Source organism: Flavobacterium sp. R1_16 (assembly GCF_057652095.1).
The window spans coordinates 1-115343 of the sequence record NZ_JBYFCG010000004.1 but is presented as its reverse complement, the minus strand read 5'-3'; the positions used below and the strand labels follow the sequence as shown (position 1 = coordinate 115343).

General features: G+C 33.3%; 106 protein-coding genes and 7 tRNA genes (1 of these 113 running past the window's edge). 44 read left to right on the top strand and 69 right to left on the bottom strand.

Annotation, left to right across the window (positions count from 1 at the left end):
* Positions 1–402: the end of a gliding motility protein RemB gene (locus tag AC23L6_RS08320; protein ID WP_487561863.1), read on the top strand. 1719 nt of this gene lie to the left of the window's left edge; the window shows 402 of its 2121 coding nt (coding positions 1720–2121); its start codon lies beyond the left edge, outside the window; it ends in the stop codon at positions 400–402.
* Between the two features lie 45 nt (positions 403–447).
* Here AC23L6_RS08320 and AC23L6_RS08315 read toward each other — a convergent pair whose 3' ends face one another.
* Both AC23L6_RS08315 and AC23L6_RS08310 read right to left on the bottom strand, forming a co-directional pair.
* Positions 448–1848: a T9SS type A sorting domain-containing protein gene (locus tag AC23L6_RS08315; protein ID WP_487561705.1), complete on the bottom strand. Its 1401-nt coding sequence runs from the start codon at positions 1846–1848 to the stop codon at positions 448–450.
* 367 nt (positions 1849–2215) lie between these two features.
* A complete protein-coding gene (locus tag AC23L6_RS08310) occupies positions 2216–3058 on the bottom strand; it encodes an FISUMP domain-containing protein (protein WP_487561704.1) in 843 nt (280 codons plus the stop codon).
* A 561-nt stretch (positions 3059–3619) separates the two neighbouring features.
* Here AC23L6_RS08310 and cyoE point away from each other — a divergent pair.
* From cyoE to AC23L6_RS08270, 8 genes are all read left to right on the top strand, one after another.
* Entirely contained in the window at positions 3620–4534 is a 915-nt protein-coding gene (gene cyoE / locus AC23L6_RS08305; RefSeq protein WP_487561703.1) for a heme o synthase, read from the top strand.
* Entirely contained in the window at positions 4534–5124 is a 591-nt protein-coding gene (locus AC23L6_RS08300; RefSeq protein WP_487561702.1) for a cytochrome c oxidase subunit 3, read from the top strand. Before cyoE ends, AC23L6_RS08300 begins: the two co-directional genes overlap by 1 nt.
* 42 nt (positions 5125–5166) lie before the next feature.
* Entirely contained in the window at positions 5167–6195 is a 1029-nt protein-coding gene (locus AC23L6_RS08295) for a cytochrome c oxidase subunit 3 (RefSeq protein ID WP_487561701.1), read from the top strand.
* An 18-nt stretch (positions 6196–6213) separates the two neighbouring features.
* Positions 6214–6564 carry a cytochrome C oxidase subunit IV family protein gene (locus tag AC23L6_RS08290; protein WP_487561700.1) on the top strand — a complete coding sequence of 117 codons (351 nt, stop codon included), beginning with the start codon at positions 6214–6216 and terminating at the stop codon, positions 6562–6564.
* A 78-nt stretch (positions 6565–6642) separates the two neighbouring features.
* The gene (locus tag AC23L6_RS08285) at positions 6643–7281 is read left to right on the top strand and encodes a hypothetical protein (RefSeq protein ID WP_487561699.1); all 639 of its coding nucleotides are present in this window, start codon (positions 6643–6645) and stop codon (positions 7279–7281) included.
* 3 nt (positions 7282–7284) lie between these two features.
* Entirely contained in the window at positions 7285–7971 is a 687-nt protein-coding gene (locus tag AC23L6_RS08280; RefSeq protein WP_487561698.1) for an SCO family protein, read from the top strand.
* Positions 7971–8516 carry a DUF420 domain-containing protein gene (locus AC23L6_RS08275; protein ID WP_487561697.1) on the top strand — a complete coding sequence of 182 codons (546 nt, stop codon included), beginning with the start codon at positions 7971–7973 and terminating at the stop codon, positions 8514–8516. Before AC23L6_RS08280 ends, AC23L6_RS08275 begins: the two co-directional genes overlap by 1 nt.
* A 34-nt stretch (positions 8517–8550) precedes the next feature.
* Positions 8551–8787 (top strand): hypothetical protein, encoded by a 237-nt coding sequence (locus AC23L6_RS08270; RefSeq protein ID WP_487561696.1) that lies wholly within the window; start codon positions 8551–8553, stop codon positions 8785–8787.
* A gap of 4 nt (positions 8788–8791) precedes the next feature.
* Here the strand turns inward: AC23L6_RS08270 and AC23L6_RS08265 are convergent, their stop codons facing one another.
* Positions 8792–10192 (bottom strand): DUF4403 family protein, encoded by a 1401-nt coding sequence (locus tag AC23L6_RS08265; RefSeq protein ID WP_487561695.1) that lies wholly within the window; start codon positions 10190–10192, stop codon positions 8792–8794.
* 246 nt (positions 10193–10438) lie between these two features.
* Between AC23L6_RS08265 and AC23L6_RS08260 the strand changes: the two genes are divergently transcribed.
* The 3 genes from AC23L6_RS08260 to tsaB are packed head-to-tail and all read left to right on the top strand — an operon-like array spanning position 10439 to position 13778.
* On the top strand, positions 10439–11806 hold the full coding sequence (locus AC23L6_RS08260) for a TolC family protein (protein ID WP_487561694.1): 1368 nt from the start codon (positions 10439–10441) through the stop codon (positions 11804–11806).
* A gap of 2 nt (positions 11807–11808) precedes the next feature.
* Complete coding sequence (locus AC23L6_RS08255) at positions 11809–13110, top strand: efflux RND transporter periplasmic adaptor subunit (RefSeq protein WP_487561693.1); 1302 nt, start codon at positions 11809–11811, stop codon at positions 13108–13110.
* The gene (gene tsaB / locus AC23L6_RS08250; RefSeq protein WP_487561692.1) at positions 13110–13778 is read left to right on the top strand and encodes a tRNA (adenosine(37)-N6)-threonylcarbamoyltransferase complex dimerization subunit type 1 TsaB; all 669 of its coding nucleotides are present in this window, start codon (positions 13110–13112) and stop codon (positions 13776–13778) included. The genes AC23L6_RS08255 and tsaB overlap by 1 nt, the downstream gene beginning before the upstream one ends.
* Positions 13779–13786: 8 nt before the next feature.
* On the opposite strand, the gene AC23L6_RS08245 is transcribed toward tsaB, so the two are convergent.
* Genes AC23L6_RS08245 through AC23L6_RS08235 form a run of 3 tightly spaced genes read right to left on the bottom strand, consistent with a single transcriptional unit; the run spans position 13787 to position 17631 of the window.
* The gene (locus AC23L6_RS08245; protein WP_487561691.1) at positions 13787–14611 is read right to left on the bottom strand and encodes a mechanosensitive ion channel family protein; all 825 of its coding nucleotides are present in this window, start codon (positions 14609–14611) and stop codon (positions 13787–13789) included.
* A 58-nt stretch (positions 14612–14669) separates the two neighbouring features.
* Complete coding sequence (locus AC23L6_RS08240) at positions 14670–16685, bottom strand: thioredoxin domain-containing protein (RefSeq protein ID WP_487561690.1); 2016 nt, start codon at positions 16683–16685, stop codon at positions 14670–14672.
* A gap of 46 nt (positions 16686–16731) precedes the next feature.
* A complete protein-coding gene (locus AC23L6_RS08235) occupies positions 16732–17631 on the bottom strand; it encodes a NifU family protein (protein ID WP_487561689.1) in 900 nt (299 codons plus the stop codon).
* 282 nt (positions 17632–17913) lie between these two features.
* Between AC23L6_RS08235 and AC23L6_RS08230 the strand changes: the two genes are divergently transcribed.
* Together AC23L6_RS08230 and AC23L6_RS08225 are read left to right on the top strand one after the other, a co-directional pair.
* Positions 17914–18912, top strand: coding sequence for a PorP/SprF family type IX secretion system membrane protein (locus AC23L6_RS08230; protein ID WP_487561688.1), 999 nt, complete (start codon positions 17914–17916; stop codon positions 18910–18912).
* 45 nt (positions 18913–18957) lie between these two features.
* A complete protein-coding gene (locus AC23L6_RS08225; RefSeq protein WP_487561687.1) occupies positions 18958–19470 on the top strand; it encodes a gamma carbonic anhydrase family protein in 513 nt (170 codons plus the stop codon).
* 12 nt (positions 19471–19482) lie between these two features.
* Here AC23L6_RS08225 and murI read toward each other — a convergent pair whose 3' ends face one another.
* From murI to AC23L6_RS08185, 8 genes are all read right to left on the bottom strand, one after another.
* The gene (gene murI / locus AC23L6_RS08220; RefSeq protein ID WP_487561686.1) at positions 19483–20259 is read right to left on the bottom strand and encodes a glutamate racemase; all 777 of its coding nucleotides are present in this window, start codon (positions 20257–20259) and stop codon (positions 19483–19485) included.
* 72 nt (positions 20260–20331) lie between these two features.
* Positions 20332–20832, bottom strand: a complete 501-nt coding sequence (locus tag AC23L6_RS08215; protein WP_487561685.1) for an OmpH/Skp family outer membrane protein — start codon at positions 20830–20832, stop codon at positions 20332–20334.
* 20 nt (positions 20833–20852) lie between these two features.
* Entirely contained in the window at positions 20853–21848 is a 996-nt protein-coding gene (locus tag AC23L6_RS08210; RefSeq protein WP_487561684.1) for an OmpH/Skp family outer membrane protein, read from the bottom strand.
* Positions 21849–21892: 44 nt separating this feature from the next.
* On the bottom strand, positions 21893–24532 hold the full coding sequence (gene bamA, locus AC23L6_RS08205) for an outer membrane protein assembly factor BamA (RefSeq protein ID WP_487561683.1): 2640 nt from the start codon (positions 24530–24532) through the stop codon (positions 21893–21895).
* 7 nt (positions 24533–24539) lie between these two features.
* Positions 24540–25280: an undecaprenyl pyrophosphate synthase gene (gene uppS / locus AC23L6_RS08200; RefSeq protein ID WP_487561682.1), complete on the bottom strand. Its 741-nt coding sequence runs from the start codon at positions 25278–25280 to the stop codon at positions 24540–24542.
* Between the two features lies 1 nt (position 25281).
* Positions 25282–25962, bottom strand: a complete 681-nt coding sequence (gene porG, locus AC23L6_RS08195; protein WP_487561681.1) for a type IX secretion system protein PorG — start codon at positions 25960–25962, stop codon at positions 25282–25284.
* A 173-nt stretch (positions 25963–26135) separates the two neighbouring features.
* Positions 26136–27020 (bottom strand): NAD kinase, encoded by an 885-nt coding sequence (locus AC23L6_RS08190; RefSeq protein ID WP_487561680.1) that lies wholly within the window; start codon positions 27018–27020, stop codon positions 26136–26138.
* Between the two features lie 38 nt (positions 27021–27058).
* Positions 27059–27718: a CBS domain-containing protein gene (locus AC23L6_RS08185; protein ID WP_487561679.1), complete on the bottom strand. Its 660-nt coding sequence runs from the start codon at positions 27716–27718 to the stop codon at positions 27059–27061.
* Positions 27719–27819: 101 nt separating this feature from the next.
* Here AC23L6_RS08185 and AC23L6_RS08180 point away from each other — a divergent pair, with 101 nt between their 5' ends.
* The 7 genes from AC23L6_RS08180 (at position 27820) to serB (ending at position 34601) form a co-directional block, all read left to right on the top strand.
* Entirely contained in the window at positions 27820–28533 is a 714-nt protein-coding gene (locus AC23L6_RS08180; RefSeq protein ID WP_487561678.1) for a pyridoxine 5'-phosphate synthase, read from the top strand.
* Positions 28534–28537: 4 nt separating this feature from the next.
* The gene (locus AC23L6_RS08175; RefSeq protein ID WP_487561677.1) at positions 28538–29305 is read left to right on the top strand and encodes an alpha/beta fold hydrolase; all 768 of its coding nucleotides are present in this window, start codon (positions 28538–28540) and stop codon (positions 29303–29305) included.
* Positions 29306–29342: 37 nt separating this feature from the next.
* A complete protein-coding gene (locus tag AC23L6_RS08170; RefSeq protein WP_487561676.1) occupies positions 29343–29687 on the top strand; it encodes a phage holin family protein in 345 nt (114 codons plus the stop codon).
* Positions 29688–29774: 87 nt separating this feature from the next.
* Complete coding sequence (locus AC23L6_RS08165; protein ID WP_487561675.1) at positions 29775–31100, top strand: trigger factor; 1326 nt, start codon at positions 29775–29777, stop codon at positions 31098–31100.
* A 91-nt stretch (positions 31101–31191) separates the two neighbouring features.
* Positions 31192–31866 carry an ATP-dependent Clp endopeptidase proteolytic subunit ClpP gene (gene clpP / locus AC23L6_RS08160; RefSeq protein ID WP_487561674.1) on the top strand — a complete coding sequence of 225 codons (675 nt, stop codon included), beginning with the start codon at positions 31192–31194 and terminating at the stop codon, positions 31864–31866.
* Between the two features lie 64 nt (positions 31867–31930).
* Positions 31931–33163 (top strand): ATP-dependent Clp protease ATP-binding subunit ClpX, encoded by a 1233-nt coding sequence (gene clpX, locus AC23L6_RS08155; RefSeq protein ID WP_487561673.1) that lies wholly within the window; start codon positions 31931–31933, stop codon positions 33161–33163.
* A 199-nt stretch (positions 33164–33362) separates the two neighbouring features.
* Complete coding sequence (gene serB, locus AC23L6_RS08150) at positions 33363–34601, top strand: phosphoserine phosphatase SerB (RefSeq protein ID WP_487561672.1); 1239 nt, start codon at positions 33363–33365, stop codon at positions 34599–34601.
* Between the two features lie 77 nt (positions 34602–34678).
* Here serB and AC23L6_RS08145 read toward each other — a convergent pair.
* From AC23L6_RS08145 to AC23L6_RS08135, 3 genes are all read right to left on the bottom strand, one after another.
* Positions 34679–34752, bottom strand: a tRNA-Pro gene (locus tag AC23L6_RS08145).
* Between the two features lie 119 nt (positions 34753–34871).
* Positions 34872–37076, bottom strand: coding sequence for a TonB-dependent receptor domain-containing protein (locus AC23L6_RS08140; protein ID WP_487561671.1), 2205 nt, complete (start codon positions 37074–37076; stop codon positions 34872–34874).
* 193 nt (positions 37077–37269) lie between these two features.
* Complete coding sequence (locus tag AC23L6_RS08135) at positions 37270–38796, bottom strand: GH3 auxin-responsive promoter family protein (RefSeq protein WP_487561670.1); 1527 nt, start codon at positions 38794–38796, stop codon at positions 37270–37272.
* A 147-nt stretch (positions 38797–38943) separates the two neighbouring features.
* Here AC23L6_RS08135 and AC23L6_RS08130 point away from each other — a divergent pair, with 147 nt between their 5' ends.
* Positions 38944–39738 (top strand): DUF2797 domain-containing protein, encoded by a 795-nt coding sequence (locus AC23L6_RS08130; RefSeq protein WP_487561669.1) that lies wholly within the window; start codon positions 38944–38946, stop codon positions 39736–39738.
* Between the two features lie 61 nt (positions 39739–39799).
* On the opposite strand, the gene AC23L6_RS08125 is transcribed toward AC23L6_RS08130, so the two are convergent.
* Both AC23L6_RS08125 and sppA read right to left on the bottom strand, forming a co-directional pair.
* Positions 39800–42370 carry an AsmA family protein gene (locus tag AC23L6_RS08125; RefSeq protein ID WP_487561668.1) on the bottom strand — a complete coding sequence of 857 codons (2571 nt, stop codon included), beginning with the start codon at positions 42368–42370 and terminating at the stop codon, positions 39800–39802.
* Between the two features lie 165 nt (positions 42371–42535).
* Positions 42536–44293, bottom strand: a complete 1758-nt coding sequence (gene sppA / locus AC23L6_RS08120; protein ID WP_487561667.1) for a signal peptide peptidase SppA — start codon at positions 44291–44293, stop codon at positions 42536–42538.
* A 129-nt stretch (positions 44294–44422) separates the two neighbouring features.
* Here sppA and folK point away from each other — a divergent pair, with 129 nt between their 5' ends.
* Complete coding sequence (gene folK / locus AC23L6_RS08115) at positions 44423–45556, top strand: 2-amino-4-hydroxy-6-hydroxymethyldihydropteridine diphosphokinase (protein WP_487561666.1); 1134 nt, start codon at positions 44423–44425, stop codon at positions 45554–45556.
* A 4-nt stretch (positions 45557–45560) separates the two neighbouring features.
* Here folK and AC23L6_RS08110 read toward each other — a convergent pair whose 3' ends face one another.
* From AC23L6_RS08110 to AC23L6_RS08100, 3 genes are all read right to left on the bottom strand, one after another.
* Positions 45561–47681, bottom strand: coding sequence for an Ig-like domain-containing protein (locus tag AC23L6_RS08110; RefSeq protein ID WP_487561665.1), 2121 nt, complete (start codon positions 47679–47681; stop codon positions 45561–45563).
* A gap of 20 nt (positions 47682–47701) precedes the next feature.
* Positions 47702–48238, bottom strand: a complete 537-nt coding sequence (locus AC23L6_RS08105) for an RNA methyltransferase (protein WP_487561664.1) — start codon at positions 48236–48238, stop codon at positions 47702–47704.
* A gap of 70 nt (positions 48239–48308) precedes the next feature.
* Entirely contained in the window at positions 48309–48806 is a 498-nt protein-coding gene (locus AC23L6_RS08100; RefSeq protein WP_487561663.1) for a DUF1573 domain-containing protein, read from the bottom strand.
* A gap of 160 nt (positions 48807–48966) precedes the next feature.
* On the opposite strand from AC23L6_RS08100, the gene mutS reads away from it, so the two are divergent.
* From mutS to AC23L6_RS08085, 3 genes are all read left to right on the top strand, one after another.
* Positions 48967–51573, top strand: a complete 2607-nt coding sequence (mutS, locus tag AC23L6_RS08095; RefSeq protein WP_487561662.1) for a DNA mismatch repair protein MutS — start codon at positions 48967–48969, stop codon at positions 51571–51573.
* Between the two features lie 147 nt (positions 51574–51720).
* Positions 51721–51793: transfer RNA gene (locus tag AC23L6_RS08090), tRNA-Gly, on the top strand.
* A 133-nt stretch (positions 51794–51926) separates the two neighbouring features.
* Positions 51927–52012: transfer RNA gene (locus AC23L6_RS08085), tRNA-Leu, on the top strand.
* Positions 52013–52122: 110 nt separating this feature from the next.
* Here AC23L6_RS08085 and AC23L6_RS08080 read toward each other — a convergent pair.
* From AC23L6_RS08080 to AC23L6_RS08065, 4 genes are all read right to left on the bottom strand, one after another.
* The gene (locus AC23L6_RS08080; RefSeq protein WP_487561661.1) at positions 52123–52338 is read right to left on the bottom strand and encodes a PG1828 family lipoprotein; all 216 of its coding nucleotides are present in this window, start codon (positions 52336–52338) and stop codon (positions 52123–52125) included.
* A gap of 208 nt (positions 52339–52546) precedes the next feature.
* Entirely contained in the window at positions 52547–54688 is a 2142-nt protein-coding gene (locus tag AC23L6_RS08075) for a S46 family peptidase (RefSeq protein ID WP_487561660.1), read from the bottom strand.
* Positions 54689–54798: 110 nt separating this feature from the next.
* A complete protein-coding gene (locus AC23L6_RS08070) occupies positions 54799–57606 on the bottom strand; it encodes a starch-binding protein (protein ID WP_487561659.1) in 2808 nt (935 codons plus the stop codon).
* 169 nt (positions 57607–57775) lie between these two features.
* The gene (locus AC23L6_RS08065) at positions 57776–59008 is read right to left on the bottom strand and encodes a 3-deoxy-D-manno-octulosonic acid transferase (RefSeq protein ID WP_487561658.1); all 1233 of its coding nucleotides are present in this window, start codon (positions 59006–59008) and stop codon (positions 57776–57778) included.
* A gap of 100 nt (positions 59009–59108) precedes the next feature.
* Between AC23L6_RS08065 and AC23L6_RS08060 the strand changes: the two genes are divergently transcribed.
* Both AC23L6_RS08060 and galE read left to right on the top strand, forming a co-directional pair.
* Positions 59109–60239 (top strand): DegT/DnrJ/EryC1/StrS family aminotransferase, encoded by a 1131-nt coding sequence (locus AC23L6_RS08060; protein ID WP_487561657.1) that lies wholly within the window; start codon positions 59109–59111, stop codon positions 60237–60239.
* Between the two features lie 53 nt (positions 60240–60292).
* Positions 60293–61306 (top strand): UDP-glucose 4-epimerase GalE, encoded by a 1014-nt coding sequence (galE, locus tag AC23L6_RS08055; protein WP_487561656.1) that lies wholly within the window; start codon positions 60293–60295, stop codon positions 61304–61306.
* A 65-nt stretch (positions 61307–61371) separates the two neighbouring features.
* Here the strand turns inward: galE and AC23L6_RS08050 are convergent, their stop codons facing one another.
* The 11 genes from AC23L6_RS08050 to AC23L6_RS08000 form a co-directional block, all read right to left on the bottom strand.
* A complete protein-coding gene (locus tag AC23L6_RS08050) occupies positions 61372–62808 on the bottom strand; it encodes a peptidoglycan DD-metalloendopeptidase family protein (protein ID WP_487561655.1) in 1437 nt (478 codons plus the stop codon).
* A gap of 69 nt (positions 62809–62877) precedes the next feature.
* Positions 62878–63138, bottom strand: a complete 261-nt coding sequence (locus AC23L6_RS08045; protein WP_487561654.1) for a hypothetical protein — start codon at positions 63136–63138, stop codon at positions 62878–62880.
* A gap of 98 nt (positions 63139–63236) precedes the next feature.
* On the bottom strand, positions 63237–64106 hold the full coding sequence (gene fabD, locus AC23L6_RS08040) for an ACP S-malonyltransferase (protein ID WP_487561653.1): 870 nt from the start codon (positions 64104–64106) through the stop codon (positions 63237–63239).
* A gap of 55 nt (positions 64107–64161) precedes the next feature.
* Positions 64162–64689 carry an NADPH-dependent FMN reductase gene (locus AC23L6_RS08035; RefSeq protein ID WP_487561652.1) on the bottom strand — a complete coding sequence of 176 codons (528 nt, stop codon included), beginning with the start codon at positions 64687–64689 and terminating at the stop codon, positions 64162–64164.
* On the bottom strand, positions 64686–64916 hold the full coding sequence (locus AC23L6_RS08030; RefSeq protein WP_487561651.1) for a (4Fe-4S)-binding protein: 231 nt from the start codon (positions 64914–64916) through the stop codon (positions 64686–64688). Before AC23L6_RS08030 ends, AC23L6_RS08035 begins: the two co-directional genes overlap by 4 nt.
* 3 nt (positions 64917–64919) lie before the next feature.
* On the bottom strand, positions 64920–65327 hold the full coding sequence (locus tag AC23L6_RS08025; RefSeq protein ID WP_487561650.1) for an OsmC family protein: 408 nt from the start codon (positions 65325–65327) through the stop codon (positions 64920–64922).
* 2 nt (positions 65328–65329) lie between these two features.
* Entirely contained in the window at positions 65330–65611 is a 282-nt protein-coding gene (locus AC23L6_RS08020) for a GNAT family N-acetyltransferase (protein ID WP_487561649.1), read from the bottom strand.
* Positions 65612–65692: 81 nt separating this feature from the next.
* A complete protein-coding gene (locus AC23L6_RS08015) occupies positions 65693–66409 on the bottom strand; it encodes a pirin family protein (RefSeq protein ID WP_487561648.1) in 717 nt (238 codons plus the stop codon).
* A 111-nt stretch (positions 66410–66520) separates the two neighbouring features.
* The gene (locus AC23L6_RS08010; protein ID WP_487561647.1) at positions 66521–67096 is read right to left on the bottom strand and encodes a Crp/Fnr family transcriptional regulator; all 576 of its coding nucleotides are present in this window, start codon (positions 67094–67096) and stop codon (positions 66521–66523) included.
* A gap of 60 nt (positions 67097–67156) precedes the next feature.
* Positions 67157–67795 (bottom strand): putative polyvalent protein kinase domain-containing protein, encoded by a 639-nt coding sequence (locus tag AC23L6_RS08005; protein ID WP_487561646.1) that lies wholly within the window; start codon positions 67793–67795, stop codon positions 67157–67159.
* Between the two features lie 278 nt (positions 67796–68073).
* Entirely contained in the window at positions 68074–69027 is a 954-nt protein-coding gene (locus AC23L6_RS08000) for a hypothetical protein (RefSeq protein ID WP_487561645.1), read from the bottom strand.
* Positions 69028–69478: 451 nt separating this feature from the next.
* On the opposite strand from AC23L6_RS08000, the gene AC23L6_RS07995 reads away from it, so the two are divergent.
* On the top strand, positions 69479–70036 hold the full coding sequence (locus AC23L6_RS07995) for a sugar O-acetyltransferase (protein ID WP_487561644.1): 558 nt from the start codon (positions 69479–69481) through the stop codon (positions 70034–70036).
* A gap of 33 nt (positions 70037–70069) precedes the next feature.
* Here AC23L6_RS07995 and AC23L6_RS07990 read toward each other — a convergent pair whose 3' ends face one another.
* A complete protein-coding gene (locus tag AC23L6_RS07990; RefSeq protein ID WP_487561643.1) occupies positions 70070–71272 on the bottom strand; it encodes a pyridoxal phosphate-dependent aminotransferase in 1203 nt (400 codons plus the stop codon).
* A 22-nt stretch (positions 71273–71294) separates the two neighbouring features.
* Positions 71295–72395, bottom strand: a complete 1101-nt coding sequence (locus AC23L6_RS07985; RefSeq protein WP_487561642.1) for a fatty acid desaturase family protein — start codon at positions 72393–72395, stop codon at positions 71295–71297.
* A gap of 107 nt (positions 72396–72502) precedes the next feature.
* On the opposite strand from AC23L6_RS07985, the gene rsmG reads away from it, so the two are divergent.
* On the top strand, positions 72503–73132 hold the full coding sequence (rsmG, locus tag AC23L6_RS07980; protein WP_487561641.1) for a 16S rRNA (guanine(527)-N(7))-methyltransferase RsmG: 630 nt from the start codon (positions 72503–72505) through the stop codon (positions 73130–73132).
* An 11-nt stretch (positions 73133–73143) separates the two neighbouring features.
* Here the strand turns inward: rsmG and AC23L6_RS07975 are convergent, their stop codons facing one another.
* The 11 genes from AC23L6_RS07975 to AC23L6_RS07925 form a co-directional block, all read right to left on the bottom strand.
* Positions 73144–74172, bottom strand: a complete 1029-nt coding sequence (locus AC23L6_RS07975; protein ID WP_487561640.1) for a T9SS type A sorting domain-containing protein — start codon at positions 74170–74172, stop codon at positions 73144–73146.
* 105 nt (positions 74173–74277) lie between these two features.
* Positions 74278–75906: an L-glutamate gamma-semialdehyde dehydrogenase gene (pruA, locus tag AC23L6_RS07970; protein ID WP_487561639.1), complete on the bottom strand. Its 1629-nt coding sequence runs from the start codon at positions 75904–75906 to the stop codon at positions 74278–74280.
* 175 nt (positions 75907–76081) lie between these two features.
* Positions 76082–76468 (bottom strand): Co2+/Mg2+ efflux protein ApaG, encoded by a 387-nt coding sequence (gene apaG / locus AC23L6_RS07965; RefSeq protein WP_487561638.1) that lies wholly within the window; start codon positions 76466–76468, stop codon positions 76082–76084.
* 78 nt (positions 76469–76546) lie between these two features.
* Positions 76547–77800 carry a type IX secretion system plug protein gene (locus tag AC23L6_RS07960; RefSeq protein WP_487561637.1) on the bottom strand — a complete coding sequence of 418 codons (1254 nt, stop codon included), beginning with the start codon at positions 77798–77800 and terminating at the stop codon, positions 76547–76549.
* Between the two features lie 71 nt (positions 77801–77871).
* Entirely contained in the window at positions 77872–78642 is a 771-nt protein-coding gene (locus AC23L6_RS07955; RefSeq protein WP_487561636.1) for a methyltransferase domain-containing protein, read from the bottom strand.
* Positions 78642–79460: a type I methionyl aminopeptidase gene (gene map / locus AC23L6_RS07950; RefSeq protein WP_487561635.1), complete on the bottom strand. Its 819-nt coding sequence runs from the start codon at positions 79458–79460 to the stop codon at positions 78642–78644. The genes AC23L6_RS07955 and map overlap by 1 nt, the downstream gene beginning before the upstream one ends.
* Positions 79461–79503: 43 nt before the next feature.
* Entirely contained in the window at positions 79504–80892 is a 1389-nt protein-coding gene (locus AC23L6_RS07945) for a TolC family protein (protein ID WP_487561634.1), read from the bottom strand.
* Positions 80892–82241, bottom strand: coding sequence for an HlyD family secretion protein (locus tag AC23L6_RS07940; RefSeq protein ID WP_487561633.1), 1350 nt, complete (start codon positions 82239–82241; stop codon positions 80892–80894). Before AC23L6_RS07940 ends, AC23L6_RS07945 begins: the two co-directional genes overlap by 1 nt.
* 6 nt (positions 82242–82247) lie before the next feature.
* Positions 82248–83906, bottom strand: a complete 1659-nt coding sequence (locus AC23L6_RS07935; protein ID WP_487561632.1) for a peptidase domain-containing ABC transporter — start codon at positions 83904–83906, stop codon at positions 82248–82250.
* Between the two features lies 1 nt (position 83907).
* Positions 83908–84585 carry a TetR/AcrR family transcriptional regulator gene (locus AC23L6_RS07930; RefSeq protein WP_487561631.1) on the bottom strand — a complete coding sequence of 226 codons (678 nt, stop codon included), beginning with the start codon at positions 84583–84585 and terminating at the stop codon, positions 83908–83910.
* A gap of 21 nt (positions 84586–84606) precedes the next feature.
* Positions 84607–85413 (bottom strand): DUF2490 domain-containing protein, encoded by an 807-nt coding sequence (locus AC23L6_RS07925; RefSeq protein ID WP_487561630.1) that lies wholly within the window; start codon positions 85411–85413, stop codon positions 84607–84609.
* A gap of 191 nt (positions 85414–85604) precedes the next feature.
* On the opposite strand from AC23L6_RS07925, the gene AC23L6_RS07920 reads away from it, so the two are divergent.
* A complete protein-coding gene (locus tag AC23L6_RS07920) occupies positions 85605–86879 on the top strand; it encodes an acetyl-CoA hydrolase/transferase family protein (RefSeq protein ID WP_487561629.1) in 1275 nt (424 codons plus the stop codon).
* 30 nt (positions 86880–86909) lie between these two features.
* Here AC23L6_RS07920 and gpmI read toward each other — a convergent pair whose 3' ends face one another.
* Positions 86910–88427, bottom strand: a complete 1518-nt coding sequence (gene gpmI, locus AC23L6_RS07915) for a 2,3-bisphosphoglycerate-independent phosphoglycerate mutase (protein WP_487561628.1) — start codon at positions 88425–88427, stop codon at positions 86910–86912.
* Positions 88428–88552: 125 nt separating this feature from the next.
* Positions 88553–90949: a DUF5916 domain-containing protein gene (locus tag AC23L6_RS07910; RefSeq protein WP_487561627.1), complete on the bottom strand. Its 2397-nt coding sequence runs from the start codon at positions 90947–90949 to the stop codon at positions 88553–88555.
* A gap of 206 nt (positions 90950–91155) precedes the next feature.
* Here AC23L6_RS07910 and AC23L6_RS07905 point away from each other — a divergent pair, with 206 nt between their 5' ends.
* Positions 91156–91869 (top strand): murein L,D-transpeptidase catalytic domain family protein, encoded by a 714-nt coding sequence (locus AC23L6_RS07905; protein WP_487561626.1) that lies wholly within the window; start codon positions 91156–91158, stop codon positions 91867–91869.
* 172 nt (positions 91870–92041) lie between these two features.
* Positions 92042–92114, top strand: a tRNA-Gly gene (locus AC23L6_RS07900).
* A gap of 152 nt (positions 92115–92266) precedes the next feature.
* On the opposite strand, the gene AC23L6_RS07895 is transcribed toward AC23L6_RS07900, so the two are convergent.
* The 5 genes from AC23L6_RS07895 to AC23L6_RS07875 all read right to left on the bottom strand — a co-directional run bounded on the left by AC23L6_RS07895 (position 92267) and on the right by AC23L6_RS07875 (position 95076).
* Positions 92267–92506 carry a hypothetical protein gene (locus AC23L6_RS07895; protein WP_487561625.1) on the bottom strand — a complete coding sequence of 80 codons (240 nt, stop codon included), beginning with the start codon at positions 92504–92506 and terminating at the stop codon, positions 92267–92269.
* Positions 92507–92747: 241 nt separating this feature from the next.
* Positions 92748–93176: a hypothetical protein gene (locus tag AC23L6_RS07890; RefSeq protein WP_487561624.1), complete on the bottom strand. Its 429-nt coding sequence runs from the start codon at positions 93174–93176 to the stop codon at positions 92748–92750.
* An 84-nt stretch (positions 93177–93260) separates the two neighbouring features.
* A complete protein-coding gene (locus AC23L6_RS07885) occupies positions 93261–93731 on the bottom strand; it encodes a hypothetical protein (RefSeq protein ID WP_487561623.1) in 471 nt (156 codons plus the stop codon).
* Positions 93732–93778: 47 nt separating this feature from the next.
* Positions 93779–94642, bottom strand: coding sequence for a hypothetical protein (locus AC23L6_RS07880; protein ID WP_487561622.1), 864 nt, complete (start codon positions 94640–94642; stop codon positions 93779–93781).
* A 14-nt stretch (positions 94643–94656) separates the two neighbouring features.
* Positions 94657–95076, bottom strand: a complete 420-nt coding sequence (locus tag AC23L6_RS07875) for a hypothetical protein (protein WP_487561621.1) — start codon at positions 95074–95076, stop codon at positions 94657–94659.
* Between the two features lie 133 nt (positions 95077–95209).
* Here AC23L6_RS07875 and AC23L6_RS07870 point away from each other — a divergent pair, with 133 nt between their 5' ends.
* Entirely contained in the window at positions 95210–95461 is a 252-nt protein-coding gene (locus AC23L6_RS07870; RefSeq protein WP_487561620.1) for a helix-turn-helix domain-containing protein, read from the top strand.
* A gap of 472 nt (positions 95462–95933) precedes the next feature.
* On the opposite strand, the gene AC23L6_RS07865 is transcribed toward AC23L6_RS07870, so the two are convergent.
* The 3 genes from AC23L6_RS07865 to AC23L6_RS07855 form a co-directional block, all read right to left on the bottom strand.
* A tRNA-Leu gene (locus AC23L6_RS07865) sits at positions 95934–96016 on the bottom strand.
* 41 nt (positions 96017–96057) lie between these two features.
* A tRNA-Lys gene (locus tag AC23L6_RS07860) sits at positions 96058–96130 on the bottom strand.
* A gap of 102 nt (positions 96131–96232) precedes the next feature.
* Positions 96233–96305 (bottom strand) — tRNA-Lys (locus tag AC23L6_RS07855).
* A gap of 127 nt (positions 96306–96432) precedes the next feature.
* Between AC23L6_RS07855 and AC23L6_RS07850 the strand changes: the two genes are divergently transcribed.
* Positions 96433–96951 (top strand): shikimate kinase, encoded by a 519-nt coding sequence (locus AC23L6_RS07850; RefSeq protein ID WP_487561619.1) that lies wholly within the window; start codon positions 96433–96435, stop codon positions 96949–96951.
* On the opposite strand, the gene AC23L6_RS07845 is transcribed toward AC23L6_RS07850, so the two are convergent.
* Both AC23L6_RS07845 and AC23L6_RS07840 read right to left on the bottom strand, forming a co-directional pair.
* A complete protein-coding gene (locus tag AC23L6_RS07845) occupies positions 96943–97440 on the bottom strand; it encodes a phosphoribosyltransferase domain-containing protein (protein WP_487561618.1) in 498 nt (165 codons plus the stop codon). The two genes, AC23L6_RS07850 and AC23L6_RS07845, sit on opposite strands and share 9 nt — an antisense overlap.
* A 29-nt stretch (positions 97441–97469) precedes the next feature.
* The gene (locus AC23L6_RS07840; RefSeq protein ID WP_487561617.1) at positions 97470–97862 is read right to left on the bottom strand and encodes an RNA-binding S4 domain-containing protein; all 393 of its coding nucleotides are present in this window, start codon (positions 97860–97862) and stop codon (positions 97470–97472) included.
* A 77-nt stretch (positions 97863–97939) separates the two neighbouring features.
* On the opposite strand from AC23L6_RS07840, the gene AC23L6_RS07835 reads away from it, so the two are divergent.
* Positions 97940–98926, top strand: coding sequence for an FKBP-type peptidyl-prolyl cis-trans isomerase (locus AC23L6_RS07835; RefSeq protein WP_487561616.1), 987 nt, complete (start codon positions 97940–97942; stop codon positions 98924–98926).
* Positions 98927–98997: 71 nt separating this feature from the next.
* Here AC23L6_RS07835 and AC23L6_RS07830 read toward each other — a convergent pair whose 3' ends face one another.
* Positions 98998–99951 carry a transketolase family protein gene (locus AC23L6_RS07830; RefSeq protein ID WP_487561615.1) on the bottom strand — a complete coding sequence of 318 codons (954 nt, stop codon included), beginning with the start codon at positions 99949–99951 and terminating at the stop codon, positions 98998–99000.
* A gap of 78 nt (positions 99952–100029) precedes the next feature.
* Positions 100030–100878: a transketolase gene (locus tag AC23L6_RS07825; protein ID WP_487561614.1), complete on the bottom strand. Its 849-nt coding sequence runs from the start codon at positions 100876–100878 to the stop codon at positions 100030–100032.
* A 191-nt stretch (positions 100879–101069) separates the two neighbouring features.
* Here AC23L6_RS07825 and tgt point away from each other — a divergent pair, with 191 nt between their 5' ends.
* From tgt to AC23L6_RS07785, 8 genes are all read left to right on the top strand, one after another.
* Positions 101070–102200, top strand: coding sequence for a tRNA guanosine(34) transglycosylase Tgt (gene tgt, locus AC23L6_RS07820; protein ID WP_487561613.1), 1131 nt, complete (start codon positions 101070–101072; stop codon positions 102198–102200).
* Positions 102201–102242: 42 nt separating this feature from the next.
* Positions 102243–103328: an LptF/LptG family permease gene (locus AC23L6_RS07815; RefSeq protein ID WP_487561612.1), complete on the top strand. Its 1086-nt coding sequence runs from the start codon at positions 102243–102245 to the stop codon at positions 103326–103328.
* The gene (locus AC23L6_RS07810; protein ID WP_487561611.1) at positions 103315–104190 is read left to right on the top strand and encodes a DMT family transporter; all 876 of its coding nucleotides are present in this window, start codon (positions 103315–103317) and stop codon (positions 104188–104190) included. Before AC23L6_RS07815 ends, AC23L6_RS07810 begins: the two co-directional genes overlap by 14 nt.
* A 159-nt stretch (positions 104191–104349) precedes the next feature.
* Positions 104350–105303, top strand: a complete 954-nt coding sequence (locus AC23L6_RS07805) for an acetyl-CoA carboxylase carboxyltransferase subunit alpha (protein ID WP_487561610.1) — start codon at positions 104350–104352, stop codon at positions 105301–105303.
* Positions 105304–105443: 140 nt separating this feature from the next.
* Positions 105444–106988: a replicative DNA helicase gene (gene dnaB, locus AC23L6_RS07800; RefSeq protein ID WP_487561609.1), complete on the top strand. Its 1545-nt coding sequence runs from the start codon at positions 105444–105446 to the stop codon at positions 106986–106988.
* A 120-nt stretch (positions 106989–107108) separates the two neighbouring features.
* Positions 107109–108371, top strand: a complete 1263-nt coding sequence (locus AC23L6_RS07795; RefSeq protein ID WP_487561608.1) for an asparagine synthetase B — start codon at positions 107109–107111, stop codon at positions 108369–108371.
* A gap of 166 nt (positions 108372–108537) precedes the next feature.
* Complete coding sequence (locus AC23L6_RS07790) at positions 108538–109362, top strand: Lcl C-terminal domain-containing protein (RefSeq protein WP_487561607.1); 825 nt, start codon at positions 108538–108540, stop codon at positions 109360–109362.
* Between the two features lie 158 nt (positions 109363–109520).
* Positions 109521–110291, top strand: a complete 771-nt coding sequence (locus tag AC23L6_RS07785) for a DUF2490 domain-containing protein (protein ID WP_487561606.1) — start codon at positions 109521–109523, stop codon at positions 110289–110291.
* A 56-nt stretch (positions 110292–110347) separates the two neighbouring features.
* Here AC23L6_RS07785 and AC23L6_RS07780 read toward each other — a convergent pair whose 3' ends face one another.
* From AC23L6_RS07780 to thrS, 5 genes are all read right to left on the bottom strand, one after another.
* On the bottom strand, positions 110348–111541 hold the full coding sequence (locus AC23L6_RS07780) for an acetyltransferase domain-containing protein (RefSeq protein ID WP_487561605.1): 1194 nt from the start codon (positions 111539–111541) through the stop codon (positions 110348–110350).
* Between the two features lie 259 nt (positions 111542–111800).
* Positions 111801–112145, bottom strand: coding sequence for a 50S ribosomal protein L20 (gene rplT / locus AC23L6_RS07775; protein WP_298120274.1), 345 nt, complete (start codon positions 112143–112145; stop codon positions 111801–111803).
* 172 nt (positions 112146–112317) lie between these two features.
* The gene (rpmI, locus tag AC23L6_RS07770) at positions 112318–112515 is read right to left on the bottom strand and encodes a 50S ribosomal protein L35 (RefSeq protein ID WP_011921545.1); all 198 of its coding nucleotides are present in this window, start codon (positions 112513–112515) and stop codon (positions 112318–112320) included.
* Positions 112516–112614: 99 nt separating this feature from the next.
* Positions 112615–113169, bottom strand: coding sequence for a translation initiation factor IF-3 (infC, locus tag AC23L6_RS07765; RefSeq protein ID WP_487561862.1), 555 nt, complete (start codon positions 113167–113169; stop codon positions 112615–112617).
* Between the two features lie 16 nt (positions 113170–113185).
* The gene (gene thrS, locus AC23L6_RS07760; protein WP_487561604.1) at positions 113186–115132 is read right to left on the bottom strand and encodes a threonine--tRNA ligase; all 1947 of its coding nucleotides are present in this window, start codon (positions 115130–115132) and stop codon (positions 113186–113188) included.
* Positions 115133–115343: the final 211 nt, after the last annotated feature.

Sequence of the window (115343 nt, the reverse complement as noted above, 5' to 3'; positions counted from 1 at the left end):
CATCAATGGGGAGGAAATTTCAAAGAGTTTATTGTTGTTGCTCGTTATCATAAAGGACGATTTTTCTCAGATGCTAAAATCACTTCAGGCGTTCGAGGATTGGATTTTAATACGGAAGAGGATTCTAAAAATTACGGTGCAGATATTTATAAAGATTATGATATTGATAGAGCTAGAGATGCCAATGTAAAAATTGGTCAAGGGAACAAAACCAATATTTTTATCGCCGATGTACAAGCTGGTTATTTAATTAATCCGCAAACCAACCTAAAGTTTTTCGGAAGTTTTGTCTACAGAAATTTCAATCCCAATACAGAAACCGAAACCACTTTTAAATCCGATACGACTTGGTTCTCTATTGGGTTGAGATGTGATATTTTCAATTGGTATTTTGATTATTAAGTCGGTTAATGATGGAGAAAATAATCTAAAAAAGCCTATATCTCTTTATTGTTTAATAAATTTTTTATCAAAACTTTTTCCGTGCGAAAAAAAATGTACGTAATAAATACCTTTTTGTAATTGTTCTACATCTATTTTCGTGAAGTCTCTTTTCTGTTCTAATATTTTTTTTCCTGTAAAATCCGTCACGGAAATTTTATCAATTAAATAAGATGCACTCTTGTAAAAATATATAAAGTCTCTGGTAGGATTAGGATATAGAAATATAGAGTTGCTCTCAGAAGTTATATTATCAATGCTTAATCCAGGACAATTAATTTGAATAGGTGTGTTTCTTCTATTGAAGGTGCCATCTCCCAGTTGTCCTAACCAATTTTCGCCTGTTGACCATAGTGATCCATCTGTTTTTATGAAGACTGTATGAGCAAATCCTGTAACAACATCTTGCCAGTTTGTTGCTGTTCCAATTTGTGCTGGAGCAAAATTATTAAAACCATAGATGCCGTTACCATATTCACCATCGGAATTGTATCCCCAAGCCCATAATGAACCATTGTTTTTTATAGCAATTGTATGGTTTCCACCAGCAGCAAGTGTTTGCCAATTAGTATCGGTTCCAATTTGGGTTGGGACTAGTTTAAAATATTCAAAAACCCCGATTCCTAATTGTCCCCATTCATTATTCCCCCAAGCCCACAAAGTACCATCGTTTTTAACACCAATAGTATGATATCCACCAGCGATTAGAGTTTTCCAATTATTAGTTGAACCAATTTGTGTGGGAATATTTCTGCTTATTTTTGTGCCATCACCCAATTGACCATAGGAATTGCTACCCCAAGTCCATATTGTTCCATCCGATTTTATTCCAACAGAATGATATGTTCCAGCATTTATAGATGTCCATGTTGCAGTCCCAATTTTTGTTGGAATATATTTGTTTACTCCGATACCACTAGTTCCATCTCCTAATTCACCATCGGAGTTAAGTCCCCAAGCCCACAAGGAACCGTCATTTTTTATAGCCAAGGAGTGGTATGCTCCAGCTGCTACTGATTTCCAGTCTGTAGCGGTTCCAATTTGTGTTGGAATGTATTTTTCGGTACCGTAATCATAGGTTCCGTCTCCTAACTCGCCTGTGAGATTGAGCCCCCAAGTCCATAGAGTTCCATTCGTTTTTAATGCAACAGAATGATAAAGACCAACAGCAATGGTTTCCCAGTCAGAATCAATACCGATTTGTGTAGGTGAAGATTTGTTGGTTCCATCTCCATGTGTTCCATCACCTATTTGCCCAAAATTATTGTGACCCCATCCCCATAAAGTACCGTCATTTTTTATAGCAAAAGTTTGATTGCTTCCATCTGATTTAATAATTTTCCAACATTGTGAGTGGACAGTTGTGTTCATCAACACCAAAGTAAAAAGAATGATTAGATTTTTCATAATGAACATATTTAGAAATTAAACATTAAGCTAACAATTATTAATATGGAGCCTATTAATAACTAAATATAGTAGGAGTGTAAGATTATGATTGTCAAAGTTTTAAGTTGAAAATCTATAACAAATTTACTTTTTTTTATCTAAAAATATGCTTTTTTTATGGTGTTTTTTTTGAAATGCAAAAACTAGAGATTTTTCGGTATACTTATCTTAATTAAATACTTACGAGATTCAGCTAAAGCGTTACCAAATGGGATTAAGTCTCAGGTAAACAAAACACATCTTTTTACTGAATCATTAACTATAAATTACATTTGAAACCTTACAAAGTACAATCGCGACAGTGGGGGGACTAATCCTTAACTGATTAATGCTTCAAAAATTTGATTGTTTGCTGCTTGCTATTTGTGGAAATTTTACACAAATACATTCCGTTTGGTAAATTTTCTACTCCAATTTTTATCAAAAGGCTTGGTTTAAAATCCTTTTTCAAAACCAAACGTCCATCTAGGGTAATTATTTCAATATGTAAGTTTGTAGTATCATTACCTATATTGTTCAAACTCAAAATATCAGTTACAGGATTCGGATACATAGAAAAACTGTTCATCGTATCTGAATATGATGCATTGTTTAAATCATTGTCTGCAACACATCTAACCGCAATCCCATATGTTTTGGGAGGATAATTCCTATTTGCACTGGCAGTATTGTAATTCATACTATATATAAACGAAAAGTTATCATAGAAGACCGATGATGTCCAAAAAGAAGCAGAATTTTTGAATTGTGTAAAACTACCAAAATCGATTCGATTTCCCGTGCCCAATGCTGTAAAACCACTACTGTTCGTAGCGTCTTTGTTTGGAGAATTCCAATTTGTTGTGCCAGCTTCTTTCAACTTACCTCCAGCTACTGCACTTCCGCCTAAATAATTAATCAACTGCAACCATTCATCGCTAGTGGGTACATGAAACCCTTCAGGAGCTAAGCCTCTGGGATCATTTACTGCATACCAATTGTAAAGCTTGCCATAAATTGCATCATTTGAAGCATTATTATAATAGCACCAAGCCCCAGTTGTAAGATTTTTCCATTGCGTAGGATCTGTTACTTCAGGAATAGGGTCCCCATTTCGATAAGTAGTGACGTCAAGGTTTTTATTAGTCCATACCTGGGTTCCAATAGTAACTGTTGGGATTGAATTCACTTTTTTATTCGGTGAGGAAAAATTTGAATCGATTTGAGCATAAAATTTAGAAACGAAAAATAACAGACAAAGTTTGATAACCAATTTATTCATCTTTTTAATTATTTAGTATTTTAAAAATCATTTATTAAACTTTAAAATTATGTAAAACAAATACTTATGTGATAAAAGATATTGTCTCTAAGTCTGTTTTAAGCTTGTAAATATAAATTTTTTAAAACCATTTCAAATGCTAATTTTAAAAAATCTTAACCTATTTGCCTTGCGAATTTTACTACCCAGCTATGTAATTCAATATTAAAAACAATAATTTTCGATTCTCACAAAGATATAGAAGTATAATTTATTAAGAGTTTTCTCTAGTATTTTGTCGTTTTAGAGGAATATTTAACTTTGATTGTCCAAATAAGCCTTTCTAATGTGCTATCTTTATCTTAGGAAGATTTGACAATATCTATTCATCTTTTGTAATCGATTATTTTTTATGAATTGTTTTTTTGCTAAATACTTAACTATAAATTACATTTGCAGCTCCCGAAGAGTCGGGATTGAAAACTGCAAATGAAAACCGAATTGAGTTTAACTACAAATACATTTTCTTTTAAATCTACTTACACCGACTTTAAGGCAATTACTAAGGCTGGATTGGCTATTAGTGTTGTTTTTTCTTCGATTGCAGGATTTATTTTAGGAATTGAAGTTTTTCAATCTAGCACTTGGGTAGTTTTATTGAAATTGGCTTTTGGCGGCTATTGTATGGTAGGTGCATCAAATGCCTACAATCAAGTCATAGAAAAAGATTTGGATGCCTTGATGGACAGAACTAAGAATCGTCCAGTTCCATCAGGTAGAATGACTTCAAACACTGCCTTATTTATAGCTAGTCTTTTGACAATTATTGGTTTGGTTTTATTGTATACCATCAATCCAAAAACGGCAATGTTTGGTGCGATTTCAATTTTTTTATACACCAGTGTTTATACGCCACTAAAAACAGTAACGCCTTTATCGGTTTTTGTTGGGGCATTTCCGGGTGCAATTCCCTTCATGTTAGGGTGGGTAGCTGCTACGGGTAATTTCGGAATTGAAGCAGGGACACTATTTTTAATTCAGTTTTTTTGGCAATTCCCGCATTTTTGGGCAATTGGTTGGTTTTTGTTTGAAGATTATGAGAAAGCTGGCTTTTTTATGTTGCCTTCAGGTAAAAAAGACAAATCGACAGCTTTGCAAACCATATTGTATACAGTCTGGTTGATTATCGCTTCACTTCTACCTGTTTTGGGATTCACAGGAGCATTATATATAACCCCAATAGCCGCAATTGTAGTATTTTTGCTAGGATTATGGATGTTGTTTTATGCGGTGCGATTGTATAAATTGAGAACTGCAAAAGCAGCAAGAACGTTAATGTTGGTTAGTGTAAGCTATATAACATTGTTACAAATAGTTTATATTTTAGATAAATTTTTACGATAATGAAACAGACAGCAATGACCGTTGATGAACACAAAGCAAGAACAGCAAGATCCTACAAATTGATGTTGTTGTTTGCTATGATAAGTATGACCATGCTTTTTGCAGGATTGACTAGTGCTTTTGTTGTGAGTAAATCTAGAGCAGATTGGTTGAAGAATTTTGAACTTCCGAATGCTTTTTTTATAAGCACTGTGGTAATAATTGCTTGTAGTGTCACTTTTCATTTGGCAAAAAAAGCCATTCAGAAAGACAATAGAAATGCTACAACTTCATTTCTTTTGGCAACTCTTGGATTGGGAATTTTATTTGTTGTGCTTCAGTTTGTAGGATTTGGGCAGATTGTAAAAGCAGGATATTATTTTACAGGAAGTGAAAGTACCATAACAACAACTTTCCTTTATGTAATTACCATAACGCATTTAGTGCACTTATTTGGCGGACTAATTTCACTATTAATTATTATTTATAATCATTTTAAACAAAAATACAATTCAACTCAAACCCTTGGTATTGAGCTAGGTGCGATGTATTGGCACTTTCTTGATTTATTGTGGATTTATTTGTTTTTATTTTTATTTTTCTTTAAATAAGAAAAAAATGTAAATTTGGGAACTTTTTAACGAATAACTTTTATGGGAGCTACAGTTACAACTGCAAACAATGACGAAAAAACTTGGGGAGGCGGAAACGAACCCTTAGCAGCGAGTTATGGTAAATTAATGATGTGGTTTTTTATCGTATCAGATGCTTTGACTTTCTCTGGATTTTTAGCAGCTTATGGTTTTTCTAGATTTAAATTTATTGATACTTGGCCACTAGCCGATGAGGTGTTTACACACTTTCCATTCATGCATGGTGTTTCAGCGCCGATGTATTATGTGGCATTGATGACTTTTATTTTGATTTTCTCTTCTGTAACTATGGTTTTGGCTGTAGATGCAGGACATCAAATGAAAAAATCTAAAGTGGCATTTTACATGTTTCTTACTATTATTGGAGGTTTAATATTCGTTGGTTCTCAGGCTTGGGAGTGGAAAAATTTTATTCATGGAGAGTATGGAGCGATTGAAACTAAAGGTGGAAGTTTACTACAGTTTGTTGACAATACAGGCAAAAGAGTAAAACTAGAGGAATTTGCAGCTACACTTCCTGAAGAAAGAGAACAATTGGAAAGAAGTAAAGGGAAATGGTTTATGAGTGAGCCTTCTTTACCAACATATTCTGTTGCTGAAGTACAAGCAGGTTTCAAAGCTCATCCTGAACTTTTAATAAGAACTGAGAGTTTATATAAAGATGACGCTGCTGCTAAAAAAGACGCTAAAATAGATCATACTCTAAGTAAACACAAACACAAAACTATTTTAACTAGAGCAGAGTCTGAAGCAAGATTGGCTGATGCTGCCCTAGTGGTTGAAGGTGCTAATTTGACAAGAAATGAATATGGAAGTAAACTATTTGCAGACTTCTTCTTTTTTATAACTGGGTTTCACGGGTTTCACGTATTTTCTGGAGTAGTTATCAATATCATTATTTTCTTCAATGTTTTATTAGGTACTTATGAAAAAAGAAGAAGCTACGAAATGGTTGAAAAAGTTGGATTGTATTGGCACTTTGTAGATTTAGTTTGGGTATTTGTATTTACATTCTTCTACTTAGTTTAATTTTTTAAAGTTATTATTATGTCACACGAACACGTTTCTAATACAAAAAGAATTTGGTTGGTTTTCGGAATCCTTTCCGTAGTAACCATAGTTGAGGTTTTCCTTGGAATTGTAAAGCCTGATTTCTTGCATATGACTAATCTTTTAAGAATGAACTTATTGAATTGGATTTTCATCATACTAACTATTTTTAAGGCATATTATATTATTTGGGCCTTCATGCACATGGAAGGAGAGAAATCTAGCCTAAGATGGACAGTTGTAGCTCCAGTTATATTTTTAGTTTCGTATTTATTATTCATCCTTTTGGTTGAAGCTGATTATATTTTCGAGGTTTTTAAAGATTCCACTATCAAATGGAATTTTTAATTGCATATTAATTCATATAAAAGTCCCGATAACATCGGGATTTTTTTATTTTTGTACTTCATTAATACGCTTCTTTAGATGAAAAAAAATTTAGTTCTTTTTATACTCTTCATTTTCCCTATAGTTGCCTATCTTTTTTTTGCAACCGGTGTAAATAGTTTTATGTTTTTGCCTACGGTTACTCCAAATATTCCCGAGTTAAAGCATTGGGAGACCCTAAATGGAGAGCGAATTACTCTAGAAAATAAGATTACAATTTTAGGCTTTACAGGAGATAATATACTCCATGATAAAGGAAATTATTTTAACCTTAATCAAAAGATATACAACAAAAACAGAGAGTTTAAAGATTTTCAATTTGTAATGATTGCTCCAAATGGAACTCAGGGTCAGGTAAAAGAAATTCTAAAAGGATTAAGTGATTTAACTGATGTTTCAAAATGGTATTTTGTTTTTGCACCTACAAATGAAATTCAAGATTATTACGATACTTTGAAGTTAAAAGGAAAACTCGATAGTCATTTTGGAACTCAAAATGTGTATATAATTGATAAAAAAAGAAATCTGCGTGGCAGAAAGGATAAAGATGAATACAAAGAAGGTTATGATACCTCTTCTCCTTCAGATTTATATAACGAGATGACTGACGATGTTAAAGTAATTCTTGCAGAATATCGACTAGCCTTGAAAAGGAACAGCTCAAAAAGAAAAATTTAAATCATGCTAAAAAATAAATCGTACATAGGTATTTCATTCATCATTTTGATTTTTGGCATCTACGCTATTCCAAAAATTGTTGATAGAATTCAAAATGGAAATGTAGTAAAAGGAGATAGGCTTGATAGTGTTTCCAATAATGGAGCACTTAATAACAAATTAATGGTAATAGGACCAGCTCCAAAATTTGAACTGATAGATCAAAACAAGAGAACAATTACCAATGAGGATTATACTAACAAAGTATACGTTCTGGAGTTTTTCTTTGCAACCTGTCCCTCAATATGTCCTAAGATGAATAAGAATTTAATTGAGGTTCAAAATCAATTTTTTGGTAATCCAAATTTTGGAATTGTATCCATCACAATAGATCCTGAACATGATACCCCAGAAGTTTTGAAAGAACATGCGGAATTGTTAGGAGTAAAATCATCAAATTGGCATTTTTTAACTGGAGACAAAAAGTATATCTATGATTTAGCAAATAAAGGATTCAATTTATATGCAGGAGAAAATAGTAAGGTGAACGGTGGTTTTGAGCATTCAGGTTTTTTTGCTTTGATAGATAAAAAGGGAAATATACGTTGCAGAAAAGATGAGTACGGTAATCCGATTTTGTATTACGAAGGAATTGAGAAAGAAGGTGTGCAAGCAATTAAAGAAGATATAGCAATTTTATTGAGAGAGTAATGGAAAAAAATAATTCGGTAGAGCAAAAATTTAGCAAGTTTATTATTACGGTATCAATCGCGATACCTGTTGCGGTTGCCATTTTATTTAGTGTGAAGCTAAAAGATTTTGGAATTTATGTAGAGCCACTTTCTTTTTTACCACCTATTTATGCTTTTATAAATGGAGTAACTGCTTTTGTGTTAGTTTGTGCCATCGTAGCCATTATGAACGGAAAAAGGAAAACTCATGAACGATTAATGACAACGGCAATAGGATTATCAGTTGTTTTTTTAATCATGTATGTAGCTTATCACATGACGGCCGATTCAACAAAATTTGGGGGAGAAGGTTTTGTGCGCTATGTTTATTTCTTTTTGTTAATTTCTCATATTTTATTATCGATAGTTGTAATTCCATTGGTTTTAATTACCTATGTAAGAGCGCTTGCCGAGCGTTTTGACAAGCACAAAAAGATAGCCAGAATAACCTTTCCTATTTGGTTGTATGTTGCAGTTACAGGAGTGCTAGTGTACTTGATGATTTCTCCATATTATGTTAACTAAAGTTAGAAGTCAGAAATTAGAAATTAGAAGTAAAATGGGAAAAACTAAAAAAACTATTTTTACTCTTTATCTCCTATTCTCTATTTTCTATTCTCTACCATCAAAAGCACAATGCGCTATGTGTCGAGCGGCTATTGAAAGTGAAGGGAATGGTGCTAAAGCAGAAGCGATTAACGACGGTATTGTCTATTTAATGATAATTCCGTATCTTCTGATAGGTGCTATTGGATATGCTGTTTACAAAATGTACAAAAACAAAAAAAGCTCATAAATCCTTATTTTATTCCGTCAATTGTAATATTTACATCACCATTAATCTTTACAAAAGCGATAATTGCTTTGTTGGTTAATTGAATTTTTTGAAACTGAATATCGTCAATTGTTCCGTTTACAAAAACACCTGGCATTGGGGAATAGTTTTTCAAATAGTGAAGTATATTTTGTTTTCCTTCATCTAAATTTGGTTTAATAGAGTACCGACAACTTTCTTGTATTTTATTCAAAACATAACCTTTCGCTAACCAATTGGCAGTTTTAATTAATTTGCTTTTAGTGTCTATCGCATAGTCTAATTTATCAAAATAGATTTCTTTTGATTCATCATTGTATTGTGGAAATCCGGCTAAATATACTTTTCCATTCAAACTGCCAGTTAAATCTAAGGCAATAATCATTTTTCCTCCTTTATGCCAAATTGCAACATTTTGAACGGTTACTTTTTTCGAGCCATTTTCAAATATTTGTCCAGAAAAATTCTTGGTCATTATTTTTGAGGCGTCTTCATAAGTGGAAACAGCAACAATATTTGCAGTCACCCGTTCAGGCATTTTTTGCACTGGTTTTAATACAATTTTTGTTCTATCGAATTTAGATAGAGGTTTTTGCCCAATTAGGGTTTCCATATTGCACTTTAGGCTCATTTCAAAAGAAATAGTTTCTTTTTGGAGTTTAGCATCAGTAGTATACAGTTCTAATGGGACAATTCGCAGCCAACTTTGATAGGTTGGACTCATTTCAAAAGGGGTGCAAATTTTTTCTAAAGCATCCAAAACATTAGGCTTAAAATCAATGGATTTTTCAATAGCATCATCAATAGATTTTTCGATTTTAGCTCTAAAAAGGCGTACGGTAGGATTTATTAAATAGGTTATAGGTATCGCTTTTCCTAATACGGTAACTGTTGGACTTTCATTCCAGTCTAAGGATTTTAATTCTGTCTTTGTATGAAGTTTCCAATTGGTTAAGCCCACATCACTTGATAATGTAACTTTTCCGTTAAAATTAAATTCTTTAACATTATAGAGAGAAATACCTAGTTTATTGGTTCCTATTCGATATTTTACAAAAGCTTTCAGAGGTAAAACGGTTCTAATTCTTCCGTTTTCATTTTCTAGTGTAATTGGAGCCAATTTCCATATTTTGACTTCATAATCATCGTCTTCAATGGTGTTGTCCTCATAAATTAAACCATTTAAGGTTTTGTTAGTTTGATTTTCAACATCCTTTAGTTTTAACTTAATGGGTAAATTGATAAATGAGGCAACATTGTCATAAATCAGAGGCGAAGCTTCATCGGGTTCTGGTTTTAACGCATTAATTTTTTGAGTAGAGGAACAACTGCTCGAAATTATAATTAAAAGAAAAGTAATAATTAAGTACTGATATTTTGACGTCATAAAATGGGTTTGAAGTTGTAAAATTAGTTAAACGAATTATATTTTGTGAGATTAGTGTAACATTTTTAAGAAGAAGCAGTCTCATAGCTATGAAGTTTTAAATGAGTTGAAAGCAGTCTCATTTTTTTATTTTTATTTTTTAAAAGTAATACTAAAATGAAGGGCTTGAAGCCTTAAAAACAGGAGAAATTTCAGAATAATATAAATATCTGTAGTACCTTTGCTACACTTTCATTTTAAGGAAATATGAATAAAATTAATTGTTTCATTTTTATCATTCTAATAGGATTTGCGTCTCATGCACAAACTAAAAAATGGACTATACAAGAATGTGTTAATTATGCTCTGAAAAATAATATTTCTATAAAACAGTCCACTCTTGATGCTGATTTGGCCAAAATTGATAAAAATAGTGCTTTAGGAAATTTTTTACCATCAATAAATGCTGATGCTTCTCATTCTTGGAATATTGGTTTGAACCAAAATATAACTACTGGGATTTTAGAAAACCAAACCACTCAGTTTTCTGCGACAGGATTGAACACAGGTATTGATATTTATAAAGGTTTGCAAAATCAAAATAGATTGCGAAAATCGAATCTTCAAATTCTTGCTTCTCAGTACAATTTAGACAAAATGAAAGAGGATATTTCATTGTATGTCGCCAATGCTTTTTTGCAAATTCTTTTCGATAAAGAGAATATAAAAGTGCAAAAGGAACAATTAGCCATAAGTGAAAAACAATATGCCAGAACTGAGGAATTAGTGAAGGCAGGGTCAATTCCTAGAGGAGATTTACTCGACATAAAAGCAACGGTCGCCTCCAATAAACAAAAAGTTGTTAGCGCTGAAAATGCATTTATAATTTCTAAACTAAGTTTGGTTCAACTTTTACAATTAGATGATTTTAAAAATTTTGACATTGCCGATGTTGAATATGGAGTAGCAGAAAGTCCAACAATGTTGCTAAGTCCAGAGACCATATTTGAGAAAGCTAAAGAAATTCGAGTTGAAATAAAAATTGCCAAATCAAATCTAGAAATCGCAGAAAAAGACATGCAAATTGCTAAAGGTGCTTTTCAGCCTAGTTTGCAAGGATTCTACAGATTTAATACTAGAATTTCCTATGCTGATGTTCCTGTTTTTGATTCCACAGGAAAATTTGTTGGATTCAAAAATCCAAATCCTTTTTTCAATCAGTTTAGCGATAATAAAGGGCATAATTTCGGAGTACAATTGAGTGTTCCTATCTTGAATGGATTTTCAGTAAAAAACAATGTACAGCGTTCCAAAATTAGTATCGAAAAAAGTAAACTCGCCCTCAATCAATCGGAATTAGATTTAGAGCGTAATGTTTATAAAGCCTTTACCGATGTAAAAGGAGCACTTAACACCTATGAGTCTGCAATCCTTGCTCTCGAAGCAAGAAAAGAAGCATTTAATTATGCCTCAGAAAAATTAGCCGTTGGAATGATGAACGCTTTTGATTTTAATCAAGCCCAAACATTATTTTCTAACAGTCAATCTGAAGTTTTAAGAACCAAATACGATTATATTTTCAAGCTTAAAGTTTTAGAGCTTTATTTTGGAATTCCAATCATTCAAAAACAATAGACATGTCAAAAAAAACAATTTATATTTTAATAGCCTCGGTACTAGTTTTAGTTAGTACTTTGATTGTACTTTCGAAAAAAGGAATTATTGGCAATAAAGACAAGACAATAGATGTAGAAGTAGCAAAAGCAAATGAAATTACTATCGTTGAAACCGTTTCTGCAACGGGTAAAATTCAGCCAGAGATAGAAGTAAAAATTTCATCTGAAGTATCTGGAGAGATAATAGCTTTGCCTGTAAAAGAAGGACAAGTAGTTAAAAAAGGAGATTTATTGGTGAAAATAAATCCAGATTTATACACTTCGGGTTACAACAGAACAATTGCTGGTTTGTCACAAACTAAAGCAGGTTTGAGCCAAGCCGATGCAACCTTTAAAGAGGCCAAGGCAAATTACGAAAGAAGCAAAGTTTTATTCGATAAAGGAATTATTTCTAAATCCGATTGGGACAGGGCTATTTCTAGTTTTGAAAGTGCAAAAGCAGCAAAAGAATCGGCTTATTTCAATGTCAAGAGTGCCTCTGCCACCGTAAATGAGGCAAAAGACAATCTCGGAAGAACAACTATTTATGCGCCAGCAGACGGAACAATTTCTATGCTAAATGTGGAGTTGGGAGAGCGCGTTTTAGGAACACAACAGATGACGGGTACAGAAATCTTACGTGTTGCAAATCTTAATAACATGGAAGTGGAAGTAGAGGTGAATGAAAATGACATCGTAAAAATAAATGTTGGTGATTCATCCAGAGTGCAAGTTGATGCTTACTTAAAAAAACAATTTAGAGGCGTAGTAACTAGTATTTCAAATTCTGCTAGTTCAGCTTTGACTGCTAATCAAGTAACAAATTTTAAGGTTAAGGTGAGAATCCTAAAAGAATCCTATCAAGATTTATTGGTTGGAAAACCATCTTCGTATTCTCCTTTTAGACCAGGCATGACAGCTACTGTTGACATTATTACGGAACGAAAAGAAAAAGTAATAGCAGTTCCAATTAGTTCAGTGGTGGTGAAATCAGATACAACTGCGGTCAAAAAAATACAAGTTGAAGATCCAAATTCTGAAGAGAACATCATAAAACAAAAAAGTGATAAAAAGCTAGAGTGTGTTTTCTTAAAAGTGGGAGAAAAAGCTAAAATTAGAATCATAAAAACAGGAATTCAAGATGATACTAATATAGAAGTGACAGAAGGTTTAAAACCTGGTGATGTTGTAATTGTTGGGCCATACAATACAGTATCAAAAGATTTAAATTCTGGAGATAAGGTAAAAGTTAGTAGTGACAATAAAACAGATAATTCAAAATAATGGCTTATATTCTTGCAATCGAAACGGCTACCAAAAATTGTTCCGTTGCTCTTTCAAAAGATGGAGTTACACTTTTATGTAAGGAAATTGCCGAACAAGGCTATTCGCATGCAGAGCGATTACATGTTTTTATTGAAGAACTTTTAAATGAGCTTGAAGTATCATTCAAAGATATTGCTGCAATTGCGGTAAGTCAGGGGCCAGGTTCTTACACAGGATTACGTATTGGCGTTTCGGCAGTTAAAGGGTTGTGTTTTGCTCTTGATATTCCTCTAATAGCTATAGATACCATGTCTTTGCTCGCATCACAGGTTAGTGTCAATGAAGGCTGTATTGTTCCAATGATTGATGCTAGAAGAATGGAGGTATACAGCGCAGTTTTTAATTCTAAACATGAAGAAATCAGAGGTATTAGAGCTGAAATTCTTACTTCAGAATCTTTTTCGGACATTGATTCAACTATTTATTTCATAGGAGATTGTGCTGAAAAAAGCAAAACCGTTTTAAATAAAAAAAACCACGTTTATTTGGATACCATTGTCTATCCTTCAGCTAAAGATATGAGCGCGATGGCGTATGAAAAGTATAAAAAAAACGACATTGTTGATGTCGCTTATTTTGAACCTTTTTATTTGAAAGATTTTGTAGGTACTGTTTCTAAGAAATAAAATTAAAATTATTTTGAATCTTCCTTTAAATAAGGTTGGAAGGCAATTTTTTCTGTGTCAAAAGCAATTTTTGAATCCTCCAAAATAGCAGCACAAACATCTCCAAAATCCTCGTTTTTTGACCAAACTCGTATCGCAATTTTAATTCCTGAATCGGTCAATTCTTTAACAGAGACAGTAGGATGAGGGTTTTTTAGAATTTTTGGATTGTTGGCAATTACAGTAAAAATAATGTCTTTTACTTTTTTAATATTTGTTTCATAAGAAATGCCAATAGTTAAATCGGTTCTTCGGTTCTCTTGTTGAGAGTAGTTGATAATAGTTCCGTTGGATAAGGCACCGTTAGGAACATAAATCACTTGGTTGTTTGCAGTTAATAACTGTGTTACAAATATTTGAATGTCGATTACAGTTCCCGAAACGCCTTGAGCTTCAATAACATCACCCAGTTTAAAGGGTTTGAATAAGATGATTAACATTCCACCAGCAAAATTAGACAACGAACCTTGCAACGATAAACCAACGGCCAAACCTGCTGCGCCAAGAATAGCAACGAATGAAGAGGATTCTATTCCCAATTTCGAAATAACAGCAATAAATAATACTATTCGAAGTCCCCAATAGATAATATCCGATAAAAATTCTATAAGTGTTGGTTCAATTTCTCGTTTCACCATTATTTTTCTTGATAATGAATTTATAATTCGTATTGCCCAAATTCCTAGGAATAAAAGCACTATTGCAGCGACGAGTCTAGGGGCATAGTCAATCAGTGCATTTACAAATGTTGATGTATATTGGTCGATTAAATTGATGTTGATAAGTAGTTTCATTTTGTAATTAAAAAAGTATAAAAAGATAATTTGTAATAATGGCTGCAAAAGTAAAATTTTAAATTAATTCGCCATAAATGTCCTCAAAAGTTTCTTTAGGAAGTAAACAGGTTTTGTTTTGACACAAGTAAAAGAAATCTTTTCCTTCAAAAAAACGGTCATTTAAAAAAGGAAGCGTAGATTTTTTTTCAGTTCCAGCAACGATAACATTCGGAAGATAGTGCTCGTGTAATTGTAAGCAATAGTCTAGGGCTTTTTCACTACAAATGGCTATTTCTTTGTTTTGTTCGGAATAATTTAAAAAAAGGAGTAGCCAATTCGAAAATGCAGAAGGATAATCGATATTTGGAATAATTATTTCAATCATTTGACGAGCGATTTTTTCATAATATGAATTATCATAGTATATACTCAATTGAAATAAATTTGTTGCCATAACCGAATTAGAGGCGGGTATCACATTGTCTTCGGTTTCAAAGTGCTTGGAGATTAACGCATCATCTTTTTTTGAAGTAAAAGAAAAGAATTGTTCTTCTTTATCGTAAAAATGTTCAAAACAATAATCGGTGAGTTGTTTGGCGTTATGCAACCATTTTTCATCTAAAGTAACCTCATATAGCGCTATAAAACTCTCAATTACAAAGCAGTAATCTTCAAGATAACCGTTGATGGTACTCTTGCCATTTTTAAAATTATGAAGTAAATTACCTTCTGCGGTCCAAAGATTTTTAATAATAAAATTAGCATTCTTGATGGCTGTTTTAAGATAATCCTCATTCTTTAATGCCTTGTAAGCATCGACAAAACCTTTGAGCATAATAGCATTCCAAGAAGTTAGGCATTTGTCATCCAATCGTGGCTTTGCTCTTTTCTCTCTTTCATTGTATAATAATTGCTCCCAAGATTTCTTTTTTAATTCAAGCTCTTTTGAGCTTATTTGATTTTGTGCTGCAATTTCTTTCAGTGATTGTGTTTGTATTAAAACGTAATTTTCAGCTTCCCACAACCCAAAATCATTGATATTAAATACTGTTGAGAAAAGCTTGAAATCATCTTCCAATAGCTGTTGCAAGTCTGTTTTATTCCAAACATAAAAAGCCCCTTCTTCTAGGTGATTATTTTCATTTACACTATCTGCATCTAATGCACAATAGAATCCTCCTTCAACATTAGTTAATTCTTTTGTAACAAAATGAAGTGTTTTTTCTATCACTTCTTTGTATAGAGGGTTTTTTGTAAGCTTGAATGCATTCGCATAAAGTGAAATCAATTGCCCATTATCATAAAGCATTTTTTCAAAGTGAGGGACATGCCATTTTAAATCAACAGAATAGCGAGAAAAACCTCCGTCTATAGTGTCAAAAATTCCGCCATAAGCCATTTTTGTTAATGTTAGATGAACAAAATTTAATAATTCGGCATCCTTATTTTGAAAGCCATATCGCAATAAAAATTGATAATTGTTTGGCATCATAAATTTTGGAGCGCGAGCCATTCCACCGTATTCCCAATCAAAACTTTTTTTCCATTTCTCAATCAAAGGTTTTATGAGGTCTTGATTTAATTCGGTTTCAGATTTTTGACTTTGGATTAGGCTAATAGATTGAATGCCTTCATGCAATTTTTCAGCACACTCTATCATTCTTTCAGGATTGTTTACATACAATTCATGTAATTGCTCTAATGTATTAATCCATTCTTCTTTTCTGAAATAGGTTCCGCCCCAAACAGGTCTTCCGTCAGGAAGAGTAACAACGTTCAAAGGCCATCCGCCACGTCCAGTCATTATTTGTACGGCCTTCATGTAAACCGCATCAACGTTAGGATGTTCTTCACGATCTACTTTTATGTTGGTAAAATAAGTGTTCATGGTTTGCGCTACTTCAGCATTTTCGAAGCTTTCATGTTCCATGACGTGACACCAGTGACAGGCTGAGTAGCCTATGCTAATAATGATGAGTTGGTTGTTTTTTTTAGCTTCTGCTAAAGTATTTGCACTCCAAGCCTTCCAATGTACAGGATTGTTGGCATGTTGTAATAAATAAGGACTGCTTTCTTGGGACAGTTGATTCATTTTTAGTGTAGTAAAAAAGCGTTCCGAGTAGAAACGCTTTGATTTTTTATCCGTTAAGGGCTTCGACAATAATATCCTTGTCGTTGAGCATATCTTTGAGCATGTTTTCAATGCCGCTTTTTAGGGTAAATGTCGACGATGGACAGCCATTACAAGCTCCTTGAAGCACTACTTTTACCCTTTTTTCGTCTTCATTATAAGAATCAAAAAGAATATTTCCACCATCGGCAGCTACAGCTGGTTTTACATATTCCTCGAGAATGTTGATGATTTGTTGTGAAGTAACATCAAGGCTGTCGAAATTTTCTATTTTTTGTTTTTCTATTTTAGGGCTAGATTCTATAAGGCTTTCATCGATAACAGTCCCTCCATTTTCAATAAATTCTTTTATAAAAGTGCGTAATTCTAAAGTAATTTCTTGCCATTCATTTACAGCATATTTAGTAATGGAAACATAATTTTCATCAATAAAAACTTCTTTTACATAAGGAAATTTGAATAGTTCTTTTGCAAGAGGAGAAGCTGAAGTTTCATCAATATTTTTGAATTCAACAGCAGTTTTTGTTAACATTCTACTCACTACAAATTTCAATACTGATGGATTTGGGGTGGTTTCGCCATAAACAGTTGCAGGTTGCTTTTTAGTTTTATTTTCGTCTGAGGTCACTATAATTCCTCCATTATTAACGAAATTTTCGATTTGTTCGGCAACTGCATCTTGAACATCACCCCATTCTACTATACTAAATCTTTCAATAGCGATAAAATTTCCGGAGATATATACCGTTTTAACAAAAGGCAAATAAAAGAGTTGTTGTGCTAAGGGTGAATTTTTAGCTTCATCAATATTTTTAAATTCAAAACTTTGATTTTGAGTTATAAAATCAGGAAATTCAAATTTTAATACGGTTGGATTCTGCGTCTCTTTTATGGTTAACTTAATCATGACTTTTTTATTTTTTACAAATTTAACGAAGTTATTTTGAGTGATTAATTATATTTGGACAATTAAACAATAAATTAACGTTTGATTATTTTTTGTATTTTACTCTATAAAATTTTGTTTAGTATTAAAAGCATACGATTTTAAACGAATAAAATTTTATTTTGAATTAAAAAATGATCAAAAATTTATATATTTGGGCACAACTAATAAAATGGTTTTATTATTTACTCCTAAGTATCAATAAAATCGTATGTAATGGTATTTAATTAAAGATAAAAAATAATGAATTTTAAGAAATTAGGATTATTAGTTGTGTTATTTACAACACAATTTTCGTTCTCTCAAGAAGGTATAGCAGTGTATTCTGATTATTTATCAGATAATTATTATTTGTTGCATCCTTCTATGGCTGGAGCTGCAAATTGTACTAAACTGCGATTAACAGGTCGTCAACAATGGTTTGGTCAAGAAGATGCGCCGGCTTTGCAAACGGCAAGTTTCAACGGAAGAATAGGCGAACAGTCTGGTGCAGGAGCTATTATCTACAATGACAGAAATGGATACCATTCTCAAACAGGCTTTAAATTGACTTATGCCCACCATATCATGTTTTCTAGGGATGATGTGGATTTGAACCAACTGTCTTTTGGAGTTAATGTGGGTTTAACTCAAAGTACATTAGATGAAACTGCATTTTTAAGACCAGGTGATTTTGATCCAATTGTCAGAGGAGATATAATTCAGAAAGATTCTTATTTTAATGTAGATATCGGAATGTCCTACAATTATTTGGATTTTTATGCTCATGCGACTGTTAAAAATGCTATCGAAACAAGAAGAGAAATATATAGTGATATTGAGAGCGATAATCTTAGAAAGTTAATATTGAATATAGGTTATACTTTTGGAGAGGAAGATAGCCTTCTTTGGGAGCCATCTGTTATGTTTCAATCGATAAGTCAAACAAAAGAAAGCACATTTGATTTAAATTTGAAAGCTTACAAAGAGTTGGAAACAGGAAAACTATGGGGAGGATTATCGTATAGAAGAAGTTTAGATGGTGCTGAATATAATCAAAATGGAAGCATTAAAACTCAAAAATTACAATACATTACCCCAATAGTTGGGGTTAATTATCAAAACTTTATGTTTGCTTACACATATTCTCACTTAGTCGGAGATGTCAAATTTGATAATGGAGGTTTTCACCAAATTACTTTAGGAATTAATTTATTCTGTAAACCAGATAAATACCACTGTAATTGTCCAGCAATTAATTAAAAATTATTTATGTCCCGATTTATTCGGGACTATTTTTTTACAGTTATGTTAATAAAGTCAGTAAATGGCATAAGTCCATCAATTCCAGAGGATTGTTATGTAGCAGAAAATGCCACTATAGTTGGTGATGTTGTTTTTGGAGCTTCATGTAGTGTTTGGTTTAATGCTGTTATTAGAGGCGATGTTAATTCAATAAGCATTGGGAATAAGGTAAATATTCAGGATGGAGCCATTATCCATTGTACCTATCAGAAGCATGCTACTGTAATTGGAAATAATGTTTCTATTGGGCATAATGCAATTGTGCATGGTTGTACTATTAAGGATAATGTTTTAATAGGAATGGGGGCAATTGTTATGGACAATTGTGTGGTTGAGAGCAATTCGATTATAGCTGCTGGCGCGGTTGTACCTCAAAACACCATTGTAGAATCAGGTAGTATTTGGGCTGGTGTTCCAGCTAAAAAAATTAAAAATATTAATGAGTCTGATTTTGCTGGAGAGATTGAAAGAATTTCGAATAATTATGTAATGTATTCCAGTTGGTTTAAGGAATAATAATTGAAATACTTAAAACTCTTTTTGTATTATTTGGTATTTATTTTTTAAAATATCAGAAAGTACTTTTGGATTTGTGTTTGTATAAAAAATAGCTTTTCCTTTTCCCATATCATGTGTTCCCACTTTTTCAGATAATACTTTATAGGTTTGTCGAGCTACTGCTTCTCCAGAATCTATTATTTGTACGTGTTGAGGTATAATCTTTTTTATTTGAGGAATTAGATATGGATAATGGCTACAACCCAGTACTAAATAATCAATGTTTGCGTCTATCATAGGTTGTAAATAGGAGCGGAGTAGATTTGTCATTTCAGGAGAATTAATCTCGCCATTTTCGATTAATTCAACTAAACCATGGCCTACTTGTTCAACTATTTTTGTATCCTGATATAGTTCGATGGTTTTATTGAAAAGTTCACTACTAAGTGTTCCTTTGGTCGCCAATATACCGATAGTCTGAGTCTTCGAATTTAAGGCCGCAGGTTTTATAGCTGGCTCAATACCTATGAATGGGACTTGATAGGAGGCTCTTAATTCTTTGATGGCATTTGTGGTTGCGGTATTACAGGCTACAACAATTATCTTGGCATTCCTATCCAAAAGAAATTCTGTGTTTTTTTTACTCAATGCAATGATTTCATCTTTTGACTTTTTGCCGTAGGGAGCATTTAGGCTATCGGCTAAATAAATAGTATCCTCATTAGGCATCAAATCGTGGATGGCAGACCAAATAGATGTGCCTCCAATTCCCGAATCAAAAAGGCCGATAGGCTGATTGTTTATCATGAATCAAATGTAAAAAAAAAATGCTCAATCTCGAATTTCGAGTGAGCACTTTTTGTATAAGGGAATGATTTATTAAAAACCTAAATCTTTTTTCACATCAGCAGTCAAGTTTGGACCGTCAGCTAATAAAAGCCCTTCAGAATTCAATACATATTGATATCCTTTTGCTTTACCTACTTTTGCAATAGAAGCTTTTACTTTTTCCATTATAGGCTTAACGATTTCAGATTCTTTTTGTTGCAATTCTTTTTGAGCATTATCTCTATAGTCTACAATTCTTTTTTGCATGTCTTGTACTTCTTTAGAGCGAGTTTCATTGACAGCATCGGTAACTGTTGTAGCTTCTTGTTCGTATTTTTTTAGTTTATTTTGGTATTCTTCAACCATACTTTTGTATTCTGTGTCATAGGTGCCACTTAACTTTTCTAGTTGCTTTTGAGCTTCTAGCATCGCCGGCATTTTAGCCATTATTTCACCAACTTCTACATGAGCTGTTTTTGATTGAGCATTTATAACTTGGTTACCAGCGATAAACATAGTAACTGCTATCAATAAAGTTTTAACTTGTTTCATCTTTTTCGAATATTTATTAATTAATTTGTTTTTGATTTTTCTTCTTTAGCTTTTTTTGCAGCTTCGCGTTCTTCAATTATTTTTTTCTTTTTTTCTTCTAATGCTTTTTTTCTTTCTGCTAGTATTCTTGCTCTTTCATCAGCAGCGGCTTTTTTTGCATCTACAGGATTGTTTTCTACAGTCTTTTCAGTTTCAGCACTTGGAGTTACATCTTGATTGGGTGAAGGATTTTCTTCAGATGTAACAGGAATTGGAGTGCCATTTTTTTGAGCTTCTTTTTCTGCTAATAATTGATTTCTTTTTTCCTCGGCGGCTTTTTTCTTTTCTTCTATTGCTGCTTTTCTCTCCGCGATTAATTTTTCTCTCTCGGCTTTTTTATCGCCTAATATTTTTTGTCTTTCAGCATTGGCAGGATTTTCATCTTCCATGTCTTCTTTTGCCTGTTTTGCTTCTTCTTCTTTCAACTGTTTTTTGCTCAGTTGGTTTCTTTTTGTAGCTCTGGTAATTACTCGAATTACTTGGTCACTTATATCAAAACGTTTAGCAGCAAATAGCATGGTTAAGTCTGAAGATTTGTCAAAAATAAAATCAAATTTTTTAGCTTCTGCAATATCTTGAGTTGCTGTGAAAACTTGGTCTTGTATGGGTTGAGCTAAAACTGATTTTTGAATACTCAAATCTCCGTTAGGGCCAAATCTTTTTTGTTGGTAATCTAATAATTCGGTTTCCTGAAATGTGATTTCTTCCTCTCTTTCTTCAATCAATTCTTTGGTTAATAAAACTCTTTCCGTTTTTAAGGCCTCTTTTAGTTTTGTTATTTCATTTTTCTTAGCTTCAATTTCTTGTTTCCATTTTTGAGCTTTAGCTTCTAATTGGCTTTTAGCTTCCATGTAGTCAGGAACATTTTGTAAAATGTATTCCATATCGATATACCCAATTTTCACACCTCTAGTTTGCGAATACATTGTGATGGAACATGCCAGAATTAAAAATAATGCTAAAATATGTTTTCTCATAACTAAGGTTTTATTAGAAAATATCATGCCAAATATAGTTATTTTTAGAATTGTTGACCAATAATAAAATGAGTTTCCATTCCATGTGCTTTAGTTTCACCTGTTAAGGTGTCAAAACCATATCCGAAATCGATTCCCAATAAACCAAACGCAGGCATAAAAATTCGTAAACCAGCTCCTGCTGATCTTTTTAATGAGAACGGATTGTATTGTCTAAAAGTATCCCAAGACGATCCGGCTTCAAGAAAACTTAACACATAAATCGATGCTGCTGCTTTTAATGTTATTGGATATCTCATCTCTAACGAAAATTTGTTGTAAATAGTACCTCCATCACTAGAAGATAATGAATTATTTGGATACCCTCTCAATTGAATTACTTCACGACCATCTTGAGCAAAGTTGGCCAATCCATCTCCTCCTACATAAAATCGTTCAAAAGGAACAATACCTCTAGCTTTGTTATACGACCCTAAATAACCAAATTCTCCTAACGAACGCAGCACTAACTTACCATAAATTTTAGTAAACCAATCTGCTTTGAATTTAATTTTGTAATATTCCAACCAATTGAATCTTTTCTGATCAATTTTCCCTTGATCTTCGGCAGCAGCTGTATAATTTTTTCCAACAGTATTTCCAGCAGAATTTATGTAATCGCCTGGTTGTATTATCTCACCATTATTGCCAGTAATTTCGTTACTAGTGTTGTTTTTTAATTTATAGGCTTCTTGGTTTTTTAAATCGGCATAATCAATACCATTAACCAATGAATAAGGGAAAGTGAACTTTCCTATTAATCCAAATTCCGAACCATAGGTTGGGAAAATAGGGTTAACACCTTTGTTGTTTCTGGACAATCCGATAGTATATGATAAGTTTCTCGCTGAACCATCACTAAAAGTTCTAAACAATCCTGTGTTGTAATTATTTAAATCATAAAATTGAAACGCGATAGATTGTGATAGGACAAAGAAGTCATCAGGAACTGTTAATCGTTTTGCCAGTCCTGCCGAAAGTGAAATGATGTTAAAGCTTTTACTTTTGTCTACACCGCCTCCAAATTGGCTCCCAGCAAATTGCTTGCTATAGGCTAATGAAGTACTAAACTGCACAGGCTTTTTGCCACCAAACCATGGCTCTGAAAATGATAAGCTGTAGGTTTGGAAATAGGTACTACCTTGAAGTCGTAACGAAACTTTTTGACCATCACCCATAGGCAAAGGTTTATATGCTTCTTTATTAAATAGATTTCCAACAGAGAAATTATTGAATGAGAGCCCCAAAGTTCCTATAAAGCCTCCTCCTCCATAACCTCCTTGTAATTCGATTTGGCTTGACCCTTTTTCTACAAGATTGTATTCAATATCAACTGTTCCTGCGCCAGCATCTACATTTTTAAATTTTGGATCGATGGCCTCTGGATCAAAAAAGCCCAATTGACCTATTTCTCTAATGGTTCTAACTAATTCTTCTTTGCTGTATTTTTGTCCTGGCTTGGTTCTTAATTCTCGGTAGATAACTTTATCATTGGTCTTATCGTTACCAACTACGGTTATTTTGTTAAAATAGGCTAAAGGACCTTCTACTATTCTAATTTCAAAATCTATAGTGTCATTGGCTGTTTTAACTTCAACGGCATTGATGTTGGAGAACAAATAACCATTGTTTTGGTACAAATTTGTGATGTCATCTCCATCAGGTTTAGATTTATCAGCAATTCTTTTCTCTAATAAAACACCGTTGTAAACATCTCCTTTTTTAATACCAATCATTCTGTTTAGTCCTTGATCTGGGTATACAGTATTTCCTAGAAATTTAATGTTTCCAAAGTAATATTTATGTCCTTCTTCTAAATTAATTTTTACAGATAAATTATTTTGTTCTTTGTTATAGGTGACATTATCAGAAACTATTCTGGCATCTCTGTAGCCGTTTTCTTTATACTTATCAATAATTTTGACTAAGTCCTCTTGGTATTTTGCTTCAATAAACTTTGACCCTTTTAGAATTCTGAAACGATTGATTTGTTTGGTATTTTTCATTGCGCCACGGAGCGCTGAACTAGAAAATTTTTCGTTCCCCGAGAATACAATTTCTTTTATTTTGACTTTGTCTCCTTTGTCAATGTTGAGAAGCATTTTCACATTATTACCACCAATTGTATCTGGAATGGTGTTTATGTTAACTTTAGCATTATAGAAACCGTCTTTTTTGTATTTATTTTCAATATAATTTTTAGTGGTAGTAATTAAATTTTCGTTTACTATTTTGCCTTTGGTCAAGCCATTGTCTTTTATAAGTGGTTCGGTTTTGTTCTTCTTTATTCCAACAAATTTTACTTCACTTAATTTTGGTAACTCATTAATGTTTAATTCTAAAAAGATACTGTCTCCTTCAATTTTGTTGGTATAAAAATCGATGTCGCTAAAAAGACCTAATTTCCCAAGTTTTTTTATAGCATTACTTATTTCTTCGCCAGGAACAGTAATGTCTTGACCTTTTTGTAATCCTGCAAATGTGACTATAGTTTGTTCGTTGTAAGTTATTTTACCTAAAACTTTTACATCGGCTAGAATGTATTTTTTACCTTGGTCAAAAGGCACTCTTTCTTGTGCTTTAAGATGAAATAAATTTCCAAAAAATAATAGAAGTATGACTAGTTTTATGCTTTTGTTTAACACTAAAAAATTATTTAATTTGTTCACTTGTTTTTCCAAATCTTCGTTCTCTTTTCTGATAACTGATTATAGCTTCGTATAAGTCATCTTCTTTAAAATCAGGCCATAAAACATCTGTGAAGTATAATTCTGCATAGGCTATTTGCCATAACAAAAAATTACTGATTCGATGTTCACCGCTAGTCCTGATTAATAAATCTACATCGGGTAAATTGTGCGTGTAAAGATGCTGATTTATAATTGATTCATCTATACTGTCGGGTGAAATTATATTATTTTTAACTTTATCACTAATCTTCTTTATAGCACTTATTATTTCCTCTCTTGATCCATAACTCAAGGCTAATGTCAGAACCATTCGTGAATTTTTTTCAGTTTTCTTTATAACATCAAGAAGCTCTTTTTGAGCTGATTTTGGTAGCATTTCAAGATTGCCAATGCTGTTCAATCTAATGTCATTGTCTTGAAGGGTTTGAAGTTCGTTTTTTAATGAACTGATTAATAATTTCATTAAAGTTTCAACTTCAAGTTTGGGTCTATTCCAATTTTCAGTAGAAAAGGCATATAATGTGAGATTTTTGATGCCTAATTTAGCGCAGGTTTCTACAGTTAATCGAACTGATTTGGTGCCATTCTCATGTCCAAAAGCCCTTAACAACCCTTTTTGTTTTGCCCATCTTCCATTGCCATCCATAATAATGGCTAAGTGTTTGGGTAAATTGTCTTTATTTATTTTTTCTATTAAACTCATTTTAATCTGCGCAATAGCATGGTTTATTGCCAAAAGTATAGGTTACTGTAAATCCAGTAAAAACATACCAATCGTTACTATTTATATTTCCAAATTTCAAGCTCTCGAACTTTTTGTTTGTTGGGTTGCTTCCGTCAAAATCATCTTTAAAACTGTATCTTGCCCCAGCTTCAAACCCCAATATAATATGGTTTATGAATTTAGTTTTTATTCCAATCGTCATAGGAATAGCTATAGTTCCATACTTTTTATCAATTTTAGAATAATCATTAACAAAGTATAATCCGTCGTAGCGAACATAACTCAATCCAGAATATACGTATGGAGTAAATTTGGTTTTTGAATCGTGTAAATTAAAGTCAAAAAAATCAAATTCAAGTCCTAATGATATTTCCTTAATGCTGTTTTCAAAATTATAATCTCTTTGTTTTCTCGATGGAGCACTTGCCTCTTTGTCATTAGCAGTAATCTTAGATTGGGTGTAGGAAACTCTCCAAGAATGTCTTGGACTCTTATTCCATCGGTACAAAATCCCAAAAGCACCTTCGTTTGGTGCAATATAGGTCATTTTGCCAATGTCTCCCACATAATTACTTCCACCTAAAAATACCCCAACTTCATGGATTTGAGACTGTGCCACTAATCCTGAAATTAGAAAAATAAAAATAAAAAGTCTATTCATTATCTTGAAAATAGCGTGCAAATATAATAATTATGACTACGATATGGTTATCAAATGAGTAATTCTATTCAAATTCGGTTAAATGAATGAATAAAATGAAGTTTTCATACAGTAATAAAGTAAGGAAACGCCAAATAGCAGGTTTGTAGTATAGTTAGGATGAGAAAATCTGATTAATTTCTTTTATCTTCTCCCCAAAGCAATTTGTTTCTAAGTGTTTTTAGAAAGGTTTCGTCAGGAATTTCAACCATATTAATTTTAAAAGAAGTTTTTTTGATGATTAAAATCGATTCTTTTTGTATTGATGCTATTCTCGAATCCAATGAAACTAAATAATTTTCTTCTCTTCCAGATACTTTAAGTCGAATTTCAGTTTCATCAGGAATAACTAAAGGTCTAGCATTCAAATTATGTGGTGCTATAGGAGTAATAACCAAACTTTTAACATTTGGGGTTAAAATAGGACCACCACAACTCATAGAATAACCTGTGGAACCAGTAGGTGTAGAAATTATTAAACCGTCTGCCCAATACGAATTCAAGTACTCATCGTTCAAATAGGTTTCAATGGTAATCATAGAAGTAGTATCTTTTCTACTTACTGTGATTTCGTTCATGGCAAAATTAATATCTTGAATATCCGAATTTGATGGGATGCAACTCAGAGACAATAGAGTTCTTGGAGAAATAGTGTATTTTTTTTCAATCACCATTTTCAAAAAAGCCTCAATATTTTCTTTTTGTATAGATGCTAGGAATCCTAACCGCCCGGCATTTATTCCTAAAATGGGAATATTTGATTTTCTAACTAATGTAGCCGCTCTCAATATGGTTCCGTCTCCTCCAATACTGATAAACATATCAAAGCTACCGTTCAATTCAGAGTGTTTGCTAAAGGTTTCATAGTCTTCCTCTATAATTTTTTTCTCACGTAATAAGTCAAGAAAAGAGGCTTCAACAACCATATCTACATTATTCCTATTAAAAAAAATAAAAATATCTTTTATAATTGGCTCCGTGCTATTTTGATAATATTGTCCGTAGATGGCTACTTTCATGCTGTTGTTGATTCGTGAGTCTAAGGTTTAAATAAAATCTAAATGTTAAGATATTTATCTAAATAATCAGAACGTTCCTTTAAGTTGTTAATATAAATATCTTCATGATGTTCTGATATAATGTCATAATTATATCTTCTGAAAGTTTGGATGATATCGTTCATAGCGCCCAGACTAATTTTGATAGTAATTTGAACTTTTTCTACATCAGATTCAGATATAAAAAGCCCTAAAAGTTTCCCATTATTACTCTCCACAATTTGTGCAATTTGACTCATAGAATAGTCTAAAACAGGTTTTTCTACAACAATAATTCCTCCTGGTTCTTTCAAAAATGGGGTTTCATGGAAAAATTTAATGATATCTTCAAGCTCATAATAGCCAAGATAACTATTGCTTTCGTCTAAAACAGGAACAATATTGGTGTGATTTTTTGCAAAAACTTCTAAAACATCCAACCAAATCATCGAATTCCTAGCAAAAAAACCTTCGAGAGTATACCTATAGTCATTAACTTTTTTGTCCTTATCAAAAGTTTCGATATCGTCAAGTGTAATGCTACCTATATATACATTTTCTTCCAAAACTGGAAAATGAGAAAAAGGCAATTCGTGAAAAAAGTCGTGAACATCAGCTATGGTTTCATCGCTATTGATTCCCTTGTAATCGTTTGTGATGTAGTCTTTAATTTCTGTCATAGATAAACAACTAAATAGATGATGCAAATTAATTAAATTTATGCAATTACAGCTAGTTTAACTTTGTATTTTTGTGCAAATAGATTTAAAAGTTAGTATCAATGACAAAGTTAAGTGTAAACATTAATAAAATAGCAACTTTAAGAAACGCTAGAGGCGGAAATGTCCCGGATTTATTACAAGTTGCAAAAAACATTCAGGAATATGGGGCACAAGGTATTACCATCCATCCTAGACCAGACGAACGCCATATTCGATATCAAGATGCTCGAGATTTGAAATCAATTGTTTACACAGAATATAACATAGAAGGAAATCCAGAAGGGAATTTTATCGATTTAGTTTTAGAAATTCAACCCACACAGGTAACCTTGGTTCCAGATGCTGTAGATGCCATCACATCTAATGCGGGTTGGAATACAGTACAACACCATTTTTTTTTGAAGGAAATGATTCAGGAATTTCAACGCAATAACATTAGAACATCAATCTTTGTTGATCCAGTTCTAGAAATGATTGAAGGTGCTAAAGCTACAGGCACCGATAGAATAGAGTTGTACACAGAGGCGTTTGCTCATCAATACAATTTAGGGAATAAAGAAGGAATTTTACCGTATGTTGCTGCCGCAAATTTGGCAAACGAATTAGAATTAGGTATCAATGCAGGGCACGATTTAAGTTTAGAAAATATAGAGTATTTCCATCAAAATATTCCCAATCTTTTGGAGGTTTCCATTGGGCACGCCTTGATATCTGAAGCTATTTATCTAGGATTGGATAATGTGATTAACATGTATTTGAATAAATTAAAATAATTTTATGCTTCATTCTAAAATAGAAGGTTCTGGTAAACCACTTCTCATTCTTCATGGATTTTTAGGAATGTCCGATAATTGGAAAACCTTAGGAACACAGTATGCTACCGAAGGTTTTCAGGTTCACATGCTCGATTTAAGGAATCATGGAAGAAGTTTTCATTCGGATGAATTTAACTATCAGGTTATGTCTGCGGATGTTTTGAATTATTGTATCGAAAACAATCTTGAAAATCTATCCATTATAGGTCATTCCATGGGAGGAAAAGTTGCGATGTTATTTGCAACGACCTATCCTGAAAAAGTAGAAAAATTGATAATCGCAGATATAGGACCAAAATATTATAGTCCGCACCACCAAGATATTTTAGCAGGATTAAATGCTGTCGATTTTTCTACAAAACCAGACCGAACACAAGTAGATGAGATTTTAAAAATGCACATTTCTGATTTTGGCACTCGTCAGTTTTTGATGAAAAGTTTGTATTGGAAAGAGCCCGGGCAATTGGCATTTCGATTTAATTTGGAGGTTTTCAATAAAAAAATTGAAGAAATTGGAGTGGAATTGCCGTCTGCTGCACTGTTTCAAAAACCAACATTGTTTATTAGGGGAGGAAATTCTAATTATATCAAAGACGAGGATTTTCAGGGAATTAAAAATCATTTCCCTCAAGCTCAAATAGAAACCATTACCAATGTGGGTCATTGGCTTCATGCCGAAAACCCAAAAGAGTTTTATGAAAAAACAAGTGCTTTTTTGAAAGCAAATTAAAATTGTATTACATTTATTTAAATTTAAAGAAAACAATATGAAGTTACTTTTCCGAATTCTCATCACTTCTATTCTAGTTGTTGTCATTGCCTACTTTATGTCTGGGGTTCGCGTGGCTAATTTCTCTACTGCTCTAATTGTTGCTGTGGTTTTAGGGATGCTCAATATTTTTATTAAACCAATTTTGGTTATATTAACTTTACCAGTTACTATTGTGTCGCTAGGATTGTTTTTACTGGTAATCAATGCCATACTAATTCTGTTATGCACAAAAATAGTAGGCGGTTTTGAAGTCGATTCTTTCTGGACGGCTTTATTTTTCAGTATTATTTTGTCTGTTTTGCAGTCGATTGTCTTGTCTATAACTGGAGCCGATAAATAATTAAACAGCAATATATTAAAAACTTGGTTGGGTTGTAAAAATAGTATAATTTTGCAACCCAATTTTATTATGTAAATTAAAGAAGGAATGGATATCAAAAGAGTAGCGATTGACGCAGTAAATGAAGTAATTGTAATGACAGTTTCTCCAATGGATTATAAAGGTCAAGTTCAGAAGAGAATTAACGAAAAAATGCCTTTGGCAACAGTCAAAGGATTCAGAAAAGGACAGGTTCCTAAAGACTTGGTTGTCAAACAATACGGAAAAGGAATAAAAATTGAAGAGGTAAATAAAGTAGTTGAGTTAGCATTAACACGATACATTCAATCAGAAAGATTAAATCTTTTGGGGACACCACTGCCAAAAGTTAATGAAAATTTCTCATGGGATGCTGATGATTTAGTATTTGAATACGAAATTGGTTTGGCTCCAGAATTTGAATTGAATTTAGAGGCTCAAAACGATATCATTAAATATGTAATTTCAGCTGATGATAAATTAATCGATGATCAAGTAGTTCGAATTCAAAAACAATTTGGAAAACCAATTCCTCAAACTGTTGTTGAAGAAAATCATGATATTACAGGAACTTTTGTTAATGATGAACATGGAATCAATACCAAATCAACGATTTCATTGTCTATTTTTAATGATAAAAAAGTAGCCAATAAATTCATAGGAAAAAAAGTGGGTGATGTTGTTACCATCAACACCAAAGGGTTGTTTGAAGACGACCACCAATTGATGGATCTTTTAAAAGTAGGACATGATGTTGTTCACGGATTAGATATCGATGTCGATTTTACCATTGAATCTATCAACGGAACAGAATTGGCCGAATTAAATCAGGAATTATTTGATAGACTTTTTGGAGAAGGTAAAGTAGCTTCTCTTGAAGAATTGAAAGCAAAGATTAAGGAAGATGCTGAGAGTCAATTTGCACAACAAGCCGACCAAAAATTAATGGCTGATGTAACTGATTTCCTAATAGAAAATACAAAGTTCGATTTACCAGCAGAATTCTTAATAAAATGGTTGCAGACTGTTGGTGAGAAAAAACTATCGCCTGCTGAAGCTGCAGCGGAATATGCACGATCTGAAAAGGGATTGCGTTTTCAACTTATAGAAGGAAAAGCATTATCGCAAAACAATATTCAAATCACATTTGAGGATTTAAAAGCTTTTACTGCAAAAGCAATTAGAGCACAAATGGCTCAGTTTGGACAAACCAATCCAACAGATGAGGAAGTAGAAGGAATTGTTGCTAGAGTTTTAGCCAATCAAGAAGAAGTAAAAAGGCTTTCTGGTCAAGTAGTTGGAGAGAAAATGCTACAGCTTTTTAAAGAAAAAGCAAATGCTAAAGTGAAAGAAGTTTCTTATCAAGAATTTATTGCAGCCTCATACGGCGAATAAATTTAAAAAAAATGATTATATTTGAGCGTCAAAATTGTATTTTGGCGCTGAATGTGCATTATCAAAGCTATTAAGAAAAGAATAAAAAACTATGAACTACGGTAAGGAATTTAAAAAATTTGCTACAAAACACCATGGTGTTAATAATTTGTATTACGATAAAATTGTAAATGCAATGACACCCAAAGGGATGACTCCTTATATTATTGAAGAGCGTCAATTGAACATTTCTCAGTTGGATGTTTTTTCCCGATTGATGATGGATAGAATTATTTTTTTAGGAACAGGAATTGATGATCAAATAGCAAACATTGTTCAAGCACAATTATTGTTTTTAGAAAGTGCTGATGCATCAAAAGACATACAAATTTATTTAAATTCTCCAGGAGGAAGTGTATATGCAGGCTTAGGAATTTATGATACCATGCAATACATAAAACCTGATGTAGCTACAATTTGTACTGGAATGGCCGCTTCTATGGGAGCTGTTTTATTGTGTGCAGGTGCTGCAGGAAAACGTTCTGCTTTACCACATTCAAGAGTAATGATTCACCAGCCATCTGGTGGAGCACAGGGAGTTGCTACCGATATGGAAATTAATCTTCGTGAAATGTTGAAGTTAAAGGATGAATTATATCAAATCATCTCTCAACATTCAGGACAAACATTTGATAAAGTCCATAAAGATAGTGAGCGAGACTACTGGATGATTGCTGATGAAGCAAAAGAATACGGTATGATTGACGAAGTTTTAAGAAGAAGCTAAATTAGTATTCAATATGTAGTGTACAGTTTGTGCATTATATAGTAATACTACAAACTAAAAAATAATGGCAAAAGAAGTATTAGATTGTTCGTTTTGTGGTAGAAAAAAACCAGAAACCAATCTTTTAATTGCTGGAATCAATGCACATATCTGTGATAAATGTATTGAACAAGCACATGGAATTGTTTTGGAAGAGTTAAAAACTCACGGAAAAACAAAACTAGTAGCTGATTTAATTTTGAGAAAACCAAAAGAAATCAGAGCGTTTCTAGACGAATACGTCATAGGTCAAGAACAAACCAAAAAGGTAATGGCAGTAGCTGTTTACAATCATTATAAAAGATTGATGCAACAGCAATTGAATGACGATGTAGATATTGAGAAAAGCAACATTATTATGGTTGGGCAAACTGGAACAGGAAAAACATTAGTAGCAAAAACCATTGCAAGAATGTTAGATGTTCCCTTGGCTATTGTAGATGCAACTGTTTTAACAGAGGCGGGTTATGTTGGCGAGGACGTTGAAAGTATATTGACCCGTTTACTGCAAGCTGCTGATTATGATGTTCACAAAGCTGAAAGAGGAATTGTTTTTATTGACGAGATAGATAAAATAGCACGTAAAAGTGACAACCCATCGATAACTCGTGATGTATCTGGTGAAGGAGTTCAACAAGCATTATTGAAATTATTAGAGGGAACAGTTGTAAATGTTCCGCCAAAAGGAGGTAGAAAACATCCAGATCAAAAATTTGTTGAAGTTAATACCAAAGATATTCTATTCATTGCCGGTGGTGCTTTTGATGGAATAGAACGAATCATTTCAAAACGATTGAATCGTCAGGCTGTAGGATACAGTACTTCAAAAAATTCTGATACGATTGATAAAGACAATTTATTGCAATACGTTATTCCAAAAGACATTAAAGATTTTGGATTAATACCAGAAATTATTGGGCGTTTGCCAGTATTGACTCATATGGATCCTTTAGACAGAGAAACGTTGAGAGCAATATTAACAGAACCTAAAAATGCGTTAATCAAGCAGTATCAAAAATTATTTTCCATGGATGATGTTGATTTTAACATCACAGAAGAAGCATTAGATTTTATTGTTGATAAAGCTTTAGAATACAAATTAGGAGCACGTGGATTGCGTTCATTGTGCGAAGCAATACTAACAGATGCAATGTATGATTTGCCAAGTTCTGATGAAAAATCATTGCGAATAGATAAAAGTTACGCTGAAGATACCTTAACCAAAAATTTATTGAAGCGATTGGAAATTGCTTCTTAAAATATTTTTTTAAAAACAATTTAACCTGTTCATTTTTTGAGCAGGTTTTTTTTCGGGTATTTTGTGTAGGAATGGTTTAAGTTGCCGAAAATATTTACGTTTTCATACCTATTTTCTATTTCTCAAAAAACACTAGATATTCTTTTTTTATAAACGATAGATTGACGATTTTTGCCCTACTAATTCAATGTAAATTAAAATGATTGTAGAAGATAAAGAGATTATTTTATTAAAAGTTTCTGGTCAGGATAAGCCTGGAGTAACAGCTGGTTTAACATCTATTTTGGCAGCTTATGATGCTGTAATTCTGGATATTGGTCAGGCGGATATACACGATACATTATCTCTGGGGATTTTATTTGAAATAAAAACAGGTTCAAGTTCAGCCGCTGTTTTGAAAGATTTATTATTCAAAGCATATGAATTAGGAATCAAAGTTAATTTTATCCCAATCACTATACCTGATTATGAAATATGGGTTAAAGGTCAACGCAAACAACGTTATATCATAAATATTTTAGGAGAAACCCTAACAGCAGTTCAACTGGCAGCGGTTACGAAAATTATGTCTGACCAAAATTTGAATATTGATTCTATAATCAGATTAACGGGCAGGGTTTCTGTGGTAGAAAAAGAAGAATATCCTCGTTCTTGTATTCAGTTATCTGTTACGGGTAACATAATTGATAAAACTGCCATAAACGCAAGTTTTATGCAAATTTCAGGAGATTTAGATGTCGATATTGCTTTTCAAGAGGATAATATGTACAGAAGAAACAGACGTTTAGTATGTTTTGATATGGATTCTACCTTGATTCAAACCGAAGTAATCGATGAGTTGGCGGAGTTAGCAGGTGTGGGAGAGCAGGTTAGAGCCATTACAGAGTCAGCGATGAATGGAGAAATCGATTTTAGTGAAAGCTTCAAAAAAAGAATGGCATTGCTCGAAGGCTTGAGTGAAGAGGTATTGCAAAGTGTTGCCGAAAATTTGCCTATTACAAAAGGAGCACATCGATTAATGAAGGCGTTGAAATATTACGGTTATAAGACTGCAATTTTATCTGGTGGCTTTACTTATTTTGGAGAGTATCTTCAAAAAGAATTAGGGATTGATTACGTATACGCCAATCAATTGGAAATTAAAAATGGCAAGCTGACGGGAAATTATTTAGGAGAAATTGTTGATGGTAAAAAGAAAGCGGAATATCTTAAAGCTATCGCAGAAAGAGAGGGTATTCATATCAATCAAACCATTGCTGTTGGTGATGGAGCTAATGATTTACCTATGCTCAACTTGGCAGGCTTAGGAATTGCTTTTCATGCAAAGCCCAAAGTAAAAGAAAATGCATCAACATCAATCTCAAGTCTAGGATTGGATGGTATTTTGTACCTTTTGGGTTACCACGACAGACACATTGATATGATGCAAGAAGAATAAAGTTTTCCAGTTATACTATAAAAAATCCCATTTGTGATAACAAATGGGATTTTGTTTTAAAGAGGTATTGTATTTTGTCGGGATGACTGGATTCGAACCAGCGACCCCTAGCACCCCATGCTAGTACGCTACCTGGCTGCGCTACATCCCGAGAGGGCGCAAAATTACAAATACTAATACAACATCAAAATATCTGAGGCATTTTTTTAAGCTAAAAAAGTCTTGAATACTAGATTCAAGACTTTTAAAAACACTAACCAATTCAAAACTTTATTTTAGCATTCCTCCACCGCTTTTTACTTTTTCGGTGTTGATGTCTGTGTTTTCTTTTTCTAGTTTAAGATTCCCGAAATTGTATGTCAATGATATTCTAAAAGTTCGTGTATCAGGTTTTTGATAGAATCGAGTTTTTAAATTTGTTGAAGAAACTAAAGCATTGATTTCATTGGTGTTGAAAACATCGAAGCAATGCAATCCTATCATTAGATTCTTATTCATAAAGTCTTTATTGAAAGAGATATCAAATTGATGAATAGGTTTAACAATTTGGTAAATCTCATAGGTGCCTTTTGGAGTTAAAAAATAAGACATGGTGTTTTTTACTTCCCAAGGTAAAATAAACTGGGCTTGAGCAGAATAATTTAACACGGGCTTATTCTTAAATTCAAAATCGTATCCTTTTGTATCGAAGTCAATATAATTTAAATTAAAGAAAATGTAATTCATTTTATCCATGTTGTTCATTCGCTTTTGAAATTCTTCCTTTCCTTTAAAGAAATAATCTAACGGAATTGGAAATGAGGCAAAGAAACTTAAGGTGTTAATTTTGTCAAACTGCTGAAAGGTTTGTTTGCTAACTAGCTCATTGGGTTCTGCATTAAAAATAAATCGATTTGCATTGCTAGCAATAGAATAATTTCCGCCAAGTTGAACGAATTGAAACGCGGTAAGTTTCAATTCAAAATTATCAAAGAAAGTAGGGTCTAAAAATGGATTACCTCCCGACGTATTGTATTGGTCAAAATTGGCAAAATTATTAGGGTCTAAAGTATTATAATCGGCTTGTTGAATTTTCTTTGAGTAGGACGCTGAAACATTCATACTTTGATTAATTTCATAGAGTGCACTCAAGTTTGGGAAAAAATTAGTGTTTTTGAAATTAATATTCGTTTTGTTGCTGTTCTCCAAAGCTATACGATCTACTTTAAAATCTTCAAAACGTATTCCAGCAGTAAAGTTGAATTTCTTAATTTTTTTTCTAGCCTCTGCGTAGAAAGCTAGATTATTTTCTTTGTAATCAAAGTCGGTAATTGAATTTGCGGACGTGTTTAGATTATAAATCCCAGTATTATTGATTCGTAACATATTGAACTTTCCTCCTGTATTGAATGAAAAATTTATTTTTTCAAAAGGGAAAGCAAAATCATATTTGAGGTAATGATTGTTTAAATTAAAATCAACTACTCCGTTGTAAAATGATGGTATGTCGTTGCTTAATCCATTAGATTTTGTAATAGGATTTTTATCAAAGAAATTACTAAAAGCAACAATGTCGAGTGTTCGTCCAATAGTGTCTAACTTTGTTTTATACTGCAAACTAATTTCATGATTGTTGTTTTTGTTCTTTGCGGTACTATTATTTGTATAATCAATTCCAGTTCCGTTAGTACTTGATTGGTTAACGAAGCGGTCATTGGCAACATTTAAATTGTAATTAAATAACAAATTTGATTTTTTACTCAATTTATAATTTGTTCCAGTTCTGAAGTAAAAATTACGATTAGTAGTTTGTGTAAACGTTTTTTGAACCAGATTTTCTTCTGGACTAAATGAGGTAAAAGTTTGCTCACTTTTTGTATTGTTCTCCCCATCAATATAATTATAACCAATCATGGTTTGCCAACTTAAGTTTTTCTCTTTTCCATTCAATAAAATTTGAGGACTTGGTTTTTGGTATTTGTTAAAGTTATAATTGATGTTAAAACTTGCATTCACACCTTTCATTCTTTTCGTACTTGTAATAATATTAATGACAGATCCACTAGCATTTGCATCAAATGAAGCCCCAGGATTGTAAATTAATTCCACTTTTTCAATGGCATTTGCTGGCAAACTTGACAAATAGTTTTGCAAATCAGTCCCACTTAAAGAACTTGGGGCACCATCAATGTATATGACCACGTTTTTAGCATTCAACGTGATGCTACCTGTAGGCGATGTAATAACTCCAGGTAATTTTTTTACGGCATCAAGACTACTTCCGCTATTAAGCATAGGATTTTGTTTGACATTTACTGTTGTCTTATCTGAGTCAACTTTGATGTACTGTTTTTTGTTGCCGAAAACCTGGACTTCTTTTAATGAATTTTCTTTTGGTTTTACAGAGTCGCGAGCAATTTCAGGTTTAACAGTTTCTTGTGCAGAAACTATAGTATTGCACAAAAGCAGCATAGCTGCAAAAAGTAATGATTTCATTTTTGATTGATTTTGATTGATGATTGCTTATCAGATATTCAAAATCAAAAAATGTTACAAATTTTAAGAAATAATTTTCGGACTGTTTTTTTGCGAAATATCAACACAACGTTTTCCGCCACTTCCACCACACACTTTGCTAGCGCATGAAGTTGTCAAAATGAACACGATTGTCAACATAATTAATTTCATCTCAACTGTTTACACGAACTTGTAAATTTAGTAATTGTTCTAAATAATCCCTTTGGTTTGAAAGTCTCGGAATTTTATTTTGACCTCCTAATTTGTTTTGTTCTTTTAGCCAATCATAAAAAAGGTTAGTTCTGGCGATATTAAGAACTAAAGGATTTAAGGTCATATTATTGTATCGTTTTGCCTCATAATCTGAGTTTAGAGCTTGTAGATTTTCGTCTAAAATTTTCTGAAATTCAAGAGGATTTTTCGGAGCTCTTTTAAATTCAATCATCCATTCGTGCGCTCCCTTTTCTTTATCTTTCATAAAAATAGGAGCCACAGTATAATCTACAATTTCAGATTGCGTCATTTGACAGGTTTTTGCGATAGCTCTGTCGGTATTTTCAACCATCAATTCTTCTCCAAAAACATTAATGAAGTGCTTGGTTCTTCCTGTAATTCTAATTCTGTAGGGGTTTAATGAGGTAAAACGTATTGTATCACCCACAAGGTATCTCCACAAACCTCCGTTGGTGGTTATAACGACTGCATAATTTTTATCTAAGCTTACATCGGCCAGTCGGATGGCGGTTTGATTTACAGTTCCAAATACATCCATAGGGATAAATTCATAGAAAATACCGTAATCAAGCATGAGTAACAAATCGTTAGAATTGTTCAAATCTTGAATAGCGAAAAATCCTTCAGAAGCATTGTATATTTCATAATATTTGAAATTATTTCTGGGCAATATTTTTTTGTATTGTTCACGATAAGGATCAAAACTTACTCCGCCGTGAAAATAGACTTCGAGATTAGGCCAAATATCAAATAAATTTTCTTCGTTTGTTTCTTCTAAAATTTTATTCAATAATACCAACATCCAAGACGGAACTCCTGCAAAACTGGTTACATTTTCGTCTTTTGTTTCGTTGATGATGGCTGTAATTTTACTTTCCCATTCACTCATTAAAGAAGTTTTGTTGCTAGGCGTGCTACTAAACTCTGCCCAAACAGGCATATTTTCAATTAATATTGCAGATAAATCTCCAAAAAAGGAATTGTTATTTTCATAAATTTGAGAGCTGCCTCCAAGGCGTAAACTTTTACCAAGGAATAACTCTGAATTTTCATTGTTGTTTAGGTACAAACACAATAAATCTTTACTGCCTTTGTAATGACAATCCTCTAAGGCTTCATTGCTTACAGGGATAAATTTACTTTTGGCGTTAGTAGTTCCGCTTGATTTTGCAAACCATTTTATGGGTGTATTCCAAAGAATATTTTGTTCTCCTTTTCTTGTCTGCTCGATCAACGGTTCTAGGTTTTCATAAGTAGAAATGGGAACGCGCTCAGTAAAAGTTTGATAGGATTTAATGGATGAATAGTCATAATTTTTACCAATAGCCGTATTTTCTGATGAACGGATTAAGTTCATCAAAAGCTCCTCCTGAACTTCATTTGGATATTTTAAAAACAGCTCAATTTGATGAATGCGCTGTTTTAATACCCATGAAGCAATAGAGTTGATTATTGGTAATGGCATTTTAGTTAGGATTTTAGATTTACGATTTAGGATTTGAGAAATTCAATTGCAAATCCATAACTTTACAACGTACTCAAAAATAACAAAAAATTACAATATTCAAACATTTTGGGTTTAATTCCTAAATGAAAAATTCTTAAAGATAAAATGAACTACGAAGGCGTACTCACCAAAATGCAAACCGAATTCGGAGATCCAATTCAATATTATTTGGTTTTTGAAAACAGTTTTTTGAATTTGAATCAGATATTGAACAAAGAAATCACCATTTCTTTTGAAGGGTATCAGTGTTTGAACTGTGGTAAAAAGAAAAAGATTTTCCGTCAAGGATTTTGTTATGATTGTTTTTATTCCAGTCCAGCTGTTGGCGATTGGATTATGAAACCCGAATTGAGTACCGCTCATTTAGGCATAGCCGATAGAGATTTGGACTATGAATCGAAAGTGCAGTTGCAGCCTCACATTGTTTATTTAGCACTATCTAGCGAGGTAAAAGTAGGGGTAACCCGAAAAACTCAAGTTCCAACGCGTTGGATAGATCAAGGTGCTGAAAAAGCTTTATCGATTGTTGAGGTTCCCAATCGCTATTTAGCTGGAATTACTGAAGTAGCCTTAAAAAACCATTTTTCTGACAAAACCAATTGGAGAAAAATGCTTACCAATGATATTATTACCACTGATTTAATTCAGGAACGATTAAAAGTCCAAAAACTACTTCCTCCAGAAGTACAAGAGTTTTTTTATTTGAATAAAAATGATATTTATGAGATGAAATATCCTGTTTTACAATATCCAACCAGAATCAATAGTTTGAGTTTAGATAAAAATCCAAATTTCAAAGGGGTATTAATGGGTATAAAAGGACAATACCTCATTTTTGAAGATGGAACGGTTTTTAATATTCGAAGTTTTGAGGGATATGTGGTAAAAATAGATTTATAAAAGAACAAAACCCTTCCAGAGTTTCAAACTCTGGAAGGGTTATATAAATTAGATAATAGATTTATTCTTTTTTCTTCTTCCCAAACAAACCATTTAATAATGCTCCTGCTTTTGCTTTTACATCTTCTTTTACATCTGTTTTTGTAGAATCACTTTTAGGTTTGGTAGCATTACTAATGATGCTGTTTAGGGTTTCTTTTCCTTTGGTTACAACTTTTTCTTTTTGTTGTTTCACCAATTGATTGGTCAAATTGGTAACGGCACTTTTCATGTCGGTCGTAACTTTTGGATTTTTAAAGTTTCCATTAATAATAGCGTTTACTGGAATGTTTTCTAGTTTTTTGGCGTCAGCAGGAGATAATTTTGCGATTAATGCATTGGCTTCAGACCCTAGATATTTAGCAGGAACATCAAATTTAAGATTGTAATTCATGTTTTGGTCAAAACCGTGTTGACCGCCTACATTTACTTTTATATCTTGGTATTTAATGTCAAAAGGCTTTACGTTAACTTTTCCGTCTTTGAATGATAATGCCGCTTTGACATCATTTAAATTCAGTTTCTTCAAATCGATAAATTTTACATTTTCACTCAATTTGGTTAACAGTTCAGAATTACTTGAATTAACAGTTGTCGATAAGAGTTGACCTAACAAATCTCCAGAAATGGAATTGACATTTGGAGTCATTTCTTTTTCATCTAAATTACCTGATAATTTGATGGTAGTATTGAGTTTTCCATTGATTACACCCGCAATAGGGGCAATTTTTTTCATCATTTCCAATTGGGTAAACGTTTGCTGAACATCAACAGCATTCATTCCTAGATTCATATTAAAAACAGGAATTTTCTCCTTGGTAGAAACAGCGCCACTAGCTATAATTTGTCCACCAAAAATGGAAGATTTTACATTTTCTAAGGTTACTTTCTGGTCCTTGACGATGATTTTACCAGAAACATTTTTTAAAGTTAAATTATCATACAAAACCGTATTGGCTTTTGCAGTCAAAGAGCAATTTAAATAGGAAGGAATTTTTACAGCTTCTTTTGGTTTTTCATCTGTTTTTGGTGCTTCAGACGACATAAAATCTGCTACGGCAAACTGATTGGAATCCATATTGAAGTTTCCTTTTAGCTCTTGTTTTTTCAACATAAATCCATAGAAGTTTTCTAAAATACCGTTTACTTTCATATCGGTTTTTCCGGTTGTTAAATCCAATTCCTGCAAATTAATTTTGGTATTGGTAAATTGAACCATCGCTTTGTTGATGTTCATTGCCTTATTGGTTTCATCCACATATTTGAATCCTGTTAAGGTCATTTTTCCAGAATTTTGCATCTTTTCGTATTGATTGGTTTCAACCGATTTCATGTCAAATTTTGTAACGACATCAGCAACTAGAATTCCCGAAAGCGGCACAGTTAGCTTCACTGGATAAGCCTTAGAAACATTTCCAAGATTGATAGTTCCTTTTAATTCGGCATTGACTAACGGATTTTCAGAAATATTTCTGATGTTTGCTTTGGCATTAAAAACATCTTTGTCAATTTTGAAAGAGAGTTTATCTAAATTGACATAGGTGTCGTTGAGTAATCCAGTTTCATTGATAATTTTAGTATCAACAACAATATTTTGAACTGATTTTGGCAGGTTTGGATATTGAAATGAAGCATTATTGGAAGCAATGGCAACATTAAATTTAGGAACGCTAGCGTCAGAAAACAATCCTTTTGCAAATCCTGCAACAGAAAAATCACCAGTAGTTTTTACATCTTTTAAATTTCCTGCATAGGCAGATGGAATCAAGCCCAAAAAGTTTTGAAAACTTGAGGTTGGAGTTTTAAATTTTAAATCATATTCCTGACCGTTTTCTACCAATTGAATAAAACCGTCAAATTCTAAAGGCAGTTGGTTAATAAGTGCTTTATTCTCTTTGAAGGTATATTTGCTTTTGTCCAAATCAATTCCTAAAACGGCATCCAAAGTAACAGGAACCTGATTCATATAATTGATTTTATCCATAGACAAAGAGACTTTTGCAGTCGATTTTGTAACCAAGTCGAGCTTTGAAGCCGCAAAATCACCAGTTCCCGAATGGTTTAAACTGTCTATTGTCATTTTGATTTTAGAACCTTCGTCGATGTAATTGAATCGTAAGTTTTCAATTTCATATTCTTTTATTTTCAACGACATGGGTTCGCTTTTTGATTCGCTTTTCTCTTCGTCTTTTAAAGCAATGTCAAAATTTCCAACACCATCTTTGTTGAAAATAATATTGATTAATGCGTTTTCAGTTGAAATGGCTTCAATATTCATCGCTTCCTCTTTTCCTTTAAAGAGTTCTTTGATGGACATTTTTAAATTCAATTCGCCCATTGAAATAAGAGTATCGCCTTCAAAAGGAGCTTTGTTGATAATAAGTAGTTTATCGACTGAAACATTTGCCAAGGGGAAACTTTTAAAGAAGCTTAAATCGGCATCTGCAAAAGATACTTTAGCATCTACTTTTTTATTGATGGCTTCTGTAATCTTGGCTTTGATTTGATCTTTAAAAAAATAGGGGATAGCAAATAAGGAAACAGTAATTAAAAGAAGTAGAATTCCGATAATCTTCAATATTTTCTTCATCATAACAATTTGGATTTAGTTTGAATAGCATAGTGCAAAAACAATGCCTCTAATAATGCAAAAATAGTATTTATGAATGTTTTGTTTTCTAATGTTATCTTAAAAAAAACAACAAATCCGTTTAAGAAACTTCTCAAACGGATTTGTTATAAATCACAAATTACGGGTTTATTGAATAGTTATCTCAAATGGCATAGCGGCTTGAATGCCTTTTTTAGCCTGAACTTTTCTTATTTGTTCTATGACTTTGTAGTTTTCTTCACCTACTTCTGCTTTTATAAACTCTTCTTTAGACTGCACAAATGGAAGTTTTCCTAGTAAATCTTTGAAATTTTTATCGTATTCAGGGAAATTTTGAGTTTTATAGTCTTTAATTTTTGCCAAATCGGCCGCATATTTTAGTGCATCATCTAATCCGCCTATTTTATCTACCAAACCAATTTTAACTGCATCAGCACCAGACCATACTCGACCTTGACCAATGGTGTCAACTTGTTCAAAAGTCATTTTTCTACCTTCAGCCACGTGTGTAACGAAGGTTTTGTATATTTTTTCTACACCTTCAAGAGTAAAAGCCCTGAAATTTTCGTCTAAAGGTCTGAAAACACTGTAGTCTGCCGAATTTTTATTGGTATTCACTTGTTCTACATTGATACCCATTTTAGTAGTCAGTTGTGTGAAATTAGGTAGAATTCCAAAAACGCCAATCGAGCCCGTAATTGTATTTTCTTCTGCAAAAATTTTGTTAGCATTGCATGCAATATAATAGCCTCCTGAAGCGGCATAATTCCCCATAGAAACAACTATAGGCTTCACTTTTTTGGTTAATTCTATTTCTCTCCAAATTAAATCGGACGTTAATGCATTTCCACCTGGAGAATCGATTCGTAAAACGATTGCTTTTATATCTTTATCTGTTCTTGCTTCTTTTAATGCTCTTCGCATCGAACCTTCGCCTATTTCGTTTACATCACCTTCTCCGCTTTTAATTTCTCCTTGAGCATAAATGATAGCAATTTTGTCTTTTTGGGAATAATCTTTAGTTGTGGTAGCATTATTTTCGGCATAATCTAAAATAGAAATAGTATTGTAGTCCTCATCTGTAGCAACTTTTAAGATTTTTCGGATATCGTCATGATATACATCTTCATAGGCTATTTTGTCTACTAATTTATTGGCTTTTGCCATTTCTGGAGTTCTTGCCAAAAGGCCATCGGCAATCTGATTTAATTGTGTTGTTGGAATAGACCTGCTTTTTGAAATGTCAATCAATATAGAATTCCAAACAGAATTTAATAAAGTTGAAATTTGTTCTCTATTGGCATCACTCATTTTGTTTTCAAGAAACGGCTCTACCGCACTTTTGTATTTTCCATGGCGAATGACCTCCATTTTGATGCCGTATTTTTCTTGAAAATCTTTAAAAAACATAATCTCCGATGATAATCCTTTGAAATCCATTTCGCCAACTGGATTAAGGTAAATGGTATTGGCTACAGAATTTAAATAATATTCTTTTTGACTGTATGCATTGGCATAAGCCATAACAAATTTTCCTGTTTTTTTGAAGTCTTCCAATGCTTTTCGCAATGCTTTTATTTGAGCTAAACCAAGTGAAGATTCATTGTTTAAGATGGAAATTCCTTTAATTTTATCGTCAGTTTTAGCAGCATCAATGGCTCTAATTACATCAGACAGTCCGTCATGCTTGGTTTCGTAGTAATCGAAGTCTTCAAAATTGAATTTTCCAGCATAATCCATTTGTACATCTGACAAATCCAATTGTATGACCGAATTTTTTTCTACCGCTTTTGTTTCCGCTTCTCCACCAAAAACTGCTGCTAAAAAGAGCATCCCAAAGAATAAAATCATGAAAAAAACAAATAACCCAACTAGTGTTGCTAACACATTTCCTAAAAATCTCATAGTAGTATTTTTTTCTTAATAAGTTTCAAAAAGTTAAATATTGTTACAAATGAAGGTATAAATAAATTTATCAACACTCTTTGCAAATATACTTTATTCTAAAATTCTTTTAGTTAATTTGTGTTTAATATGAGTAGTCAGAATCAAGTTGTTTTAGCAATAGGAAGTAATCAAGGAAATCGATTAGATGCCATACAATCTGCTATTGAATGTATTCATAATGAAGTGGGTACGGTAGTTAAAGTTTCCAGACTTTACGAAACACCTGCTTGGGGTTTTGAAAGTGAGCCTTTTTATAATTGTGCTTTAGTGATGCATTCGTCGCTTTTTGGGGAAGAAATTTTAGCCAAAGTTTTAAATTTAGAAAACAAGTTAGGAAGAATTCGTTCTGAAACAGAAGGGTATCAATCTAGAATTATAGATATTGATGTTATTGCCTTTAACGAAGAAATTATTGAGACTGAAAATCTTCAAGTGCCGCATCCTTTAATGCAAGAGCGGATGTTCGTTTTGTTACCCATGCGTGATTTAAACTTAGATTGGAGGCATCCTATTCTACAAAAATACTTGCCTGAATTATTAAAAGCCTCTGAAGATAAAAGCAATTGCAAGGTAATTCAAAACTTAGAGTTTCCATTACAAAAGATTCCGTTAGATAAATTCAATTACATTGCCATTGAGGGAAATATTGGCGCTGGAAAAACAACATTAGTAAATAAAATAGCTCAAGATTTTAATGCAAAGACGGTTTTGGAACGGTTTGCAGACAATCCGTTTTTGCCTAAATTTTATGAAGATCAAAGCCGATACGCATTCTCTTTAGAGATGTCTTTTTTGGCAGATAGATTTCAGCAAATTTCAGATGATTTAGCACAATTTGATTTGTTTAAAGATTTTATATTGGCAGATTATCATATTTTTAAATCCTTGATTTTTGCAAAAGTTACGCTTTCCGATGACGAATACCGTTTGTATAGAAAGCTCTTTGAAATCATTTATAAAGAAATGCCAAAGCCTGATTTATATATCTATTTGTATCAAAATACAGATAGGTTATTGGAAAATATAAAGCAAAGAGGTAGAAGCTATGAACAAGAAATTCCTGCAGAATATTTAGATAAGATCAATCGGGGATACTTAGATTATATTAAATCTCAAAATGATTTGAATATTTTAATCATAGATGTTTCCGATAGAGATTTCATTAAAAATCAGGAAGATTATGTTTTTATACTCGAGGAAATAAGAAAAAAAGTACATTAATTTTTTATCTCAACAGAGAGAAATGTCCCCGTTTTTCAGGAATTGAATCGTCTATTTTTGAAACAAACCAATAGTCAGTAGCTGGCAGCGCCTTACCATTATAATTTCCATTCCATCCTTGGTTTCTTCTAGACAGATAGGCAACGCGTTTTCCATGCCGATCGAAGATTTCAATGACTGCATTTGGAAATTTTTCCATACCCATTACTAACCATAAATCATTTACCCCATCATTGTTAGGCGTAAAAAATTTGGGATAAGTAATTACTACAAATGATTTTGAATCTTTTCCACAATTATTTTTATCCTTAACAAATGCATTGTAAATCCCACCCTTGTCTACATTAAAGGTATTGGAATCTTGATAATTTATACCGTCAATTGAATATTCAAAATCACCTAAAAGCGATGTAATAATTGTAACATTGGATTCATTAACAAGAACATCCTTGATTGTTGGTTTTGGAATTTGTACAAGATTTATTTTTTTTGTTTTTGAGCAATTTTGAGGCGCGGGAGATGTTACAATAACAGAGTAACTAGCTGGTTGATTTGTACGTATAATTTGTGTTGTTTCCCCATTAGACCAAAGGTATTGCATGTTTGAAATTCCTGCATTTAACGAAACAGATCTTCCTTCACAAATTGATATTTCTTCATCAGATACATTCGGTAGTTCATAAACGGTAACTACTACTGGAATTCTTTTAGAATCGCTACAGCCAATATCTACTGCTTCAGCATAATAAGTGCTACTTTTAGTAATATTAGGAATTGTCGAACTATTGCCACTAGCTACAATGCTATTACTAGTTGGGCTGGTGTACCAATTGACAGTGCCCGAACTAGGAATTGCTTCTAGGGTTATGCCATCGCCAGAGCAAATAGTTATGGGAGTAGTAGTTGAAATTATGCTAGGTGTTGGAATGACTTTTATGTCAATCGTTTTTCTGGTTTGGCATCCATAATCAAAATAAAAAGTTGTGTTTTGTGTTAAAACGGGAGTTTTGAATGTATTGCCAGTGTATAAAATGTCTGTTGAAGTTAGGTCGGAATACCAATTTATAACTCCATCTGAAAACTGAGCATTGATGGTTAAAGTAGTGCCAGAACAAATTTGGCTGTCAGAAGGAACCAAAGGTTCTGTAAGAATACTAATTGTGGTGCTACTTGAAATTTCAAGAATTGGGTCGTTTGGCATACCACCGTATTCCACAATATATCCTTTTGGTTGATAGGTTCCACTGCTTTCACCAGTATTACCTAAATCATTCCACGAGCCTAAAATTCCAACACCAGGAGCAGTGATGTGTGCGTAATCTTCAATTCCTTGAAAATTATTAGGCTCTAAAGTATTCCAAAAAGCAAAGTTAGGAGTGCTGCCAAATTCAGCTCCATTCCAGAAGATTATTCCTTTTTCAGGGCCAGTTACCCATTTCCAAACACCCTCTTGTTCTTCATCTGTCCCTCCAATCCATCCTGTTCCTGATGCTTGTTCTCCAACTAAAAGTGCTTCGTCTTGTGCGGTAATAGTTGCTAGATAACCTTGTAGGCCATAATAAGTACTACTTTCAGCGGCAATTTTAGCGTCAGACCAAGATATACCAAGATTAGGAATAAATTGATAATAATGACCATTTGATGGAAGGAAATTGGCTTGTCCTACACTTATAGAAAACTCTCTTGTCCCTGAGGGAGCAGACGAGAAATTTGTGTATTCAACGTCTTTTACAGCAGCAATAAAATCAGTATAACTAATAGCTATGCCTATAGGGCTGTATAGCTTCAATTTTCCTGTTGACACATCCCAGTTTGATGTTATTGTTGGGTGCAATCCCACTAAACGTAATTGATCTTGACCATTTTTGTATCCTGAAGAAATTTGAATGTAAACAGCCTCTGTGCTTGAGTCATCGGGGTCAGTTATTGTAATGTCTGTTACAATTTTTTGATAGGTTAGTTTACAATATACTTGATTTCCCGTTGCTACGATTACAGGTGCAATATTTGCAATTGGAGGTTTTGGTCTTTTATTTAAGGAAGGAAAGTTAATTTTAGAATAACCTAAGTAGGATACAAAAAAGAATAGACTTAAAATTATTTTTGAATAGTTGTAATTTTTCATACTTGAGTTAATTGCGGAATTTATTTTTGTTGAGTTGTTTTTTGAAATAAATCCCAAATTACAATTCCAGCACTAACAGATATATTTAATGAATGTTTAGAGCCTAATTGTGGTATTTCAATACAACCATCAGATATTTCAATTGCTTTTTGTGAAACACCATAAACCTCATTGCCAAAAATTAGTGCGTATTTTTTATCTGGATTTACAACAAATTCATTAAGGAGCTGAGAATTCTCAACTTGCTCTATTGCAAGTACAGTTACACCGTCATTTTTTAATTTTTTAATAACATCTAACACATCAGATTGGTATTCCCACGCTACAGTCTCTGTTGCACCAAGCGCTGTTTTGTGAATTTCTTTATTGGGAGGAGTGGCGGTTATCCCGCATAAAAATATTTTTTCAATTAGAAAAGCATCAGCAGTTCGGAATACAGAACCAATATTATTTAAACTTCTAATATCGTCTAATATAATAATCAGTTTGGTTTTATCTGCTATTTTAAAGTCTTCTATTGACTTTCTATTTAATTCGCTGTTTTCAAGCTTTCGCATGCTAGTAGTATTGAGGTATAAAAAAGGCCTCCTAAATCAGGAAGCCCTTTTTGAATATTGAAAAAATTAATTAACTTTTTGTAGTTGGTGTAGCTGGAGTTTCGTCTGGTAAAACAGTTCCTTTAATAGTAAGTGTTTTTGTTGCTTGACCTTCAGCATTTGAGGTTACTGTAACTGTTTTGGTAAATGGACCAACTCTATCAGTAGCATATTTCACACCAATTTTACCTTTAGCACCAGGAGCAATAGGCTCTTTTGGTGTTGTTGGTACTGTACAACCACAAGACCCTTGAGTGTTAGTGATGATTAATGGTTTTGTACCATTGTTAGTGAAAACAAATTCACGATTTCCATCTGCATTGTGTGGAATTGTTCCATAATCAATAACTTCACTTTCGAAAAGCATTCCTGCTCCCTCAACTTTTGGAGCAATCGCTTTTGAAGGGGTAGCCTTAGTAGCATCAACAGTTGTAGTTTTCTTGGTTGTTTTTACTTTTTTTGCATTCTGAGCATTAGAGTTTGCTATACCAAAAACAACTAACATTGCTAACAAAAATATTTTTTTCATTTGTTTTTTAGATTAAATTATAATGACAAATCTATATAAAAAAAATTAACCACAATTATAAATTTTTCTTAAAAGATATTTTTTTTATTGCAGAGGATATAATGTCTTTTAAATATTTAAATTCGCTGAGGTATTTTTCTACAATTTAAAATAGAACATTTTGGCGGCAAAAGAAAAAGAAATCAAGGAGACACCTTTGATGAAGCAGTATAATGAGATTAAAAGGAAGTATCCTGATGCTTGTCTATTGTTTAGAGTAGGTGATTTTTATGAAACTTTTGGTGAAGATGCTATTCGTGCTTCAAAAATATTAGGAATAGTACTCACAAAACGTGGTGCGGGCTCTGAAACCGAGACTGCATTAGCTGGTTTTCCACATCATTCTTTAAATACCTATTTGCCAAAATTGGTTAAATCAGGGCTTCGTGTAGCTATATGTGATCAGCTAGAAGATCCAAAAATGACCAAAACTATTGTAAAAAGAGGAGTTACAGAGCTTGTCACTCCAGGGGTATCAATGAATGATGAGGTTTTACAATCCAAATCAAATAACTTTTTAGCTTCTGTTTATTTCGGAAAAAAAACAATTGGGATTTCATTTTTAGATGTTTCCACGGGAGAATTTCTCACGGCTCAGGGAACCGACGAATACATTGACAAACTTTTACAAAATTTTAATCCAAGTGAGATTTTAATTTCGAAACAGAATAAAACTGATTTTAAAGAAACTTTTGGAGAAGATTTTCATAGTTTTTATCTCGAAGATTGGGTGTACAAAGAAGATTACGCTTTAGAAACCTTGATGGGCCATTTTCAAACCAATTCTTTAAAAGGATTTGGCGTTGAAGAATTGACAGAAGGTATCATCGCCTCTGGTGCTATTTTATATTATTTATCGGAAACACAGCATAATAAGCGACAACACATTACATCAATTCAGCGCATCGCAGAAGATGCTTATGTGTGGATGGATCGTTTTACAATTCGGAATTTAGAATTGTACCACAGTTATAATCCAAATGCGGTTACACTTTTGGATGTAATTGACAGAACGCTTTCGCCAATGGGGTCAAGATTGTTGAAACGTTGGTTGGCTTTGCCCTTAAAAGACATCAATAAAATTAGGAATAGACATGAGGTAGTTGCATATCTGAAAGAAAACCAAGACATTCTTAAAAATATTCAAAATCAAATTAAGAAAATTTCTGATTTAGAGCGATTGATTTCAAAAATTGCAACGGGTAAAGTATCACCTAGAGAAGTTGTTTTTCTTAAAGAATCTTTGGATGCAATACTTCCAATCAAAAACATAGCCCTACAAAGCAATCAAGAGGCTGTAAAAATTATTGGTGATAGCCTGCATAGTTGTGATTTGCTTAGAGAAAAAATTAAAACAACGCTGAATCAAGAAGCTCCCGTTGCAATTGCAAAGGGTAATGTCATAGCTACAGGTGTTAGTGGCGAATTAGACGATTTAAGAGCTATATCTACCTCTGGGAAAGAATATTTAGAAGGAATCGAAACGCGTGAGTCACAAAGAACAGGAATTGCATCACTTAAAATATCGTTCAATAACGTATTTGGGTATTATATAGAAGTTAGAAATACACATAAAGACAAGGTTCCTTCGGAATGGATTAGGAAACAAACCCTTGTCAATGCTGAAAGATATATTACCGAGGAACTCAAAGAATATGAAACTAAAATACTTGGAGCTGAAGAAAAAATACAACAAATAGAGCACCAACTTTTTGAACAATTAGTCAATTGGATAGCCACTTATATAAAGCCAGTACAATTAAACGCAAATTTAATAGCTCAATTAGATTGTTTGACTTCTTTTGCACAATTGGCTATTGAAAACAAATATGTTTGTCCTGAAATGGATGATTCGTTCGAGTTAGACATAAAAAACGGTCGTCATCCTGTTATTGAAAAGCAGTTGCCTGTTGGAACACCATACATAACCAATGATGTTTTCCTTGATAGAGAAACACAGCAATTAATTATGATTACTGGACCAAATATGTCTGGGAAATCAGCAATATTAAGACAAACAGCATTAATTGTTCTTTTGGCTCAAATGGGAAGCTTTGTTCCTGCAGACAGTTTGCGATTGGGAATTATAGATAAGATTTTTACTCGTGTAGGTGCCAGCGATAATATTTCGATGGGTGAATCAACTTTTATGGTCGAAATGAATGAAACAGCTTCTATTTTGAATAATATTTCGGACAGAAGTTTGGTCTTATTAGATGAAATTGGAAGAGGAACAAGCACCTATGACGGAATTTCAATAGCTTGGGCCATTGCGGAATATTTACATGAGCATCCTGCTAAACCGAAGACCTTATTTGCAACGCACTATCATGAATTGAACGAAATGAGTGAAGTGCTAAGCCGAATTCAAAACTATAATGTATCGGTTAGAGAATTGAAAGATAATGTTCTTTTTATTCGAAAATTAGTCAAAGGAGGAAGCGCTCATAGTTTCGGAATACATGTAGCTAAAATGGCTGGAATGCCTCAAACGGTTATTCAGAAAGCGCAGAAATTATTGAAAAAATTAGAAAAAGACCATTCTAGCGAGGCCTTAAACGGAATTAAATCAGCTAAGGATGAGATGCAAATGAGCTTTTTCAATTTAGATGACCCTTTGTTAGAGGAAATTAAAGATGAGATTCTGAATTTAGACATCAATACATTAACTCCTATTGAGGCCATGATGAAGCTCAATGAAATCAAAAGAATGTTAACAAAAAAGTAAGTGTTTTTAGAGTAAAGAATAGGGTATCAAGAGATTAAGGAATCCGTCTACTTTTTTTATAAAAAACACTTGTAGAATTGAATTAAAGTATTAAATTTGCCCTCGCTATATGAAAGGTATATAGTCGTTCTTAAAAAAAAATGATTTGCGAAAATAGCTCAGTTGGTAGAGCGCGACCTTGCCAAGGTCGAGGTCGCGGGTTCGAGCCCCGTTTTTCGCTCAAACCATACACTTAGTAGATTTTGTTTTAGTTAATTTTAACTAGCTATAAAGTCAAAAAGTAAAATGCTCGTGATGGTGTTATATTTAATTAATTTTTTCTAAAAATTAGATTTAACATTAAAAAGTAAAATGCTCGGATGGTGAAATTGGTAGACACGCTGGACTTAAAATCCAGTGAACAGCAATGTTCGTGCGGGTTCAAGTCCCGCTCTGAGTACAAAAAGCCTTAAACAATGTTTAAGGCTTTTTTTGTATAGCTTTATTTAGTTTTAAGAATAAAAAAAACCTCGCATTGCGAGGTTTTAAAATTTTTAGAAAAGTTTCTAATTATTTTTTTGCTTCAGCAGCAGGTGCAGCAGGTGCAGCAGCAGCAGCAGAATCAACAACAGCAGCAGCAGTATCAACAACAGCAGCAGCAGTGTCAACAACAGCAGCAGCAGAATCTACAGCAGCAGCAGCATCCTCAGCAGGAGCTTCAGCTTGTTTACAAGATTCTACAGTTAATGCAGCAATTACAGCTAAACTTAAAAATACTTTTTTCATCTTACTTAATTATAAAAGGTTAATTATTAATTCGAGGCAAAGATATAAATTTTTTATTACGTAAAAATATTTTTCAATGTTTTTTAAAAAAAATATAATCAATTGCCGCTTCTTTACTTACAAATATTATGCCAAAAAACAATTTTAAAAAGATTTTATTTTATTGCGGTATTTGTATGGAATCTAATTCTCTAACAGCGTTTTAACTTCATTTTTTCTGTTTCGGGAGTAGGAGTTTTAACTCTGAAATTATATTTTGTGCGCCCGCATATTTGTCAATTATGAATAAAACATAACGAATGTCTACCATGATGTTTCTGCATATTTCAGGTGAATAATAAATATCACTCATCGTTCCTTCCCAAACTCTATCAAAATTTAAACCAATTAAATTTCCTTTAGCGTCAAGTGCAGGACTTCCTGAATTTCCTCCAGTAGTATGGTTAGTGGCTATAAAATCTAATGGCATTCTACCATTTACCCCATACATTCCATAATCTTTTGTAGTGTATAAATCAATCAATTTTTTAGAAACATCATACTCATAATCGCCAGGTATATATTTTTCCATAACACCATCAAGGTAAGAGAAAGGTTCATATGTTATGGCATCACTTGGTTTGTAGCCTTTAATTTTTCCATATGTTACGCGAAGTGTGCTATTGGCATCAGGAAAATTTCTGTTTTTAGGAAACAACTCTAAAATTGCTTTCATGTAGGTTCTTTGTGTAGCTATGTTTCTTAAATTGATTTCATCAAATTTTTGAGCAACATTTTTTAAATGCGCATCAGCAATAGTCTTAATTATTTGAAATCCAATATCATTATTTAATTTTTCTAAAACAACTTTTGTGTCGCCAGTTAATAGTTCTTTTATTTTATCATAGCTCCCCAATTGGGATTTTGTAAAAACTTCATTTCCTAAACTTTCACTATTACTGTTTTCTAATGAAGTTGGCAAAAACTGCTTAGGATATTTTTTGCTGTAGATGTCAATTAATTTTTCAAAGATTTTTTGATCTACTACTGGATTAAAGTCTTTATAAAATGCTCCTAAGCCATTAATTAAAGTTGTTCTTCTATCATTGAAAGACTGTTCACCCTTGGTATTGTAAAGTAGTTCCAAATGATACAGTTTATAACCAACAGCAAGAATTTCTGCATTGCGCACGGTTTCATTAAAAATATCTCTAGCCAATGCATAGTCTTTGATTTCATTATAATTTTTTTCAAAATCGGGCAACAAATTTCCGTATTCTGCTTGTTTTCCTGCAGTTATAACTTTTTCTTGAAATTGCTTTTCAAATTCTTGTTTGGCACCAATTGCATTTGATTTTTTCAATCCTTTAATTTCTCCCATCCATTTTTTCCAAGCGTTTGCCAATGTTGCATTTTTTGCAGCATATTGAATTTTTGTAGCATTGTCTTTTCGCATAAAACCATCTTGAACTTTTAATACCGCATCGCGAAGTTCTATTTTGACGGGATTTAAGCTGTTTACAATTTGTTCTACAGCAAAAGAAGGTAAGTATTCTTGCGTTGTTCCAGGATAACCTAACACCATGGTAAAATCATTTTCTTTTAACCCTTTTAGAGAAATCGGGAAAAAACATTTTGGTTTGTAAGGCACATTTTCAGTTGAATATTCTGCTGGACGATTGTTTTTGTCGGCATAAATTCTAAATAGTGAGAAATCGCCTGTGTGTCTGGGCCAAACCCAATTATCAGTAACATCGCCAAATTTTCCAATGGAACTTGGTGGTGCGCCAACCAGTCGAATGTCCTTGAACGTTTCTGTAACAAAAAGCAAGTATTGATTTCCAGCATAAAATGTTTTAATGGTGTTTTCTTGCCAAGCTTCTTTGGGTGATGTTTTGGTTAGAGTTGCTATGTTTTCTTGAATTTTCTTTTGTTTTTCAACCTCTGAAACTAGTCCTGCAATTCCATCCAAAACTTTTGTAGTAACATCATCAATTCGTATTACAAAAGAAACTACCATACCTTTATTGAGCAATTCATCTTCCATTTTATATGCCCAAAAACCATTGGTTATATAATCGTGTTCTACAGAAGAATGTTCCTGAATGGCATCAAAACCACAATGGTGATTGGTTAAAATTAAACCTTTGTCAGAAATGACTTCAGCTGTGCACTTGTTGTCAAATTGCGGTACAGCATCTTTAATACTCGATTTGTTTATGGAATAAATATCTTCTGCTTTGATTTTCATTCCAAGGTTTTTCATTTCACTTTCGTTCATTCCTTGCAGCATCGAAGGAATCCACATGCCACCTTGCTGGGCATGAATATTAATAACAAAGAGAATAAGGAGTAATTGTAGTTTTTTCATTTTAAATACATTTTCATTGGAGCAATATATAATTTTTTTATTGTAAAATTTTCATAAAAAAAGCCTTTCTGATTATTAACCAGAAAGGCTCTTAAAAAACAAAAGTAATTTTAATTTTTCACCACTTTTCTAAATACTACCTTTCGTTCCTTGGTAATCATTTTTAGAATATAGGTTCCAGGAGCTAAATCGCCCATTTCAATTTGTTGGTTTTCATTAATACTTTGAAAAGAAACCAGACTTCCTTTACTATCGAAAATACCTGCTTCACTTATTTTATCTTTTGATGAAATCTTAACGGTTCCGTATGTAGGATTAGGATATACTATAAATTCCTCTTTTGGTAGATTTTGATTTTTTACAGATAAAACTGGATTATAGGAAGAGTCAAACCAAGTGTCTACAGTAATACCAGTTAAATCCTTACTTTGTAAATTTCCTGCTTGATTTCTAAAAATCACATTTACAGAAGTAACTCCTGTGAAAGTATATTTATACCAACCATCAGCATCTGGAGTCATTGGAATGGACTGCGCCCATGTGATTGTAGGAATACTTCCTGCAGGAACGGCATTCCAATAATAGATTTTAGGTATTCCCCAAGCTGTTAGTGGTTTAAAATAAACTGTAATAGGAGTAATAGCGCCAATAGTAAATTTTTGAGAAGCAGTACTTTGGTTTCCTTCATTGTCTATTGCAAGTACATTAAAGGTTGTGGTGGTGGTAATATTGATGGTTTTTGTGGAAATAAAATTCGGAGATGAGGTGGTTGGGGTACTTCCGTCGGTGGTGTAATATACTTTTGGACTAGGATCAGTAGAATCTGTAGCGGTAATTTTTACATCTATTGGTGTGGATGAATAATTACTTGCTGGTTCAAAAGCAATTTTGGGAGCAACATCTAAATTTTTGCCTACCCAAACGTGTTGAATTTTAGATTTAGTCACATTTCCTTTATTATCAGTCACTTCTACATAATAGTCTAATAATTTTTCAGATATGCCTGCAATTTCTGCATAATATTGGTTGGCAATAACATCAGGTAACATATACAAATCGGCTTGTGAATTACTAGTGATGTTTCCTTTTGGAAAAATTCTTTCAGTCATTGGTAACGTTATCCAACTTCCAACGTCACTTCCACCAGCATAAATTTCGTTGTGATTTGAATTGGGATTATTGGTGCCATCATTATCTATTCTGTATTTTAATTCAGATTTTTGAATTCCACTTACATCATAAGCAAAAGTATAAACTGTAAAGTCAGCTGAGTTTAGAAATTCTTTGTAACCGTAAGGGGCTCCAAATCCTTTTTCACCTGGATTATATGGCCAACGTTGTGGGATAAAAACAGAAGGCTTGGTATTATCAACTCCTGGATGTGCATCCAATGTCGGTTTTGCAAACTGAACGCATCTATTAACAGCTAGTGTTGTTTTTATCTCTAAATCTTCAGCTAAACCATAATATGCATTTCCGCTATCATAACCTGCCATTAGGAAATGCCAAGCTTTTTCTGCAGGGCTTACAGCTGATGTTGGGTTTACTATTTCACTCATTCGAAGATTATTCCCTTCTAATTGTTCCGCCATGATTGCATGATTTTCTCCAGCTGTTGTTATGGCTTGGTTCATCATATCTTCCGTCCATCCAGTTGGATTAAATTTATAGTTTGAATCGTAGAAAGGCCATAACCAGTTAGCGAATTGAGGATGTCCAAAGTCGCCATCAGCATTTACCCACGCACCGTCTTCAATATGAACTACTTCATTATCTGGAACAGGGTGGTCTTTTAAATATTGTGGAATGGTAGTTGGAACAATTCCTTTGGCAGCTGCAGAATGAGAAAATCCAGTTACGGATTCATCATAATAAGAAGAACCACCGCCCCAAGCATTATCTCCATCATGCGCAAAAAGTACTAGAGGTGGTCTAGGAGAAGTTGGAGCTCCTGCCACAATAGGTTCTAACAATGATGTTCCAATTGCAGCATAGCCATCTTCATAGCTTTCGTAATCTGCCATAGGAACTACGGTGATTTTATATTCCTGTGCAGTTTCAGGGTCAATATATTTTGATTTGTGAGGTAAATAGCAATAGGGAACTGCAAATTGGCCTCCACGAGCATCTTTTTGTGCTGAAAACCATATGGTACCTTTTGTGGTTACTTGATCGGCTTTATTGGGCAAATCGCACATCGTGCCTCCAGTTCCATATTTTATGGGATAATCAGAAAGCGTTCTTGATAAATGACTGTTTGCAATAACCGACCATTCTATGCCACACTCAGTTAAGGTTTTGATGATTCTTTCTGAAAAGGCACATTCTGCTGGCCAGTATCCCTTGGAATCATGCGTTCCAAATAATTGAGCGGAATAATATTGATGAGCCTTAATTTCTTTTTTTAAAGCTTCATCACTCAATAGCGGCGAAAGAGCGTGATGCATAGTAAAGGATACAACTTCCATTCTAGGTAGTCCTCCTGAAGTTTTCCATGATTTGGCATCTTTTATATTTTGAATCCAAGATGGAGAATACCCCCATTGATTAGCTTGTGCCAGCTCATTTACATTTTCCATTAACGAACCTCCGTAGGTAATTTGCGCTCCAGCTTCTGGTAAATCTTTGATAGAATTGATAGCATTTTTTGGAGCAAATTGGTAGGCGGCAACCCTATCTCCAGTACTAAAGATTTCTTGTAAATTATTGGTTGGATGAGCCAAACCATTTTTGTCATTATTTTGACCTGAAGTTTTTAGATCTTGAGATTCTTTAACCATTTGGTATCGGTTAGGGTTTTTCTTGCTTACATCTCCCCAATAGGTTGGTTGGTGCAAGTGCCATAAGTAGGTAGTGTGAACTTGGGCTTGGCTTTTAAAAAGGAGCAAACCACAAAATAAAATTAATGCTTTTTTCATTTTTAGGGTGTTTTAGAAGTCCTATTTTCATTAGGAAACATAAAGGTACAGCAAAATAAAATCTTCTGAAATCATTTTAAACGCATCATAATTACTAAATCGTTTGCGTGTTTATAACTTTTATAGATTTAACAATGTATATTTTAAAGAATAGATTTTGTTAGGAATTTCAGGAATTAAAGTAGTTTAAAATGGTATTCGTAGCTCCTTTATTCATTGCTACAAAAGTGCTACAAATATGTCCTTTTTCGTTTCTAATATCAATATTTTGTATTAAATTTTCAAAAGCTTCTGCTAATTCTTCACCATTTGAAATAGAAATACAACCCTCCATATTGACTAAGGCTGTTGCTTCAGCAAAATGAGAATAATTTGGACCTATCACAATTGGAATTCCAAAAGTTGCTGGTTCTAGAATATTGTGCACTCCAGGATTACCAAAACCACCGCCAACATAGGCAATATCAGCATAACTGTATACTTTAGTCAGAATCCCTATAGTGTCAATGATGAAAACATCATAATCAGAAAGATGCTGCTGCTCTTTTTCAGAAAACAAAACCACCTTTTTTGAAATGCTATTTTTTAATTCTTGAATTTGTTCCGATTTAATGTTGTGAGGCGCAATTATAAATTTGATAGGATGTATAGCAGTGTTGATGAAATCGACTATTATATTTTCATCTTTTGGCCACGAACTTCCTATAACAATCGTTAGCGTATTGTTTTTGAATTGAGAAATGTAATCCAACGTATTGTCTTTTTCTAAAATTGAAATGACGCGATCAAAACGAGTGTCTCCAGAAACAGTAACATTTGATTTTCCGAGTTGCAACAGTAATTCCTTTGATGTGGAATTTTGAACAAAAAAATATTCGAATGTATCCAAAGCCTTTCTGTAGAACCCGCCATACCACTTAAAAAACAATTGATTTTCTCTAAAAATACCCGATAGTAAAAAGGTTCTGATTTGTTGTTTTTTTAATTTTTTTAGATAATTAGGCCAATACTCATATTTTATGAAGAAAACCATATCTGGCCGAACAAGTTGGATGAATTTTTCAGCATTCTTTTTAGTGTCTAGCGGAAGATAAACGGTAACATCGGCAATAGTATTGTTCTTTCGAACTTCATAACCTGAAGGAGAGAAAAAAGTCAAAACAATTTTATGATTTGGATATTTTCGTTTCATTTTTTCTATAACAGGTAGCCCTTGCTCGTATTCTCCCAATGAGGCAGCATGAAACCAAATGGACTTATCATACGCCATTATTTTGCGAGATAATGTTGTAAAAACAGTTTGTCTGCCTTCCACAAAAAGTTTTATCTTTGGGCTAAATGGAACAATAAATTTTAGCAGAAATTCTGCCAAAACCATTATTAAATTGTACAAGAAATGCATAAGGTCAAAAATTGTGTGGCTAAAATACACCTCTTTGTAGAATTTTCATTGCTGTACGTCATTAAATTAGTAATTTTGCGTGCAATTAATTTATAAGTTGATGAGAAAAATCCAAATGGTTGACCTCAAAAGTCAATACGATACCATAAGAGAGACAGTAAATGCTTCAATTCAAGAGGTCTTAGAAACTTCAACCTATATCAACGGACCACAAGTTCACCAATTTCAAAAAAATCTAGAAGAGTATCTCGGGGTAAAGCACGTAATTCCTTGCGCAAACGGAACAGATGCTTTGCAAATCGCTATGATGGGACTAGATTTAAAGCTTGGAGACGAGGTTATTACAGCCGATTTTACTTTTGCAGCAACTGTTGAAGTAATTGCTCTTTTGCAATTAACGCCTGTTTTAGTGGATGTAGATTTGGTAAATATGAATATTTCCATCGAAGCCATAAAAAAAGCAATCACACCTAAAACAAAAGCGATTGTGCCCGTACATTTATTTGGTCGTGCTGCTAATATGGAAGCGATTATGCGAATTGCAAATGAACATAATTTATATGTTATTGAAGACAATGCACAAGCTATAGGAGCTAATTGTAAATTTTCCGATGGTTCGAAGAAAAAAGCAGGAACTATTGGACATGTCGGAGCTACCTCATTTTTTCCTTCTAAAAACTTAGGTTGTTATGGTGATGGTGGGGCTATTTTTACTAATGATGATGCACTAGCTCATAAACTTCGTGGAATTGTAAATCACGGAATGTATGTGCGTTACCATCACGATGTTGTTGGGGTAAATTCTAGATTAGACAGTATTCAAGCTGCTGTGCTGAATGCTAAATTACCGTTGTTAGATGCTTACAATACAGCACGACAAAATGCAGCAAGAAAATATACTGCAGCTTTTGAAGGTCATAAAAATATTATTGCGCCAAGTATTTGTGATATTTGCGATTGTCACGTCTTTCATCAATATACGATTCGAATTATTGATGCAGATAGAGATGGTTTAATGCAGCATTTATTAGACAAAGGAATTCCATGCGCCATTTATTACCCAATTCCGTTACATTCACAAAAAGCGTATTTGGATGCCCGCTACAAAGAAGAAGATTTCCCAATAACAAATCAGTTGGTAAAAGAAGTAATTTCGCTCCCTATGCACACTGAGTTAGATGAAGAACAAATCGAATTCATAACCAATAGCGTTTTAGAGTTTTTAAAATAAAAGAATATAGTGACGAATTTTTCGTTAGTTTATAAATACACAAATTTCAAAATATGAAAGTTTTAGTTACAGGAGGATTAGGTTTTATAGGTTCTCATACAGTAGTCGAATTACAAAATGAGGGTTTTGAAGTAGTTATAATTGATAATCTTTCCAATTCTTCTGAAGAGGTTTTAAAAGGAATAGTTGCCATTTCTGGTAAAACCCCAATTTTTGAGAAAATGGATTTAAGAGACAAAGCAGCTGTTCAAAGTTTTTTCAAAAAGCACAATGATGTAGCGGGTGTTATTCATTTTGCCGCTTCAAAAGCAGTAGGCGAAAGCGTTGAAAACCCATTATTGTATTACGAAAATAACATCAATGCTTTAGTTTACATTTTGCAAGAATTGCAACAAAAACCAGAAGCTAATTTTATTTTCAGTTCTTCTTGTACGGTTTATGGACAAGCCGAAAAAATGCCAATCACAGAAGATGCATCGGTTCAAGTTGCTATGTCGCCTTACGGAAATACCAAACAAATAGGCGAAGAAATAATTACAGATGTAACTAAAGTTACTACTATCAATGCTATTTTATTGCGTTATTTCAATCCAATTGGAGCGCATCCTTCTGCTGAAATAGGTGAATTGCCAATTGGAGTTCCTCAAAATTTAGTTCCTTTTATCACACAAACTGGGATTGGTTTAAGAAAAGAATTATCAGTTTATGGAGACGATTATCCTACTCCAGACGGTACTTGCATACGAGACTATATTCACGTAGTAGATTTAGCCAAAGCTCATGTGGTGGCCTTACAGCGTTTAATCAATAAAAAGAATTTGACCAAAGTAGAAACCTTTAACTTAGGTACTGGCACAGGAAGTTCAGTACTTGAGGTGATCAAAGCTTTTGAAAAAGTAAGCGGACAAAAACTGCCTTACAAAATTGTAGCAAGAAGAGAAGGAGATATCACATCGGCTTATGCAAATACGGATAAAGCCAATACGGTTTTAGGATGGAAAGCTCAGTCTACTTTGGAAGAAGCATTAGCTAGTGCATGGAAGTGGGAGCAGAAAATAAGAAGTTAGATTTTTAATTTATAATAATCTAAATCCCAAATTATCGTCAAGATAGTTTGGGATTTTTTTTGAATTTATTGTTTTATAATTTTTTTAATGGTTCTGCTTTTAGTTGAAGCGATATTTAAAAAGTAAATACCTGAGGATAAATCTTCAACGGAAAAAGTTTTTTGAAGTATTCCATTAGCAGATTTTATTTTTTCTTCTCTTAAAATTTGACCCGTAATACTTGATAAAGTCAAAGTGTAGTTGTCATTTTCAATTCCTTCGCCTGAAAACTGAAAAATATTTTTTGTAGGATTAGGAGCAACAGTAAAGACATCAATTTGATGGCTTTCAATCGCTAATGGATTTTTAGTAATAGTAAATGTCTTGGAACAACTAACGCCATTGTAAGTGGCTTTGAAAGTGTAAAGTCCTTCAACCGTTGGTAATAATTTGGAAAACCCCCAATATCTCAATTTACTATAGGTTGGGAAAGTTTGTGACCAACTATTGAAAACCGTTCCGTTAGGGTTTAGAATTTCTAAATTTATAGTTGCTGCAGCAGGAAGCTCTCTTAAAAACACATAAAATTTGGCATATCCAGCAGCTAATCCTGCACCTAGAAAGGGGATTACAAAAGTGTCACTTTCAGTAAGCACATCACTATTGGGGCAGTTGGCAAGAGTAATATCAGTGGTATTTACAGATACTCTCATGATGGCAGGTTCTGAATGTGGTCTTTGTGAAGCCCACCAAGAATTGGTATTTAAAGTATTACAGGAGCCTGCAAAGGGATCTTTATACGTTTCTTTAGTACTACCACTCCAAACTTCAAAATGCAAGTGTGGACCAGAAGCACTACCAGAACTTCCCACAATCCCTAATTTTTCTCCAGCGACCACAGTTTGACCCACCGACTTGGATGTCACTGAATTTTTTTTCATGTGCCAATACAAGGCATAACTACCGTCTGCGTGTTGAATTATAATAGAATTTGCAGTCAATGTATTGGATGAACAGTTTCTGTCAAAATTCCCATCTGCTTTCTGAATAATCGTTCCGAGAGCAGCTGCAATAACCTCTACTTCGTTGTTTTCCATTTTGTTAAACGCATAAGGCCAAATGGCAATATCCGTTCCATGATGCCCGTCATAGGTATTAGACTCACAATTGTAATCTTGAATAGCTGTTGTTGCTGTGTTTTGGTCAACATAAGCTGCGATAAAGTGGTATTCACATTGCGTAAAACTGGAAGCTTGTTTCAAGGGCCAAAGTAAAGATGTGGCTAGAGCACTTTTATTAGATCTTGTGTCTAATCTAAATTTTTTGATATTATCTGCTACTTCTTTGTTTAGGATGGCATATTCTTCGGATGAAATACAAGGGTTTTTCTCATCGTTTCTAGGGAATGTATAGCTACCTTTTGTTTCAAACTCAGCTATTTTTTCTTGTCCTCTTACTATGGAAATCCACAAAAGAAGAAAGACAACAACTACAATTTGAATTATTTTTACAAAGTATTTCATCTTTCTAAGATAGAATTACAGTATCAAAAGTAGCAATAATAATTATGCAAACGGCTTATAATGAGTAATTTATTTATTTACTGATTCTTTTACTTTTTTTGCAGCTTCTTCTACTTTTTGTGCGCTTTTGACAACTATAGTATCTACTTTAGATTTCACTTTTATTTTTGTAGAATCCAAAGCGGTTTCGGCTTTTATTGTAGCTGAATCTATTGTTTCTTTTATTTCGGTTCCAATCGCATTTTTGGCATCGTCTAATTTTTCTTTGGTTTCAGGTTTACAAGAAATTAGCAATATAATGAACACTAGTGTTGTGAAAATGTTTTTCATGATATTTTTTGGTTTAGATTTATGTACTAAGATAATTAAAAAAAGTCCTCATAAATATTTAGTTATGAGGACTTTTAGTTTTTGTTTTTTGAATTTTATTAAGCAGAAATCGTTTCTACTTCTTTATCAATTTTATTCACTAATCCAACCAAAACTTTCCCTGGACCAACTTCAGTGAAACTAGTCGCTCCATCTTTTATCATTTGTTGTACCGATTGGGTCCATTTTACTGGGGCTGTCAATTGAATAATTAGGTTTTTTTTGATTTCATTTGGGTCAGAAACCGCACTTGCTGTTACGTTTTGATACACAGGACAAATAGGAGTAGCGAAGGTAGTGGCCTCAATCGCAGCAGCTAGTTCTTCTCTAGCAGGCTCCATCATAGGGGAGTGGAAAGCGCCACCAACAGGTAAAATCAAAGCGCGTTTCGCTCCAGCCTCTTTCATTTTTTCACAAGCCAATTCTACTGCTTTGTATTCTCCTGAGATAACCAATTGTCCCGGACAGTTATAATTGGCAGCTACAACAACTCCATCAATAGACGCGCAAATGTCTTCTACGATTGAATCGTCTAGGTTCAAAACCGCAGCCATCGTTGAAGGTGTAATTTCGCAAGCTTTTTGCATGGCTATAGCACGCTGAGAAACCAATTTCAAGGCATCTTCGAAAGATAAAGCACCATTGGCAACCAATGCGGAAAATTCGCCCAAAGAATGACCAGCAACCATATCCGGTTTAATATCTAGTGTTTTTGCAAGAATAACCGAATGTAAAAAAACAGCAGGCTGTGTCACTTTGGTTTCTTTCAATTCTTCGGCAGTGCCTTCAAACATAATATCGGTGATTCTAAAACCTAGAATGTCATTCGCTTTTTCGAATAATTCCTTGGCTAAAGCCGAATTTTCATATAAATCTTTACCCATTCCGGTAAATTGAGCTCCTTGTCCAGGAAAAACGTATGCTTTCATGTGATGCTGAATTGTTAGTTTTTGTTGAATTTGAAAGGCAAAAGTACTAATAAAATTAAAATTCAATTGATTTGATGGTATCCAATAACTGATTTTTCAATTCGGGATTAATAATTCCATGTACAACATCAAAATTTTCATAAAAACTAGGCAAGGAAAAGCTACCTTTTACAACCGCACCCTGAAACGGAAACCGTTTAGTAGCAATATCTAGAACAGTACTTCCGCCTCTCGCTCCCGGCGAAGTGGCTAATAGTAACATGGGTTTTTCTTGAAACGTTTTAGCATTAATTCTCGAAGCCCAATCTAAAGTGTTTTTGAAAGCCGAAGAATAGGCTCCGTTATGTTCTGCAAGCGAAAGCACAATCAAATCAGCAGTGCCTATTTTGGCATAAAAATCATGGGCTAGTGAATGAATTCCTTGTTCTTTTTCTTTGTCTACAGAAAAAACAGGCATTTCATAATCGTTTAAATCTAAAACTTCAACTTCAGCATTTTCAAACAAATGGGCAGCATACACCGCCAGCTGTTTGTTGATAGAATTTCTACTCGATGAACCAGCAAAAGCTATGATTTTCTTCATTTATTGGTATTTAAATAATAGGTTAGTGCACCCGAAGGGCATTTTTTTATGGTTTCAATAATGTTCTCAGTAGTCGAGTTTTCAGGAGTAATCCATGGCTTTTCTTTGGGTTTGAAAACATCGGGATTATTTCGAACGCAATTTCCAGAATGTATGCATTTTCCAGATTGCCATACAATGGTTACTTCTCCATTACTGTATTCTTTGATGAGGTTTTTAGGATCCATGATTTATAGTGTGGTGTTAATGAGTACTTGATTTTTTAAAATTTTAGAAACGGGACATTTTTCGGCTATTATCAGCAATCGAGCTTTAATTTCTTCGGATACGGCTGTTGAAAAAGTAATCTCACGGCTAATGGTAGTAACTATTTCACCCGCGTTTTCCTGAGTCAAATTGAGTGATATAGAAATTTCTGGAATGTCCCAACCTTTGCGGTCAATGTACATGCGCAAGGTCGATAGGGTACAACTCGCCAACGACGCTAAAAAAGTTGAAAATGGGTCAGGCCCAATATTTTGTCCGCCCACATTCTCGGGTTCGTCCATCAGTAACGTGCCATTGCGCCATGAAATAGTACAAAGGTATTTTTGGGAACCAATTTGACCAACGATGTCCTGTTCTAACAATTTTTCCATAATTATAAAACGTCTTTAAATGCAGGGGTTTTATCAAAAACACTTTTAGCAAAAGGGCAAAGAGGAATAATTTTAATGCCGTTTTCTCGTGCATACTCGACCGCTTTGGTTACCATTTTTTTACCAAAACCTTTCCCTTCATTGCCTGGGTTTACTTCCGTGTGTTCAATGATGATTTTGTCCTTGCCTGCAAAAACAAAGGTCATCATGGCCTCGTGTTTTTCATCGACATCAATGAAGAAAAATCCTTTATCCCCATTGATTTTTAGTTGTACTTCACTCATAAATTCTATTTAACTGATTACTGAATACTGACCACTGATCACTGAATACTGATCAATGACCACTGATTACCGACCACTCCTTTACTGCTCCATAGGAATTTCCATAACTAAAAATTTAGCGTCAGTATTGGCTTTAATCTCAATTGCGGAAGTTTCCCAAATACCAATAGCATCTCTTTTTTCTAATTTCTCACCATCCACTTCAATATCACCTTCAATAGTCATGATGTAAAAACCATTGCCTTCTTTTTTCAACGCAAGTTGTTTCGAAAAACCTTTATCAAAATCACTCAAATAAAACCAAGCGTCTTGATGAATCCATACGCCAGCATCATCGGCATTTGGAGATAGTATTTGCGCAAAATCATTTTTTTCTAAAGATTTGTCCAAAGTAATTTGTTGGTATCGAGGCACTACATTTCTCACTTTTGGAAATAACCAAATTTGGAAAAGTTTAGTCTGTTGGTCCGCATTAGGATTGAACTCACTGTGTTGAATTCCAGTTCCAGCACTCATGACTTGCACATCGCCCGTTTTGATAGTTTCTGCATTTCCCATGCTGTCTTTGTGAGCCAAATCACCTTCGAGTGGAATAGTGATAATTTCCATATTGTCGTGCGGATGCGTTCCAAAACCAATTCCAGCAGCAATAGTATCATCGTTCAAAACGCGTAACACTCCGAATTGTACTCGTTCTGGATTATACCAACTGGCAAAACTAAAACTATGATACGCATTCAACCAACCATGGTTAGCATGACCTCTTGTATTCGCTCTGTGTATAACTGTATTTTTCATATCGTATAAATTTAGTAATTATTATGATACAAATGTACAATGGGCAGTAGCAGAACTCACTTAACCTAGATTAAGAAATGAGTGTTTCGGGTTTTAGTGGGTGAATTAGAGCTATTTCTTCAACAGCCGTGCTTTCATTTTGCTGAAAAACTCAGGCGTGACGCCAATATAGGAAGCAATGTGTTTTTGAGGGATTTTTTGAATCAAGGTTGGGTATTTGCTACAGAATTTTTCAAAACGCTCCTCAGCAGTCAAACTCAGGTTGTCCATCAATCGTTCTTGATGCACTACCAGTGAGTTTTCGGTCAATATTCTAAAAAAGCGTTCCAACTTTGGGATATCATGATACAATTGCTGATGATGTGCTTTTGAGATAACTACAATTTCGGCATCTTCTAGCACCTCGATAAATAAATTTCCGGGTTTTTCAGCAATATAGCTGTACATATCCCCAATCCACCAGCCTTCACAGGCAAAATGCAAGACGTGCTCGATAATGTTGTCGTTAATGTTGAAACTGCGCAGAATACCAGAATTCACAAAATAAGTATATCGGGATATCTCACCAGCACTCAACAAAATGGTTTTGGTTTTTACAGTTTTCGTTTCCGTTTTAGATAGAAACAACTGCTCTTCTTCTGCAGTTAATGTAACGTACTTGGAGATATTTTGAAGGATGGATTGCATTGGTTCAAAAGTATCATTTTTTATTTGTTTTTTAAGTAGAGTTCTTTGTTAGCGGTAGTCTTAAATTTTCCAGAAATTTTCGGTCAAATAAAAGACGGTATCAATAAAGTATAGTATTCCATTTCTGGTCAATACATTTTCATCGTGTAAATCTTCCAAAATTATTCCTAAATCAGGGTTGTAATAATCATTATTACGATTGTTTTCAAACCCGTTTAGCGTTAGAAACGCTTTAACATCGGTCAGATTTGTATTAGATGTTATTGAGACATAATTCTGTTTCACTACTGCATATAAAACCTCATTGTCTTTGGTAAATCCAATAAGTTCATATGCTGTGTCTGAAAAAAAATAGTTGTGCAATAATAAGTTGTAAAAATAATCTTTCCATGAACTGTAGTAAATACTGTCGTTTAGTTTTAAGACGTGCTCGCTATCTTTTAGATAAACTTTTTGTTCAGCACCTTCACTGACATATTGAGAGAAATCAATGTCTTTTATCCAGAGATTATTCGCTGAAATGTACTTTTCTAACTTCTCTGTTTCTTGTTTTTTGAAATGCTTTTCGACTTCAAAAGTTGGGCTTGCTTTCTCGCCATTGTTAAGGTAACGGGAGACTGCTTGGATAGTTGCTCCAAACCTAATTTCGCTCTTTCCTGAAAGGACATTGTGTAGTTCATCTTTTAAGTGATTTTGCATTCACAAATATAAATAAAGATTTTTAAGTTTAAACTCAACGTTCAAATTTAAAAAGTTTAAGCTTATTAGCTTTCAGCGTTTTTAATATGTTTTCTTTTGTTGTAATATAAAGATACAGAAGTTTATCTTTTGAAAATGGAGTGATGAAAAATTAGTGCTATGGTTTGCGGTTTTGCAGAAGTTATACGAGAGGAGATATTTTGAAGGATGGATTTCATAGTCCAAAAATATCATTTTTCATTTGTTTTTAAAGCACAGTTCTTTGTTATATGCAGGTTTTATACGTTTTTCATTTCCCACCTATATTCAACACCTTTGAAATCACTGTCCTTCAGATATGAGCCGAAAATTGTGGCTTTCTTCAATTCAGTTAATTCTTTTGCGATTTCTGGTAAATCATTTTCAGTTAAATTCACATCGAGTAAATCAATTCTATTAGTAATTGTTGGAAAGTTTGGTTGATAAATAGCATCACGAAATGGATTTAGTTTATCTTCTTGTGACATAAACCAAATATTTTGAGAGTAATTATTTCCTAGGTTATCCCTATATTGAACATAAATTTCAAATGAACCAGTTCCGATTGGATAATCAATAGGAATAATAATTTTTTTGCTTTTTGGGAAAGAGTGATATATTCCTCTTTCAGAAATCCCCCAAATTTCTTCTGCTATTAAATCTAAGTTTACATTTTGCTTATGTTCATCTTTTATATATTTTTCGATAAATACACTATGTGGATAATCTTCTTCATTTTCTGTAACAAATAACCAAATATCAATATCAAATGCTGGATGTTCACTTTCATTGAATATTATTAAAGAATTTATTCCTCTAATAACTTTGGAACTATATTGTAAAAAAGGAAGATTTGAAAGACGAATCTGTTCATTCATCATAAAAACTGATTTTTCTTGAGCATCAGCTGTACGGGATAATTCCTCTCTTGTATATTCTAACTCTTTTCGTTGTAAGGCAAGTTCAATTTTTTGTAAATAAATTGTGTAAATAATTGCTGCTAAAGCCAAACCGGAAAACAGTGAATTAACTGCACCAAATGTGTCAGCAAAAGCTCCACTTTTTGACCAATCTGAAAATGCCAACCAGCTTATTTCCGCAGACATTGCCCAAATAATGACAATGATTATCATTAGCTTTTGTAATGATATTATTTTTTTTTCATCTGTATTTTGTTTTGGAGTGTTAATCATAAGTTGTGTAAACTTGTGCATACGCACTACTTTATATCGTATTATCTTCCAAATATAAATAAAATAATTCAGCAAAACCTTTAAATTATCAGAGGAAGAAATAGTATATAAAGCGCTGTAAAAAGGAGTTTCTCTAGCAAATACCCGTAGTTTGAGGCTTTTTTTACTAAAAAAATACCTTTTCGGGTTGCAGCCCGGAACTCTCGGGCTACAGCCCGAAGCCTTCGGGTTCAATCCCAGAACCTTCGGGCTCGACCCCAAAGCTCTCGGGTTCAATCCCGCAATTTACGGGCTGTATCCCGAAGCTTTCGGGATCAATACCCAAACTCTTGGGATGTACCCCAAAAGGTTTGGGCTATACTATTTTTGTAGAAATTCCTAAAGAATGTGTATTCGTTTTAACCACGCATTTTCAGAATGTCTTTTCCAGCGAAGTATTGGTTTATTTAATAGGTTGGGGTATATTTGGATTATGAAAACCGAAAAAGAGAAAATGCTTGCTGGTGAAATCTATTTTGCCAATGACGATGTTTTAGTGACAGAGCGAACTAAGGCCAAAAAATTATTACACAAATTGAATGTCACTGAATACCTAATGAATGAAAAGGCTAAGACTATTTTGAGCCAATTATTGCCCAATGCAGGCAAAGGATTGTACATAGAGCCACCGTTTCATTGTGATTATGGCTATAACATTCATTGTGGAGAAAATGTGTATTTCAATGTAAACTGCGTCGTTCTTGACACCATGAAAATCGAAATTGGAAACAATGTGTTCTTTGGTCCTGGTGTTCATATCTACACCGCAACTCATCCACTGAATCCCATTCAAAGACGAACGGTAGAATTTTCAAAACCCATTTTCATAGGTGATGATTGTTGGATAGGAGGGAATGCAGTTATTTGCCCCGGAGTTACAATAGGAAGCGGTTGTACCATTGGCGCGGGAGCCGTCGTGACAAAAGATATTCCAGAGCATTCATTGGCAGTTGGAAATCCCGCCAAGGTCATTCGAAAAATAAATCCATAAAAAAAGCCTCAAGATATCTTGAGGCTTGTGTTTTTATGCTAAAACTTCAGAAGTGGTAACCGCTTCCTTAATGCGGCGGAGCGCTTCTTTTAGAATGTCTTCACTTGTAGCGTAGGAGAAACGAATGCAGTTTGGATTTCCAAAGGCATCACCGGTTACAGTAGCCACATTAGCTTCGGATAGAAGGTACATAGAGAAATCATCGGCATTGTTTATCTTGGTTCCGTTTAATGTTTTCCCAAAGAAAGAAGAAACATCTGGAAACACATAAAAGGCACCTTCTGGAACGTTAATTTTCATCCCCGGAATCTCTTTAATCAAACCCACTACCAAATCTCTACGGCTGTGGAACGCTTGCACCATTTCATTCAATACCGATGGATCAGCATCTACAGCAGTAATGGTAGCACGTTGTGCAATACTATTAGCGCCACTAGTCACTTGCCCTTGAATTTTAGTACAAGCCTTAGCAATAAATTCTGGTGCGCCAATATAACCAATTCTCCATCCTGTCATAGCAAATGCTTTTGCAACACCATTTACTGTGATGGTTCGGTCTAACATTCCTGGAATAGAAGCGATGCTACAAAAGGTTCCTGAGAAATTAATGTGCTCATAGATTTCATCGGCAACAACATAAATATTAGGGTATTTTTCCAATACTTTAGCCAAAGCAGTCAATTCTTCTCTGCTGTAAACAGAGCCACTTGGGTTACAAGGCGAACTGTACCAAATCATTTTTGTTTTTGGCGTAATAGCAGCCTCTAATTGTTCAGGGGTAATTTTAAAGTCTGTTTCTACAGAAGTAGGAACTTCTACAGGAACACCACCAGATAATTTTACAATTTCAAAATAAGAAACCCAATAAGGCGCAGGCAATATCACTTCATCACCGTCGTTCAACATTACCTGAGCAATGTTATAAAGCGATTGCTTAGCTCCTGTTGAAACCACAATTTGAGACGGTTTGTAGTCTAAGCCATTGTCTCTTTTAAACTTGCGGCAGATAGCTTCTTTTAGCTCTACATAGCCATCAACTGGAGAATAGGTGCTGTAATTTTCGTCAATAGCTTTTTTTGCAGCTTCTTTGATAAAGTCAGGCGTATTAAAATCAGGCTCGCCAAGACTCAAACTGATGATGTCTTTTCCTTGTGCTTTTAGTTCTCTGGCCAATGCGGCCATGGCTAATGTTTGCGAGGTAGCCAAATTGTTTATTCTATCGGATAATGGATTCATTTTTATATGTATTGTAGTTATTTTAAGTAGTGAGTTTAGGTTGCATTCCTAATTCTTTTAAGTGTTTGAAATGTGCAATTACGGCACTTCTCATGGTTTTGTATTCGTGATACGGAAGGTTACAATCTTGGGCAGTTTCTTTGACTAACTTCGCAATTTTTCCGTAGTGAATATGACTAATATTAGGAAACAAATGGTGCTCAATTTGATGGTTTAATCCGCCAGTGTACCAATTGACAATCCAGTTTTTTGGTGCAAAATTAACGGTAGTAAATAATTGATGTATCGCCCAAGTGTTTTCCATTTCACCAGAATCATTTGGTTTTGGGTTTTCTGTTTCGTCAACAACATGTGCTAACTGAAAGACAATACTTAGAATCAATCCAGCGGTGTAATGCATGACAAAGAAACCAATTAAAACCTTCCACCATGTAATCCCAATAACGATTGGCAGCACAATCCAAACCGAAAAATAGATGACTTTTGTAATTACTAAAGTCGTCCAAAGGATTTTGGTGCTTTTGGCTTCTCCATAAGACAACTTCCGTTTTAAATAGGCTCTCATTTGCTTGAAGTCGGTAGTTAAAGCCCAGTTGAAAGTCAATAATCCGTATAAAAACACAGAGTAATAATGTTGAAATCTATGAAAACTGTACCATTTCGCATCTTTGGTAAAACGAATGATACGACCTGCATCTAAATCTTCATCATGACCGTGTATATTGGTGTAGGTATGGTGCAAAACATTGTGTTGCACTTGCCAGTTGTAGACGTTGCCTGCAAGAATATAAATGGTGCCTCCCATAAATTTGTTAACCCAATTTTTATTGGAATAGGAACCGTGATTTCCATCGTGCATTACATTCATTCCAATGCCTGCCATTCCTATTCCTAGTACAATAGAAAGCAGAAGGAACAACCAAAAAGGCATGTTTGTTAGCGTTATGATTAGAAAATAAGGAGTCAAGAAAACAGTAAAAAGAATGATGGTTTTTAAATATAATTTCCAATTTCCGGTTTTTTGAATATTATTTTCTTTAAAGTAATTGTTTACTTTAGCATTAAGGGTTCTGAAAAATTTTAAATTATCCTGCTTGGCAAATGTAGGAGCTGTGGTATTCATATAATTTTAAACATAAAACGCAAAGGTAATTATTATAAATTTTTGACAGATAAAATAGAGTTAAATATTTCAACACTAAAAGTGTTACTTTTGTTAAAAATTAAAACATGGAAGAAATCCTGAAGTATTTCCCTGAAATAACGACTGTACAGAAAGAACAATTTGAAAAATTATACGATGTATATCAAGATTGGAATGCCAAAATTAATGTGATTTCCCGAAAAGATATTGATGAATTGTATGTCAAACATGTGCTGCATTCTTTAGCCATTGCCAAGGTTCAAAAATTCGAGCCAGGCACCTATGTTTTAGACGTTGGAACTGGTGGAGGTTTTCCCGGAATTCCATTGGCTATTTTGTTTCCAGAAACGCGTTTTTATTTGATAGATGTAATTCTGAAAAAAATCAATGTAGTAAAAGCCGTTGCCGAAGCTCTAGAACTCAAGAATGTAAAAGCCGAGCAAATGCGAGCTGAAAGTGTAAAAGGTGATTTCGATTTTATAGTTAGTCGAGCCGTAACCAATATGCCTGATTTTGTGTCTTGGATAAAAGATAAAATCAAAAAGCAAAACAAACACGAACTCAAAAATGGGATTCTGTATCTCAAAGGAGGAGATTTAACCGAAGAATTAGCAGCTTTCCCTAAAGCCACCGAATACAACATTGCTGACTTTTTTGAACCTGATTTTTTCGAAACTAAAAAAGTGGTTCACTTGCCTTTAAAATTCAAGGCATAATTCAGAGGAAACTATTTTTTTATAAATTTTTTTACAATTGTTCCTTTATCGGTTTTGATGGCTGCAAAGTAAATCCCTTTTTCTAAGTAACTTACATTTAAGTAGTTTTCGGTATAATTGCTATTGATAATTAGTCTTCCATTACTATCAGAAATACGCACGGACTCTATTTTTTCTTTGCTTGTGATATGTAATACATCTTCAGCAGGATTTGGAGTAATTTGAATTTGTTTCAATACTAACGTTGGTTCATTCACGCTTAGATTCATAGTGTTAAAGCGTTCAGTTTGCGTCACTGTTTGATTGATGCCAAGCAAAGGAACACTTACAACAGTAGTTACATTTCTTAAAATCAAACTATTAGAGCTATTGAAAGTGGTGTTAAAGTAACTGTAAGTGGTTTGTGTTATGGTTCCAACATTCGTCAACACACCATAATTCAGGGTAATATTTTGAACTGTTTTTAAACGAGAAGCATTGTCGTTGAACATTCCGTTTCCAATATCATTCATCACCAAGGTTCCATAAGCGTCAAACGAAGTGACAATAGTACCAGTAAAAGTGCCTAGATACATACCATAAACGTAGGTTCCAGCAGTTGCATCAGTGGTTGTATTTCCAAAATTCATCGGGAAAGTGCCAAGTTTGGCATTGTTGGTTTTATAATTAAGCTCTAAGTCGTTGTTTTTTAAAGCGGTTATAGATTCTACATTGGCAATTTTGGAAGAAAAGATTTCGGAACTACTAGTAGCACTTGTAGAGAAAAGCAAACTGTTTATGGTTACTTTTTTTGTGGAATTAGGATAAGAAGTTAACTCGCTTGTTGATGGAGTAGATACAGTATCATCAGATTGACCAATTTTGCTAAAAGAATCAAAGTTCCAAACCAAATTTGCACCTGAGTTGGTTTGGTCAAGAGTTGTGCCGGAATCAACGACATCGTAAACTGCTTTATCACTGCCAAAATAAGAATCAATAGCATTCTGCGCAAAATTTAAACTTGAAAAAAAGAGAAGTAAAAAAAGAAAGGTTGTTTTCATTTGTTTAAGTTATTGTATGAAGGCCAAAGATACAAAAGAAAAAGCTTTTTTTAGAAATAGTAAAAGCCCAACAAAATTGGGCTTTCTACACGATAGAATAAAATTTTATTCTCCTAAAAAGGGATATCTATAATCTTCTGGGACAACAAATGTTTCTTTGATAGTTCTTGGTGAAACCCAACGCAATAAGTTTAAAGCTGAACCTGCTTTATCATTGGTTCCTGAGGCTCTTGCTCCACCAAAAGGTTGCATTCCCACGACTGCTCCAGTAGGTTTGTCATTGATATACAAATTTCCAGAAGCATTTTGAAGTGCAATTGTAGCTTCTTCAATAGCGTATCTATCTTGACTAAAAATGGCTCCTGTTAGGGCATACTCTGATGTTTCGTCTACAAGTAGTAATGTTTCATTCCATTTTGCATCTTCATAAACAAAAATCGTAATTATGGGTCCAAACAATTCCGTTTCCATAGTGGTATATTTCGGATTTGTAGTAACAATTACAGTAGGCTCAATGAAATATCCAACAGACTTATCGTAATTTCCACCAACTAGAATTTCAGCATCATTATCTTTTTTAGCTTGGTCAATATAACGCGCTAGTTTGTCAAAAGAACCCTCGTGAATCACAGCAGTTACAAAGTTGCTAAAATCCTCAGGCGAACCCATTTTTATCGATTTTACATCGGCAATTAATTGCGATTTCACATCATTCCATAAACTTTTTGGGATATAGGCTCTAGAGGCAGCAGAGCATTTCTGTCCCTGAAATTCAAAGGCTCCACGTACAATTCCAGTAACAACTTGTTTCACATTGGCACTGGGATGAGCTAGAATAAAATCTTTACCTCCTGTTTCCCCAACAATTCGAGGATAGGTTTTGTAGTGATGAATGTTGGCTCCAATTTTTGCCCAAATATCTTTAAAAACATGAGTAGAACCAGTAAAATGAATACCAGCAAAATCACGACTGGCAAAAACAGTATCACTTATCATTTGCGCATCTCCAAAAACAACATTAATAACGCCATCAGGAACTCCTGCTTCTTTAAAAACATCAATGATTATCTTAGCTGAGAAAACTTGACTATCACTAGGTTTCCATACTACAACATTTCCCATCATAGCGGCACTTGCAGGAAGATTAGCAGCAATTGCCGTGAAATTAAAAGGAGTAATGGCATAAACAAATCCTTCAAGCGGACGATATTCTAAACGGTTCCAAACAGCCGAATCTGATTTGGGTTGGTCGTTGTATATTTGAGTCATAAATTCTACATTGTATCGTAGAAAGTCAATTAACTCACATGAAGCATCGATTTCTGCTTGAAAAATATTTTTAGATTGTGCAATCATCGTAGCGGCATTAATCCTAGCTCTGTAAGGACCAGCAATCAATTCAGCAGCTTTTAAGAAAATGGCAGCTCGTTGTTCCCATGCGAGATTTGCCCATTTTTTTTTGGCTTCAAGAGCAGTGGCAATTGCTTTTTCTACATGGTGTTTTTCGGCAATATGATAGGTTCCTACGGCATGTTTGTGGTCATGAGGCGCTGTCATGTTTCTGGTGTTACCCGTTTTAATTTCGTCACTCCCTATATATAAAGGAACATCAATTTTTGAGTTCCACATTTTCTTATAGGCTTCCAATACAGCTGCTTTTTCTGGAGAATTTGGAGTGTACGATTTTACAGGCTCGTTAACTGCTTTTGGTACATGAAAAAATCCTTTTAACATATTCTTTGAATTTAGTTTCACTCATTAATGGTTTTCAAATGAATGATAATTATGAATATAAATAACTTAAAATAATGAGAATTATTTAGTTTTAAACAAAAGTACAAAGGAAAATTTGATAATTTATAGATAGAAATGCAATTTTACAAAACAATTTCTTTTTTTTGTTTTGCAATTAGTTCAAGGCAAAAGGGGCACTCAATTTGAATGAAGGAACAATAACTCTAAAATTTTTTGTTGTGGTAAAATTTACCATATTGAAATAGCCATGCATAGAACCAAATGGGGAAGACAACAGACATCCTGAAGTATAAGTGTGAGACTCTCCCGATTTTAAAACGGGTTTTTTGCCGATAACTCCTTCACCATCAACAATTTCTATTTCGTTTAATGAGTCAAAAATTTCCCAATGTCTAGAAATTAACTGAACAGAATCTTTGCCCTGATTTTCAATGGTAATTTCATAACTAAAGGCAAAATGAATCTTGTGATTTTTGAAGTAAGTACCTTCAAAAGTCGTCAAAACTGAAATTTTTATACCTCTTGTTATTTGAGAAACCATACTAATGTCCTATTTATCAGGTCAAATTTACGAAAATTACAAATTGAAATGTCAATTTTAAGTTAAATTTTATGTGATTTAATTTATAATATTGGTCGAAGTAGCTATTCCTTTACCAATTACACGGTCGTATCGGGCATTATTTTCTTTATAATAAACAATGGCGAAATAGTTGTTCTCTGTTTGATAAAAATTGCCATCGATAGCATTTTCTTCATCGATTTTCCCATATTTATCTGCTATTACATATTTAAAATTGGTGAAGCCCTGTTTAATCATGATGGCTTTTTCGTAAGTTCCTTTGGCTTGGTTGTACTCCATTTTATATTCTGGAGTTAGTGCGTAGTTGTTGAACATTCCGTTAACATAAATATCATCTTTACCATAATAACTAGGTGCAGAAAGACTGAAAAAGACCCAAGCATAATCGGCTTCGATTTCGTTATTTTCTCTGTTTAAGCATTTTACAACAAAGTTCCCGTTAATATCAGGGAAGTACGTGTATTGAAGTTTTGCTCGTGCAGCATTAGTATAAAGATGAGAATTGTAAACGCCACCTGAAGAATCTACAAATCCAACAAGGTTATTAGCAGCTCTAATGTCTTTATTTTCAAAGTTTAAATATTCATTTCCTGCCCAAAATTGGGTTTCACTATCGTATTTGTAAATCAAGTCATTGCCCACAGTATACATGGGTTTTATATTGGTAATTCCAGTTGCTAAAACGCCATTTTGAAGTAATAAAACTTTAACGTTTTTTAAAGGGCTTTGAAATAAAATAGTATTCGATTTTATGGAGAAATCAATATTATGTTTGTGATTTAAGTCTTTGATATTTCTGGCAGTTTTTATTTGCATAGGCACTGAAACCAAGTCCTCGTATACAATAAATTTACGTGAAAAAATGACTTCTCTATCTTCGTTTAAAATTTTAATAATATAGTTTCCGCTTACAGATAGCTGGGTAAATTTATTAGGGAATTGTACTTTGTAATGAGAATAGAGTTGAAGTGTGTTGAAGGAATTGGTATAGTCTTGAATTCTTTGATCGTCAAATCCTTTTAAATATTCATTTCGGGTAAGGTCAGAAGGAGTCCAATCGTAATTGCAGTGTACAAATCGATAATAATAATTGGCTTCGCTTCCAAATAAGTCATCGAATTGCAGTTGAAAAGAGTCTCCAAGCCTAAATATTGGAATCATATTTTCACCATTTTGAACAAAAGAAACTGTTTTTATGTTGTAGGGAGGCAACACTTCTTTTTCAACTTGTGCATGCGCAACTAGGCTTAGTAACAGTGCAATTAAAGTTATCTTCAAGGAGTTCATCATAAATTATGAATATTTTCTGTAGTGTAAATGTAAAGATAATATTGAAATGAACTGCTTGATTTAAAATTAACTTATTTGTAACAAACAGGTATAATTTCTCCTTTAGCCAGGCAATATTTCTCTACTTCTTCAGTGCTAATTTTTAGTGTGTAATTTTCTTCAACAACTTTAAATCCTATGCTTCTTAGTTTGTCAAAATAATCAAGACCATAAATGCGTACATGGTCGTATTGACCAAAAATTTTAGCTCTTTCTTTTGGGTCGGTTATACTATCATCTGAAAAAGTTTCTTTTCTTGAAAGATCTTGTGGGATTTGTAGGATAGCCATTCCGCCAGGTTTTAAAACTCTGTATAATTCACTCATCGCCTTAGTGTCATCTGGGATATGTTCCAAAACATGATTACACAAAATAATATCGTATTGATTGTCTGGAAAAGGCAAATTACAGATGTCAGCTTTAACATCTGCAAGAGGAGAAAATAAGTCGGTAGTAGTATAGTCTAGATTTTTTTGATTTCGAAACAGTTTATAAAAAGCCTGTTCAGGGGCAAAATGCAATACTTTCTTCTTTTCTATTGAAGTAAAAAAATCGGTTTCATTTTTTAAATAGAGCCAAAGCAAGCGGTGTCTTTCCAAAGATAAGGTGCTAGGCGAAAGTACATTATTTCGTTGAGTGCCATAGCCATAGGGAAGGAACATGCTAAAACTCTTACCGTCGATAGGGTCAGTGAATTTATTTCCTTTTAAAACAAAAGCTAAAATAGGTCTAGCCACATAGCTCAGCCGAATGAGTATTGGTCTAGGGATGACGTTGAGTATAAATTTAAAAATTCTTTTCATTATAGTTTTAGTGGCTCTTTTCTAAATTCATCTTCTTCGTTACTTTCAATTCCCAATGCTTTATAGATATAAGCGAATGTGGACAATAATTCTGGTTTTCCATCAACCAAGGCAACATCATGTTCAAAATGGGCACTTGGTTTTCCATCGGCAGTAAGTATAGTCCAGCCGTCCTTTAACTGTTTGATGTTTCGTGTTCCCATGTTAATCATTGGCTCAATCGCAACTACCATACCCTCAACAAATAGTTTTCCTCGACCTCGTTTCCCATAGTTAGGCATTTCTGGGTCTTCGTGCATTTTTTGACCTAGACCATGGCCTACTAATTCTCGTACTACGCCATAGCCATAACTTTCTGTATATTTTTGAATGGCATTTCCAACATCTTCCACTCGATTTCCAGCTTTAAATTCGCGGATACCTACATATAAACTTTCTTTTGTTACTCGTAGTAGCTTTTTAGTTTCTTCGGATACTTCTCCAATTTCAAATGAATAGGCGTGATCTCCATGAAACCCATTTTTGAATGCACCACAATCTACAGATATTACATCGCCGCTTTCGAGTGGTTTGTCATTTGGAATTCCATGAACTACTTGTGCATTAGGGCTCATGCAAAGCGAATTAGGAAAACCATACAAGCCAAGAAAACTAGGAACAGCACCATGGTCACGAATAAATTCTTCGGCACGTTTGTCTAGATATAATGTGGAAACTCCGGGTTTAATTTCGCTGGCAATCATGCCTAGAGTTTTAGAAACGATAAGTGCACTTTCGCGCATGAGTTCTATTTCTTCTCTTGTTTTCTGGATAATCATAAGACCTGTTTTTCAGTCTGCAAAAGTAACTATTTTATGTTATTTAATCCGGATTTGCCATAATTTTAAACAACTCTGAATTAGAGATGTAATATCTGTTTTCCATTGCTATCAATGATAATTGTGCGGTAACTAAATTATTTTCTCTTGAATTGATTAAAAACATTGAGCTTTCACCGAAAGAAAACAGTCGTTCCTCTGAGTTGAGCATTAGATTATTATCTTCCACCAATTCTTTAATTAATTCTTTTTGTTTGAGTATTGATGCTATCTCAATTTTTTGCGCATTTATTTTATTGGTCAATTGCACTTTTTCAACTGCCAGAGCAAATTCAGTTTCTTGAACTTTAAATTTAGCAAGTTTTAAGCCTCCTCTCTCTTTTCTTAAAAATAGAGGAAAATAAAAATTCAATCCAATTTTGTAATCTTCAAATTGGTAATTATCAAAGTAACTTGGTTCTGATAAATAGGAATACCCAATGTCAACTTTTGGCAAGAGCATATTGGCTTTTAGCTTTCTGTCAACGTTTAACATGTTAATCTTACTTTGTAGCGCATTAATTTTTGGATGATTTGTGATTGAGAATTGACTGCCCAATAAATCATTTGTTTTTAGCGTTTCTTGTATGGTGAGCTCTAATTTTTCTTCTGGTATGAGTTCGTCAGAAAGTTCAAGTGGAATGTTATTTTCTAGCCATAAAAAATTGGAGAGTTCTAATTTAGCTTTGTTCAATTTTAAACGAGAATCTTCCAAGCTAAGCAATCTATTTTTTACAATTATTCCAGCTTCCACACTATCAATAGCAGGTTTATCACCTTGTTGTATTAGCGTTTGGATTCCTTTAAAACGGATTTGAGCATTCTTTAGATAGTTTTCATAGAGCTTTACTTCATTATAGTTTTTCTTCCAATTGAAATAAGCAACAGAACCTTCATACAATACAGCAACGGCTTGAAGTTTTCTTTCAGCATTACTTAGTTGGAGTTGTATTTTTGCTTTTCGTACATCTGCCATTCGTTGATTAATAAATAATCCTTGTCCAAGTGGAACGAATACGCCTAAGGATGTCAATCCCTGATTGGGAACTGAGTTTTCGGGGTTGAGATAAATACCTTCATTGTTGTCAAAGCTTGCTTTTACTTCAATACCATACCAAGTTGGAATTTTAAAGCTGCTATTTAAAATCGAATAATACTCCGAATTTTTGAATTGTTTTTTACTAAAATCAACTTCAATTTTTGGATCGAATCCTCCACGAGCCATCAGTAGATTAGCTTGAGCTTTATTCAATTCCAAATTGGCATTTTTTACCATCGGATGGTATTTTTTTACATATCCTAAGAATTCATTATAGGTGAATTCCTTTGAACTGTTTAGTTGCCCAAAAGCCCAATGCCCACAACATAATAAAAGAATTAAAAGCTTTTTCATTATTTTTTATCTTTTGTTGAAGTGTTTTTAGGTTGGTAATAATTAGGAGGAAATCCATTAAGGGTTCTCCAAATTTCAAACCAAACTGGAACATCGTCTAGTAAAGCTAGTGTCTGAGCGCCTGAGCCCATACTGATTTGTTTTGGCCAAGCTTCTTCCGTTTCATCTGGAGCAATGAGAACTCTAAATTTCCCATTCTCACTGATGTAGGTTTCTACTGCTACTATTTTTCCTCCAAAAGTTCCATAGGACATGTTGGGCCAACCTGAAAAAACAATTGTAGGCCAACCGTCAAACCAAACCCTAACTTTTTCTCCTTTATGAATTAAAGGTAAGTCGGTTGGACTGACATAAGTTTCGACAGCTACATCATATTTTGCAGGCATGATACTCACAATTTGGGTACCTTCTTTGATAGTTTCGCCAATTCCAGATTGTAATGCCCTGTTTATATAACCGCTTTGTGGAGCTTTTATATAGTACATTCCGTTTCTAATTTTGTAGTTGGCGTATTGGTTTTCTAATTTGTTGACTTGAGCTTTTGTGTCATACTGATTGCTTAGAGCCGTAAACTGGTCGCTTCTGGCTTTTGAATCTTTTTCGGCATATTCAGCAGAAATTCTATTGATTTCTACTTTCGCATTAATCAATTCGTTTTCGCTAGCGAGCAATTTATTTTCTTGGGTTATAATTTTCGCTTCAACTTCCTGCAGTTTTAAACGTTTTTCTTCTACATCTGTTAATGGTTTCAACCCTTCTTTGTTCAAAGCCAAAGATCGGTTGAATTGAGTCGTTGCGATTTTTACCTGTGTTCTAACGGCTACTAGGTCCATGCTGTCGCTTTTTACTTTCAATATAGATTGTCTAATCTTATTACTGGCTTGCTGTAATTTTAATTTTTTTTCGTTTTCAATGGCCTGAATTTGAGCGGATAATGAAGTCACTTTTCCGCTATAGGATTGTTGTGCAAGTTTTTTAGCTTCAACTTGATTTTTTGTGATATTTACAAGGTTTGGGTCGAGATATTCTTCTTTAGTTTCTGAAATAAAAAGAATGGTATCGCCTTTATTGACAAAATCTCCTTCTTTTACATACCATTTTTCAATTCTTCCAGCAATTGCCGTGTGAATGGTTTGTGGTCTTTGGTCGGGTTTTAGAGTGGTAACAGAACCAGAGCCAGATATGTTTTGAGTCCATGGTAAGAACAAAAACAGCACTACTATTATGGAAAAAATGGCTATTATTCTATTCAACATCTTATAATGAGGTCTGTTTTCAAGATTTTTTATCGTAGAAAATTGACCCAAGGATGCTTGATTGGCTTTATTTTTTTCTGTTAAGTTCAGCATAACAAATTATTTTTTTAAATCTTTAATTATTGCTCCATTATTCATTATGATTTCTCGAGTACAGTTGTTCTTCCAGTGTTTATTGCTTGAAGACACAATTACGGTCCATTTATTTTTTTCAGACAATATGAATTCAATAATTTCTTTGGCAACTTGTTCATCCATTTTGTCAGTAGGATTTTCAAGAAACAGAATACGAGGTTTATTAATTATACTTCTTGCCAAAAGAATTTTTTGAGCATTTGAAGATGATAATTGTTTTCCTTCTGGAAAGATTCTTGTGTTTAATCCCTCTGGTAAGGTCTTTATGTAAGGAGTAAGTTGAACCGCATCTAACGCCCACTTTAAATCTTCTTGAGTTACATCGGGATTATTAAATGTGATGTTTTCTAAAATTGTTCCTTTAAAAGGGGTTTCCCCTTGAATGATAGTGCCTATGTGTGAACGATATTGTTTTAAGTCTATTTTTTTAAATGTATCGTCATTTATAAAAAAGGTACCTGATGTTGGCTGAATAAGTCCTGAAAGTAAACGTATTAAGGTTGTTTTTCCTGCTCCATTTTCGCCACTTATAATTATTTTTTCACCTTGTTGTATAGTTAAAGAAATGTTTTGCAAGACAGGCTCTGTAGAATCTGGAAATTTAAATTTTATATTTTCAGTTTCTAAAGTTATGTTCAAAAGACAATCTAAAATATTTGTATTTGACTCTTCTTCTAAGTTCATGTCGGTTACCTGACCAATTTTTTCTATGGAAGTCAATACATCATAAAAAGTTTCTAATCCTAAAATCAATTTTTCAACGGAGTTAATGACTAATAAAATAACAATTTCGGCAGCAACGAATTGTCCAATATTCATTTGTTGATTAAGAACTAAAAACCCACCAATTAGCAATAAACTTGCAGTAATAATTACTTTGAAGATGATGAGTTGTGTAAACTGACGCTGAATAATACTAAAGTGTTTTTCTCTATAATTCAAGTAATTGCTTACCAAATTGTCGTTTTTTTGAAGCGCAAAATCAAAATTGTTTTGTCTTCTGAAACTGAAATTGTTTCTAGCTATCTCTTGCAACCAGCCCGCTACTTTATACTTGTATTTGGATTCTTTTAAACTGCTATCCAAACCTTGATGGTATGAAAATTTGAAGATGGAGTATAAAAGAATAGCCAAGAAAAACCCAAAAACAATAAAAAACGGATGGTAAAAGGATAGAAGAATAATACCAAAAGCGATTTGCAATAAGGCTGCAGAAAAATCAATAAGTAATTTTGATGTCCCTTTTTGAATGGTTAGCGTATCGAAGAAACGATTAGCCAATTCTGGTGGATAAGTAGCATATATTTCTTCAAACTTTATCTTAGGAAGTCGATAAGCAAATTCAAATGAGGAACGAACAAATAATTTTTGCTGTAAATTTTCGGTTATTCGAAGTTGCATTAAGGATAGAATGCCTACAAATACAACTCCTAGCACCACTAATACAATCAATACAATCCATGAAGTACTTATTCTTCCTGATTGGATAAAATTGATGATTGCTTGAATGCCCAGTGGTAATGATAAACTTATCAATCCTGAAAAAATGGCATAAAAAATAATTTGCAATACATCTTTTCGGTCTAAGCGTAACAAGCTATAGAATCGTTTTAATGGGGTCATCTTATTTATTTTTTAGTGTTGTTTCAATTAAATTTAAGTAAAAATCAGTAGGACTCACAGAGTCATTACAATCGGTAATAGTTTTTAAATGATTTTGAAGAAAATGTTGGTGTAAAGCCCCTTCAACTATTGTTGAGGTTAAACTTTTTGCAAAATTATAATCGGGATTTACTTCATGAACCATAGCCACAATTCGGTTTATTACTCTTTTATAAATCAAGAAAAACCCTTCTTTGTTTTCTCTATCTACTTCTTTCGTGTGTAAAGTTTTGGTAAACTCTGCAACTATAATTTTATTCAAAATCGATTCATTGATGTGTGAGGTATTTGAGTCATCTTCCACTTTTTCTGTTACTATGGCTATTGCTTTTTTTAGTTTTTCCAAAGGATCAGTTAAATTATTTGTAGTAAATACCAGTCTATATTCCATCCAACTCCAATACCAAGAACATAAATAGATTAACAATTTGTGCTTGTTTTCAAAATAACGATAGATAGAACTTTCATTTGACCCTATCAAGTCACCAAGTTTTTTGAAAGTAAATTCCTCAAAGCCTATTTCATCTATGAGAAGAATACTCTTTTCAATAATTTTTTTTCCTAAAATGGATGTTTCAGGATCCTTAACATAAATCTTTTCGTTGACTTGAATTTTTATAGTTGACAGTAAATTTTCCATCGAATAAGGGTTAATTCTTAATTATTGAGTATTAGTTCTGTTTTTACTTGAATCAAAATTTAAAATGGTATTCAGAATAACACCATTATTGTATTGAAATACATTTTTTGAATTTACTTCTCTTCCCAGTTGAAGAATCTGATTTAGATAGCCAGCTTCCAATTTAATGTTCTTATTTATTTTATATCCAAGAACGAAACCTAATCTATTTTGATCGAATACATTTTCGTTTACATTTTGTCCAAAGCCGATGAATAGTTCATCATAAGCCGCTAAATATGGTGTTTTGTCATTTATGGCATTTCCTTTTAAAGGAATCTGAATTCTAAACATATAGCGTAATCTATTTGCAAAAAGATATTCGTTCTCATTAGTCAAATTGGGATTAGAGTAGCGGCCAATCCATCTTTGTTCCAACATAAATCGATGCGACAATTCGACAATCGACGTTTTATCAGTTATTGTAGCTACTTGAAAAATTCTATGTTCAGTAAAATCTTTACCAAAATTATTGATTGGAGTTGTTCCATAAGGAAAGGTTTCAATCCAACCATAGCCTAATCGCAATTGAACTTTAGAGTTAAGTTGGTAATTAACTCCCAAACGAAGTAAGCTTTGCTGCCATTCGGTAATGGTGTTTTCTCTTCGCCATTGATACTCTGTATGTATCCCAAATTTTTCATTTATTTTCAGAGTACCATTATAGGTGTACCATCCAATGGAATTGGTTTCTTTGCTTCTATTATTTTGCGCACTACTAAGGGAAGTAAATAGGATACTAATAGTAATGAACACAAAATGAAATATGGAAAAAGTTGTTTTTAACATTTGACAGAATATCTTGATTGATAAATTCAATTGCAAATATAATAGTAATACTATTAATTGTGAAATTTTAACTTTTATTTATGTAAAATATGTCTGGCAATTCTTTTTTACATTTCATTTGTACTATGAGTTTTGTCATATTTTTTATACGGATTAAATCTTAAATTTGATTCAATCAATTTTTCACTACTATGAGCAAATATGTTACAGCTGATGAAGCGGTTAAAGTTGTAAAATCAAATGACAGAGTTTATGTTCAAGCTGCAGCGGCTTGTCCAACAATTTTAACCAAAGCACTTTCAGAAAGAGCCGCCGAATTAAAAAATGTTGAAATATGTCATTTGCATACCGAAGGTGAAGCGCCTTATGCAAATCCAGAGTTAGCTGAAAGTTTTCATGTAAACTCTTTTTTTATTGGTAAAAATGTTCGGCATACATTGGCCGCAGGCAATGGGTCATACACACCAGTTTTTTTGAGTGAACTGCCTTATTTGTTTCGAAAAAAAGTACTTCCACTAAATGTAGTTTTAATTCATGTTTCGCCGCCAGATAGTCACGGCTACTGTTCATTGGGCGTTTCTGTTGAAGCTACTTTGGCAGCAATTGAAAACGCAACTACGGTAATTGCACAAGTGAATCCTCAGATGCCAAGAACTTTTGGAGATGGAATTCTTCATGTTTCTGAGATAGATTATCTGGTTGAGGTAAACCAGCCCATTTACGCTCATGAAATGGAAAAAATATCTCCATTAGAGGATAAAATAGGGGCTTACATTGCTTCTTTAATTGAAGATGAGAGTACTTTACAAATGGGTATAGGTTCAATACCCAACGCTGCTTTAGCAAAATTAACAAATCATAAAAACTTAGGATTACATACTGAAATGTTTTCAGATGGAGTTATAGATTTGATAGAGAATGATGTCATCAATTGTAATTATAAAGGCACATCAAGAGGGCGTGCATTGGCTACTTTTCTGGTAGGTTCAAAACGATTGTATGATTTTGTTAATGATAATCCGTTTATAGAAATGAAAGAGTCTTCAATCGTAAACGATACCGCTCGGATTAGGAAAAACCCTAAAATGGTGGCCATAAATTCAGCTATTGAAGTTGATGTAACAGGACAAGTTTGTGCTGATTCCATTGGGGCAAAAATGTATTCTGGTGTAGGTGGGCAAATGGATTTTATTCGAGGCGCATCACTAAGCCCGGGCGGAAAAGCTATTATTGCCTTACCTTCTGTTACTAATAGAGGAGAAAGTAGAATAGTTCCCTATCTCAAACAAGGAGCAGGTGTTGTATCAACACGTTCTCACGTTCAGTATATTATTACTGAAAACGGTATTGCTGATTTGTATGGAAAAACATTAAAACAGCGAACCCAAGAAATGGTGAAGATTGCACATCCTAATCACCAAGAATGGATTGAAAAGGTTTATTATAATTTGGTAAATTGTGGTTAAAAAACAAAAGCTCCATTTGGAGCTTTTGTTTTATAGTAGGGAGTGCCTTGTCATTACTTCTGGTTTCTCAATTCCCATGAGTTCTAGTATTGTCGGAGCCAAGTCGCCTAAAACCCCATCGTGAATTTGTTTCAATTCTTTATCTACTAATATAATAGGAACAGGATTTGTTGTGTGTGCTGTATTTGGACTTCCATCAGGATTTATCATGGTTTCGCAGTTGCCGTGATCAGCAATAATCAAGGTAGTATATCCATTAGCTAGAGCAGCAGTAACTACTTTTTCTACACATTTATCTACTGCTTCACAAGCTTGAATCGCAGCCTCCATTACTCCCGTATGACCCACCATGTCTCCATTGGCAAAATTCAGACATACAAAATCTACCTCGCCTTTGTTCAGTTCAGGAACCAATGCATCTGCTAGTTCGTATGCACTCATTTCAGGTTTTAAGTCGTAGGTAGCCACTTTTGGAGAATTTTTCAATATGCGACTTTCACCTTCAAAAGGTAGTTCTCTTCCTCCAGAGAAAAAGAAAGTAACGTGAGGATATTTTTCGGTTTCTGCAATTCGGATTTGTTTTTTACCTGCTTTCTCTAAAACTTCACCTAAGGTTTCTGTGATATTATCTTTATTATATACCACTTTTACATTTTGGTAGGTTTCGTCATAGTTGGTCAAGGTTACATAATACAAATTTAATTTATGCATGTTTTGCTCATGAAAATCTTTTTGCGAAAGCGTTTCAGTGAGTTCTCTTCCTCTATCGGTTCTGAAATTGAAGAAGATAACGACATCATTTTCTTTAATTGTAGCTAGTGGTTTATCATTGGCATCGACCATGATTATTGGGTCGATAAATTCATCGGTTATATTGTCTTTATAACTTTGTTTGATGCTCTCAATAGCATTTTTAGAATGTGTCCCAATTCCATTTACAACTAAATCATAGGCTTTTTTTACTCTTTCCCAACGTTTGTCACGATCCATTGCATAATAACGACCTACAATTGAAGCTAGTTTTACGGATGTATTTGAAATGTATTTTTCTAAATCTTGAATGTATTGTTTTCCTGATTTTGGATCAACATCACGACCGTCAGTAAAGGCATGAACGTATACTTTTTGTAATCCGAAATTTTGAGAAGCATCAATTAATCCTCTTAAATGTGAAGTGTGCGAATGTACTCCACCATCTGATACCAAACCTAGGAGGTGAACATTGGCATTGTTGTCTTTGGCATATTGAAAGGCTTCTACTAGAACAGGCTCTTGATTCAACGTTTTGTGCTCTACAGCAAGATTTATTTTTGCCAAATCTTGGTAAACAATTCTCCCTGCTCCAAGGTTCATGTGACCCACTTCGCTATTTCCCATTTGACCTTCGGGTAGACCAACATTGAGACCGTCAGTTCTTAATTGTGCATTAGGATATTGAGTATAAAGTGAATTGATAAATGGAACATTCGCATTGTCAATGGCAGAAACTTTAGGGTCTGGAGATTTTCCCCAACCATCAAGAATCATTAAAATTACTTTTTTGTTCATCGTGTTATGTTTTTATTTTTCAGGGTCAACTCTGTTGAGATTGTAGTGAGCAAAGATAAGGTATTTTAAAATTTTAGTTTGTGATTTCAGACCGATAATTTGATAATTATTTTGATGAGAAAGCTTTATTTTTTCAAAGTATTATAGTCTATAAAATAACGAATACTGATGGAAAAAATATGATTTAAATTCTTGTTATCAATTGCCTTGCTGAGGTTTTTTGTCAACTCTCGACTAAAATTATCTTCATATATCGAAGAGCTATTTCTGTACAATACAGAAATTTGACTTCCGGGAGCAAACCACCAAGAGTAGGAGAGGTCTAAATTCCAGGTGTTAAAATTTTGATCTTTATTTTCTGCGTATGTGGTGTTAGATAATAGCGTTCCGTTGTCTTGTAATGTATAAAAATCATGATTGGTAACATAAGACCAGTAATGTCTTACCGCCAAGTTAATATTCATTTTTTCATTCAAGGTGTATTTTCCTTGTAGGGTGTTGATATAGGTAATTCTGTTTCTTACAGCGAATATTGTAGCGTCGTCTTCACTAAAGTCAACCCAACCTACGTTGTTGTTTTGTCTGTAAAAACTGGTTTTATAATTTAATGAAAAATTGTCATTAAATCGGTATTTTGGGCTAATTGTGAGACCATAATCTACGCGGTCTTTTTCATTTATGTAAGTATAGTAGGGATTAATATCAATAGCAAATGGATGGTTGTAATTGGAAGAAAAATAGAGCCAAATTCCAACGCTTTCAGGTACTGTTAAAAATTTTGAATCATCACTAGATCGAGGTTCATAAAAATTATACGTTTTTAGTGGACTTGAATAAATATTTACACCGTAATAATCGTTTTTCTTACTGGTAGTATCAAATACTAAAGTGGCCGATCCAGTTTGTAGTTTTCCGGTTCTATTATCAAATTCACTGTAAAAATTTAAGTTGGTTTGAAAAGTGTTGAAATGTTTGGTAGGGTTCAATATTCTATAACTATTGTTAGAATATAGAGTGTAATAATGGGTTTGAAAATTAATGCCTAAATCATTATTGTCATAATCTTCTGAAATATATTTTCCTCCAACTCCATATCGGTATTTTCCGCTAGTTTCTCCCAGAAATAAAGAAGTATTATATCCTTTTTTGTCATCAATATTATTCGATTCATTTACATAACTGTACTTGAAATCTCCTTTTATATTAAAGGTGTTTCCTTTTGTATTCAAATCGAAAACGGCTGCAGACACATTCGCATCTCTAAAACTTCCAATTCGGGTCACGTTAGTATTTACGAAAGAAACGGAAGAGTTTTTTCTGAATCGTTGGTCAATAACTATTTCATTATAATTAGCTAAGGGTTCTATTTCTTTTCTTACTTCTCCGGTTTCTGAGTTTACTATTTCTAAATTTGTTTCTTCTGTGACTGCATTTAGCACGCCTATTCCTAAGCCGTTTTTTGTGCGGCCTGAAATTTTGGAAGCGTTAATGAGATTTATCGTGGAATTTCCATTAAAAAATTCTACATTACTCAATTTATAATCAGGCGATCCGCCAATTCTTCGGGAGTATAATAAATCTCCTTTTTTAAACAAATCAGTTCCTTCTGTAAAGAAAGGTCTGTTTTCTGTAAATTGTTGTTCAAAAGGGCCGAGATACAATTCGACATTATCAAATTTTGTTTGGCCAAAATCTGGAATTAATATGGCGTCAAGAGTAAAAGCATCGCTAATTCCGTATTTAATATCAAGTCCGGCCTTTAATTGTCCCGTGGTTTTTTCAAATCGATTGGAATTCAAATAAAAAGAAGAATAGGGAATAAAAAACAATCTCGTTGGCGTTTGAATGTCTTCAATTCCTTGCAATATTCCTGATTGGGCACTTTCGTTATTGATAGTGGAGTCAATAAAATTCCAAGTATAGGATTGTCGGTCTCTGCGTATTTCTCTGTAAAAATTGAGTCCCCAAGTTTGTTCTTTTTTCTTAGAAAAACGCAAGGCGGCATAAGGAATTTTTAATTCGGCCACCCAGCCAAAATCGGTTATTTTTACTTGGCTTTCCCAAATAGCATCCCAAGTAAAATCTTCGCCGTTTTCGTTAGTAAAAATGCAATCTGCTTGCACTCCAGCGGCACTTACATAAAATCTAAAATCTTGTTGGCTGTCGTTAAAGCCGTTTAAAAAAATCCCAAAGTTTTCTGAGGTGCCAAAATTGTCTCTTTGGGTGATTTCTTTCAGAATTTTATTGGGCTCATCATCGTACATTTTTGCAGCAACAAAAATGGCATCGTCGTTGTAAACAATTTGAACTTCAGTTTTTTTATTTTCATTTATGGGTCTGCCATTGTCAGGGGCGAACATTATAAAATCCTTGCCCACAGGAGCGTATTCCCATATAGGCTCATTAAATTTCCCGTCTATTGTAATGTTTCCCGCAGTTATGGCATTTAAAACTTTCTTTTGACCGAAAGAATGAAAATGAGTCACTATCAAGAATAGTAATAGACGCTGAAATTTATTCATAAAAACTACTGCTTTATCTTACAAAAATAACCATAAAATTAACATTTGCAACTCTATTGCAATATATTTCAATTACTTTCGTTTTTCCTTTACATCAAAAAATATTCTCCATTGTATATTAGTTTTTGAAATCCAAATTTAATATTGGCATGAATTTTGTAATTTTGAAAACGTCTCAAATTTGTCATTTAACTTAAATACAATCAATGATTTATAAGTTTTTTCCTTTGTTTTTTTTCTTTTTAACTTCTTTTACCTTGTCTCCCTCGGACGAAAGTAAAAAGGTTGAGAATGTATCTCATAAAGTTTCGGTTTCTAATAGCGAAATGAATGCGGAATGGGTATATGATAATCTAAATGCAAATCATTTTTCCTTGCCCAAAATGGAAAGTTTTTCCGAAGCTTTAAAAGGATTCAATTTGTTAAAAGAAAAAGGGCTTATCCAAAAAGACATCTTAACCCTCATTGATTTCGGTTTGTCATCCAATGTAAAAAGGCTTTGGGTGATAGATTTAACAACCAATACGATTTTATTTAATTCCTTAGTAGCCCATGGAAGAAATACAGGAGAAGAGTTTGCTACATCTTTTTCCAATGAGGCTTCTTCTTTCAAAAGTAGTTTAGGATTTTATGTAACGGGAGAGATTTACCAAGGTAAACATGGAAAGTCACTAAAATTAGATGGACTAGAAAAAGGAGTAAATGACAAAGCTAGAGAAAGAGGAGTAGTTATGCACGCAGCAGATTATGTTTCGGATGCTTTTATAAAGGTCAATAAAAGATTGGGTAGGAGTCAAGGTTGTCCAGCTCTTCCAGCAGCACTCACAACAGATATTATCAATACAATAAAAAATAAATCCTGCTTGTTTATTTATCATCCGTCAAGAAATTATTCAAATAGGGCCAAAATTTTGTCGTGATTAAAAATAGTTGCCTTTTGATTCGTTGCCTGTTATCAGCTAACAAATTAATACTAAAAAGATTATCTCTTTTTTGAATGTTTGAAAAAAGGTTAATAAAAAAAACTAACGATTTTTATAAAAAAAATTTGGAGCAAATTAAACTTATTGTCTATATTTGCACCGTTGTAATGCGAAAGTAGCTCAGTTGGTAGAGCTCCAGCCTTCCAAGCTGGTTGTCGCGAGTTCGAGCCTCGTCTTTCGCTCTTAAAAAAAGTCTAAACGTATGTTTAGACTTTTTTCGTTTAGGGCTATTTTTAAATTACGTGTATTCGGTTTCTTTGTTAACAGAAAACAAAAAAAAGTTATAATTAATTCAATAAATAAATTAAGGTAACTATATACAATTCTACACAAACTAAAAATTAACTGTTTTTAAATAATTTTTCCACCCAATATTATCTTCTATTTTTATAAAAGTATTATTTAAATCATAAGTATCATCAGACAATCCACTTTTACCATCATTTAAAAATTCAAATAAGTCATTAATACGAATAAATTCTGTTTTTGTTTTTGCACAAGTAATAAAATTAGGATAAGACAGTCTATCATTTTTAACATAGACTATAACCAAATAATAACTAAAATCTAACATGATGTATAAATTTAAAATATTAACCAAAAATAGTACAATATCTAAACATTTAAATGAAAATGATAAAATCTATCGAGCAGAATCAATAGTAAGTTCGATGTAGATGATTTATAAAATTCAATCTTACCTAACGAATTTAAAATTTTAGATAAAAATAAGCTAAAAAGATTGCAAAAAGGGGAAGAAATTAGAGTGACCTTTAAAGAGATAAAAACACTAATTATAAAACAAATTAAGCAACCTATGGCAGTATAAACTGTCTATCAACTTCAATAGAGCCTGTTTCTGGACTAACAGAAAGCGTTATAATTACTTCTCTATTATCAGCTGTTTTTATATCATTAACCTTTGATTTTTTTAGTGTTTTTGCCATCAATTCAATATGGTGATTAGCTGTTTTAATAAGCATTAATAAATTTACGTCCATTTCTTCGGACATTTGAGCAGGGATTGTGATTACTTGTAAAGGCATAATAGTTTTCTTTTTAGGTTTTTTAGCTCGAATTGGTTTGCCATTAATATCAATTATCTCTTTATTGTAAGTAATTGAGTTATATACTTTTCCTCTTTCCATTGTGCCAAAATCATCTGCTCCATGTAAAAATAAGTTTGGAGTTTTGGTTGGATGTAAAGGAATGTAAGAAGTTGGTTCTTCGGGCTCAGTGCTCATAATAATATTTTAAATAGTTAAAATAAAACATAAATAAAATCAATCTTAAATAGTATGGAAACAATTCGTCTAGTTATGGGAATATTACTTTGTATTTTCTTGTTTGTTTGTATTGTTTATTTTATAGTTGGTATATGGATAATTTTTAAAAAATAGGGTACAGATACTTAATATAAAGGCTAATAATGCAATTAAAGGAGTGACTACATTGTTAAATATTGTATATTTTCTATCCCATTCAATTTCAGAAGCCTCTTTTTCAAATCCTTTAGTTTTAATCTTAATAAATCCTTTAGAAGTTATGATTAGTTTTTGTTGAGAAATAGACCATTTAATTAGTTTTTCACTATTTAAAAATTCTAAAGAATTAATCAAATTTGTTTTATCTCTTTCAGCTATTAAAGATATGTTAGCTAAAGCTTCAATGGTATTATCATCTATAACTTTTGATTTAGGTAAATTATTGCTTAGTTCTTGAAACGTAAAAATTTTATTATAATCTGTCGATAAATACTTCAGTATTTGGTCAAAAAATTGTGCAGGATTATCAGTCATAATATATTTAGGTTTAAGTTAAAATTTGTTCTTTGAAATTATTGTTTTTAAAAGTAGAAAATATATTTATTTGTTGGTTTTCCATCACTATCCTCTTTGTCAAAAAGAATAACATTTGTAAAATCTTCTGCAATTAATGTTGAACCGTATTTTGAATTATAAAAATAATATTTTAAAGTAGAATTATACGAAAGATATATTAACTCTCTATACATTGGTTCTGGAAAATAACTTCTTTTAAAAGAAATAAAATTGTCGTTGTACGTAAATTCTGTTTTAGTTTTATCTGTGTTTTTTAATACCCATTTACCTTTTAAATATATGTACTCTTCAACAAATTTTACATTGTATGTTCCTTTATACTTCATTAAAGCAGAAACAGTATTATCTTTTTTAAATTCCTCTGTAAATGTATTTTCATTTTCTTCTTTTATTATTTTATTTACGCCAAAATACATCCAATTATTCATTTGAGAGAACACACTATTTTTTGATAAATCTCCATCTTGAAAATGATTTTGAAGTTGTTTCATATATTCATTTGTAAATCGCTCTTTTATCTTTGTAGTTTTACTATCTCCATAATTTAAGCTTTCTATTTTAGTCATTATATTATTAACAGTAGTTTGTAATTTATTACGATTATTATCATAACGTCTTTGTTTTTCCATAGCCACAGCACCTTGTAAATCAATAGCACTTGTGTCATACGTTTCACTATAACGATTATTTGAACTATTTACAGCGGTATATGTCCATGAATTAGTAAGACTATTATATGATTTAGTGCCAACTAAATTACCATATTCATCGGTGTATTCATAACATCTAGTAAGAGAATTCCATTTTTCAGAAATAGATTGTGCAAAACTAAAAGAGGTAAACAATAAAAAGAATATAATATTTTTCATAATTTTAATTTAAATTATTGTTTTGTGAGAGGTATATCTCCAACCCCTTCATACACTTGAAAAATTGTTTTGTTATCAGTGCCTTTTTTAAAATGTAATTTAACAGTTGACGCTTGAATTGTCCATGAAAATTTATATTCATTATTTGTATTAATACTTTCATTCACATTTACTTCAATATTAGAGTTATCATAAGTATTTAGCAATTCTTTATAGCAAGTTTGACCTCCTGAAATAACTTGGCATACATTGTCTGAAGTGAATTTATAACCGCTCCCTGAAGAGATATTCCCGTAAAATTGAACCCAAGTTCCCTGAATCCAAGCGGGAGGATGAAACGATTTGTTATTTGCGCTTGATGAGTTTTCTGAGTCACTTTTTGAACATGAGGTTATTATTAATGACAACAATAGAATTGAAATAGTTTTTTTCATAAATGAACAATTTAAAGTTTTACAAAAGTTGAAATTTAATTTTTAAGTATTTTACGGCAAACCGTAATTGTATTAAATTATTCAAATATAATAAAATCGGAGGCGTAAAAGCGTCCGTACAAAAAATATTTGTTTGCCACCTTTGAATATGGTTTCAGAGGATGCATTTTTAATAAATTTAGGAATTCATATAAGGCAAATTCGAGAAAGAAAAAATCTTTCTCAACAAAATTTAGCTGATGTATGTAATTTACCTAAATCTACAATAGGCAGAATTGAAAGAAATGAAGTAAATACTACAATTAGAACATTAGTTAAAATTGCGAATGCCTTAGAAATAGAACCTAGAGAACTTCTAAGTTTTAGTAAATACAGAACGCTTTAACATAATCTACCACTAATAAAACAAGTTATATTTAGATATTTTACGGAATTTTAAATAAAGGCATTTACACTAATTCAATATATATTACAGGTTTATAGTAACCTAATAAAGAAAAAAAACATTATCTCATTCACTACTACAACTTAATTATTAATCTAGGTTTAAGTGAATTAATTAAGACTTGATTTGATAAATTGAGTTTATATAATTTTTATGATAATTATCTTATAAATGAATAAAATATAAGTTATGTATTTCATACGTCCCTCTCATGTTGGTCAAGTTAAATTTACCTAGATATAAAGTACTTTTTTTCGTTATGACCCCTATGTCTCGTTGATTTTTTTAATCTAAACATATTTTTACAAATAGAAAATATTACAATAAAGTTAGCGACAATACAATTACAGTACATTTTATAAAAACAAAAATCGTAACTACTTATAAAATAAGAAATTACGATTAAGTATTGTGACCACGGTGGGATTTGAACCCACACGCCCTTACGAGCACCACCCCCTCAAGATGGCAAGTCTACCGTTTCTCCACGTGGCCAAAAACAAAAAAAGTCACCCGCCAAGGCGAACGACTTGTTGTGACCTGACTGGGGCTCGAACCCAGGACCCCATCATTAAAAGTGATGTGCTCTACCAACTGAGCTATCAAGTCGTCGCTTGAAGATGTTTATAATTTTGTGACCTGACTGGGGCTTCCCGATTCTCTTCGCTCTCGGGATAAACTTCTCGCCCAATGCATTTGGCTTTAAAATTGTGACCTGACTGGGGCTCGAACCCAGGACCCCATCATTAAAAGTGATGTGCTCTACCAACTGAGCTATCAAGTCATTAACCTTTCTTCAACGCGGGTGCAAATATAAGGCGTTATTATTTATTTTTCAAAGGTATTTTATTTTAAATTTGTGTTTTTTTGCTAATTATTGTTAACGTCTTTATTTATAAGGTTTTATTGCTATGGAGAAAATAATTTTGATAGGATATATGGGCTCAGGAAAGTCAACAATTGCAAAATTATTGTCAAAAAGCATCAATTATGAGTTCTTAGATTTAGATGAAATTATTGAAAAAGAGCAAAATGCGTCTGTCTCCAGAATTTTTGAACAAAAAGGTGAAGTGTTTTTTAGAAAATTGGAGCACCAAGTGCTGAAAAGAATTTTACTATTAGAAAATAATATGATTTTGAGTCTTGGTGGAGGAACGCCTTGTTTTGCAAACAATCAAGAACTTTTGAATCAAGAGGGTATCACTACAATATACCTAAAAACGTCAATCGACAAATTGTATGAAAGATTGAGAACTCAAAAGGCAAATAGACCCTTAATTGCAAGTAAAAGCGAAGAAGAAATGAAAGAGTTTATTGCTAAACATCTTTTTGAAAGAAGCTTTTATTACAACCAAGCAAAATATGTTGTTACTACAGATGGAAAAACACCACAAGAAACAGCTTTAGAAATACAGTCGCTATTAGTTTAAATAAGCATAACTTGTGTTTTCTTCAAAAACAACTTGAACATGCTCTTGCAAAGAGGTGCTTAGAGAAATTCCTTTGAAATCTGCTTTTACGGGATATTTTTTGTGATTTCTATCTACTAAAACTGCTGTTTTAAACTTTTTTAGCGGTACTTCAAGAAAATGTTTGACTCCGTATATTAAAGTAGTTCCGCTATTCAAAACGTCATCTACTAATACAAGACCTTTATTTTCATAATCTTCTCTTGCTACAGAAGTGGAAATGGAATCACTCGGATGTAATTTATTGATAAAAACTTCACATAAAATAATTTGTATTGGTGAAATCAAAGTGAGGCTTTGAGCAATTTTTTCAGCAAGTACAAATCCATTTTTTGTAATTCCAGCTATAACGACAGCTTCTTCATCTACAAAGTTTTCATAGATTTGAAAGGCTATTCGTTTAATTTTATGTTCTATTTCTTGATGATTGAGTATGATGTTGTGTTCCATAGAGTCGTTTTAAAGCAAGTGGAAAATAGTTATAACTCGTTTTGAGGATTTGTTTTTAATTTATTTTCAAAATCATTCAAATCTCTTCTGTCTTTTTTTGTAGGTCTACCATCACCCGTTTTTCTGTAATGTTCCTTGGCTAGTTTCAATAATTCTAAATGTTGATAGGCTTCTTCTGGAGTTTCATTTTTTCTGTAAATGTCTACCAATTTTGCTCCAACGCGATTTTCAGGAATGTCTAAAACAGTAATTATTTGTGTAATTTGGTCTTTTCTAAAAGTAATAGTATCAGAGGGAAAAACTTCTTTAGAAGGTTTAGCAATTTGCCCGTTTACGGTAATATGATTTTTTTTACAGGCTTCTGTAACCATGTTTCGGGTTTTGTAATATCGGACGCACCACAAATATTTATCCACTCTCATGTTTTTCTAAAATCGGCGTTAAATTGTTTACAAAAATAAATCAAAATTGTATCTTGCGCTCCTAAAAAATCTCTATAATGAACAAATTTAAGCTTTATTTTGTTGTAATTTCCTTGGCTTTGGGTTTATTTTCTTGCAACAAAGATTCCAATACAAGTGAGCCAGTTCCAATTAGAGATTTTGCCGTTCAATATGAGACGGATAGTACAACTATTGCCGACTATCTCAAAACGTATTATTTAGTTGGTACGGACCAAGAATGGACTTTTACAGACAACAGTGACATAACATTGGCAAAGATTCCTGCTGGTGGAACCCAACCTTCTATTTGGTCGTTATTAGATAGCCCAACTTTTCCCAAGCTTTTAAAAAAACCAGTCACACTTCACAATATAGAATATACAGTCTATTATTTAAAATTACGAGAAGACAATAGTTTAGATGGACAAAGACCAACAACGGTTGATGGAGTTTTGGCTTCATATAGCGGATTTTATTTGAAAGACAATTCAACAACTACTGATGGTACTAAAAAAATAGATATCGAAAGCACAGCATTTGAATCTGTTTTATTTCCTCAACAAATAATAGGATTAGATTCCACAATTAGAGGTTGGTCTGAAATTTTCCCAAAGTTTACATCAGGAAGTTATCCTGAGTCTTCAGAGTCAAGTCCAGACCCAGCTGTTTTCAAGGATTTTGGAGCAGGGGTTATGTTTTTGCCATCAGGATTAGGGTATTATAATGGAGCATCTGGTTCCATTCCGTCTTATTCACCTTTGGTTTTTTCTTTTAAATTATATAAAGTGAAGAGAGCCGATCAAGACGAAGATGGGATTCTTTCAGTAGATGAAGATCTTAATGGCGATTTTGATCCGACAAACGATGATACCGACGGTGACGGAAAACCAAATTATCAAGATAAAGATGATGATGGTGACGGTGCTTTAACCTTAAACGAAATTAAAATAAACGGAGTAATTCCTACAAGTTATGATTTGATTTTGGACTGCAGCGGATTAACAACCGGAACCAAAAAACATTTGGATAAAACTTGTAAATAATTACCTTACAATAGAGAATAAAAAAAACCGACTTAAGCAAGTCGGTTTTTTTATTGATACAAAAGGAATGGTTATTTTCTCTTGATTACTTTTTCTGCAGCTTCTACAATCGCCTGATTGTTTAGCTTGTATTTTTCCATTAGTTGTTCTGGAGTTCCGCTTTCGCCAAAACTGTCTTTTACGGCAACAAACTCTTGTGGTTTAGGATTATTTAAAGCTAAAACTCTAGATACGCTTTCGCCTAATCCTCCAAGGAAATTATGTTCTTCAGCGGTAACTACACAACCCGTTTTTACTACTGATTTCAAGATAGCTTCATCATCCAAAGGTTTAATTGTGTGGATATTGATAACTTCTGCCGAAATACCTTTGGCTTCCAATGTTTCTGCTGCGATTAAAGCTTCCCAAACCAAATGACCTGTGGCAATTATCGTTACATCAGTTCCTTCGTTGAGTATAATCGCTTTTCCTATTACGAATGGTTCGTCGGCTGGTGTGAAGTTAGGTACAACTGGACGACCAAAACGCAAATAAGCTGGGCCGTGATGGTCTGCTAAAGCCAATGTAGCTGCCTTAGTTTGATTGTAATCACAAGTGTTGATTACGGTCATACCTGGCAACATTTTCATTAGTCCAATATCTTCAAGAATTTGGTGTGTTGCTCCATCTTCACCAAGAGTTAGTCCTGCGTGAGAAGCACAAATTTTTACATTTTTATCAGAATAGGCCACAGATTGACGAATTTGATCGTAAACTCTTCCAGTAGAAAAGTTGGCAAAGGTTCCAGTGAAAGGAATTTTTCCTCCAACAGTTAAACCAGCTGCAATACCAATCATATTTGCTTCAGCTATTCCAATTTGGAAGAAACGTTCTGGATGATTTTTTTTGAAATCGTCAAACTTTAATGAACCAATTAAATCGGCACAAAGTGCAACAACATTTTCGTTTTTTTGACCTAGTTCTGTCATTCCGGCTCCAAAACCTGAACGAGTATCTTTACTTCCTGTATTTGTATATTTTTTCATTTTTTTAAATTGAAAGATTAAAAATTGAAAGATTAAAAAATTCTGCAATCAGAAATTGTTAATCAACAATCTTAAATTTTAGTAGTCTCCTAGAGTTTCTTGGTTTTGACTTAAAGCATTTTCTAATTGTGCATCATTTGGTGCTTTTCCATGCCAAGCATGACTGTACATCATAAAGTCAACTCCATTACCCATCTCGGTATGCAATAATACACAAACAGGTTTTCCTTTTCCAGTTCTTGATTTTGCTTCATTCATTCCAGTAATGATAGACTCAATATCATTTCCTTTGGTGATTTTTACAACATCCCAATCAAAGGCTTCAAATTTTGCTCGTAAACTACCCATAGCAAGAACTTCATCAGTTGTTCCGTCAATTTGTTTTCCATTAAGGTCAACAGTAGCGATTAGATTATCTACTTTTTTTGCAGAAGCATACATAATGGCCTCCCAGTTTTGACCTTCTTGTAATTCGCCGTCTCCGTGAAGTGTAAAAACAAGATTTTTATCACCATTTAATTTCTTAGCTTGAGCAGCACCAATACCAACAGACAAACCTTGTCCAAGTGAACCAGAAGCAATTCTTACGCCAGGCAATCCTTCATGCGTAGTAGGGTGTCCTTGGAGACGAGAATTGAGTAAGCGGAAACTAGCTAATTCTGAAACAGGGAAATAACCACTACGAGCTAATACACTATAGAAAACAGGTGAGATATGACCATTAGAAAGGAAAAATAAATCTTCTCCAATGCCGTCCATATCAAAGCCTTCTTTGCGATTCATTATATTTTGATACAAGGTAACTAGAAATTCTGTACAACCAAGAGAGCCTCCGGGATGACCTGAATTTACAGCATGAACCATTCGAAGAATATCTCTTCGGACTTGGATAGTTAAATCGTTTAATTGTTGAATGTTAGGCTTCATTTTGTATGTTAAAGTTAAACTGTCGCAAATGTAATTTTTATTTTGCCGAGAGACAAATGATTTTTATAATAGTTATCACAGGGCTGAATGTGTAAGTGTTAAATAAAATCCTAAATCCTATCACGAAGTGTCGGGACTAAATCCTAAATCTTTTATCTTTGCCGTCCCGAACAGTCGGGAAAAACACCAATATGAAGTTCGATTTATTACAAAAAGACACTCAATCTAAAGCCAGAGCAGGGAGTATTACTACAGACCATGGCGTGATTGAAACTCCTATTTTTATGCCTGTAGGCACAGTTGCTTCTGTAAAAGGAGTGCATCAGCGTGAATTAAAAGAAGAAATTAATCCAGATATTATTTTAGGAAATACGTATCATTTGTATTTGCGTCCTCAAACTCAAATTTTAGAGCAAGCTGGGGGATTACACAAATTTATGAATTGGGATAGAAACATTCTGACTGATTCTGGAGGATATCAAGTGTATTCACTGTCTGCTAACAGAAAGATTAAGGAAGAAGGAGTAAAATTCAAGTCGCATATTGATGGTTCCTATCATGTTTTTACCCCAGAAAATGTGATGGAAATTCAACGCACTATTGGTGCAGACATTATTATGGCATTTGATGAATGTACCCCTTATCCTTGTGATTACAAATATGCACAACGCTCCATGCACATGACGCATCGTTGGTTGAATCGATGTATTACTCATTTAGAAAAAGTACCTGTAAAATATGGATATGAGCAAACTTTTTTCCCAATTGTTCAAGGAAGCACCTACAAAGATTTGAGAATACAATCGGCAGAATATATTGCAAATGCAGGTCAACAAGGAAATGCTATTGGTGGATTATCGGTTGGAGAGCCAGCAGAAGAAATGTATGCTATGACTGAAGTGGTTTGCGATATTTTGCCTCAGGATAAACCTCGCTATTTGATGGGTGTGGGGACTCCAATTAATATTTTAGAAAATATTGCGTTAGGAGTGGATATGTTTGATTGTGTGATGCCAACTCGAAATGCTCGAAATGGAATGTTATTTACAGCAAATGGAACCATCAACATAAAAAACAAAAAATGGGAAGATGATTTCTCTCCACTGGATGAAATGGGGATAACGTTTGTCGACACAGAATATACGAAAGCGTATTTAAGACATTTGTTCGCCGCCAATGAGTATTTAGGAAAACAAATTGCTACCATACACAATCTAGGTTTTTACATGTGGTTGGTTCGAGAGGCCAGAAAACATATCTTAGCAGGAGATTTCAGAGTTTGGAAAGAGATGATGGTGAAGCAAATGAGCCAAAGATTGTAATAGTGATTCGTTTATTTCACAGAAAACGATAAAAATAAAAAGATGCTTAAAATAATAGACAAATACATTCTCAAAAGATACTTAGCTACTTTTTCGGTAATGTTGTTGTTGTTTATTCCAATTGGGATTATCATTGATGTTTCGGAGAAAGTAAACAAAATGATTGAAAATAAAGTTCCGTTCATTGAGATTGCGAACTATTATTTTCATTTCACGATACATTTTGCCAATTTTTTATTTCCCATTTTTTTATTTCTTTCTATCATTTGGTTTACTTCAAAATTAGCCAACAATACTGAGATTATTGCCATTTTAAGTTCGGGGATTTCTTTTACACGTTTTTTAAGACCTTATATTATTGGAGCAACAATTGTATCAGTCAGTGCCTTAATTATGGGATTTTTTCTTGCTCCAAAAGCTAATGAGGTGTATAACAATTTTAGATATACTTACTTGATAGGAAACGGACAAGAAAAAATGCGTGAGGATTCGGATGTTTTTAGACAAATTAGTGATGACGAATACATATATGTAAGTAATTTCAATACTATTTCTAAAACAGCCTTTAATTTCTCGTTAGAAAAATTTAAAGGGGATCAATTGGATTATAAAATAACCGCAAACAGAATTAAGTGGAATCCAGAAGATAGCACTTATACCATGTTTGGATATACCAAGCGAACAGTGGGCAAATTAGAAGATTTGATTGAAAAAGCTGAACAAAAGGATGCTATTTTTAGTTTTGATTTGGACGATTTAACCCCTACAGTTTATGTAGCAGAAACGTTGAGTTATATTGATTTAATTCATTTTATTGAGAGAGAAAGAAAGCGTGGAAATGCCAATATTAATGTTTATTTGACAGTTTTATATAAAAAATATAGTGTTCCAGTATCAGCATTTATTTTAACCATAATAGCTGTAGCTGTCTCCTCGATGAAACGCAGAGGAGGAATGGGAATGAATCTAGCAATAGGAATTCTTTTGGCTTTTGCATTTGTGTTTTTTGACAAAATTTTTGGAGTAATGGCCGAAAAATCAACTATTCCTCCTATCATTGCGGTTTGGATTCCTAATATAGTTTTTGGAAGTTTAGCTGTTTATCTTCTGCGCAATGCCAAGCGATAATGTTAAGAGTTATCTGCAACTTCACCTCATTGTTTTTATATGGGGTTTTACAGCTGTTTTAGGTGCCTTAATTTCGCTTAGCGCCATTCCGTTAGTTTGGTATAGAATGGCAATGGCTTCGGTTTTTATACTTCTTTTCATTTGGATAAAGAAAATTCCGTTTGCTATTCCATTAAAAGTTTTAATTGGATTTATTTTTGCAGGATTAATAATTACACTGCATTGGCTCACTTTTTTTAAAGCAATTAAGGTTTCTAATATTTCGGTTACTTTAGCGTGTCTCTCAACTGGAGCTTTTTTCACATCTTTGTTAGAACCTTTACTACACGGAAGAAAAGTTATTTTATATGAAGTGCTGTTTGGAGTTCTTGTTATTATTGGTTTAGGTATTATTTTTAAGGTTGAAGGTAATTACATTCACGGAATCTTGTTTGCACTATCGTCAGCTTTTTTATCTGCTCTTTTTTCTGTTATTAATAGTAAGTATGCCAAATTATACAATCCTACAATAGTATCCTTTTATGAAGTTTTGAGTGGAGTAGTTTTTTTATCAGCCTATTTCCTTTTTGTTGGTGGCTTTAATTCTAACTTTTTCCAATTGAGCTTTAACGATTGGATGTATTTAACGATTTTAAGTTCTGTTTGTACGGCTTTTGCTTTTATTGCATCGGTAAAAGTGATGAAATTTCTGAGTCCTTATACAGTAATGCTAACCATTAATTTAGAGCCTATTTATGGAATTATTCTGGCAGTTATTGTTTTTCAAGACAAAGAAAAGATGAGTATTGAGTTTTATATTGGGGTATTAATTATACTTTCAACAGTTATTATGAACGGACTTATTAAATACTATAAAAAATAGTGTTTAGGGAGTATTTTAGTCATTATGGCTTTCACTTTTTTGGCGCATCTAAATTGTATATTCTGTAAAATGTTTACAATTAAAACTAATTTTTTTCTTTTGTTCATAATATTATATTTTATCTTTGCTCTCCAAACAAAATAAAATCGAACACATCCTATGGAATATCTAGATTTTGAACTTCCCATAAAAGAGTTGATTGACCAATTAGACAAATGTCAAATTATTGGACAAGAATCCAATGTTGATGTCACTACAACTTGCAAACAAATTGAGAAGAAACTTGACGAAACCAAGAGAAAAATATACAAAAATCTGACGGCTTGGCAACGTGTTCAATTGTCTCGTCATCCTAACAGACCTTATACATTAGAACATATTACTAATTTAACGAAAGGAACATTTTTAGAGCTTTTTGGTGACAGAAGTTTTAAAGATGACAAAGCAATGATTGGAGGTCTTGGTAAAATTCAAGGTCAATCGTTTATGTTCATTGGACAACAAAAAGGAATCAATACCAAAATGCGTCAATTACGTAATTTTGGGATGGCAAATCCTGAAGGATACCGTAAAGCATTACGATTAATGAAAATGGCAGAAAAATTCGGTATTCCAGTTGTCACATTAATTGATACTCCAGGTGCCTATCCAGGTCTAGAAGCCGAAGAAAGAGGACAAGGAGAAGCAATTGCAAGAAATATATTTGAAATGTGCAGACTGAAAACACCAATTATCACAGTAATTGTTGGTGAAGGTGCTTCAGGTGGAGCACTTGGAATAGGAGTTGGTGATAGAGTATTAATGATGGAAAATACTTGGTATTCTGTGATTTCTCCTGAATCTTGCTCTTCAATTCTTTGGAAAAGTTGGGAATACAAAGAGCAAGCAGCCGAAGCATTAAAATTGACTTCTGCAGATATGAAAAAACAAAAATTAGTTGACGATATTATTCCAGAACCACTAGGTGGAGCTCACTATGATAAAGAAACAACTTTCAAAACGGTTGAGCAATACATACTAAAAGCATTTAATGAATTAAAAGATTTATCAACAGAAGAATTAGTAGCTCAGAGGATGGATAAATACAGTAAGATGGGCGAATTCAAAGAGTAAATTCTTACAAATCAAGTCTATATCCGAAGCCCTATGGTTTCGGATTTTTTTTTACTTATAAACAAAAAACACTGATTTGTTAACATGGATTTCTAATAACTCTACACTAATTTTTTTTATTTTTTATATACATTCGCACTATGGAAAATTTCAGAAATATCAGCCCAATAAAAGTAGATAAAACTACTATCATAAACCTTGAAAAAGGAAAGCTACCACCACAAGTTATAGAACTCGAGGAGGCGGTTCTTGGTGCAATGATGATTGATAAAAAAGGGGTTGATGAGGTTATTGATATTCTTCAGGCAGATGCTTTTTATAAAGAGGCTCATAAGCATATTTTTGAGGCTATTGTACAGTTATTCACAGATACGCAACCCATAGACTTATTAACTGTTTCTGCTCAGTTAAAAAAGAACGGAAAATTAGAATTGGCAGGGGGTGATTTTTATTTGATTCAGCTCACACAAAAAATATCCTCCTCAGCCCACATTGAATTTCACTCCAGAATCATCTTACAGAAATACATTCAACGAAGTTTAATACGAATCTCATCAGAAATTATCGAAGAGTCCTATGATGAAACTACAGATGTTTTTGATTTACTTGACAAAGCAGAATCAAAATTATATGAAGTAACTCAAGGAAACATCAAGAGAAGTTCAGAAACTGCTCAAAGTCTAGTGATTCAGGCTAAAAAACGTATTGAGGAAATAGCGGGTAAAGAGGGACTAAGCGGTGTTGCTACAGGTTTTGAAAAGTTAGACAAGATAACTTCTGGTTGGCAGCCTTCAGATTTAATAATCATTGCGGCACGTCCTGGTATGGGTAAAACAGCTTTTGTACTCTCCATGGCAAGAAATATTGCTATTGATTTTGGACATCCAGTTGCATTATTTTCATTAGAAATGTCTTCGGTTCAATTAATTACACGTCTAATTTCATCAGAAACTGGATTGTCATCAGAGAAACTAAGAACTGGGAAATTAGAGAAACACGAGTGGGAACAATTGAGTATAAAAGTTAAAAACTTAGAAAAAGCACCACTTTTTATTGATGATACTCCCTCACTATCCATTTTTGATTTGAGAGCTAAATCGAGACGTCTGGCATCGCAACATGGAATAAAATTGATAATAGTCGATTATTTACAGTTGATGACTGCTGGAGGAAACGGAAAAGGAGGAGGCAATCGAGAGCAAGAAATTTCTACTATTTCTAGAAATTTAAAAGCTTTAGCCAAGGAGTTGGGAGTTCCAGTCATTGCTTTGTCACAGTTGTCACGTGCAGTAGAAACACGAGGTTCTAGCAAAAGACCATTACTTTCCGATCTTCGTGAATCTGGAGCAATTGAACAAGATGCCGATATTGTATCTTTCATATACCGACCTGAATACTATAAAATTGATGAATGGGACGACGAAGAGCAGTCTCCAACCCAAGGTCAAGCGGAGTTTATTATCGCTAAACACAGAAATGGTTCTCTTGAAAACATTCGATTAAAATTCATTGGTAGTCTCGGTAAGTTTGACAATCTTGATGAATATGGTGGCAGTTACGATGATTTGCCTTCAAAAATGAATCGAGAAGATAATCCATTTATAACTAAAAATTTGCCTTCTGCAAACGAAGCTTTTGGTAGTAACCTAAATAGTGATGAGGACGAGAGCGATGTTCCGTTCTAATTATCTTTGATCGGTAATCCACTTCTTTTAAGTGAATTTATTTATGATTTTTTTTACATTTAAACTTTTATCTTTGAAAAGGTGTAATTAGAATTGGTTCTGCAACACTAAAATGTAAAAATGCGCTTCAAGAGTTTATTTTATTTTCTTCTTATTTTATATAGTATCACTACAAGGGCATCCTATATTCTCCTGCCTATGGATGAAACTTCTCAAAAAAATCATCTAAAGGCCTATGGAATTACGTATTGGTGTTTAGACAAACAATATAAAGCCAGTTGGTTATTAAATTATAGAGGTGGTTCATTTCTTTTACCCGATGCTGCCGAAATTCGAAAAGAATGCCAAATTCGAGGGGTAAGTTTTGAAATTCTGACTGATGGTGAGCAAGAATCTATTTTGCATGAAATTTCCAGTCCTTCTCAAAATATGGATGCAGTAGTTTTAGAAAAAGCGCCAAAAATTGCAGTGTATACTCCAAAAGGTAAACAACCATGGGATGACGCTGTAACTATGGTTTTGACCTATGCTGAAATTCCATTTACTTCTATTTATGATGAGGAAGTTCTAAGTGACCAATTGTTGTTATACGATTGGCTGCATTTACATCATGAAGATTTTACAGGTCAATATGGAAAATTTTATGGGATGTATAGAAATGCTCCTTGGTATATAGACCAAAAAAAAGAGGCAGAAGCCCTTGCTTCAAAGTTGGGATATAGAAAAGTTTCTGAAGAAAAATTGGCTGTTGCTAAAAAAATCAGAGATTTCGTTATTGGCGGTGGATTTATGTTTGCAATGTGTTCTGCAACGGATAGTTTTGACATTGCTTTATCTGCTGAGGGAGTTGATATTTGTGAAGCCATGTTTGATGGTGATGCAAGTCAAGCCGATTATCAATCAAAAATTGATTACAGTAAGACTTTTGCATTTAAAAATTTTATTCTTGATAGAAAGCCCGAGCATTATGAGTTTTCAGATATTGACATGACTGAAAAAAGGAAAGTTCCTTTTGAAAAAGATTATTTTACCTTAATGGATTTTTCAGCAAAATGGGATCCGATACCCAGTATGTTGTGTCAGAATCACACACAATTAGTTAAGGGCTTTATGGGACAAACCACTTCTTTTGATGCAGAATTAGTAAAATCTAATATTCTAGTTATGGGGAGTTGTGAACTAAATGGTGAGGCTCGTTATATTCACGGTCAAAAAGGAAAAGGAATGTTCACATTTTATGGAGGACACGATCCCGAAGACTATCAACACAGGGTTGGTGATGAGCCAACAGTACTTGATTTACATACAAATTCTCCTGGTTTTCGTTTAATTTTAAATAATGTCTTGTTTCCTGCAGCTAGAAAGAAAAAATTAAAGACATAAAAGTAAGAATAAACAGATATAAGTGTCACTTTATCTACTATTTATGATAATTTGATTCGAATTATAAAAATTTTCTATTTTTGCAAAATAAATTAAACAATTCATCGTCGATTTGTTATAAGTATAAAAATAAAGATAAGAGATTGATTTAGTTTAGGTTAAAATTATGATGAAAAAAATTCAATATAGCTTATTCCTTATTTTATTTTTTGTTATATCGACATTAAATGCTCAAGTAGGAATAAACACAACTACTCCAAATGCACAGTTAGAAATTAAATCTAGTGATCAAGCGAATCCAACGAATACAGATGGCTTAATCATACCAAAGATTGATGTTTTTCCAGCGACAAATCCAACTGCTGCTCAACAAGGAATGATGGTTTATCTGACAACAACTGTTGGGGTAAACTCTCCAGGATTTTATTATTGGGATGGAGCAAGTTGGAAATCTGTGGGAGGAACAGGAGGAGGCAGTGGTAGCGCTTTCACGCATTACATCGGGGAATTGTATGGAGGAGGAATTGTTGTTGCCGTATGGAAAGAGAGCGGAGTAGAGAAGGGGTTGATTGCTTCATTGATGGATATGGCTACCTCAATAAATAATAATTTAATTGCTTGGAGTGGAACAGTTAATGTTGCAGTGCCCTCATCTGGAGCAACTAATTTAGTTGATGGTAACTCTAATACTAATGCTATAGTTTCGCAAAATAGTTCTGCAGATAAGGCATCAACTATTTGTAAAGTATACAATGGAGGTGGATTTAACGATTGGTATTTACCCTCGATTTGGGAATTGGATGAATGTTATAAAGCCGCATTTATTGTTAATACAATACTAGGGTCTTTAAATGGTTTTAAGTACGGAATCTATTGGAGTTCAACTGAAAGAGATGCAAATTATGCTTATTATAAGTACTTTGATGCAGGATATAACTACTACAGTACGAAAGGTAATACTTATTACGTTCGTGCTGTGAGAAGATTTTAATAAATCACAAAGCGTAATCTCATACCTAAGTTTTATAAACAATACACACTTTTAAAACTATAATTTTTGTGCGATTATTTCAAAAATGACTTATATCATTCTTCAAGTAGTTTATATCCCTTTACTTTGCTATAATTAAAAATAAATACATTAAAAGGATGTTGAAAAATGTAGCAATATCAATTTTTATCTTTTTCCCTATAACTATCTTAGGCCAAGTTCATGCAGAGAAAGAAGTCAATAAACAGACACAATCTTGGTTCAGTATTAATAATAATTTCAGATTCAATGAACATTTGGGATTATTGTTGGATTTGCATGTGAGAAGGAATGATTTTGTTAGTCAAGACAGTTTTTATTTTACTAGAATAGGAGTTGCTTTTATGCCCAATTCAAAAGTTTTATTAGCGGCGGGTTATGCTCATATGTGGCTAGCTCCTACGAAAGAAGGTTGGAATACTTTTTCTAATGAAAACAGAATATATCAACAAGCCCAATTGAGTTCTAAAATTGGAAATGTAAGTGTTTTACAGAGAATTCGTAATGAACAACGTTGGCAAGAAAAAATTACTAACGATGTGCCAACTGGAGATAATCGATTCACCGATAGAGTTCGTTATTTGGTTAGTTTTAATATTCCTATTTTCAAGAAAATCGCTATGCCTTCTTTGTTAATTTCAGATGAAATTTTAATTCATTTTGGGAAAGAAGTGGTGTACAATACTTTTGACCAAAATAGATTTTTTATCGGAATTAAACAGAATATCAGCTCTAAATTAAGTTTTGACTTCGGATATATGAATGTTTACCAACAAAAATATTCAGGTTATCAATACGACTCTAATCATACTATGAGGTTATTTTTTTACTATAATAATAGTTTTAAAAATTTAACTCATTTTAATCATCATACTTCGGGAGATGAATAATTTTTTTTATAATTTTAATTAAGGCTTACATTAATTTTACCTCAAAAAATAGTCTTTTATAAATAACTCAACCACCATTTGTCTTTATGATTGGTTTTATAGGTGTCATACCATTTGCAAAGCGGATACAAACATGCAATTACAAAAATCCAAATAGCATAAACACCAATCAAACCAAAACCTTCGCCTGGAACTACAAATTTCCATTTAAAAATGCTTTCACCTTCTGCTATTTGTGCTAACGTATGTCCGTGAACATAAAAACTAATCATTGCTAAAATGTGAATGAAATAAATATGCAAGATATAGTAGAAGAAAGCAGTACGTCCAAAAACAACCGTGATTTTGGTAAAACGGTTTTCTAGTCTTTCTAAATACGGTAATAGGATTAGTGTAGAGCCTATTGTGATACACATGTACAATAATGAAGGAGGATATTTATGAATATTTATGAAAGAAAAAAAAGTGTACAATACGTTTTTTTGCTGTGACCAAACTACAGGATCTCCATAAATATTGATACTACGCAAAATCAAAAATAATAGTAGTAAGCCAAGTCCCATTCGAGTCAAAAGTTGCTTTCTTCTACTAATATCAAATTGAGGTGAAAAAATCTGCCCAGCACAATATCCCATTATCATTAACCCTAACCAAGGTAAAAAAGGATAAGCAATAATCAGATTTCGATTCCCAATGATTTGATAAGAAGTCCAGTTGCTACTGTGGAATAAATCCAACCAAAATCCACCATTAAAGCCAGTTGCTGCTTCAGGGAAATCTAATAAATTATGTCCAAAAACGATTAGTAATCCTAATCCTAAAACTACTTTATATGGCAATCTGATGAGCAATCCAAGAAGAAACATGCTAATTCCAATTGACCAAATAACACCAAGAGGAAAGCGTTCGAAAGCGGGATTAAATGACCAAGCGAAGGAAACAATGACTAATTCTACGAAAATAAGCCACAAACCTCGCTTCATTAAAAACGCACTCAACTCAGGTTTTGTTTTTCGTAAACTTTGCAAATAAATTGAAATACCAGAAAGAAATACAAAGGTTGGTGCACAAAAATGGGTAATATATCGAGTAAAGTAAAGTGCTGGTGTTGTCGTTTCTAAATTCATTGGATCGTCAGTCCAAGCGTGAATATGGAAATAATCTCTTACATGGTCGAGTGCCATAATTACCATAACAATACCACGAAGGATATCGATAGATTGAATTCTTTTTTGAATAGGTTGCTCCATAACTTAATTGTTCCTTTTGAAATTGAATTATCACTGTTTTTTGGCATTTGTATGAAGCAAAATCATATTTAGGGTAAATGTTATTTTGCTTGAAAGGAAGATTTTCACTTCAACATTTAATCAAAAATAGGAATAATCTTCTGATTTTCATTTGTTTATTTTGAATATAAAGAAATGGAGTGTTTTTTGAATAAAAAAAATCCCAATCTTTCGACTGGGATTCTTTTATAAGTAAGTTAAATTGATTGTACAAACGTTTTTATTTCACTTTTTTTACAACAGCTTTAAAAGCTTCTGGGTGATTCATTGCTAAATCTGCTAATACTTTACGGTTCAATTCGATTCCGTTTTTCTTAACTAATCCCATGAATTGAGAATAAGACATTCCTTCTAATCTAGCTCCAGCGTTAATACGTTGAATCCATAATGAACGAAAGTTTCTCTTATTCTGTTTTCTATCGCGATAGGCATAAACCATCGCTTTTTCAACTGCGTTTTTAGCTACAGTCCAAACGTTTTTACGGCGACCAAAGAAACCTTTGGCTTGCTTCATTATCTTTTTTCTTCTTGCTCTTTTAGCAACTGAATTTACTGATCTTGGCATAATTTTTCTGTTTTTTTGTAGTAGGCGTCCCGAATTGAATCAAGAGAACTTAAAGCCATACTCCAAGGTTATTTTAAATAATTTTTTAACCTAAAGAATTTTTAGTGATTAGTAAAAAGTGATTAGTGAATAGTGTAAACCAATTACCAACGACTAATTACTAGTTACTAAATTATATAATTCTTAATTGTTGTTTGATGCTTTTCTCATCTGTTTTGTGAACTAACGCTGAATGAGTCAATGCTAATTTACGTTTTTTAGATTTTTTAGTCAAAATATGACTTTTGAAAGCATGCTTTCTTTTGATTTTTCCAGAACCAGTAACTTTGAATCGTTTCTTGGCGCTAGATTTGGTTTTCATTTTAGGCATAATTTCCCTAATTTATTTATATTTAACTTACTTACTTTACTATTTGGTTTTCAATACTTTGTTCTTATTACATAGTCTGAAAACTGCGAATACAACTGCCTATTTTTTCTTCTTCGGCGCAATGAACATAATCATTCTCTTTCCTTCTAATACTGGCATTGCTTCCACCTTTCCATATTCTTCAAGATCTGTAGCTAGTCTCAACAACAAGATTTGCCCCTGATCTTTATATATAATAGAACGTCCTTTAAAGAAAACAAATGCTTTTAATTTAGCTCCGTCTTTTAGGAATTTTTCAGCATTCTTTCTTTTAAATTCGTAATCATGCTCATCTGTTTGAGGACCAAAACGAATCTCTTTGACCACAATTTGAGTAGACTTTGCCTTAAGTTCTTTTTCACGCTTTTTTTGCATGTAAACGAACTTCTTGTAGTCCATTATTTTACAAACTGGTGGCTCTGCATTTGGAGAAATTTCAACTAAATCTAATTCTAATTGGTCTGCTAATCGCAAAGCTTCGGAAGTTTTTATAACTCCAGGCTCAACGTTATCTCCTACAAGACGAACTTCGGGAACACGAATAAAATTATTAATTCTGTGTTCATCTTTTTTTTCTACTCGAGGTTGGTAACCTCTATTGTTTCTAATTGCTATGGCTATATTATTTTAATTAAACTTCAAATACTTTCAATGTTTTTGCAACTTCCTCGTTTACAATTCTTACAAACTCTTCAATCGTAACAGTTATATTGCCCTTGCCTTCTTGACCGTGACGGCGTACAGAGATGGTTCCGTTTTTTTCTTCTTCTTCACCAACAATCAGCATGAATGGCATTTTTTGCACTTCGGCTTCTCTAATTTTCTTACCGATAGTTTCATTTCGGTTGTCAATTAGGGCGCGAATTTCGTTATTTTCTAGCAGATTTAAAACTTTTTTTGCATAATTTTCATATTTCTCGCTCAAAGACAATATAATAGCTTGTTCAGGCATGAGCCAAAGAGGGAAATTTCCTGCGGTATGTTCTAATAAAATGGCAATAAATCGCTCCATCGAACCAAAAGGAGCTCGATGAATCATAACGGGTCTATGTAGTTCGTTATCAGAACCTTTATATGTCAATTCGAAGCGCTCAGGTAAATTATAATCTACTTGGATAGTTCCTAGTTGCCATTGTCTTCCTAAAGCATCTTTGACCATAAAATCCAATTTAGGACCATAGAACGCTGCTTCGCCATATTCAACTACGGTATTCAATCCTTTGTCGCGAGCAGCATTGATGATTGCATTTTCTGCTTTTTCCCAATTTGCATCTGATCCAATATATTTGTCTCTGTTTTCTTGATCTCTCAAAGAAATCTGAGCAGTAAAGTTTTCAAATCCAAGAGAACTAAAAACATACAATACTAAATCAATTACTTTTTTAAACTCTTCGTCTAATTGTTCTGGTGTGCAAAAAATATGTGCGTCGTCTTGTGTAAATCCACGAACACGTGTTAAACCATGCAATTCTCCACTTTGCTCATATCTGTAAACGGTTCCAAATTCGGCATACCGTTTTGGTAAATCCTTGTACGACCATGGCTTATTGTTGTATATTTCACAGTGATGTGGGCAGTTCATAGGTTTCAATAAAAACTCTTCACCTTCTGCAGGGGTATGAATTGGCTGAAAACTATCGGCACCGTATTTTGCATAATGTCCTGAAGTAACATACAGTTCTTTTTGACCAATATGAGGGGTAACTACTTGTTCGTAACCTGCCTTTTTTTGAGCTTTCTTCAAAAATTGTTCTAATCTATCACGTAAAGCAGCTCCTTTTGGCAGCCATAAAGGCAGTCCTTGGCCTACTTTTTGAGAAAACGCAAACAATTCTAACTCTTTTCCTAGTTTTCTATGATCGCGACGCTTGGCTTCTTCCAATAATTCTAAGTAATCGGTTAAATCTTTTTGTTTAGGGAACGAAATTCCATACACACGAGTCAACTGCTTGTTCTTTTCATCGCCACGCCAGTAAGCGCCTGCCACACTCATAATTTTCATCGCTTTGATAAATCCAGTATTAGGAATATGTCCTCCGCGACATAAATCACTGAAATTAGAGTGGTCGCAAAAAGTAATTGTTCCGTCTTCAAGGTTTGTAATCAATTCTGTTTTGTAGACATTATCTTTATAGATTTCAAGAGCTTCTGCTTTAGAAACAGGTCTAAGTTTAAACTCATGTTTCTCTCTCGAAATTTCTAATACACGATCTTCAATTTTTTTAAAATCAGCATCAGTAATTCTGTGATTTTCAAAATCCACATCATAATAAAACCCATTTGCAATGGCTGGTCCAAGAGTTAATTTTATGCCAGGGTAGAATTCTTCAAGAGCTTGTGCCATAACGTGAGAGGTCGAGTGCCAAAACGCTTTTTTACCCTCGTCATCATTCCATGTAAATAAGATTAAAGAACCATCTGTCGTCAATGGAGTAGCTGTTTCAATAGTTGAACCATTGAAAGAAGCTGAAATCACGTTTCTAGCCAATCCTTCACTAATGCTTTTAGCAACATCCATAGGAGTTACACCTAGTGCAAACTCTTTAACTGACCCGTCGGGCAAAGTAATCTTAATCATTGTTCTAATTTTATGAAGCGCAAATATAAGCATTAGAAAAACACTTCCAATATATAAGCACGGCATTTGAAATAATTTTTATAATTGTAATTGCAATTAATGAAGTAATGTAGGAGCTATTTCCCGCTATTCGTTACAAACGAAGTTCATCGAACTCCAATTAAAATAGATTTTTAGTGAGGTAATCTTTTACATTCTGAAGGAGCAAGTA

Bases quoted from the DNA above. Each gene is read 5' to 3' on its own strand.
- AC23L6_RS08245 (WP_487561691.1), bottom strand. From the start codon at position 14,611: ATGAAACTACTTATCAACATCAATTTAATCGACCAATATACATCAACA.
- AC23L6_RS08295 (WP_487561701.1), top strand. From the start codon at position 5,167: ATGGGAGCTACAGTTACAACTGCAAACAATGACGAAAAAACTTGGGGA.
- AC23L6_RS07955 (WP_487561636.1), bottom strand. From the start codon at position 78,642: ATGAAAAGAATTTTTAAATTTATACTCAACGTCATCCCTAGACCAATA.
- AC23L6_RS07780 (WP_487561605.1), bottom strand. From the start codon at position 111,541: ATGGAGCAACCTATTCAAAAAAGAATTCAATCTATCGATATCCTTCGT.
- rsmG (WP_487561641.1), top strand. From the start codon at position 72,503: ATGGAAGAAATCCTGAAGTATTTCCCTGAAATAACGACTGTACAGAAA.
- AC23L6_RS07815 (WP_487561612.1), top strand. From the start codon at position 102,243: ATGCTTAAAATAATAGACAAATACATTCTCAAAAGATACTTAGCTACT.
- AC23L6_RS07805 (WP_487561610.1), top strand. From the start codon at position 104,350: ATGGAATATCTAGATTTTGAACTTCCCATAAAAGAGTTGATTGACCAA.
- clpP (WP_487561674.1), top strand. From the start codon at position 31,192: ATGAACTACGGTAAGGAATTTAAAAAATTTGCTACAAAACACCATGGT.
- AC23L6_RS07880 (WP_487561622.1), bottom strand. From the start codon at position 94,642: ATGAAAAATATTATATTCTTTTTATTGTTTACCTCTTTTAGTTTTGCA.
- AC23L6_RS08255 (WP_487561693.1), top strand. From the start codon at position 11,809: ATGTCAAAAAAAACAATTTATATTTTAATAGCCTCGGTACTAGTTTTA.
- AC23L6_RS07905 (WP_487561626.1), top strand. From the start codon at position 91,156: ATGATTTATAAGTTTTTTCCTTTGTTTTTTTTCTTTTTAACTTCTTTT.
- gpmI (WP_487561628.1), bottom strand. From the start codon at position 88,427: ATGAACAAAAAAGTAATTTTAATGATTCTTGATGGTTGGGGAAAATCT.
- AC23L6_RS08190 (WP_487561680.1), bottom strand. From the start codon at position 27,020: ATGAAAGTAGCCATCTACGGACAATATTATCAAAATAGCACGGAGCCA.
- tsaB (WP_487561692.1), top strand. From the start codon at position 13,110: ATGGCTTATATTCTTGCAATCGAAACGGCTACCAAAAATTGTTCCGTT.
- murI (WP_487561686.1), bottom strand. From the start codon at position 20,259: ATGATAAACAATCAGCCTATCGGCCTTTTTGATTCGGGAATTGGAGGC.
- AC23L6_RS07995 (WP_487561644.1), top strand. From the start codon at position 69,479: ATGAAAACCGAAAAAGAGAAAATGCTTGCTGGTGAAATCTATTTTGCC.
- AC23L6_RS07910 (WP_487561627.1), bottom strand. From the start codon at position 90,949: ATGAATAAATTTCAGCGTCTATTACTATTCTTGATAGTGACTCATTTT.
- rplT (WP_298120274.1), bottom strand. From the start codon at position 112,145: ATGCCAAGATCAGTAAATTCAGTTGCTAAAAGAGCAAGAAGAAAAAAG.
- AC23L6_RS08275 (WP_487561697.1), top strand. From the start codon at position 7,971: ATGGAAAAAAATAATTCGGTAGAGCAAAAATTTAGCAAGTTTATTATT.
- AC23L6_RS07830 (WP_487561615.1), bottom strand. From the start codon at position 99,951: ATGAAAAAATATACAAATACAGGAAGTAAAGATACTCGTTCAGGTTTT.
- AC23L6_RS08125 (WP_487561668.1), bottom strand. From the start codon at position 42,370: ATGATGAAGAAAATATTGAAGATTATCGGAATTCTACTTCTTTTAATT.
- AC23L6_RS08300 (WP_487561702.1), top strand. From the start codon at position 4,534: ATGAAACAGACAGCAATGACCGTTGATGAACACAAAGCAAGAACAGCA.
- AC23L6_RS07945 (WP_487561634.1), bottom strand. From the start codon at position 80,892: ATGAAAAAGCTTTTAATTCTTTTATTATGTTGTGGGCATTGGGCTTTT.
- AC23L6_RS08020 (WP_487561649.1), bottom strand. From the start codon at position 65,611: ATGAGTGAAGTACAACTAAAAATCAATGGGGATAAAGGATTTTTCTTC.
- AC23L6_RS07960 (WP_487561637.1), bottom strand. From the start codon at position 77,800: ATGATGAACTCCTTGAAGATAACTTTAATTGCACTGTTACTAAGCCTA.
- rpmI (WP_011921545.1), bottom strand. From the start codon at position 112,515: ATGCCTAAAATGAAAACCAAATCTAGCGCCAAGAAACGATTCAAAGTT.
- AC23L6_RS07935 (WP_487561632.1), bottom strand. From the start codon at position 83,906: ATGACCCCATTAAAACGATTCTATAGCTTGTTACGCTTAGACCGAAAA.
- AC23L6_RS08175 (WP_487561677.1), top strand. From the start codon at position 28,538: ATGCTTCATTCTAAAATAGAAGGTTCTGGTAAACCACTTCTCATTCTT.
- AC23L6_RS08265 (WP_487561695.1), bottom strand. From the start codon at position 10,192: ATGACGTCAAAATATCAGTACTTAATTATTACTTTTCTTTTAATTATA.
- AC23L6_RS08260 (WP_487561694.1), top strand. From the start codon at position 10,439: ATGAATAAAATTAATTGTTTCATTTTTATCATTCTAATAGGATTTGCG.
- map (WP_487561635.1), bottom strand. From the start codon at position 79,460: ATGATTATCCAGAAAACAAGAGAAGAAATAGAACTCATGCGCGAAAGT.
- tgt (WP_487561613.1), top strand. From the start codon at position 101,070: ATGAAGTTCGATTTATTACAAAAAGACACTCAATCTAAAGCCAGAGCA.
- AC23L6_RS08030 (WP_487561651.1), bottom strand. From the start codon at position 64,916: ATGGATCCTAAAAACCTCATCAAAGAATACAGTAATGGAGAAGTAACC.
- clpX (WP_487561673.1), top strand. From the start codon at position 31,931: ATGGCAAAAGAAGTATTAGATTGTTCGTTTTGTGGTAGAAAAAAACCA.
- porG (WP_487561681.1), bottom strand. From the start codon at position 25,962: ATGAATAGACTTTTTATTTTTATTTTTCTAATTTCAGGATTAGTGGCA.
- AC23L6_RS08270 (WP_487561696.1), top strand. From the start codon at position 8,551: ATGGGAAAAACTAAAAAAACTATTTTTACTCTTTATCTCCTATTCTCT.
- AC23L6_RS08170 (WP_487561676.1), top strand. From the start codon at position 29,343: ATGAAGTTACTTTTCCGAATTCTCATCACTTCTATTCTAGTTGTTGTC.
- uppS (WP_487561682.1), bottom strand. From the start codon at position 25,280: ATGAGTTTAATAGAAAAAATAAATAAAGACAATTTACCCAAACACTTA.
- AC23L6_RS08000 (WP_487561645.1), bottom strand. From the start codon at position 69,027: ATGCACAAGTTTACACAACTTATGATTAACACTCCAAAACAAAATACA.
- AC23L6_RS08035 (WP_487561652.1), bottom strand. From the start codon at position 64,689: ATGAAGAAAATCATAGCTTTTGCTGGTTCATCGAGTAGAAATTCTATC.
- pruA (WP_487561639.1), bottom strand. From the start codon at position 75,906: ATGTTAAAAGGATTTTTTCATGTACCAAAAGCAGTTAACGAGCCTGTA.
- AC23L6_RS08075 (WP_487561660.1), bottom strand. From the start codon at position 54,688: ATGAAAAAACTACAATTACTCCTTATTCTCTTTGTTATTAATATTCAT.
- AC23L6_RS07890 (WP_487561624.1), bottom strand. From the start codon at position 93,176: ATGAGCACTGAGCCCGAAGAACCAACTTCTTACATTCCTTTACATCCA.
- AC23L6_RS07840 (WP_487561617.1), bottom strand. From the start codon at position 97,862: ATGAGAGTGGATAAATATTTGTGGTGCGTCCGATATTACAAAACCCGA.
- AC23L6_RS07845 (WP_487561618.1), bottom strand. From the start codon at position 97,440: ATGGAACACAACATCATACTCAATCATCAAGAAATAGAACATAAAATT.
- AC23L6_RS07795 (WP_487561608.1), top strand. From the start codon at position 107,109: ATGCGCTTCAAGAGTTTATTTTATTTTCTTCTTATTTTATATAGTATC.
- dnaB (WP_487561609.1), top strand. From the start codon at position 105,444: ATGGAAAATTTCAGAAATATCAGCCCAATAAAAGTAGATAAAACTACT.
- AC23L6_RS08025 (WP_487561650.1), bottom strand. From the start codon at position 65,327: ATGGAAAAATTGTTAGAACAGGACATCGTTGGTCAAATTGGTTCCCAA.
- AC23L6_RS07885 (WP_487561623.1), bottom strand. From the start codon at position 93,731: ATGACTGATAATCCTGCACAATTTTTTGACCAAATACTGAAGTATTTA.
- sppA (WP_487561667.1), bottom strand. From the start codon at position 44,293: ATGAGATTTTTAGGAAATGTGTTAGCAACACTAGTTGGGTTATTTGTT.
- AC23L6_RS08065 (WP_487561658.1), bottom strand. From the start codon at position 59,008: ATGCATTTCTTGTACAATTTAATAATGGTTTTGGCAGAATTTCTGCTA.
- AC23L6_RS08105 (WP_487561664.1), bottom strand. From the start codon at position 48,238: ATGCGAAAGCTTGAAAACAGCGAATTAAATAGAAAGTCAATAGAAGAC.
- AC23L6_RS08045 (WP_487561654.1), bottom strand. From the start codon at position 63,138: ATGAAAAACATTTTCACAACACTAGTGTTCATTATATTGCTAATTTCT.
- AC23L6_RS08290 (WP_487561700.1), top strand. From the start codon at position 6,214: ATGTCACACGAACACGTTTCTAATACAAAAAGAATTTGGTTGGTTTTC.
- AC23L6_RS07785 (WP_487561606.1), top strand. From the start codon at position 109,521: ATGTTGAAAAATGTAGCAATATCAATTTTTATCTTTTTCCCTATAACT.
- AC23L6_RS07810 (WP_487561611.1), top strand. From the start codon at position 103,315: ATGCCAAGCGATAATGTTAAGAGTTATCTGCAACTTCACCTCATTGTT.
- AC23L6_RS08060 (WP_487561657.1), top strand. From the start codon at position 59,109: ATGAGAAAAATCCAAATGGTTGACCTCAAAAGTCAATACGATACCATA.
- AC23L6_RS07790 (WP_487561607.1), top strand. From the start codon at position 108,538: ATGATGAAAAAAATTCAATATAGCTTATTCCTTATTTTATTTTTTGTT.
- AC23L6_RS08215 (WP_487561685.1), bottom strand. From the start codon at position 20,832: ATGAAACAAGTTAAAACTTTATTGATAGCAGTTACTATGTTTATCGCT.
- AC23L6_RS08070 (WP_487561659.1), bottom strand. From the start codon at position 57,606: ATGAAAAAAGCATTAATTTTATTTTGTGGTTTGCTCCTTTTTAAAAGC.
- AC23L6_RS08015 (WP_487561648.1), bottom strand. From the start codon at position 66,409: ATGAAAAATACAGTTATACACAGAGCGAATACAAGAGGTCATGCTAAC.
- AC23L6_RS07850 (WP_487561619.1), top strand. From the start codon at position 96,433: ATGGAGAAAATAATTTTGATAGGATATATGGGCTCAGGAAAGTCAACA.
- AC23L6_RS08280 (WP_487561698.1), top strand. From the start codon at position 7,285: ATGCTAAAAAATAAATCGTACATAGGTATTTCATTCATCATTTTGATT.
- AC23L6_RS08165 (WP_487561675.1), top strand. From the start codon at position 29,775: ATGGATATCAAAAGAGTAGCGATTGACGCAGTAAATGAAGTAATTGTA.
- AC23L6_RS07990 (WP_487561643.1), bottom strand. From the start codon at position 71,272: ATGAATCCATTATCCGATAGAATAAACAATTTGGCTACCTCGCAAACA.
- AC23L6_RS08010 (WP_487561647.1), bottom strand. From the start codon at position 67,096: ATGCAATCCATCCTTCAAAATATCTCCAAGTACGTTACATTAACTGCA.
- AC23L6_RS08005 (WP_487561646.1), bottom strand. From the start codon at position 67,795: ATGCAAAATCACTTAAAAGATGAACTACACAATGTCCTTTCAGGAAAG.
- AC23L6_RS08185 (WP_487561679.1), bottom strand. From the start codon at position 27,718: ATGACAGAAATTAAAGACTACATCACAAACGATTACAAGGGAATCAAT.
- AC23L6_RS07825 (WP_487561614.1), bottom strand. From the start codon at position 100,878: ATGAAGCCTAACATTCAACAATTAAACGATTTAACTATCCAAGTCCGA.
- AC23L6_RS08240 (WP_487561690.1), bottom strand. From the start codon at position 16,685: ATGAATCAACTGTCCCAAGAAAGCAGTCCTTATTTATTACAACATGCC.
- AC23L6_RS08140 (WP_487561671.1), bottom strand. From the start codon at position 37,076: ATGAAATCATTACTTTTTGCAGCTATGCTGCTTTTGTGCAATACTATA.
- AC23L6_RS07940 (WP_487561633.1), bottom strand. From the start codon at position 82,241: ATGCTGAACTTAACAGAAAAAAATAAAGCCAATCAAGCATCCTTGGGT.
- AC23L6_RS07925 (WP_487561630.1), bottom strand. From the start codon at position 85,413: ATGTTAAAAACAACTTTTTCCATATTTCATTTTGTGTTCATTACTATT.
- AC23L6_RS07975 (WP_487561640.1), bottom strand. From the start codon at position 74,172: ATGAAAACAACCTTTCTTTTTTTACTTCTCTTTTTTTCAAGTTTAAAT.
- galE (WP_487561656.1), top strand. From the start codon at position 60,293: ATGAAAGTTTTAGTTACAGGAGGATTAGGTTTTATAGGTTCTCATACA.
- apaG (WP_487561638.1), bottom strand. From the start codon at position 76,468: ATGGTTTCTCAAATAACAAGAGGTATAAAAATTTCAGTTTTGACGACT.
- fabD (WP_487561653.1), bottom strand. From the start codon at position 64,106: ATGAAAGCATACGTTTTTCCTGGACAAGGAGCTCAATTTACCGGAATG.
- AC23L6_RS08100 (WP_487561663.1), bottom strand. From the start codon at position 48,806: ATGAAAAAAATATTTTTGTTAGCAATGTTAGTTGTTTTTGGTATAGCA.
- AC23L6_RS08180 (WP_487561678.1), top strand. From the start codon at position 27,820: ATGACAAAGTTAAGTGTAAACATTAATAAAATAGCAACTTTAAGAAAC.
- AC23L6_RS08210 (WP_487561684.1), bottom strand. From the start codon at position 21,848: ATGAGAAAACATATTTTAGCATTATTTTTAATTCTGGCATGTTCCATC.
- AC23L6_RS08285 (WP_487561699.1), top strand. From the start codon at position 6,643: ATGAAAAAAAATTTAGTTCTTTTTATACTCTTCATTTTCCCTATAGTT.
- AC23L6_RS08225 (WP_487561687.1), top strand. From the start codon at position 18,958: ATGTTAATAAAGTCAGTAAATGGCATAAGTCCATCAATTCCAGAGGAT.
- AC23L6_RS08050 (WP_487561655.1), bottom strand. From the start codon at position 62,808: ATGAAATACTTTGTAAAAATAATTCAAATTGTAGTTGTTGTCTTTCTT.
- AC23L6_RS08130 (WP_487561669.1), top strand. From the start codon at position 38,944: ATGAACTACGAAGGCGTACTCACCAAAATGCAAACCGAATTCGGAGAT.
- AC23L6_RS07835 (WP_487561616.1), top strand. From the start codon at position 97,940: ATGAACAAATTTAAGCTTTATTTTGTTGTAATTTCCTTGGCTTTGGGT.
- AC23L6_RS08080 (WP_487561661.1), bottom strand. From the start codon at position 52,338: ATGAAAAAAGTATTTTTAAGTTTAGCTGTAATTGCTGCATTAACTGTA.
- AC23L6_RS08230 (WP_487561688.1), top strand. From the start codon at position 17,914: ATGAATTTTAAGAAATTAGGATTATTAGTTGTGTTATTTACAACACAA.
- AC23L6_RS07875 (WP_487561621.1), bottom strand. From the start codon at position 95,076: ATGAAAAAAACTATTTCAATTCTATTGTTGTCATTAATAATAACCTCA.
- AC23L6_RS07895 (WP_487561625.1), bottom strand. From the start codon at position 92,506: ATGTTAGATTTTAGTTATTATTTGGTTATAGTCTATGTTAAAAATGAT.
- AC23L6_RS07930 (WP_487561631.1), bottom strand. From the start codon at position 84,585: ATGGAAAATTTACTGTCAACTATAAAAATTCAAGTCAACGAAAAGATT.
- AC23L6_RS08235 (WP_487561689.1), bottom strand. From the start codon at position 17,631: ATGATTAAGTTAACCATAAAAGAGACGCAGAATCCAACCGTATTAAAA.
- AC23L6_RS08110 (WP_487561665.1), bottom strand. From the start codon at position 47,681: ATGAAAAATTACAACTATTCAAAAATAATTTTAAGTCTATTCTTTTTT.
- AC23L6_RS08315 (WP_487561705.1), bottom strand. From the start codon at position 1,848: ATGAAAAATCTAATCATTCTTTTTACTTTGGTGTTGATGAACACAACT.
- cyoE (WP_487561703.1), top strand. From the start codon at position 3,620: ATGAAAACCGAATTGAGTTTAACTACAAATACATTTTCTTTTAAATCT.
- AC23L6_RS07985 (WP_487561642.1), bottom strand. From the start codon at position 72,395: ATGAATACCACAGCTCCTACATTTGCCAAGCAGGATAATTTAAAATTT.
- serB (WP_487561672.1), top strand. From the start codon at position 33,363: ATGATTGTAGAAGATAAAGAGATTATTTTATTAAAAGTTTCTGGTCAG.
- thrS (WP_487561604.1), bottom strand. From the start codon at position 115,132: ATGATTAAGATTACTTTGCCCGACGGGTCAGTTAAAGAGTTTGCACTA.
- AC23L6_RS07920 (WP_487561629.1), top strand. From the start codon at position 85,605: ATGAGCAAATATGTTACAGCTGATGAAGCGGTTAAAGTTGTAAAATCA.
- folK (WP_487561666.1), top strand. From the start codon at position 44,423: ATGAGTAGTCAGAATCAAGTTGTTTTAGCAATAGGAAGTAATCAAGGA.
- AC23L6_RS08135 (WP_487561670.1), bottom strand. From the start codon at position 38,796: ATGCCATTACCAATAATCAACTCTATTGCTTCATGGGTATTAAAACAG.